Source organism: Pseudonocardia sp. Ae505_Ps2 (assembly GCF_001932425.1).
Taxonomy (GTDB): Bacteria; Actinomycetota; Actinomycetes; order Mycobacteriales; family Pseudonocardiaceae; genus Pseudonocardia.
Genome location: NZ_MCIP01000001.1, coordinates 2,008,905 through 2,121,041 on the forward strand (window position 1 = coordinate 2,008,905; position 112,137 = coordinate 2,121,041).

103 protein-coding genes, 3 tRNA genes and 3 rRNA genes (1 of these 109 cut by a window edge) are annotated in these 112,137 nt (G+C 73.5%); 51 read left to right on the forward strand and 58 right to left on the reverse strand.

Translation table 11 applies throughout. From position 1 onward, the window contains the following. Positions 1-313, forward strand: a 313-nt coding sequence (locus Ae505Ps2_RS33275) for a transposase family protein (protein WP_249265245.1), incomplete at its 5' end; no start/stop codon positions are given. 112 nt (positions 314-425) lie between these two features. On the opposite strand, the gene Ae505Ps2_RS09530 is transcribed toward Ae505Ps2_RS33275, so the two are convergent. The 3 genes from Ae505Ps2_RS09530 to Ae505Ps2_RS09540 all read right to left on the reverse strand — a co-directional run bounded on the left by Ae505Ps2_RS09530 (position 426) and on the right by Ae505Ps2_RS09540 (position 2,905). Further along, positions 426-1,172: a response regulator transcription factor gene (locus tag Ae505Ps2_RS09530; protein WP_075308734.1), complete on the reverse strand. Its 747-nt coding sequence runs from the start codon at positions 1,170-1,172 to the stop codon at positions 426-428. A gap of 317 nt (positions 1,173-1,489) precedes the next feature. Further along, positions 1,490-1,915, reverse strand: a complete 426-nt coding sequence (locus tag Ae505Ps2_RS09535) for a DUF4383 domain-containing protein (protein WP_075308732.1) — start codon at positions 1,913-1,915, stop codon at positions 1,490-1,492. A gap of 102 nt (positions 1,916-2,017) precedes the next feature. Further along, positions 2,018-2,905: a nicotianamine synthase family protein gene (locus Ae505Ps2_RS09540; RefSeq protein WP_198932116.1), complete on the reverse strand. Its 888-nt coding sequence runs from the start codon at positions 2,903-2,905 to the stop codon at positions 2,018-2,020. Between the two features lie 117 nt (positions 2,906-3,022). Here Ae505Ps2_RS09540 and Ae505Ps2_RS09545 point away from each other — a divergent pair, with 117 nt between their 5' ends. The 3 genes from Ae505Ps2_RS09545 to Ae505Ps2_RS09555 are packed head-to-tail and all read left to right on the forward strand — an operon-like array spanning position 3,023 to position 4,647. Continuing rightward, positions 3,023-3,352 carry an SMR family transporter gene (locus Ae505Ps2_RS09545; RefSeq protein WP_020621476.1) on the forward strand — a complete coding sequence of 110 codons (330 nt, stop codon included), beginning with the start codon at positions 3,023-3,025 and terminating at the stop codon, positions 3,350-3,352. Then, a complete protein-coding gene (locus Ae505Ps2_RS09550) occupies positions 3,345-3,899 on the forward strand; it encodes a TetR family transcriptional regulator (RefSeq protein WP_075308730.1) in 555 nt (184 codons plus the stop codon). The genes Ae505Ps2_RS09545 and Ae505Ps2_RS09550 overlap by 8 nt, the downstream gene beginning before the upstream one ends. A 28-nt stretch (positions 3,900-3,927) precedes the next feature. Next, entirely contained in the window at positions 3,928-4,647 is a 720-nt protein-coding gene (locus Ae505Ps2_RS09555) for a metal-dependent transcriptional regulator (RefSeq protein WP_075553568.1), read from the forward strand. Positions 4,648-4,711: 64 nt separating this feature from the next. On the opposite strand, the gene Ae505Ps2_RS09560 is transcribed toward Ae505Ps2_RS09555, so the two are convergent. From Ae505Ps2_RS09560 to Ae505Ps2_RS09590, 9 genes are all read right to left on the reverse strand, one after another. Further along, on the reverse strand, positions 4,712-5,257 hold the full coding sequence (locus Ae505Ps2_RS09560) for a DNA starvation/stationary phase protection protein (RefSeq protein ID WP_020621473.1): 546 nt from the start codon (positions 5,255-5,257) through the stop codon (positions 4,712-4,714). A gap of 34 nt (positions 5,258-5,291) precedes the next feature. Beyond that, positions 5,292-5,441 carry a hypothetical protein gene (locus Ae505Ps2_RS31880; protein WP_158071438.1) on the reverse strand — a complete coding sequence of 50 codons (150 nt, stop codon included), beginning with the start codon at positions 5,439-5,441 and terminating at the stop codon, positions 5,292-5,294. A 62-nt stretch (positions 5,442-5,503) separates the two neighbouring features. Further along, entirely contained in the window at positions 5,504-5,866 is a 363-nt protein-coding gene (locus Ae505Ps2_RS09565) for an STAS domain-containing protein (RefSeq protein WP_020621471.1), read from the reverse strand. Then, the gene (locus Ae505Ps2_RS09570) at positions 5,863-6,993 is read right to left on the reverse strand and encodes a cobalamin-dependent protein (protein WP_020621470.1); all 1,131 of its coding nucleotides are present in this window, start codon (positions 6,991-6,993) and stop codon (positions 5,863-5,865) included. The genes Ae505Ps2_RS09565 and Ae505Ps2_RS09570 overlap by 4 nt, the downstream gene beginning before the upstream one ends. Next, entirely contained in the window at positions 6,990-8,201 is a 1,212-nt protein-coding gene (locus Ae505Ps2_RS09575) for a SpoIIE family protein phosphatase (RefSeq protein WP_349289824.1), read from the reverse strand. Before Ae505Ps2_RS09575 ends, Ae505Ps2_RS09570 begins: the two co-directional genes overlap by 4 nt. A 237-nt stretch (positions 8,202-8,438) precedes the next feature. Then, positions 8,439-8,639, reverse strand: coding sequence for a hypothetical protein (locus Ae505Ps2_RS34205; protein WP_337819616.1), 201 nt, complete (start codon positions 8,637-8,639; stop codon positions 8,439-8,441). Positions 8,640-8,798: 159 nt separating this feature from the next. Beyond that, a complete protein-coding gene (locus Ae505Ps2_RS09580; protein WP_075308723.1) occupies positions 8,799-9,953 on the reverse strand; it encodes an AI-2E family transporter in 1,155 nt (384 codons plus the stop codon). Positions 9,954-9,999: 46 nt separating this feature from the next. Then, entirely contained in the window at positions 10,000-11,544 is a 1,545-nt protein-coding gene (locus Ae505Ps2_RS09585) for a HAMP domain-containing histidine kinase (RefSeq protein ID WP_075553569.1), read from the reverse strand. Beyond that, on the reverse strand, positions 11,541-12,245 hold the full coding sequence (locus tag Ae505Ps2_RS09590) for a response regulator transcription factor (protein WP_043276796.1): 705 nt from the start codon (positions 12,243-12,245) through the stop codon (positions 11,541-11,543). Before Ae505Ps2_RS09590 ends, Ae505Ps2_RS09585 begins: the two co-directional genes overlap by 4 nt. A gap of 136 nt (positions 12,246-12,381) precedes the next feature. Between Ae505Ps2_RS09590 and Ae505Ps2_RS09595 the strand changes: the two genes are divergently transcribed. From Ae505Ps2_RS09595 to rrf, 5 genes are all read left to right on the forward strand, one after another. Beyond that, positions 12,382-12,882, forward strand: coding sequence for a CvpA family protein (locus Ae505Ps2_RS09595; RefSeq protein WP_075553570.1), 501 nt, complete (start codon positions 12,382-12,384; stop codon positions 12,880-12,882). 86 nt (positions 12,883-12,968) lie between these two features. Continuing rightward, a complete protein-coding gene (locus Ae505Ps2_RS31885; protein WP_075553571.1) occupies positions 12,969-13,658 on the forward strand; it encodes a hypothetical protein in 690 nt (229 codons plus the stop codon). Between the two features lie 1,201 nt (positions 13,659-14,859). Beyond that, positions 14,860-16,379 (forward strand): 16S ribosomal RNA (locus Ae505Ps2_RS09605). 315 nt (positions 16,380-16,694) lie between these two features. After that, a 23S ribosomal RNA gene (locus Ae505Ps2_RS09610) occupies positions 16,695-19,785 on the forward strand. A 104-nt stretch (positions 19,786-19,889) separates the two neighbouring features. Continuing rightward, a 5S ribosomal RNA gene (rrf, locus tag Ae505Ps2_RS09615) occupies positions 19,890-20,006 on the forward strand. Together the 16S, 23S and 5S rRNA genes form the textbook arrangement of a ribosomal RNA operon. A gap of 674 nt (positions 20,007-20,680) precedes the next feature. On the opposite strand, the gene Ae505Ps2_RS09620 is transcribed toward rrf, so the two are convergent. The 3 genes from Ae505Ps2_RS09620 to Ae505Ps2_RS09630 all read right to left on the reverse strand — a co-directional run bounded on the left by Ae505Ps2_RS09620 (position 20,681) and on the right by Ae505Ps2_RS09630 (position 23,060). Beyond that, positions 20,681-21,784 (reverse strand): quinone-dependent dihydroorotate dehydrogenase, encoded by a 1,104-nt coding sequence (locus tag Ae505Ps2_RS09620; protein ID WP_020625425.1) that lies wholly within the window; start codon positions 21,782-21,784, stop codon positions 20,681-20,683. A gap of 20 nt (positions 21,785-21,804) precedes the next feature. Further along, on the reverse strand, positions 21,805-22,179 hold the full coding sequence (locus tag Ae505Ps2_RS09625) for an RNA-binding S4 domain-containing protein (protein WP_020625426.1): 375 nt from the start codon (positions 22,177-22,179) through the stop codon (positions 21,805-21,807). Positions 22,180-22,259: 80 nt separating this feature from the next. Further along, positions 22,260-23,060, reverse strand: coding sequence for an SDR family NAD(P)-dependent oxidoreductase (locus tag Ae505Ps2_RS09630; RefSeq protein WP_075308718.1), 801 nt, complete (start codon positions 23,058-23,060; stop codon positions 22,260-22,262). 53 nt (positions 23,061-23,113) lie between these two features. On the opposite strand from Ae505Ps2_RS09630, the gene Ae505Ps2_RS09635 reads away from it, so the two are divergent. Then, positions 23,114-23,992, forward strand: a complete 879-nt coding sequence (locus Ae505Ps2_RS09635) for a diacylglycerol kinase family protein (protein ID WP_020625969.1) — start codon at positions 23,114-23,116, stop codon at positions 23,990-23,992. An 11-nt stretch (positions 23,993-24,003) separates the two neighbouring features. Here Ae505Ps2_RS09635 and Ae505Ps2_RS09640 read toward each other — a convergent pair whose 3' ends face one another. Beyond that, on the reverse strand, positions 24,004-24,819 hold the full coding sequence (locus tag Ae505Ps2_RS09640) for a fumarylacetoacetate hydrolase family protein (RefSeq protein ID WP_233147401.1): 816 nt from the start codon (positions 24,817-24,819) through the stop codon (positions 24,004-24,006). A gap of 28 nt (positions 24,820-24,847) precedes the next feature. Then, positions 24,848-26,848, reverse strand: coding sequence for a 4-alpha-glucanotransferase (malQ, locus tag Ae505Ps2_RS09645; RefSeq protein ID WP_075553572.1), 2,001 nt, complete (start codon positions 26,846-26,848; stop codon positions 24,848-24,850). A 253-nt stretch (positions 26,849-27,101) separates the two neighbouring features. Here malQ and Ae505Ps2_RS09650 point away from each other — a divergent pair, with 253 nt between their 5' ends. From Ae505Ps2_RS09650 to Ae505Ps2_RS09670, 5 genes are all read left to right on the forward strand, one after another. Continuing rightward, entirely contained in the window at positions 27,102-29,378 is a 2,277-nt protein-coding gene (locus Ae505Ps2_RS09650; protein WP_075553573.1) for a carboxypeptidase-like regulatory domain-containing protein, read from the forward strand. Further along, on the forward strand, positions 29,378-30,238 hold the full coding sequence (locus Ae505Ps2_RS09655) for an alpha/beta hydrolase (protein ID WP_075308716.1): 861 nt from the start codon (positions 29,378-29,380) through the stop codon (positions 30,236-30,238). Before Ae505Ps2_RS09650 ends, Ae505Ps2_RS09655 begins: the two co-directional genes overlap by 1 nt. An 87-nt stretch (positions 30,239-30,325) precedes the next feature. Next, the gene (locus tag Ae505Ps2_RS09660) at positions 30,326-35,905 is read left to right on the forward strand and encodes a SpoIIE family protein phosphatase (protein ID WP_139320152.1); all 5,580 of its coding nucleotides are present in this window, start codon (positions 30,326-30,328) and stop codon (positions 35,903-35,905) included. Between the two features lie 211 nt (positions 35,906-36,116). After that, on the forward strand, positions 36,117-36,719 hold the full coding sequence (locus Ae505Ps2_RS09665; RefSeq protein ID WP_249265246.1) for a cysteine dioxygenase family protein: 603 nt from the start codon (positions 36,117-36,119) through the stop codon (positions 36,717-36,719). Then, entirely contained in the window at positions 36,716-37,150 is a 435-nt protein-coding gene (locus Ae505Ps2_RS09670) for a rhodanese-like domain-containing protein (protein WP_075308705.1), read from the forward strand. The genes Ae505Ps2_RS09665 and Ae505Ps2_RS09670 overlap by 4 nt, the downstream gene beginning before the upstream one ends. Here Ae505Ps2_RS09670 and Ae505Ps2_RS09675 read toward each other — a convergent pair. After that, positions 37,096-37,752: a TetR/AcrR family transcriptional regulator gene (locus Ae505Ps2_RS09675; RefSeq protein WP_198932117.1), complete on the reverse strand. Its 657-nt coding sequence runs from the start codon at positions 37,750-37,752 to the stop codon at positions 37,096-37,098. The genes Ae505Ps2_RS09670 and Ae505Ps2_RS09675 overlap by 55 nt on opposite strands. A gap of 56 nt (positions 37,753-37,808) precedes the next feature. Here Ae505Ps2_RS09675 and Ae505Ps2_RS09680 point away from each other — a divergent pair, with 56 nt between their 5' ends. Further along, the gene (locus Ae505Ps2_RS09680; protein WP_020626312.1) at positions 37,809-39,029 is read left to right on the forward strand and encodes an oxygenase MpaB family protein; all 1,221 of its coding nucleotides are present in this window, start codon (positions 37,809-37,811) and stop codon (positions 39,027-39,029) included. A gap of 16 nt (positions 39,030-39,045) precedes the next feature. Here Ae505Ps2_RS09680 and Ae505Ps2_RS09685 read toward each other — a convergent pair whose 3' ends face one another. Both Ae505Ps2_RS09685 and Ae505Ps2_RS09690 read right to left on the reverse strand, forming a co-directional pair. Further along, complete coding sequence (locus Ae505Ps2_RS09685; RefSeq protein ID WP_075308701.1) at positions 39,046-40,248, reverse strand: acyl-CoA dehydrogenase family protein; 1,203 nt, start codon at positions 40,246-40,248, stop codon at positions 39,046-39,048. Positions 40,249-40,365: 117 nt separating this feature from the next. Continuing rightward, positions 40,366-41,184, reverse strand: a complete 819-nt coding sequence (locus Ae505Ps2_RS09690; RefSeq protein ID WP_075308699.1) for an SDR family NAD(P)-dependent oxidoreductase — start codon at positions 41,182-41,184, stop codon at positions 40,366-40,368. A gap of 116 nt (positions 41,185-41,300) precedes the next feature. On the opposite strand from Ae505Ps2_RS09690, the gene Ae505Ps2_RS09695 reads away from it, so the two are divergent. Then, the gene (locus Ae505Ps2_RS09695) at positions 41,301-42,185 is read left to right on the forward strand and encodes a LysR family transcriptional regulator (protein WP_249265380.1); all 885 of its coding nucleotides are present in this window, start codon (positions 41,301-41,303) and stop codon (positions 42,183-42,185) included. Here Ae505Ps2_RS09695 and Ae505Ps2_RS09700 read toward each other — a convergent pair. From Ae505Ps2_RS09700 to Ae505Ps2_RS09710, 3 genes are all read right to left on the reverse strand, one after another. After that, positions 42,175-42,564 (reverse strand): VOC family protein, encoded by a 390-nt coding sequence (locus tag Ae505Ps2_RS09700; RefSeq protein WP_020626316.1) that lies wholly within the window; start codon positions 42,562-42,564, stop codon positions 42,175-42,177. The genes Ae505Ps2_RS09695 and Ae505Ps2_RS09700 overlap by 11 nt on opposite strands. A gap of 29 nt (positions 42,565-42,593) precedes the next feature. Next, the gene (hrpA, locus tag Ae505Ps2_RS09705) at positions 42,594-47,003 is read right to left on the reverse strand and encodes an ATP-dependent RNA helicase HrpA (RefSeq protein ID WP_084786239.1); all 4,410 of its coding nucleotides are present in this window, start codon (positions 47,001-47,003) and stop codon (positions 42,594-42,596) included. A 249-nt stretch (positions 47,004-47,252) separates the two neighbouring features. Next, complete coding sequence (locus tag Ae505Ps2_RS09710; RefSeq protein WP_075308695.1) at positions 47,253-47,726, reverse strand: MarR family transcriptional regulator; 474 nt, start codon at positions 47,724-47,726, stop codon at positions 47,253-47,255. A 59-nt stretch (positions 47,727-47,785) separates the two neighbouring features. Here Ae505Ps2_RS09710 and Ae505Ps2_RS09715 point away from each other — a divergent pair, with 59 nt between their 5' ends. The 4 genes from Ae505Ps2_RS09715 to Ae505Ps2_RS09730 are packed head-to-tail and all read left to right on the forward strand — an operon-like array spanning position 47,786 to position 50,269. After that, positions 47,786-48,367: a UbiX family flavin prenyltransferase gene (locus Ae505Ps2_RS09715; protein WP_075308693.1), complete on the forward strand. Its 582-nt coding sequence runs from the start codon at positions 47,786-47,788 to the stop codon at positions 48,365-48,367. Further along, positions 48,367-49,800, forward strand: a complete 1,434-nt coding sequence (locus Ae505Ps2_RS09720; protein ID WP_075553574.1) for a non-oxidative hydroxyarylic acid decarboxylases subunit C — start codon at positions 48,367-48,369, stop codon at positions 49,798-49,800. The genes Ae505Ps2_RS09715 and Ae505Ps2_RS09720 overlap by 1 nt, the downstream gene beginning before the upstream one ends. Beyond that, positions 49,800-50,024, forward strand: coding sequence for a non-oxidative hydroxyarylic acid decarboxylases subunit D (locus Ae505Ps2_RS09725; RefSeq protein WP_020622623.1), 225 nt, complete (start codon positions 49,800-49,802; stop codon positions 50,022-50,024). Before Ae505Ps2_RS09720 ends, Ae505Ps2_RS09725 begins: the two co-directional genes overlap by 1 nt. After that, a complete protein-coding gene (locus Ae505Ps2_RS09730; protein WP_075308689.1) occupies positions 50,021-50,269 on the forward strand; it encodes a hypothetical protein in 249 nt (82 codons plus the stop codon). The genes Ae505Ps2_RS09725 and Ae505Ps2_RS09730 overlap by 4 nt, the downstream gene beginning before the upstream one ends. A 7-nt stretch (positions 50,270-50,276) precedes the next feature. On the opposite strand, the gene Ae505Ps2_RS09735 is transcribed toward Ae505Ps2_RS09730, so the two are convergent. Next, the gene (locus Ae505Ps2_RS09735; RefSeq protein WP_075308687.1) at positions 50,277-51,107 is read right to left on the reverse strand and encodes a serine hydrolase domain-containing protein; all 831 of its coding nucleotides are present in this window, start codon (positions 51,105-51,107) and stop codon (positions 50,277-50,279) included. Positions 51,108-51,195: 88 nt separating this feature from the next. Here Ae505Ps2_RS09735 and Ae505Ps2_RS09740 point away from each other — a divergent pair, with 88 nt between their 5' ends. From Ae505Ps2_RS09740 to Ae505Ps2_RS09750, 3 genes are all read left to right on the forward strand, one after another. After that, positions 51,196-51,957: an alpha/beta hydrolase gene (locus Ae505Ps2_RS09740; RefSeq protein ID WP_075308686.1), complete on the forward strand. Its 762-nt coding sequence runs from the start codon at positions 51,196-51,198 to the stop codon at positions 51,955-51,957. Next, on the forward strand, positions 51,954-52,784 hold the full coding sequence (locus Ae505Ps2_RS09745; RefSeq protein ID WP_020622627.1) for a DUF72 domain-containing protein: 831 nt from the start codon (positions 51,954-51,956) through the stop codon (positions 52,782-52,784). Before Ae505Ps2_RS09740 ends, Ae505Ps2_RS09745 begins: the two co-directional genes overlap by 4 nt. 105 nt (positions 52,785-52,889) lie before the next feature. Continuing rightward, on the forward strand, positions 52,890-53,996 hold the full coding sequence (locus Ae505Ps2_RS09750) for a DUF4190 domain-containing protein (protein ID WP_075332899.1): 1,107 nt from the start codon (positions 52,890-52,892) through the stop codon (positions 53,994-53,996). 203 nt (positions 53,997-54,199) lie between these two features. Here the strand turns inward: Ae505Ps2_RS09750 and Ae505Ps2_RS09755 are convergent, their stop codons facing one another. The 7 genes from Ae505Ps2_RS09755 to Ae505Ps2_RS09785 form a co-directional block, all read right to left on the reverse strand. Continuing rightward, a complete protein-coding gene (locus Ae505Ps2_RS09755; protein WP_075554210.1) occupies positions 54,200-55,000 on the reverse strand; it encodes an ABC transporter permease in 801 nt (266 codons plus the stop codon). 14 nt (positions 55,001-55,014) lie between these two features. Further along, positions 55,015-55,986, reverse strand: coding sequence for a daunorubicin resistance protein DrrA family ABC transporter ATP-binding protein (locus Ae505Ps2_RS09760; protein ID WP_020622752.1), 972 nt, complete (start codon positions 55,984-55,986; stop codon positions 55,015-55,017). Positions 55,987-56,062: 76 nt separating this feature from the next. Continuing rightward, complete coding sequence (locus Ae505Ps2_RS09765; protein ID WP_249265247.1) at positions 56,063-57,247, reverse strand: MFS transporter; 1,185 nt, start codon at positions 57,245-57,247, stop codon at positions 56,063-56,065. Positions 57,248-57,272: 25 nt separating this feature from the next. Further along, positions 57,273-58,898 (reverse strand): acyl--CoA ligase family protein, encoded by a 1,626-nt coding sequence (locus Ae505Ps2_RS09770; protein WP_075308682.1) that lies wholly within the window; start codon positions 58,896-58,898, stop codon positions 57,273-57,275. A gap of 164 nt (positions 58,899-59,062) precedes the next feature. Beyond that, positions 59,063-59,254 carry a ferredoxin gene (locus tag Ae505Ps2_RS09775; protein ID WP_043276655.1) on the reverse strand — a complete coding sequence of 64 codons (192 nt, stop codon included), beginning with the start codon at positions 59,252-59,254 and terminating at the stop codon, positions 59,063-59,065. 95 nt (positions 59,255-59,349) lie between these two features. Beyond that, the gene (locus Ae505Ps2_RS09780; RefSeq protein WP_139318847.1) at positions 59,350-59,607 is read right to left on the reverse strand and encodes a hypothetical protein; all 258 of its coding nucleotides are present in this window, start codon (positions 59,605-59,607) and stop codon (positions 59,350-59,352) included. Positions 59,608-59,755: 148 nt separating this feature from the next. Beyond that, the gene (locus Ae505Ps2_RS09785) at positions 59,756-61,645 is read right to left on the reverse strand and encodes a propionyl-CoA synthetase (RefSeq protein ID WP_020622467.1); all 1,890 of its coding nucleotides are present in this window, start codon (positions 61,643-61,645) and stop codon (positions 59,756-59,758) included. A 257-nt stretch (positions 61,646-61,902) separates the two neighbouring features. On the opposite strand from Ae505Ps2_RS09785, the gene Ae505Ps2_RS09790 reads away from it, so the two are divergent. The 5 genes from Ae505Ps2_RS09790 to Ae505Ps2_RS09810 all read left to right on the forward strand — a co-directional run bounded on the left by Ae505Ps2_RS09790 (position 61,903) and on the right by Ae505Ps2_RS09810 (position 64,020). Continuing rightward, positions 61,903-63,198 carry a GDSL-type esterase/lipase family protein gene (locus Ae505Ps2_RS09790; protein WP_075332900.1) on the forward strand — a complete coding sequence of 432 codons (1,296 nt, stop codon included), beginning with the start codon at positions 61,903-61,905 and terminating at the stop codon, positions 63,196-63,198. A 186-nt stretch (positions 63,199-63,384) separates the two neighbouring features. Next, positions 63,385-63,603: a hypothetical protein gene (locus Ae505Ps2_RS09795; protein ID WP_020622469.1), complete on the forward strand. Its 219-nt coding sequence runs from the start codon at positions 63,385-63,387 to the stop codon at positions 63,601-63,603. 120 nt (positions 63,604-63,723) lie between these two features. After that, positions 63,724-63,796, forward strand: a tRNA-Glu gene (locus tag Ae505Ps2_RS09800). 40 nt (positions 63,797-63,836) lie between these two features. Next, positions 63,837-63,910, forward strand: a tRNA-Asp gene (locus Ae505Ps2_RS09805). Positions 63,911-63,946: 36 nt separating this feature from the next. Beyond that, positions 63,947-64,020 (forward strand) — tRNA-Phe (locus tag Ae505Ps2_RS09810). 77 nt (positions 64,021-64,097) lie between these two features. Here the strand turns inward: Ae505Ps2_RS09810 and Ae505Ps2_RS33280 are convergent. From Ae505Ps2_RS33280 to Ae505Ps2_RS09825, 4 genes are all read right to left on the reverse strand, one after another. Further along, complete coding sequence (locus tag Ae505Ps2_RS33280; RefSeq protein WP_249265381.1) at positions 64,098-64,601, reverse strand: PIN domain-containing protein; 504 nt, start codon at positions 64,599-64,601, stop codon at positions 64,098-64,100. Further along, positions 64,514-64,762, reverse strand: a complete 249-nt coding sequence (locus Ae505Ps2_RS33285; protein WP_170916996.1) for a hypothetical protein — start codon at positions 64,760-64,762, stop codon at positions 64,514-64,516. Before Ae505Ps2_RS33285 ends, Ae505Ps2_RS33280 begins: the two co-directional genes overlap by 88 nt. Positions 64,763-64,997: 235 nt before the next feature. After that, positions 64,998-65,651, reverse strand: coding sequence for a hypothetical protein (locus Ae505Ps2_RS09820; RefSeq protein ID WP_139319222.1), 654 nt, complete (start codon positions 65,649-65,651; stop codon positions 64,998-65,000). A 52-nt stretch (positions 65,652-65,703) separates the two neighbouring features. After that, positions 65,704-66,126, reverse strand: a complete 423-nt coding sequence (locus tag Ae505Ps2_RS09825) for a helix-turn-helix domain-containing protein (protein ID WP_249265248.1) — start codon at positions 66,124-66,126, stop codon at positions 65,704-65,706. A gap of 66 nt (positions 66,127-66,192) precedes the next feature. Here Ae505Ps2_RS09825 and Ae505Ps2_RS09830 point away from each other — a divergent pair, with 66 nt between their 5' ends. Genes Ae505Ps2_RS09830 through Ae505Ps2_RS09840 form a run of 3 tightly spaced genes read left to right on the forward strand, consistent with a single transcriptional unit; the run spans position 66,193 to position 68,985 of the window. After that, positions 66,193-66,954, forward strand: coding sequence for an NAD(P)H-dependent oxidoreductase (locus Ae505Ps2_RS09830; RefSeq protein WP_075308678.1), 762 nt, complete (start codon positions 66,193-66,195; stop codon positions 66,952-66,954). Between the two features lie 28 nt (positions 66,955-66,982). Beyond that, entirely contained in the window at positions 66,983-67,927 is a 945-nt protein-coding gene (locus Ae505Ps2_RS09835) for an MBL fold metallo-hydrolase (protein ID WP_075308676.1), read from the forward strand. Then, on the forward strand, positions 67,924-68,985 hold the full coding sequence (locus Ae505Ps2_RS09840) for an endonuclease/exonuclease/phosphatase family protein (RefSeq protein ID WP_075308675.1): 1,062 nt from the start codon (positions 67,924-67,926) through the stop codon (positions 68,983-68,985). The genes Ae505Ps2_RS09835 and Ae505Ps2_RS09840 overlap by 4 nt, the downstream gene beginning before the upstream one ends. Here the strand turns inward: Ae505Ps2_RS09840 and Ae505Ps2_RS09845 are convergent. From Ae505Ps2_RS09845 to Ae505Ps2_RS09855, 3 genes are all read right to left on the reverse strand, one after another. Next, a complete protein-coding gene (locus Ae505Ps2_RS09845) occupies positions 68,967-69,593 on the reverse strand; it encodes a MerR family transcriptional regulator (protein WP_075308673.1) in 627 nt (208 codons plus the stop codon). The genes Ae505Ps2_RS09840 and Ae505Ps2_RS09845 overlap by 19 nt on opposite strands. Before the next feature lie 14 nt (positions 69,594-69,607). Next, positions 69,608-70,159 carry an ATP-dependent Clp protease proteolytic subunit gene (locus Ae505Ps2_RS09850; RefSeq protein ID WP_075308671.1) on the reverse strand — a complete coding sequence of 184 codons (552 nt, stop codon included), beginning with the start codon at positions 70,157-70,159 and terminating at the stop codon, positions 69,608-69,610. 63 nt (positions 70,160-70,222) lie between these two features. Further along, positions 70,223-70,705: a MarR family winged helix-turn-helix transcriptional regulator gene (locus Ae505Ps2_RS09855; protein ID WP_075312454.1), complete on the reverse strand. Its 483-nt coding sequence runs from the start codon at positions 70,703-70,705 to the stop codon at positions 70,223-70,225. A 91-nt stretch (positions 70,706-70,796) separates the two neighbouring features. On the opposite strand from Ae505Ps2_RS09855, the gene Ae505Ps2_RS09860 reads away from it, so the two are divergent. Next, on the forward strand, positions 70,797-71,447 hold the full coding sequence (locus tag Ae505Ps2_RS09860) for an NAD(P)H-dependent oxidoreductase (protein ID WP_075308670.1): 651 nt from the start codon (positions 70,797-70,799) through the stop codon (positions 71,445-71,447). 61 nt (positions 71,448-71,508) lie between these two features. Here Ae505Ps2_RS09860 and Ae505Ps2_RS09865 read toward each other — a convergent pair whose 3' ends face one another. Continuing rightward, positions 71,509-72,549 carry a sigma-70 family RNA polymerase sigma factor gene (locus Ae505Ps2_RS09865; protein ID WP_020626624.1) on the reverse strand — a complete coding sequence of 347 codons (1,041 nt, stop codon included), beginning with the start codon at positions 72,547-72,549 and terminating at the stop codon, positions 71,509-71,511. Positions 72,550-72,793: 244 nt separating this feature from the next. Here Ae505Ps2_RS09865 and mftR point away from each other — a divergent pair, with 244 nt between their 5' ends. Beyond that, positions 72,794-73,423, forward strand: a complete 630-nt coding sequence (gene mftR / locus Ae505Ps2_RS09870) for a mycofactocin system transcriptional regulator (protein ID WP_255407878.1) — start codon at positions 72,794-72,796, stop codon at positions 73,421-73,423. Positions 73,424-73,485: 62 nt separating this feature from the next. Here the strand turns inward: mftR and Ae505Ps2_RS33290 are convergent, their stop codons facing one another. Next, positions 73,486-74,538 (reverse strand): hypothetical protein, encoded by a 1,053-nt coding sequence (locus tag Ae505Ps2_RS33290; RefSeq protein WP_170916997.1) that lies wholly within the window; start codon positions 74,536-74,538, stop codon positions 73,486-73,488. A gap of 603 nt (positions 74,539-75,141) precedes the next feature. Between Ae505Ps2_RS33290 and Ae505Ps2_RS09880 the strand changes: the two genes are divergently transcribed. Further along, on the forward strand, positions 75,142-75,345 hold the full coding sequence (locus Ae505Ps2_RS09880) for a cold-shock protein (RefSeq protein ID WP_020627638.1): 204 nt from the start codon (positions 75,142-75,144) through the stop codon (positions 75,343-75,345). A 77-nt stretch (positions 75,346-75,422) separates the two neighbouring features. On the opposite strand, the gene Ae505Ps2_RS09885 is transcribed toward Ae505Ps2_RS09880, so the two are convergent. Continuing rightward, a complete protein-coding gene (locus Ae505Ps2_RS09885; RefSeq protein ID WP_083695518.1) occupies positions 75,423-76,223 on the reverse strand; it encodes a TspO/MBR family protein in 801 nt (266 codons plus the stop codon). Between the two features lie 719 nt (positions 76,224-76,942). Between Ae505Ps2_RS09885 and Ae505Ps2_RS33985 the strand changes: the two genes are divergently transcribed. The 6 genes from Ae505Ps2_RS33985 to lon all read left to right on the forward strand — a co-directional run bounded on the left by Ae505Ps2_RS33985 (position 76,943) and on the right by lon (position 82,984). Continuing rightward, positions 76,943-77,074 (forward strand): hypothetical protein, encoded by a 132-nt coding sequence (locus Ae505Ps2_RS33985; RefSeq protein WP_256371336.1) that lies wholly within the window; start codon positions 76,943-76,945, stop codon positions 77,072-77,074. A 279-nt stretch (positions 77,075-77,353) separates the two neighbouring features. Then, complete coding sequence (locus tag Ae505Ps2_RS09895) at positions 77,354-78,697, forward strand: DUF445 domain-containing protein (protein WP_083695520.1); 1,344 nt, start codon at positions 77,354-77,356, stop codon at positions 78,695-78,697. A gap of 159 nt (positions 78,698-78,856) precedes the next feature. After that, positions 78,857-79,321, forward strand: a complete 465-nt coding sequence (locus Ae505Ps2_RS09900) for a helix-turn-helix transcriptional regulator (protein WP_060713481.1) — start codon at positions 78,857-78,859, stop codon at positions 79,319-79,321. 11 nt (positions 79,322-79,332) lie between these two features. Then, positions 79,333-80,058 (forward strand): hypothetical protein, encoded by a 726-nt coding sequence (locus Ae505Ps2_RS09905; RefSeq protein ID WP_139320153.1) that lies wholly within the window; start codon positions 79,333-79,335, stop codon positions 80,056-80,058. Positions 80,059-80,215: 157 nt separating this feature from the next. Further along, entirely contained in the window at positions 80,216-80,524 is a 309-nt protein-coding gene (locus Ae505Ps2_RS09910; RefSeq protein WP_075334136.1) for a DUF2516 family protein, read from the forward strand. A gap of 117 nt (positions 80,525-80,641) precedes the next feature. Next, positions 80,642-82,984 (forward strand): endopeptidase La, encoded by a 2,343-nt coding sequence (gene lon / locus Ae505Ps2_RS09915; RefSeq protein ID WP_020625753.1) that lies wholly within the window; start codon positions 80,642-80,644, stop codon positions 82,982-82,984. Positions 82,985-83,158: 174 nt separating this feature from the next. On the opposite strand, the gene Ae505Ps2_RS09920 is transcribed toward lon, so the two are convergent. From Ae505Ps2_RS09920 to Ae505Ps2_RS09930, 3 genes are all read right to left on the reverse strand, one after another. Then, positions 83,159-84,076, reverse strand: a complete 918-nt coding sequence (locus Ae505Ps2_RS09920) for a DUF559 domain-containing protein (protein WP_075308664.1) — start codon at positions 84,074-84,076, stop codon at positions 83,159-83,161. Positions 84,077-84,504: 428 nt separating this feature from the next. After that, a complete protein-coding gene (gene purU / locus Ae505Ps2_RS09925; RefSeq protein ID WP_020625755.1) occupies positions 84,505-85,377 on the reverse strand; it encodes a formyltetrahydrofolate deformylase in 873 nt (290 codons plus the stop codon). Next, positions 85,377-85,874 (reverse strand): DUF2505 domain-containing protein, encoded by a 498-nt coding sequence (locus Ae505Ps2_RS09930; RefSeq protein WP_020625756.1) that lies wholly within the window; start codon positions 85,872-85,874, stop codon positions 85,377-85,379. Before Ae505Ps2_RS09930 ends, purU begins: the two co-directional genes overlap by 1 nt. 23 nt (positions 85,875-85,897) lie before the next feature. Here Ae505Ps2_RS09930 and Ae505Ps2_RS09935 point away from each other — a divergent pair, with 23 nt between their 5' ends. From Ae505Ps2_RS09935 to Ae505Ps2_RS09945, 3 genes are all read left to right on the forward strand, one after another. Further along, a complete protein-coding gene (locus Ae505Ps2_RS09935; protein WP_075308662.1) occupies positions 85,898-86,947 on the forward strand; it encodes a UDP-N-acetylmuramate dehydrogenase in 1,050 nt (349 codons plus the stop codon). A 132-nt stretch (positions 86,948-87,079) separates the two neighbouring features. Then, the gene (locus Ae505Ps2_RS09940; RefSeq protein ID WP_075308660.1) at positions 87,080-88,288 is read left to right on the forward strand and encodes an Ig-like domain-containing protein; all 1,209 of its coding nucleotides are present in this window, start codon (positions 87,080-87,082) and stop codon (positions 88,286-88,288) included. A gap of 16 nt (positions 88,289-88,304) precedes the next feature. Next, positions 88,305-88,484, forward strand: a complete 180-nt coding sequence (locus tag Ae505Ps2_RS09945; protein WP_020625827.1) for a hypothetical protein — start codon at positions 88,305-88,307, stop codon at positions 88,482-88,484. On the opposite strand, the gene Ae505Ps2_RS09950 is transcribed toward Ae505Ps2_RS09945, so the two are convergent. Next, complete coding sequence (locus Ae505Ps2_RS09950) at positions 88,481-89,218, reverse strand: SDR family NAD(P)-dependent oxidoreductase (RefSeq protein WP_020625826.1); 738 nt, start codon at positions 89,216-89,218, stop codon at positions 88,481-88,483. The two genes, Ae505Ps2_RS09945 and Ae505Ps2_RS09950, sit on opposite strands and share 4 nt — an antisense overlap. A gap of 17 nt (positions 89,219-89,235) precedes the next feature. After that, entirely contained in the window at positions 89,236-89,544 is a 309-nt protein-coding gene (locus Ae505Ps2_RS09955) for a DUF2530 domain-containing protein (protein ID WP_051050285.1), read from the reverse strand. 65 nt (positions 89,545-89,609) lie between these two features. On the opposite strand from Ae505Ps2_RS09955, the gene Ae505Ps2_RS09960 reads away from it, so the two are divergent. Beyond that, the gene (locus tag Ae505Ps2_RS09960; protein ID WP_075332905.1) at positions 89,610-91,043 is read left to right on the forward strand and encodes an NCS2 family permease; all 1,434 of its coding nucleotides are present in this window, start codon (positions 89,610-89,612) and stop codon (positions 91,041-91,043) included. Between the two features lie 168 nt (positions 91,044-91,211). On the opposite strand, the gene Ae505Ps2_RS09965 is transcribed toward Ae505Ps2_RS09960, so the two are convergent. The 7 genes from Ae505Ps2_RS09965 to Ae505Ps2_RS09995 form a co-directional block, all read right to left on the reverse strand. After that, on the reverse strand, positions 91,212-92,117 hold the full coding sequence (locus Ae505Ps2_RS09965; RefSeq protein WP_075308655.1) for a glycoside hydrolase family 16 protein: 906 nt from the start codon (positions 92,115-92,117) through the stop codon (positions 91,212-91,214). A 211-nt stretch (positions 92,118-92,328) separates the two neighbouring features. After that, positions 92,329-93,807: a glycoside hydrolase family 16 protein gene (locus Ae505Ps2_RS30300; protein ID WP_084786242.1), complete on the reverse strand. Its 1,479-nt coding sequence runs from the start codon at positions 93,805-93,807 to the stop codon at positions 92,329-92,331. Between the two features lie 24 nt (positions 93,808-93,831). Further along, positions 93,832-94,398: a hypothetical protein gene (locus Ae505Ps2_RS09975; protein ID WP_075308653.1), complete on the reverse strand. Its 567-nt coding sequence runs from the start codon at positions 94,396-94,398 to the stop codon at positions 93,832-93,834. A gap of 4 nt (positions 94,399-94,402) precedes the next feature. Then, positions 94,403-95,554, reverse strand: a complete 1,152-nt coding sequence (locus tag Ae505Ps2_RS09980) for a hypothetical protein (RefSeq protein WP_075308651.1) — start codon at positions 95,552-95,554, stop codon at positions 94,403-94,405. 3 nt (positions 95,555-95,557) lie between these two features. After that, positions 95,558-96,073, reverse strand: coding sequence for a hypothetical protein (locus Ae505Ps2_RS09985; RefSeq protein WP_075553575.1), 516 nt, complete (start codon positions 96,071-96,073; stop codon positions 95,558-95,560). Continuing rightward, positions 96,070-97,515, reverse strand: coding sequence for a hypothetical protein (locus Ae505Ps2_RS33990; protein WP_139318843.1), 1,446 nt, complete (start codon positions 97,513-97,515; stop codon positions 96,070-96,072). Before Ae505Ps2_RS33990 ends, Ae505Ps2_RS09985 begins: the two co-directional genes overlap by 4 nt. Positions 97,516-97,677: 162 nt before the next feature. Continuing rightward, complete coding sequence (locus Ae505Ps2_RS09995; protein WP_075334137.1) at positions 97,678-99,165, reverse strand: glutamate--cysteine ligase; 1,488 nt, start codon at positions 99,163-99,165, stop codon at positions 97,678-97,680. Between the two features lie 167 nt (positions 99,166-99,332). On the opposite strand from Ae505Ps2_RS09995, the gene Ae505Ps2_RS10000 reads away from it, so the two are divergent. Next, a complete protein-coding gene (locus tag Ae505Ps2_RS10000) occupies positions 99,333-100,142 on the forward strand; it encodes an RNA methyltransferase (RefSeq protein WP_075308640.1) in 810 nt (269 codons plus the stop codon). Between the two features lie 84 nt (positions 100,143-100,226). Here the strand turns inward: Ae505Ps2_RS10000 and sepH are convergent, their stop codons facing one another. From sepH to Ae505Ps2_RS10015, 3 genes are all read right to left on the reverse strand, one after another. Beyond that, complete coding sequence (sepH, locus tag Ae505Ps2_RS32575; protein WP_212567623.1) at positions 100,227-101,870, reverse strand: septation protein SepH; 1,644 nt, start codon at positions 101,868-101,870, stop codon at positions 100,227-100,229. A 317-nt stretch (positions 101,871-102,187) separates the two neighbouring features. Beyond that, a complete protein-coding gene (gene serC, locus Ae505Ps2_RS10010; RefSeq protein WP_043281338.1) occupies positions 102,188-103,321 on the reverse strand; it encodes a phosphoserine transaminase in 1,134 nt (377 codons plus the stop codon). A 53-nt stretch (positions 103,322-103,374) separates the two neighbouring features. Further along, positions 103,375-104,334, reverse strand: a complete 960-nt coding sequence (locus Ae505Ps2_RS10015) for a DJ-1/PfpI family protein (protein WP_198932121.1) — start codon at positions 104,332-104,334, stop codon at positions 103,375-103,377. A gap of 71 nt (positions 104,335-104,405) precedes the next feature. Between Ae505Ps2_RS10015 and Ae505Ps2_RS10020 the strand changes: the two genes are divergently transcribed. After that, the gene (locus tag Ae505Ps2_RS10020; RefSeq protein WP_075308634.1) at positions 104,406-105,692 is read left to right on the forward strand and encodes an MFS transporter; all 1,287 of its coding nucleotides are present in this window, start codon (positions 104,406-104,408) and stop codon (positions 105,690-105,692) included. An 86-nt stretch (positions 105,693-105,778) separates the two neighbouring features. After that, positions 105,779-106,690 carry a hypothetical protein gene (locus Ae505Ps2_RS10025; protein WP_020626952.1) on the forward strand — a complete coding sequence of 304 codons (912 nt, stop codon included), beginning with the start codon at positions 105,779-105,781 and terminating at the stop codon, positions 106,688-106,690. Positions 106,691-106,727: 37 nt separating this feature from the next. Here Ae505Ps2_RS10025 and Ae505Ps2_RS10030 read toward each other — a convergent pair whose 3' ends face one another. Together Ae505Ps2_RS10030 and Ae505Ps2_RS10035 are read right to left on the reverse strand one after the other, a co-directional pair. Next, a complete protein-coding gene (locus Ae505Ps2_RS10030; RefSeq protein ID WP_075332906.1) occupies positions 106,728-107,867 on the reverse strand; it encodes a citrate synthase 2 in 1,140 nt (379 codons plus the stop codon). Positions 107,868-108,030: 163 nt separating this feature from the next. Beyond that, positions 108,031-108,534, reverse strand: a complete 504-nt coding sequence (locus Ae505Ps2_RS10035) for a hypothetical protein (RefSeq protein ID WP_139318841.1) — start codon at positions 108,532-108,534, stop codon at positions 108,031-108,033. A 203-nt stretch (positions 108,535-108,737) separates the two neighbouring features. Here Ae505Ps2_RS10035 and pdxH point away from each other — a divergent pair, with 203 nt between their 5' ends. From pdxH to Ae505Ps2_RS10050, 3 genes are all read left to right on the forward strand, one after another. After that, a complete protein-coding gene (gene pdxH / locus Ae505Ps2_RS10040) occupies positions 108,738-109,391 on the forward strand; it encodes a pyridoxamine 5'-phosphate oxidase (RefSeq protein ID WP_020626955.1) in 654 nt (217 codons plus the stop codon). Positions 109,392-109,440: 49 nt separating this feature from the next. Next, positions 109,441-110,835, forward strand: a complete 1,395-nt coding sequence (locus tag Ae505Ps2_RS10045; protein ID WP_233147403.1) for an MFS transporter — start codon at positions 109,441-109,443, stop codon at positions 110,833-110,835. An 89-nt stretch (positions 110,836-110,924) separates the two neighbouring features. After that, positions 110,925-112,137, forward strand: partial view of a citrate synthase gene (locus tag Ae505Ps2_RS10050; protein ID WP_060713456.1) — the 5' portion only. 98 nt of this gene lie beyond the right edge of the window; the window shows 1,213 of its 1,311 coding nt (coding positions 1-1,213); its start codon is at positions 110,925-110,927; its stop codon lies off the right edge, out of view.

The following is a 112,137-nucleotide window of genomic DNA, read 5'->3' on the forward strand; positions in this document are numbered from 1 at the left end:
CCCCGGGCTGCTCGAGGGCCTGGCCGCGTTCACCGACGACACCCACGCCGCGCTGGGCGATCTGGGCTACGAAGGCGAAGCCGACCGGCTCACCGTGCCCATCAAACTCGCCCCCGGCCGCGGGCAGACGGTCAACCAGCGCACCGTCAACACCCTGCACTCAGCCCTTCGTGCTCTGGCCGAACGCGGAAACGCCCTGCTCAAGACCACCTTCGCCGCGTTGCGGCGAGTCACGCTATGTCCCTGGCGCACCGGCGCGATCACCGCAGCTGCGCTCGTACTACTCCACACCGAGTACGACCGCACGACATGATCAACCCGCTACTGAGAACACCTCAGTGGCAGTCGATCCAGTGGCAGTCGGTCCAGCGGCAGTCGGTCCAGCGGCAGTCGGTCCAGCACGGACCGCATCCTGCCGCGCACGCTCACCCGCCGCGGCCCGACACCGGGACGACGCCCGGCAGCGCGGCGTCCGGTCCGGCGTCGCCGATCTTGTACCCGGCGCCGCGCACGGTCAGCACGAGGACGGGCCGGTCCGGGTCGAGCTCGACCTTGCGCCGCAGCCGTCGCACGTGGACGTCCAGCAGCCGGGTGTCGCCGTGGTACTCGTAGCCCCACACCCGCGACAGCAGCTCGTCGCGGGTCACGATCCGCCCGCCCGCCGCGGCGAGCTCGGCGAACAGCCGGAACTCGGTGCGGGTCAGGTGCACCGGGACGCCGTCGCGGAGCACGGTGCCCTCGTCCGGGCGCAGCTCCACGTCCCCGACGGTGATCCGGCGTGGTGCCGCCGGTGCCGGACGCCGGCGACGCAGCAGCGCCCGGATGCGGGCGGCCAGCTCCCCGGCCACCAGCGGCTTGGTCACGTAGTCGTCGGCGCCCGCCTCCAGCCCGGCGATGACGTCGGCGGAGTCCGAGCGCGCGGTCACCATGATGATGGGCAGGTCACCGGTCTCCCGCAGCCGCCGGCAGACCGTGAGGCCGTCGATGCCGGGCAACATGAGGTCCAGCAGCACCACGTCGACGTCCGGCCGGGCGGCACTGACCAGGGCCTGCTCGCCGGTGTGCACCGCCTCGACGTCGACGCCCTCGTCGCCCAGGGCGAGACCGAGGGCACGCCCGATCCGGACGTCGTCGTCGACCAGCAGCACCCGGGTCCGGCCGTGTTCGCTCATGATGACGGCGATTCCACCGGATCCGGGCCGGTCCCGTCGACTCGGGCGCCGGGCCGGAGACGATCGTCAGGCGATCGCAAGCCGGACGGGTGCGTGACGGCGGCGCCGCAGCGCCAGCAGGTCTGCGGCGGCCCGCCGTCGCCGGTGGGGGAGGGCATCGCCCCGCAGTCCGTGCATAGCCGGTCCAGCCAGCACACCGGGTCGCCGACCTCGGCCTCGTGGCCGTGGTCGGGGTGTCGTCCGGTGACCGGGGTCCCGGCGGACGGTGTGTCGGACACACCGCCATCGGACCACGGGGGTCACGCCCCGTCCAGGTATCAGGCCGCGGCGGCTCCGCGGCGGGGCGGGCGCACCACGGGGCGGCCACGCAGCAGCGTCGCGCAACCGATCATCGCGACGGCGACGACCACCAGGGCCGCACCCACGACGTCCGGGGCGACGGCGGCGCTCAGCAGCGCGATGACGCCGCCGGCCGCGAGCAGCACCCGCGACGCGACACGGGAGCGCGCGCAGACCAGTCCGGCCAGCCCGGTGGCCAGGTGCAGAACGTTCTGCAGCACCGACACCGGCAGCAGCCCGGCGAGCACCGCGGTGCCGCCACCGGGCAGCACGGCGAGTTCGCCCGAGGTCACTCCCGGGACGAATCCCAGGGCTCCGACCAGCAGGAACGCCACGGCGAACGCCGCCGCGACCGGCTGTACCGGGGTGAAGGGCCGGGAGAACCCGCCCGTCGTGCGCATCATCGACCCGACCTCCTCGGTCCGTCGTCCTCCGGCGCGCCGCTGCGCCCTGTCGGACGGCGGTTGCCCGGCCGGACCCGCTCCCAACCCCGGGAGCGACGCACCTCACGTGGCGGCGCGGGCCACCAGGACGGAGTTGACGACGTCGGTGCGCGGGTGCACCTCGAGGAGCACGTCGAGCGCGGGCAGGTCGGCCGGGACGATCTCGGGGTAGAGCAGCGTCCGCAGCCCCGCGGCGGACCGGACGAGCAGGGTCGCGTCCGGGCCGGTCGCCGTGACCAGCCGGGCGGTGATCGCGGCCTTGGCATCGGCGTCGGCACCGACGAGTGCCCCGACGAGCACGAGGTCGGCCCGGCCCAGCTCGTCGGCGAGGGCGGGGGACAGCCGCGGATCGTCGAGGTCGGCGACCAGACTGCGGACCCGCCCGTCGGTCCCGAGGGCGGCGGCGACCGCGTCCCCCGCGGCGGCGGCAGCCCGGTCCCGGTCGACGTGCAGCACCTGCGCGTCGTGCTCGGTGGCCAGCACCAGACCGGTCAGGGGCAGCGGCCCCGACCCGAGCACGACGACGCGGCGCGGCGCCGGCAGGCCGACGGCGGTCAGCGCGGCGAGCTCCAGCCGGACGAGGTCGTGATAGTTGCCCAGGTAGGGGAACCGTTCCAGCTCGGCCCGGGCGTCGGGGGCGGCGGCGATCCGGTTCGCCCAGTGGCTCTCCATGTGGCCCTCGCCGGTCGCGGCGAGGGTCCGCAGGGCGTCCAAGTGCGGGGCGACCCGCGCCAGGACGCCCTCGGTACAGCCCGCGGGCGGAAAACAACAGAGCCCGACGAGCTCGCCGAACGCGTCGTCGGTGTCCGGGGCGGGCCGCAGGTCGGTGCGCTCCAGTCGTCGTCGCAGGGCCACGAGGCGGGACGCGACGTCGGCGACGGAGCCGTCGTCGCGCGGACGGCGGGGTGCGGGGAAACCGGGCGCGGTCGTCCGACTGCTCTGCGTGGTCACGATGATCCACCGTAAGCCAATGACAATCATGTCGGGCTCGTTCGTCCGGGTGGCAGAAAACCTGAGCGATCGCTCTACAATGTGGCCGGTAACGGACGGATGGGGAGGAGCCCGGCGATGTGGGGATGGCTCGCGCTCGCGATCGGCGCCGAGGTCACCGGAACGGTGGCGCTGCGGTTCTCGCAGGGTTTCAGCAGGCTGGTGCCGTCGATGATCACGGTGGTCGGCTACGGGCTGGCGTTCTGGTCGCTGTCCCAGGCGCTCGGCCGCGGGATGTCGCTCGGGGTCGCCTACGGCACCTGGGCCGCGGCGGGGGTGGCGCTCGTCGCCCTGATCGGGGTGTTCTTCCTCGGTGAGTCGCTGACCTGGGTCCAGCTCGGCGGGATCGGGCTGGTGATCGCCGGGGTGCTCGCCCTGGAGCTGGGTGGTGCGACCTCGCATGCCTGATCCGGCGGGACCGGACACCCCCGGGGGCGACGGCCGCCGCCGTCGGGGGGACCGGCGCCGTCGCGAGCTGGTCGAGGCCACGCTGCGGCTGGTCGGCGCGGGTGGGGTCGCCGCGGTCAGCCAGCGGGCGGTCGCGGCGGAGGCGGGGGTGCCGCCCAGCGCGGTCTTCTACTACCACCCCAGCGTCGACGCGCTGCTGGTCGCGACCCTCACCGCGGTGAACGACCGCTGGATCGCCCGGCTCGACGCGGTCACGACCCCCGACGACCTCGTCGCGCTCGTCGAGGACTGCGCCCGTCAGGAGCGGGTCACCGCGATCGCCGAGTACGAGCTGTTCCTGTTGGCCGCGCGGCGCCCGGACCTGCGCGGAGAGCTGGACCGCTGGGACGCCGCGCTCGACGCGGCCGCCGCCCGGCTCCTCCCCGACGACGCCGACCGGCGCGCCCTGCTGGCCGCCGCGGTCAACGGGCTGACCCTCGGCGGGGCGCTCGGCTCGCCGGTCGACGCCGGTCTGCTGGCCCGGCTCTGCGCGGCCGGAACCGCCTGAGTCCCCCGCGCCGGGATACCGTGGTGGCATGAGCGCCGAGCGCCTCTCGGAGTCCGTGGAGAACTACCTGAAGACCATCTTCCTGCTCTCGGAGCGGTGGGAGGGGTCGGTCGGGGTCTCCGCGCTGGCCGAGCGGCTGCAGGTCTCGTCGCCGTCGGCGTCGGGGATGGTGCGCAAGCTCGTCGACGCCGGGCTGGTCGACCACGCCCGCTACGCCGGGATCACCCTCACCCCGGCCGGGCGGGCCTCCGCGCTGGCCGTGGTGCGCAGGCACCGGCTGCTGGAGATGTTCCTGGTCACCGAGCTGGACCTGGCGTGGGACGAGGTCCACGAGGAGGCGGAGGCGCTCGAGCACGCGGTCTCCGACCGGTTGCTCGACCGGATCGACAGCCGGCTCGGGCATCCCCGGTTCGACCCGCACGGCGATCCCATCCCGGCGAGCGACGGCACGATGCCGGTGGTCCACGCCCGCCGGCTGCCGGACCTGCGCTACGGCGAGGGCGGCACCCTGGTCCGCGTCGACGACACCGACCCCGAGGTGCTCCGCTTCCTCGACGCGCACGACGTGCGCCTCGGCGACCGGGTCGACCTGCTGACCCGCAAGCCCTTCGAAGGGCCGTTCGTGGTGCGGCTGCGCCGTGACCGCGAACAGACCTGTCCCGCACCGGCCGAGGTCGAGCACGAGTGGGGCCCGCCGCTGGCGATGGCCCTGTGGGTGGGCGCCGTCGAGGGGGCCGGCTCGGGCTGAGCACGACGGAGGCCCGGCCCCGCACGACGGCGGGACCGGGCCTCGGGATCGAGCGGCGGGAAGGTCAGCGCGCGGCGTCGGCCGCGCCCGCCTCACCGTTGCTGCCCTGCGTGTTCAGCGAACCGTCGGCGTTCTCCAGGTGCGCCCGGACGAACCACTGGTACTGCTCCAGCTCGCCCGCCTGGGCGATGAGCATGTCCTCGGTCACCGGGTCGAGCGCGCCGACCTTCTCGATCTGGGTGCGGTGGTCGGAGATGACCCCGGTGTAGACGACGTCGAGCGCGCCGAGGTGGGCGATCGCCTGGTCGCGGCCGATCGAGTAGTCGTCCCAGGTGCGGTCCCTGACCAGAGCGCCGGGGGTGCCGTTCGGCGAGCCGCCGAGGGTCGCGATGCGCTCGGCGACGTCGTCGACGAACCCGCGGACCGCGTCCACCTGCGGGTCGAGCATCTCGTGCACCGCGATGAAGTTCGGGCCGATCACGTTCCAGTGCACGTGCTTGAGCGTGAGCTGGAGGTCGTTCAGGGCGTGCAGGCGGTGCTGCAGGATGTCGACGACCTGCTCGGCGTCGCCGCGCTCGAGGCCGGGGACGGTGTAACGGATCGTGGCCATGGTCTGTGCAGTCCTTCCGTAACGGGTGCGTTGCTCAGGACGCCGCAGTGCGGGGGTCGTCGTCCTCGACGGGCTGGGCGGCGAGATGGACGCCGTCGCCGTCGGGGGTCTCGTCGACCGGGGTGTCGCTCTGCTCGGTCGGGACCGGGTTCTCGTCGTGCTGGTCCTTCTCCGGCGTCGTCATGACAGGCGGGTACCCGGTCGGCGGGATTTCATGTCCGCCGTCGCCACGCCGGCCGAGGCGGCTCAGGTGTCGAGCTTCTGCTCCCGCGCCGACCCGCCGGCGCCGGTGAGGTGCTCCAGGGTGCTGGTGACGCGCAGCAGCCGCTCCAGCGCACCGGAGCGGTTGTCCAGGTGCAGCGCGACCCCCGCGGCGTGGGTCCGCCTGCGGACCATCAGCAGCGACGACAGGCCGTAGGAGTCGCAGTACTCGATCCCGGCGCAGTCGATCCGCAGTTCGCGGATACCGGGCCGCTCGTCCAGCAGGGCGGCGACGGCGTCGGCCAGGGCGTCGGAGGTGGCGTAGTCGAGGTCACCGTCCGGCGCGACCGTCACGACGTCGGGCGCGGGGCTGGTCCAGGTGAGGGACAGCTCTCGCGGGGCGCTCATGCGGGCCTTCCGGTTCGGTGCAGGGTCACGGCGTCGGGGTCTGTGTCGGTGCCGGAGCCCTCGGTGACGGCGACGGTCGGGACGGGGGAGCCCGGGCCGCGGGTGAGCGCCGCGGACGCGGCCGCGTGCCGCAGCAGCGCCGCCGCCCGGGTGAAGTCGCGCAGCTCGTCGCCGAGCAGGTCCAGGACCGGGCGCAGGACGGCCACCGGGACCGACCGGGCCTCGAGCACCTCGGCGGTCCAGCCGAGGAACTGCTCGAACAGTTCGGCGTCGCCGGTGTAGAGGGCGACGGCGAGGAAGTCGACCACGTGCCGGACGTCCTCGGCGGTGTGCCGGCGCTGGTCGTCGTCGTAGTCGGCCATCGCCGGGACACGCTCGGGCAGGCGGTCCAGCACCGCGGCGACCAGCCGCGGCGCACCACGGGTGACCAGCGTGTACTCCTGGTCGGACAGGTGCGGCAGGTCGTCGAGCGGCTGGGCGTGCGGGTGCGCCGGGGCGGGCAGCCCGTCGGCGAGGGTCCGTGCGGCGGCCCGTGCGTCCGGGGCCCAGGCGTCGGCGCCGAGCAGCCGGGCGTAGCGGCCGTCCGGCCCGAACGCCCCGCCACCGACGATCACCGGGACGCCTGCGGCCTGGCAGGCCGTGATGGTGGCGTGCGCGGTCGGCAGCCGGGTCGCGATCGACGACGACAGCGCCACCGCGTCCGGGCCGGTGCGGTGCAGGTGGGTGACCAGGTGCGCCGCGGGGACCTGCGCACCCAGGTAGTCGACACTGAACCCGCGCAGCCGCAGCACCTCGGCCAGCAGCCGGGCGGGCAGCGCGTGCCACTCGCCGTCGACGCAGGCGACGGTGATCCGGCCCAGGTCGCCGCGGCGACGCCCGCTGGACAGCGCCAGGGTGCTGATCACACGCTCGTTGATCGCGGTCGCGGCGTGCTCCTGGGCCACGGAGATGCGGTTGGCCGCCCACTCGCGCCCCACCCGCCGCTGTACCGCGCCGATCACCTCGAGCAGCACCGTCTCGGCCTCCAGGCCGTCGCGCAGCGCGTCCACGACGACGTCGACCGCGGTGTACTCGTCGCTGCGCAGCACCGCGTCCCACAGCAGGTCGGTGTAGCGCCCGGCCGTCATGCGGTGTACCTGCCCCGGCTCGAACCACCCACCGCGGTGAGGTGCCGGCCGCGCGGCGCGGTGACCGCGAGGAGGGCCATGTCGTCGTGGGCGTTGCGCCCCACCCACTCGGTGGCGAGCATCTGCACCCGCTCGACGACGGCCTCGGCCGGCATCCCGGCGCACTCGGCCGCCGCGCGACGCAGGCGCTCCTCGCCGAACTGCTCGCGGCCCAGCGGGCCGCCCTGGGCCTCGGTGATGCCGTCGGTGTACAGCAGACAGGTCTCGCCGGGCGCGAGCCGGGTCTCCCACGTCGACGCGTGGACCTCGGGCAGCGCCCCGATCAGCGTGCCGAGCGTCGCCGCGTCCTCGACGCGGCCGTCGGCGCGGATGATCATCGGCGGCGGGTGGCCCGCGCAGGTCAGGCGCAGCCGGACGTCCGCCCCGGCGCGCGACACCGACGCCAGCACCAGCGTCACGAAACGGGCGTGGTCGTCGGACAGCAGCGCGTTGTTGAGCAGGCGCAGCAGCCGCAGGTGGTCGTCGGCCATCGGCAGCAGCGCGTGCACCGCGCTGCGGATCTTGCCGGTGAGCACGGCGGCCTCCAGGCCCTTGCCGCACACGTCCCCCAGCACGGCGAGGGTCTCCTCGGCCCCGTCCACGCCGGAGTGCACGTCGTAGAAGTCCCCGCCGACCCGCTCGGAGTCCTGCGCCGGCCGGTAGCCGCCGGCGTACTCGACGCCGCAGACGTGCTGCAGCGACGGCGGCAGCAGCTCGCGCATGAGGACCTCGGTGATCGAGGCCTGCTGGGCGAACATGCGGGCCGCGGACATCGCGAGTCCCGACCGGGCGGCGAACTCGCGGGCGGTCGCCTCCTCGCCCTCGCTGAACGGCCCGGTGTCGGCGCGGCGCAGGAGCACGATGGCGCCGGCCGGGATGCCGTGCCCCGGCAGCGGGGTGACGACGATCGAGCCGACGTCGCCGAACCCCTCCGGTGTCACCCAGGCGGGAGCGACGGCGGGGTCGATCCAGCGCGAGGGCACCGGCGGGTAGCCCTGCAGTGCCTCGGCCAGGCCGGGGACCTCGTCCGGGTCGACGTGCAGCATCCGGTGCCGCAGCGGGCCGCCGCCGACGGCGTCGACGACCTCGAACTGCCCGCGGGTGCCCGGGGTCATCACGAGCGCCCCGTCGGCCAGCCGGGTCACGGCGAGCTGGGCGGTGACCTCCATGCAGCGACGGAGGTTCAGCGAGCCCAGCAGCGCGGCCGAGGCCTCGGACAGGAACGCGGCGCGGGCCTGCTCCAGGTGCAGCTCGTCGCGGATCGACCGGACGTCGGTGACGTCGAACAGCCACCAGGTGACCGAGCCGTCCTCGTGCCGGACGGGCTGTGCCTCCAGCGCGCGGCCGTCGACGACGTCGGAGAACGCCCGGGGGACGCTCTGGTCGCCGCCGCCCGCGGTCGCCAGCTACGGGGCGACCCGGGACACCGGGTCCCCGACGCGGACCCGGGGCAGCAGCGGGCGTGCGGCGTCGTTGGCCTGCAGCACGGTCCCGTCGGTCCCGACGGTGAGTGCGGCACAGGGGGCGTTGGTCCAGCGCCGATCGACCACGGCCGGCGCGTCCGGAAGTACGGTCGCGTCGCCGGTCGTCGGCTCCAGTTCGGTCACATCAACTCCTGGCCCGGTGCGGGCCGCTTGTCGGCGCCCGGGGAGACCCGGGACGCGGAACGGCCCCACCGTACCCCTTATCCCCCCTGCGCCCCTCCGTGGCGCGCAGCCCGCACCGGCACCCGAGTCCCGGGAGGGGCGAATCGGCAGGGGCGCAGATCAGACCGGGCCGGGGAGCGCGGCCGGTCCGGGGCCCTCGCCGCGCAGCGGCCGCGCCGACCGCGGGTCCAACGGGTCGACGGTGCCCGCGTCGCGCAGCGTCCCGTCGCCGGGCCGGCGCAGTGAGCGGACCCCGGCGTCGGCGAGGGTCACCAGCGGCACCGCGAGCAGCGCTCCGGGGACCCCGCCGACGATCAGACCGGCGCTGATCGGCAGCACCACCGCGAGCGGGTGCAGCCGCACCGACCGGCCCAGCAGCAACGGCTGCAGGATGTAGCCCTCGACGTTCTGCACGATCAGGAGCAGACCGATCACGAGCAGCGCGTCCACCCAACCGCCGGAGGCGAGCGCGACCAGCACCGCCACGATCCCGGTCACGACCGCGCCGACGGTCGGGACGAACGCGCCGAAGAAGATCAGCGTCGCCAGCGGGACGACCAGCGGGACCCCGATCAGCCACAGGCCGACCGCGGCGGTCACCGCGTCGACCGCGGCGACGACGACCGTCGCCCGGGTGTAACCGACCAGCGACGCGAACGCCCGCCGGCCCGCGACGTCGGCCCGGCGGCGCACGTGCTGCGGCACCGCACCGAGGACGAACCGCCAGATCCGCGCTCCGTCGTGGATCAGGAAGATCAGCACGAACAGCATGAGCAGGGTCTCGGCGGCCAGCTCGCCCGCGGTGCCCAGGGCGCCGATCACGTTGTTCGCCAGCGCGGCCTGGTTGCGTTGCAGCGTGTCGAGCACCGATTGGAAGACGGCCGCGAGCTGGGTGTCGTCGAGCCGGAACGGCGGGCCGGCCAGCCGGTCCCGCAGTGCGACGACGGTCTCCCCGATGCTCGCCGACAGGCTCGGCAGCCCGTCGAGGAACGCCGCGACCGCCCACCACAGCACCCCGACCGCCACCGCCAGCCCGCCCGCGACGACGACGCCCGTCGCGACGCCGCGGGGCACCAGCGGCACCCGGTTCACGACCCGGGCCACCGGCGCGAGCAGCGCGGTCAGGATCAGCGCGAGCACCACCGGTACGACGAGCACCGCGAGCTGCGCGATCAGCCACAGCACGACGGCGACGGCGGTCGCGACGAGCAGACCGCGCCAGGCCAGGCTCGACGCGGTGACCAGACCCCGGGGGATCCGCGGTTCCTCGGTCACCGCGGCCTCCTGGAGCGGGTGTCGTCGGGCTGGCGCTTGCGTGACGTCACGACGGTAGTCCGCCGCCCTCGTCCGGGCCCGTCACGGGCAGGGTGAGGACGAAGGTGGCGCCGTCGTCGTCGGGCGGGCAGGTGAGGTCGCCGCCGTGCGCGCGGGCGAGGCCGCGGGCGATCGCCAGGCCGAGCCCGGCGCCCCCGCTGTCCCGGTCGCGGGCGTCCTGCAGCCGGACGAGCCGGTCGAAGACGCGCTCGCGGTCGCCGTCGGCGATCGGGGTGCCGGTGTTGCGCACCGAGACCGAGACGGTCCCGGCCGCCGGGTCGGCCCGGGTGACGACGTCGATCCGTCCGCCGGCGGGGGTGTGCCTGCGGGCGTTGTCGAGCAGGTTGGCGAGGATGCGCGACACCGCCTGCGGGTCGGCGCGCACCGTGGCGGGCTCCCTGCGGCCGTCGACGGTCAGGCCGGGCGCGAGCACCGCGGCCCGTTCGGTCTCGGCGCGGGCGATCCCGGCGACGTCGACCTCCCGGGGCGCCACCGCGGTGCCGCCGTCGATGCGGGCGAGGTCGAGCATGTCGGTGACCAACCGCCCGGCCCGGCGCGTCTCGCCGAGCAGCAGCTCCAGGCGTCGGGCCCGCCGCGCGGGGTCGGCGTCGAGCCCGGACCGCTCCAGCGTCTCGGCGACGGCGGTGATCCCGGACAGCGGCGTCCGCAGCTCGTGCGCGGCGTCGGCGAGGAACACCCGGGTCCGCTCGGCCTCCTCCCGGGAGCGCCGCTCGGCGTCGGTGAGGGCGTCGAGCATGCCGTCCATCGCCGCGGCCGCGGTGCCGAGGTCGGTGTGCGGGCGGTCGGGCCGCAGGCGTGCGTCGCGTTCGCCGGCGGTGATCCGCCCGGCGAGCGCGGTCATCCGGTCCAGGGGACGCAGCGCGGTCCGCACGACGAACGACACCGCCCCGAGGGCGACGAGCAGGGTCAGCAGCACCGACCCGGCCAGCACCGCGCGCAGGCCGTTGCGGACCTGGGTGACGTCGGCGGCGTCGGCGACGAGCTCGACCTCCGCCCCGTCGGTGGCGTCGAGGGTCACGGTGCGGCTGCCGATGTCCGGCGGGACGGGTGGGCGCCCGCCCGGGACCGGGGCGGCCGGCACGACGGCGGGGTCGTCGGTGTGCTCGTCCCCGGCGTGGTCGGTGGTGTCGCCCCCTGTGTCGTCGCCCCCGGTGCGGTCCCCATCGGGGCCGCGGTCCCGGCGACCGCCGGGCGGCGGGGTGCCGGGTGGGCTCAGGCCGGGGTCGCCCGTGACCTTCCCGTCGGCGGTGGTCACCTTGATCCGGATCTGCTGCCCGGAGAGGCTGGTGACCAGCTCCTCCGGGGTGGCGCCCGCGGCGATCAGCTGCTGGGCCTGCACCACCCGGTCCCGCAGTTCGGAGTCCAGATCGGACTCCAGACGGGCCCCGAGCAGCACGTCGACGAGCACCACCACCAGGACCAGCAGCACCGCCACCACCCCGAGCACCGCGGCGGTGACCCGGCGGCGCAGCGACGGCGTCGCGGTGCGGGCCCGTGCTGTGGGGCGGGCCGGCGCGGCGGCGGAGCTCATGCCGGTCCGCGCAGCGAGTAGCCGAGGCCCCGCACGGTGTGCAGCAGCCGGGGACCGTGGGCCTCCAGCTTGCGACGCAGCGCCGACACGTGGACCTCGACGAGGTTGGGGTCGTAGGCGTCGTAGCCCCAGACCGACCGCAGGATCTGCGCCTTGGACACGGTGCGTCCGCGCTGCTCGGCGAGGTAGGTGAGCAGCCGCAGCTCGGTCGCGGACAGCTCCAGCACCGTCCCCCCGCGGGCGGCGACGGCGGCGTCCGGGTCGAGGACGAGGTCGCCCACCTGTACCGCGGACGGCAGCCTGCCCCGGCGACGCAGCACCGCCGCGACCCGGGCGATGAGTTCGTCGAGCGCGAACGGCTTGAGGACGTAGTCGTCGGCGCCGGCGTCGAGCCCGCGGAGCCGGTCGGCCAGCGCGTCGCGCGCGGTGAGCATGACGATCCCGGCGTCGCCGTGCCCGCGCACGACGTCGATCAGCTCGAATCCGTCGCGCCCGCCGGGGAGCATCACGTCCAGGACGACGAGGTCCGGCCGGAACGCGGCGAGCCGCTCCTCGAACGCGACGCCGTCGACGACGCCCTCGGCCACGTGCCCGGCGTCGGCCAGCGCGTCCACGACGGACTCGCGGATGGCGTCGGAGTCCTCGAGCACCAGGACCCGGGTCGTGGGGCCACGGCTGTCGTCGTCCTGGCGTGTGCTCACCGGACAAGGGTGCGCCGTGAGGCTGAGGGGGAGCTGAAGGACCCGCCGGATTCAGGTCCGTCTCAGGTGCCGCGGGCACTGTCGAGCCGGACACCGAGACGACGGGCCACCCGGCCCGCGGCACGGAGAGGAAGAGATGACCCTGCTCGACGTGATCGTCCTGATCATCGTGCTGGCCGCCGCGATCGGCGGCGTGGCCCGCGCCGGGCGCCTGCTCGGCCTCGTGGTCGGCGCCGGCCTCGGCGCCGCCTGGGGCTCGAACCTGGCCCGCTACGGGGACACCCCCGACTCGGCCTGGCTGTGGGGCCTGGCCGGGGTGATAGCAGGCCTGCTGCTGGGCTCGCTGGTCGGCGGGTTCCTCGGCGGACTGGTCAGCCGGGTGCTCGCCCGCGGCAAGCTGTCCTTCCTGGACCGCGTCGTCGGCGCCGTCACCGGCGCCGTGACCGCCCTCCTGGTGATCTGGCTGGTCTCGTGGGTGGTCCCCGCGGTCGTGAGCGCCGAGGCACTCGCCCCGGTGACGACGGTCGTGCAGTCCCAGGGCGGCAGCCGGGTCGTCGACTCGGTGTCCGAGCTGCTGCCCGCGACGACGTCCGCCGCCCGCGACGTCGTCGACGCCGCGCGGCCTCCCGCCGGCTGATCCCACCCGACTCCCAGCGGTCCGTCGTCCGGCGGTCCGCACCCGCCGCTGCCCTGATCCGGGCCCGGCACGTTCCGAGGAGAACCATGAACGACGAGAACCGCACCCCCGGCGACGACGACCGCCCCACCGACCGGCAGCCCCCGGTCCCCGCCGACGAGACCCCCACCACCCGGACCCCGACCCCGCACGTCGGCGACGACGCGCACGGGGAGGAGCCGGTGGCCGCCGCCTCCGACGCGGGTGCCCCTCCGCGACGACGCCGGTTCGCCGCCCTGCGACGCCGTTCCGCGCTGCCCGTGGTCGCGGCCGGCGTGATCGGCCTGGTCGTCGGGGCCACCGCGAGCGGGCTGATCGTCGGGACCGCGTTCGCCGGTCCGGGCGACCGCCCCGACCGGACGGCCATCGCCGCCGACGACCGTGGCCCTGGTGGCCCTGGTGGCCCTGGTGGCCCTGGTGGCCCTGGTGGGCAGGGTGGCCCCGGTGGTCCCCGTGGGGAGGGCGGCGGTCCGGGCCGCGGGCCCGACGGTGCCGGCCCGGGCGGTCCCGGCGGTCCCGGTGCCTGCGGTCCGGCCGGTGGACCGGGTCGTGACGGCGGAGCACCGCCCGCGCCGCAGGCCGGTGCTCCGGTGCCGCCCGTCCCGGCAGCACCGGGTGCCACGGCCCCGGGTCAGGGCCGCGCCCCTGCCCCCGCGGCACCCGCTGCTCCGGGCGCGCCCGCTGTTCCCTCGGCACCCGGAGCGCCCGCTGTTCCCGCGGCACCTGCCGCTCCGTGACCCCGGGCGCGCGGTGGCGCCGACCGGTGTCACCCGCACGGGAAAGGAAAGGGAGTGCTCCTCGTCGGATCGCGTCGCGCATTCGCCCCCGACGCGCTGCAGGATCCGACGAGGAGCACTCGACGGACCAACGCGCCGGAACGGGCACGGATACCCCCCTGATGCGGTGAAGACGCCGCGCCGGAGACCACCATCGGTCGTCCTCGCAGGTCAGACGGGTCGTCCCCCTGTCGTCGTGACGACAAATCCATGGGCCGTGCGAGCCACCGCGCATCGATCGCGCCGAACCGAGAGACCGGTGCCGTCCACTGCGAGCTCCCGGGACACGGAACAGGCCCGCGACGGTCGGGCTCAGGAGCCCGGCCCGCAGCCGCCGGGGTCGCCCCCGGGCCACCGCCCGTCGGAGGCCTCATCGACCCGTTCCGCAGGACGTCGGCCGACGGTTGCCCACGGGACCGCAGCGGACGGTTCCGCCTCGAGGTGGATGACGATCGCCGGCGGTGGGCAGGACCGGAACCCGCTCTCGTCGCCCGCGAGGGGGCCTATGGGCAGGTGCGGGGTCGGGCCGCCCGGTCGACGGCCGACCGGGCTCGGCGACGCCGGACAAGAACGTGTCAGCACACTGCGACGGTGACCTGACTGCGCAGGTCACGGGCCGATTCACGACCTGAACGGATGGTGGCCCGACCACCGAGAAGACCACGTCGACAACCCATCGCGAAGAGACCGTGGTCGGCGTCACACAGATCGGTGATCGTCGGTATCGCCAGGTGAGTGGGTGTCGGTAACTCGGAGTTCGCCCTCGTGTCCCGCGATGACCTGCGACGACGCCTGATGTTCGCCCCGTGGACCCCCCCGGCTTGACGGCCCCGGACACCGTGCCGTAACTTTCTTCCTGTCAGCGAGTGAGTCGGACAGAACGGGCCCTGAGTGGTTCGGTCAACAGGCCCCGCGGACAAGCTGACCCCCTGGTGGTTCGCCGAGTTTCTCGGTGTGGTTGTCTTGGTAGGTCGAGGCGATCCGTCTTCAGGATCCCGCTTCCTTGTGTGGGGGTTGGGTGATTGCGGTGCGGGTGTCTTTTGAGAACTCAACAGTGTGTCGAGCTATATTGAATCGGTTTGGCGTTTTGTGCCAGATTGTTTGTTTGGTTGCAGCATTCGATCCCGTCGGGTGTTGTGGCCAGTGTTTGTTTGTCAGGGTTTTGTTGGAGAGTTTGATCCTGGCTCAGGACGAACGCTGGCGGCGTGCTTAACACATGCAAGTCGAGCGGTAAGGCCCTTTCGGGGGTACACGAGCGGCGAACGGGTGAGTAACACGTGGGTGACCTGCCCTCCACTCTGGGATAAGCCTGGGAAACTGGGTCTAATACCGGATAGGACCACTGGCTGCATGGTTGGTGGTGGAAAGTTTTTTCGGTGGGGGATGGGCCCGCGGCCTATCAGCTTGTTGGTGGGGTGATGGCCCACCAAGGCGGTGACGGGTAGCCGGCCTGAGAGGGCGACCGGCCACACTGGGACTGAGACACGGCCCAGACTCCTACGGGAGGCAGCAGTGGGGAATATTGCGCAATGGGCGGAAGCCTGACGCAGCGACGCCGCGTGGGGGATGACGGCCTTCGGGTTGTAAACCTCTTTCGCCAGGGACGAAGAGTGATTGACGGTACCTGGAGAAGAAGCACCGGCCAACTACGTGCCAGCAGCCGCGGTAACACGTAGGGTGCGAGCGTTGTCCGGAATTATTGGGCGTAAAGAGCTCGTAGGCGGTGTGTCGCGTCGGCCGTGAAAACTTGGGGCTTAACTCTGAGCGTGCGGTCGATACGGGCATCACTTGAGTTCGGCAGGGGAGACTGGAATTCCTGGTGTAGCGGTGAAATGCGCAGATATCAGGAGGAACACCGGTGGCGAAGGCGGGTCTCTGGGCCGATACTGACGCTGAGGAGCGAAAGCGTGGGGAGCGAACAGGATTAGATACCCTGGTAGTCCACGCCGTAAACGTTGGGCGCTAGGTGTGGGGACCATTCCACGGTTTCTGTGCCGCAGCTAACGCATTAAGCGCCCCGCCTGGGGAGTACGGCCGCAAGGCTAAAACTCAAAGGAATTGACGGGGGCCCGCACAAGCGGCGGAGCATGTGGATTAATTCGATGCAACGCGAAGAACCTTACCTGGGTTTGACATGCACCAGACATCCCTAGAGATAGGGCTTCCCTTGTGGTTGGTGTGCAGGTGGTGCATGGCTGTCGTCAGCTCGTGTCGTGAGATGTTGGGTTAAGTCCCGCAACGAGCGCAACCCTTGTTCCATGTTGCCAGCACGTTATGGTGGGGACTCATGGGAGACTGCCGGGGTCAACTCGGAGGAAGGTGGGGATGACGTCAAGTCATCATGCCCCTTATGTCCAGGGCTTCACACATGCTACAATGGCTCATACAGAGGGCTGCGAGACCGTGAGGTGGAGCGAATCCCTTAAAGTGAGTCTCAGTTCGGATCGGGGTCTGCAACTCGACCCCGTGAAGTTGGAGTCGCTAGTAATCGCAGATCAGCAACGCTGCGGTGAATACGTTCCCGGGCCTTGTACACACCGCCCGTCACGTCACGAAAGTTGGTAACACCCGAAGCCGGCGGCCCAACCCTTGTGGAGGGAGCTGTCGAAGGTGGGACTGGCGATTGGGACGAAGTCGTAACAAGGTAGCCGTACCGGAAGGTGCGGCTGGATCACCTCCTTTCTAAGGAGTCCCATCATGTGATGGGGCATCACATGGCTCTGCAGGGTTTTGCTCTGTGGGTTTCTGTGGTTCCTTCATTGAATCGCATCATCAGCTCCGTCTGTGGGTTGGGTGCGTTGGGTGGAACGCAGTTCGTTGGACCGGTTTGGCTTGGCACACTGTTGGGTCCTGAGGAGACACCTGGTGAACGGGTTGTTTTCTTTGGCCGCTCTGGTCGGGGGCTTCCTAACGCCTGCTTGTGGTGGGTGGTGGTTGTTCTTGGTTGGGTGTGGTTGTGGGTTGAGTGTTGCATAGTGGATGCGAGCATCTTGTTGTGGTCAAGTTGTTAAGAGCACATGGTGGATGCCTGGGCATCAGGAGCCGATGAAGGACGTGGGAGGCCGCGATAGGCCTCGGGGAGCTGTCAACCGAGCTGTGATCCGAGGGTGTCCGAATGGGGAAACCCAGCGCCCGTCATGGGGCGTTACCCGTACCTGAATTCATAGGGTGCGTGGAGGGAACGTGGGGAAGTGAAACATCTCAGTACCCACAGGAAGAGAAAACAATAGTGATTCCGTGAGTAGTGGCGAGCGAAAGCGGATGAGGCTAAACCGTGTCCGTGTCAAGCCGGCAGGCGTTGCGGGTGCGGGGTTGTGAGGCGTGTCGTTCATCTTCTGCCGAGGGTGGGACAGCATGAACCGGTGTTAGCGGAACGATTCTGGGATGGTCGGCCGTAGTGGGTGATAGCCCCGTACGCGAAAATGTTTGGTTCTGTTGTGGGCATTGTTCTCGAGTAGCAGCGAGCCCGTGAAATTCGCTGTGAATCTGGCGGGACCACCCGTCAAGCCTAAATACTACCTGGTGACCGATAGCGGACAAGTACCGTGAGGGAAAGGTGAAAAGTACCCCGGGAGGGGAGTGAAATAGTACCTGAAACCGTGTGCTTACAAGCCGTCAGAGCCTTGCGGGGTGATGGCGTGCCTTTTGAAGAATGAGCCTGCGAGTTATGCTTCGTGGCGAGGTTAACCTGTGTGGGGTAGCCGTAGCGAAAGCGAGTCCGAATAGGGCGGTTGAGTCGCGGGGTGTAGACCCGAAGCGGAGTGATCTACCCATGGCCAGGGTGAAGCGTCGGTAAGACGTCGTGGAGGCCCGAACCCACCAGGGTTGAAAACCTGGGGGATGAGCTGTGGGTAGGGGTGAAAGGCCAATCAAACTTCGTGATAGCTGGTTCTCCCCGAAATGCATTTAGGTGCAGCGTCGTGTGTTTCTCGCCGGAGGTAGAGCACTGGATGGCCTAGGGGGCCGACAAGCTTACCGAAGTCAGCCAAACTCCGAATGCCGGTGAGTGAGAGCGCGGCAGTGAGACTGCGGGGGATAAGCTTCGTGGTCGAGAGGGAAACAGCCCAGATCACCGGCTAAGGCCCCTAAGCGTGCGCTAAGTGGGAAAGGATGTGGGATCGCCCGGACAACCAGGAGGTTGGCTTAGAAGCAGCCACCCTTGAAAGAGTGCGTAATAGCTCACTGGTCAAGTGGTCCTGCGCCGACAATGTAGCGGGGCTCAAGCGCACCGCCGAAGCCGTGGCAATGACATCTTTGTGGTGTTGTTGGGTAGGGGAGCGTCCTGCGTCTGGTGAAGCCCGGGAGTGATTTACGGGTGGAGGGTGTGGGAGTGAGAATGCAGGCATGAGTAGCGAATGCAGAGTGAGAATCTCTGCCGCCGGATGACCAAGGGTTCCTGGGCCAGGTTGTTCCGCCCAGGGTGAGCCGGGACCTAAGGCGAGGCCGTCAGGCGTAGTCGATGGACAACGGGTTGATATTCCCGTGCTCGTGATAGTGCGTCCATGCCGAGGCTGGTGATGCTAACCATCCGAACCCACCTTCGCTCCTTCGGGAGTGTTGTTTGTGGGGGAGCGTGGGATCCGATCTGGTAGTAGGCAAGTGATGGGGTGACGCAGGAGGGTAGCTCCGCCACGCGGTGGTTGTCGTGGTGTAAGCCTGTAGCCTGATCTCCTAGGTAAATCCGGGGGGTCGTGAAGGGTGAGAGGTGATGCGTAGCCGATTGAGGCGAAGAGGGTGATCCCATGCTGTCGAGAAAAGCCTCTAGCGAGTGCTGTTGCGGCCCGTACCCCAAACCGACACAGGTGGTCAGGTAGAGAATACCGAGGCGATCGAGCGAACTGTGGTTAAGGAATTCGGCAAAATACCTCCGTAACTTCGGGAGAAGGAGGGCCGGTTGTCTTGATGCCCCGTGCGGGCTAGGGATGGCCGGTCGCAGAGACCAGGCCCAAGCGACTGTTTACTAAAAACACAGGTCCGTGCGAAGTCGCAAGACGATGTATACGGACTGACGCCTGCCCGGTGCTGGAACGTTAAGAGGACCTGTTAGTCCCCTTGTGGGGCGAAGCGGAGAATTTAAGCGCCAGTAAACGGCGGTGGTAACTATAACCATCCTAAGGTAGCGAAATTCCTTGTCGGGTAAGTTCCGACCTGCACGAATGGCGTAACGACTTGGGCGCTGTCTCGACCACAGACTCGGCGAAATTGCACTACGAGTAAAGATGCTCGTTACGCGCGGCAGGACGGAAAGACCCCGGGACCTTTACTATAGCTTGGTATTGGTGCTCGGTTCGGCTTGTGTAGGATAGGTGGGAGACTGTGAAGCTATCACGCCAGTGGTGGTGGAGTCGTTGTTGAAATACCACTCTGGTCGAATTGGGTGTCTTAACCTCGGGCCATGATCTGGTTCAGGGACAGTGCCTGGTGGGTAGTTTAACTGGGGCGGTTGCCTCCCAAAGAGTAACGGAGGCGCCCAAAGGTTCCCTCAGCCTGGTTGGCAATCAGGTGTTGAGTGTAAGTGCACAAGGGAGCTTGACTGTGAGACTGACGGGTCGAGCAGGGACGAAAGTCGGGACTAGTGATCCGGCACCACCTTGTGGAAGGGGTGTCGCTCAACGGATAAAAGGTACCCCGGGGATAACAGGCTGATCTTGCCCAAGAGTCCATATCGACGGCATGGTTTGGCACCTCGATGTCGGCTCGTCGCATCCTGGGGCTGGAGTAGGTCCCAAGGGTTGGGCTGTTCGCCCATTAAAGCGGTACGCGAGCTGGGTTTAGAACGTCGTGAGACAGTTCGGTCCCTATCCGCCGCGCGCGTTGGAGACTTGAGGAAGGCTGTCCCTAGTACGAGAGGACCGGGACGGACGAACCTCTGGTGTGCCAGTTGTCCCGCCAGGGGCACGGCTGGTTGGCTATGTTCGGGAGGGATAACCGCTGAAGGCATCTAAGCGGGAAGCCTGTTCCAAGATGAGGTCTCCCACCACCTTTGAGTGGGTAAGGCTCCCAGGAGATGACTGGGTTGATAGGCCGGAGATGGAAGCCCTGTGAGGGGTGGAGTTGACCGGTACTAATAGGCCGAGGGCTTGCCACAACGAGTTGTTCGCATCCACTGTGTGACCCTGAGCCCACAACCCTGTGCGGGTTGTGTGTTCGTAGGTCCCCCCATGTTTGTGTGGGGGTTTGTTGAATAGTGTTGTCGGTGGTCATTGCGGTAGGGGAACGCCCGGTCCCATTCCGAACCCGGTAGCTAAGCCTTCCAGCGCCGATGGTACTGCACTCGCCAGGGTGTGGGAGAGTAGGTCGCCGCCGACATTCAACATGATCAGGAAACGCCCCGGACTTCATTGTCCGGGGCGTTTCCTGTTTTCTGGGTTCTGTTCCGGTCGGCTCTCCGTAGGCTGCCAGGGCACGACAGCGCTGCCCACAGTGCGCCCGGCGGGGTGCGGGGCGTTGTGTGCCTGTGCTCTGGGCCCGCTTTCGGTTGTGGAGTCGGTCCCGTCCCGTCCCGTCCCGTCCCGTCCCGTCCCGTTCTGTCCCGTTCTGTTCTGTTCTGCGCCGGCTGTGAGCCGGGCGGGGCACGGGGCACAGGTTTCTGTGACCTCGCATCTGCTGCAGGGTCTGCGAGGTCGTAGGACGGTGTGCGAGGTCGAACGCACCCGCGGCGATGGATGAGGCGCGGTAAGGCAGGGCGATGCGGGGTGAGAGTGGGCGGGGACTCGGCCCGGGGCCGGGGCCACGGCGACCCCCGGTCCACCGATGACGCTGCTCCGCCGATGACGCTGCTCCGCCGCGACTTCGCACCGTCGATAAGCCGTGACCCTGCACCACCGGCTAGCCCGCGACTCTCCACCACCGGCGAGAGAGCACGCCAGGGCCAATAAGGCACACACAGGCGGAGTCTCGCTTGTGAGGCACCCAGTCGGCCGAGAACAACCGCCGGCAGCAACACCAGCCACCCCCGGCGGCAACACCAGCCACCAAAGCCCTCAGAGATCGGCACCCACAGCGTCGTCGACACACGAGAAACCGTCGGCGCGCAGCAGCGCCGCGAGCTCCCGGTGGACCCGCGCGGGCCAGAGCAGACCGCCGTAGATGAACCCGGTGTAGGCCTGGACCAGCGCCGCACCGGAGCGGATCCGTCGGTAGGCCTCCTCCGCGTCGGCGATCCCACCGGCGGAGATGACGACCTGGCCGTCGTCGAGCCGAGTGCGCAGCTGGCGGACGACCGACCGGGCACGCTCGGTCAACGGGCGTCCGGACAAGCCGCCGGCACCGGCCGCGGCGACGACGTCGGGAGCGGTGCGCAGGCCGTCGCGTGACACGGTCGTGTTCGTGGCGACGACCCCGTCGAGGCGCAGGCGCCGGGCCAGGTCGGCCACGGCGTCGAGGTCCTCCGGAGCCAGGTCCACGGTGATCTTCACGAGCAGCGGGACACGACGACCGCCGGAGACCCGGTCCAGCTCCTCGCGCACCGCGACGAGCAGCGGCTCCAGCACGTCGACCTGCTGCAGGTCCCGCAGACCGGGGGTGTTCGGTGAGCTGACGTTGACCACGACGTAGTCGGCGTAGGCGCCCAGCGCCGCGGCGCTCGCGCGGTAGTCCGACGCCGCGTCCTCGGCGGGCACCGCCTTGCTCTTGCCGATGTTGACCCCCAGCACCGGCATCCCCGGCCGGGGGCGGGTGCGCAGCGCGGCGAGGCGCGGCCCGACGGTCCCGGCACCGGAGTTGTTGAAGCCCATCCGGTTGACCAGGGCGGCGTCGTCGACCAGCCGGAACAGGCGGGGCCGTGGGTTCCCGGGCTGCGCCCGCCCGGTCACCGTCCCGATCTCTACCGCTCCGAACCCGAGCCTGCCGAGCGCGAGAACACCCTCGGCGTCCTTGTCGAAACCGGCGGCCAGACCGAGTGGGCCGGCGAACTCCAGACCCAGCGCCCGGGTGCGCAGCACGGGGTCCGACGGAGCGAGCCGCTCCGCGACCCGCTCACCCACGACGGGCGCGGTCCCGAGTGCGCGGACCACACCGAACCCCATCCGGTGCGCGGGCTCGGACGGGAGGTGCCGGAGCACGTGGCGCATGAGGGCGTCGTACATGCCCCCATCCTCACACCGGCCTAGGAGGTGCGGCGGGACAGCCCCAGCTGATCGAGCATCCGGCGGTCGCGTTTCGTCGGACGCCCCGCCCCGCGGTCGCGGTGGGCGAACAGCGGCTGCCCCGCGGCGGTCGGCTCCGGCGGGGTGTGGTCGATGTAGCACTCCTGCGCGATCGGCGCGCCGACCCGCTTCTCGATCACCCGGGTGACCTCGACGATCCGGTTCCGGTCGTACACCCGCACCCGTACCCGGTCGCCGACCTGCACCGTCGCCGCCGGCTTCGCGGGCCGGTCGTTGATCCGCACGTGCCCGCCGCGGCAGGCCGTCGCGGCGTCGGCGCGGGTCTTGGCCAGGCGCACCGACCACAGCCACCGGTCCACGCGGGTCCCCTCCATCCGACCATCGTGCCATCCGGGAGGGCACTCCGGGCCGATCCGGCGCTGCGGGCGGGCGGCGGCGGTCCGCCCGCCGGGCCTCAGTAGTGCACGACCCCCGGTGTCCCTCCACCCGCGGCGACGGCGTCCCCGGTGACGGCGACCGAACGGGGCGAGCAGAGGAAGGTGATGACGTCGGCGACCTCCGCGGCGGTCGTGATGCGGCCGATCGTCGTCGTCGCGTCGAGCTCCGCGCGCGCCTGCGCCTCGGTGATCTCCGCCGACTCCGCCCGCGCGGCGAGGGCGGCGGGCGTCCGCTCGGTCTCGGTGGCACCGGGGTGCACGACCGTCACGTTGATGCCGTGCGGACCCAGCTCCTGGGCGAGTGCCGCCGTCATCGAGGCCACCGCGACGTTGCGCACCGACCCCACCAGCGACGACGACTTCCGCGCGTTCAGGCCGCTGACGTTCACGATCCGGCCCCACCCCTGCGCGCGCATCAGCGGCGCGACGGCCCGCGCACACCGCAGGTAGCCGAGCACCTTCGTCTCCAGCTCGACCCGCACCGCGTCGTCGGTGATGGAGGCCAGGTCGGTCGGCGGGCCCGCGCTCGCCGGTCGCGCGGCGGCGTTCACCAGCACGTCCACCCCACCGAGCCGGTCCGCGACCACGGCGACGCCGTGGCGGACCGCGTCGTCGTCGGTGGTGTCGACCGCGACGGCGAGCACCTCCGGTGCCCCCTCGGCGCGCAGCGCGGCCGCGGCGGACTCCAGGGCCCCGGCGTCACGCGCGAACAACGCGACCCGGGCACCCTCGGCGGCGAGTGCCCTGGCCGTCGCCAACCCGATGCCGCGGCTCCCGCCCGTCACGATCGCCCGACGCCCGTTCAGTTGCAGATCCATGACTCCCACCGTGCCGCAACGGTGGCGGGGCCGCAGGCGTCTACGGTGTGCGCGTGGCTGAGCCGATCGACTCCGTGCTGGTGGTCTTCAACCCGGGCAGTACCGGGGATGCCGATGTGCTCGCCGAACAGCTGCGCGACGAGCTCCACGCCGCCCGGCCCGAGCTCAGCGTGCGGCTCGTACCCACCGAGTACGCCGGGCACGCCCGGGTCATCGCCAGGGACGCCGCGTCCGCCGGTGGGCGCCCGCTCATCGTCTCGGCGTCCGGCGACGGCGGCTACAACGAGGTCGTCAACGGGATCATGGACGTACCGGGCACCGCCGCCGCGGCCGCCGTGCTGGCCGCCGGGAACGCGAACGACCACGACCGCGTCACCGCACGTCGTCCGCTGGCCGAGGCGATCCTCGACGGCCGCCCCGAGCCGATGGACCTGCTCGAGATGCACCGCGACGAGGACCCGCCGCGCTACGCGCACTCCTACATCGGGTTCGGGCTGACCCCGGTCGTCGCGCTGCAGATCGAGAAGGGCGGCAAGGGCAGCATCCGGGAGGTCATCACCACGGTGCGGGCGTTCTGGGCGTTCACCCCGTTCGAGGTGGAGTTCTCCCGCGGCGACCGGCGCCGGATCGACAACCTGGTCTTCGCCAACATCGGCGAGATGGCCAAGGTCGCCGAGCTGTCGGCCACCAGCCGTCCCGACGACGGCCGGTTCGAGGTCGTGCTGCTGGAGCACCGTCCGAAGTGGAAGCAGCTGTGGGTGGCTGCCCGGGCTGCGTTCTCCGGACTCGGTCGGCAGCCGTCCACATCGGACTTCCGGTTCACCGCGTGCGGGCCGATGCCGGTGCAGATCGACGGCGAGGTCGACGAGGTCGCGGCCGGGACCGCGATCCGCATCCGCTGCGCGGCGGGGGCGTTGAACGTCGTGCGCTGACGCCCGGCCGGTCACGAGGCGAGGCTGAACTCCACCGAGCCGAGGTCGTCGCCGAAGCTCGCACGGACCCGCGCGCCGCGGTGCACGGGCACGGGGGTGGTCGTCGTCCCCGTGGTGACGACCGTGCCCGCCTCCAGCCGGAGCCCGTAGCCGGGCAGGACGTCGGCGAGCCAGGCCAGTGCCGCCCACGGGTCGCCGAGGACGGCCGCGCCGGAGCCGGTCGCCGTGGCGTCGTCGACCCGGAGGGTGGTCGGGGTCGACGCGAGGTCCAGGTCGAGGGCACCGGGCAGCTCCGGGCCCAGCACGAACCGCCCGGCGCAGGCGGCGTCGGCCAGCATCGACGGCGCCCCGGCCGCGACGAAGTCGGTGAACCGCGACTCGGGCAGCTCCACCGCGCCGTGCACGGCGGCGACCGCGGCCCGGAGCTCCTCGCGGGTCGCGTCGGCGCCGACCGCCGCGCCCATGACGAACGCGAACTCCGCCTCGGCGACGGCCATGTGCAGGTCGTCGGAGGGCACCACGTCGCCGGGGGAGTGCCGGAACCGCTCGAACAGCGCCCCCGGCAGCGGGGCGTCCACACCGATGTGGGTCTGCCCGGCGGGCGCGGTCGCCGCGAGCTTCCAGCCGTAGGACGGCCCGGCCCGCTCCGACAGCCTGCGCTGCGCGCTGAAGCCCTCGGCGAGGCTGCGCGGGCGCAGCAGCTCCGGCAGCGCGGCGATCCGTTCGCCGGTGGTCCAGGCCTGCCACAGCGCACCGGCGGTGCCGTCGGCCCGCACGAGGTCGACGGCGGTCGGGTCCATTCCCGCGGAGGTGTTCTCGACGCTCATCGGGGCGGCATCCTGCCAGGGCCGCGGGTCAGCCGTCGTCGCCGGTCCGGGCGCGCAGCACCTCGGCGACGCGGCGGACCCGGTCGTCGGCGAGTGCGTCCTCCAGCGACACCGGCAGCGGGATCCGCCAGTTCGGGTATTCGTCGACGGTGCCGGGCAGGTTCGGCTGCCGGGTCTCGCCCAGCACGTCGTAGAGGGAGGCCAGGACCAGCCGCGACGGCGCCGACGCCAGCAGCGCGTGCAGCGCGACCACGATCGTGTCCTCGTCGGTCTCGTCCGGGGAGTCGAGCAGCCCCTCCGCGGTCAGCAGCGCCAGCAGCTCGTCCCGCTCGGCGCCCGCCTTCGCCTCCTCGGTCGTCGGGTCGTCGAGCAGCCCCAGCTCGGCGCGCACCCGCACCTGCTCGCCGGCCAGGAACCCGGGCGCGGTCGGCAGGTCGTGGGTGGAGATCGTCGCGACCGACCGCTCCGGCCAGCGGCGCGGCGGGCGCAGCGGACCGTCGTCGCCGCCGGTCACGGGGTCGGGGTCGCGGGAGAACCACAGCACCGTCGAGCCCAGCAGGTTCCGCTCGGCCATGTCCTCGCGGATCCGCGGTATCACCGTGCCCAGGTCCTCACCGACGACCAGCGCGCCCGCGCGGTGGGCCTCCAGCAGCAGGACGGCGAGCATCGCGTCGGCGTCGTAGTGGACGTAGGTGCCGCGGTCGGCGGTCTGCCCGGAGGGCACCCACCACAGCCGCCACAGCCCCATGACGTGGTCGATCCGCAGGCCGTCGGCGTGCGCGAGCAGCGCGCGGGTCATGTCGCCGAACGCGGCGTAGCCGGTGTCGGCGAGCCGGTCCGGGCGCCACGGCGGCAGACCCCACGTCTGGCCGCGCTGGTTGAACGCGTCCGGCGGGGCACCGACCGTCGCGTCGAGCGCGAGCACGTCCTGCAGCATCCACGCGTCGGCGCCCTCGGGATCGCAGCCGACGGCGAGGTCGTGGATGACCCCGACCGGCATGCCCGCGTCCGTCGCGGCGGCACGGACCGCGGCCAGCTGGGCCTCGGCCTGGCGCTGCACCCACGCGTGGAACGCGACCCGTGGGGCCAGCTCCTCGCGGGCCGCGGCGACCCCGGGGCCGTCCGGCCGGCGCAGCTCCGCAGGCCACAGCGACCAGCGGCCGCCGTAGCGCTCGGCGAGGGCGCAGTAGGTCGCGAAGTGGCGCAGGTCGTCGTCGGGATCGCCGTCGGGGTGGCCGGCGCTGCGCCACAGCGCCTCCAGCGCGGACCGCTTCGCCGCCCACACGCGGTCGTGGGCGATCCGGTCACCGGTCGTCTCCGGACGCAGCGCGTCGACCTCGGCGCGGGTGGCGGCGTCGGCGGCCGCGTAGGCGGGCAGGTCGGTGATCCGCAGCGCCAGCGGGGTGGCGTAGCGGCGCGAGGACGGCGTGTACGGCGAGGGCTGCACCGGCGGCACCGGGGTGATCGCGTGCAGCGGGTTGAGCAGCACCGCGCCCGCCCCGTGCCCGCCGCGGATCAGCGTGGTCAGGTCGCCCAGGTCGCCGATGCCCCACGACCCGCGCGAGTGCAGGGCGTAGAGCTGCAGCATCCATCCCCAGGTCCGGGGCGGGTCGGGCAGCGTGGGCGGTGCGACGACGACGTGGGCCCGCCCGGCCGTCGTCTCCAGCGCGTAGCGGCCCGGCTCCAGCCCGGCGGGGAGCTCGCCGTCGACGTCACGGGCCCAGCCCTGCTCGCCCCGTGCGCCGTCGACGGCGGTCAGCCGCCCGCGGCCCGGCACGGCGCGGGAACGGTCGCTGCGCAGCCCGATCGTCGGCGGCAGCGCCCCGGCGCCGGCGCGCTCGCGGGCCCCGGCGAGTGCCACGCGTTCCGCGTCGGGGGAGGCGACGTCGACCTCCAGCAACCCGAGGACGGTGCGGACCACCTCCGCGTCGATCCGCTGCTCGGTCCTGCTGCCGTCGAGGTACGAGGTCGCGACGCCGTGGGCGTCGGCGATCTCGGCGAGCTCGGGGGTCACCGGGTCGCTGGTCATGGGTCGATCCTGGCGGATGAGCAGCGGTCCGGCCCGGCCGCACGGGGTGAGACGGGCAACGTCGGTGACCGACACGCGGGACGCCTCCGCTCACCCCCGGTCAGGGGGTCCGCGGTGCTACGGTGCGTCGCCGGATGCGCCGAGCGGGTCACCGTGACCGGCCGGGCAGCGGGGCCCGGCGACGGGCACCTCCTCCTGGGCCGCACCGTGTCGTGGACGACGGTTCGCGCAGCTCCGGCAGGAGGACTTCCAGATGTCGACGTGGGCCCTGCTCGGGCTGGTTGTGGTGGTGGTGCTGGTGGCCGTCGGGATCGCCGGGTTCCTGCGGTGGGGACGGGGCCGGGAGGACGACGTCGCGTCGTCCGAAGAGGACCGTCCGCGCACCGTCGCCGATCTCGTCGACCGCCGCGCCCGCGGCCTCGACGGCGGGTCGCGCAGGCCCGCGCCCGACCCGTCGCCGGCACCTCCCGCGTCCCCTTCCCCGGTGTCCCCGGTGGACGAGGACCCGCCGGAGCCCGAGGCCGACGAGGAGCAGCCCACGGACCGTGCGGACGCCGGGGCCGCCGCCGCGGTGGACGACGATCCCGCTGACGCGGCCTCCGCGACCACGCCCGTCGCCGTGGTCGGCCCGCGGGAGGAGCGTCCGCGGACCCCCGCCGTCGCGGACACCGTGGAGGAGTTCGGCCCCTCGTCGTCGGCGCCCGACATCACCGAGGCGGTCGACGCGTCCGACCCCACCGACGAGCTGCCGGCGGTCCCGCGGGTCACCCCCGACGTGAGCGCCGGGCCGGTCGGCCCGCCCTGGTCGCGCGGGTTCAAGGACGGCAAGCCGCTCGAGCCCGTCGAGCCGGCACCGGTCCGGCGGACCCCGGCCCCGACGCCGTTCGTGCGGCGACGGGCCGTCGCGGACCCGGCCGCCCGTGCCGCCGACGAGGTGACCGTGGCCGGCGGCCCGGGCCCGGACAGCTCGGCGCCGGACATCAGCACGCCCACCTCCGGCAACGCGGTCGGCGGGGACACGTCGACGACCGCCACCGGGGAGCCCGCCGCCGCGTCCTCGGAGGACACCGAGGGTGCCGCGTCCGCCGGGACCCCGTCCGCTGGTGCCACCGCTGGTGCCACCGCCAGGGCCACCGCCGCGGGGATTGCTGCGGCCGGCGCCGCCGCCGGGGCCGCCGCCGACGAGAAGGCCGCCGACGAGAAGGCCGCCGACGAGAAGGCCGCCGACGAGGGCGACGACGAGGTCGACGAGGCCCAGCCCGCCACCACGGTCCAGGCCCGCGCACCGTTCGACCCGGACCTGGTCCGGCGGGTCACGGCACTGCCGTCGGAGCGCACGGCGGTGCGCGCCCCGGCCGACCCGGACACCGAGCGGGAGTTCCGCGAGGCCCGGGACCGCATCTCGACCCCGCACACCTGGGCGGGCCGCGTCCCCGAGCAGGCCGGCGCGCCCGAGACCGCCACCGACACCTCCCCGGTGAGCCGGATCCCGTCGATCGGGCTCGCGGCCGCCGGCGGCCGCGCCGCGCGCGAGACCGGCGACAACCCCGAGCCGCCGCCCCGGCCCGCCCCGCGGGTCCTGCGGTCCGTGCGCCCGGGGAGCGGGCCGCGGCACCTCGCCCCGTCGCTGCGCGGGACGCCCGCTGCCGACAGCAGCCCCACAGAGGACAACGCGGAAGACACCGCCGACGCCCCAACGGCTCCCGATGACACCGCGGCTCTCGACGACACCGCGGCCCCCGAGGTCGCCCCTGTTCGAGGACCGATGGGGGACGGCCCGACGGAGGACGGCACGACTGCCCCGGCCCCGCTCCACCGGGAGCCGCACGAGCAGGGACCAGAGGAGCAGGAGCCGCGGGAGCAGGGACTGCAGGAGCAGGATCAGCAGGCCGAGGCCCCGACCCCGGACCCCACCATCCCGGAGCGGTCCACGACCGCCCCGGAGGCCGAGGAGGCCCTCGTGCACGCCGGCCCGACCACCGCCGTCCGCCCCGACCGCGCCGAGGACGTGGCCCTGTCCGTTCCCCGGACCGGCCCCGCGCCGTCGACGGTCGTACCGGGCACCGCGCCGCAGGACGTCGAGGTCCGCGTCGTCGCCGCCACCGACGCCCCGCTGCGCGGCGCCGAGGTCGCGCTGCGCGACCGCTCCGGCGGGCCCCTCGGCTCCGCGACCACCGACGCCGACGGGACGGCGCAGGTCACGGCGCCGGGCGCCGGGGCGTTCGTCGTCGTCGCCCGTGCCGACGGGTACCTGCCCGGCGTCGCCACCTGCACCGTCGGCGACGACCAGGCCGGCACCACCCTGCGCCTGGTCGCTGCTGCCGCCGTTCACGGCTCGGCGCCCGCGGGCAGCGTCGTCGTGCTCTCCCAGGACGGCGACCCGGTCGCCTCGTCGACCGCCGCGGCGGACGGGACCTACCGCCTCACCGACCTCGACCCCGGCCGCTACCTGCTCACCGCGGGCGACGGCCCTGGCGTGGAGGTCGAGCTCGTCGCCGGCGACGACGTGCGGCACGACTTGGCGGGCTGATGACCGGCACCACGGAGGTCCACGGACGGCTCCCCGGGGTCGGTGGCATCGAGCTGTTCTGGCAGGGCCGCCTCCCCGCCGAGGAGCCGACCGGCGTCCTGCTCGTCAGTCACGGCATCGGCGAGCACTCCGGCCGCTACGCCACCGTCGTCGACACCCTGGTCCCCGACGGCTGGGCCGTGTACGGCCTCGACCACCGCGGCCACGGCCGCTCCGGCGGCACCCGGGTGCACGTCCGCCGCTACGACGACCTGCTCACCGACTTCGAGACGTTCCGTCGCGAGACGATCGCCCGCCACCCCGGCATCCCGGTGTTCCTGCTCGGGCACAGCCTCGGCGGCCAGATCGCGCTCGCCTACGCGCTGCGCCACCAGAACCGCCTCGACGGACTCGTGCTGTCCGCTCCCGCGCTGGCCTCCGACGCCGTCCCGGCCGCGCTCGTCCCGCTGCTGTCGGTCGTCGCGAAGGTGCTGCCCACGGTCCGCCCGGTCGGGATCGACACGTCCGCGATCAGCTCGGACCCGGCCGTCGTCGCCGACTACGACGCCGACCCGCTCGTGCACCACGGCCGCCCCACCCTGGCCCTCGGCGCGGAGATCTACCGGCAGATGGCCGAGCTGCCCGTCCGGGCCGCCGAGCTGCGGATCCCGCTGCTCGTGCAGCACGGCACCGCGGACCGGCTCACCGACCCGGCGGGCACCCGGCTGCTCGACGAGCGCTCCGGGTCCGCCGACACCACCGTGCTCTGGTACGACGACTTCTGGCACGAGATCTACCACGAACCGGGCCGGGCGGCCCCGCTCGCGGACCTGCGGGACTGGCTCGACCGGCACCGCGACGCGGCCCGTCGGGTGACCTGACCCGAGCGATCTCCCGCCTCACCGCGCCGGATCCGCACCGGTGGTGCGATCCTGGGGCCGGAACGGCAGAACGGGGTGGCGCGCACGGTGGATCGGTTCGACCGGCGGACGGAGGATGAGTACGTCCCCGTCCGCGACCTGCTGGCGACGATCGACTGGTCGGCGACCCCGCTCGGCGCGCGCGACACCTGGGACCGCGAGCTCGAGGACACCATCCGGTTCATCCTGGAGAGCCGCCAGCCGCTCGTCGCGTGGTGGGGACCCGAGCTCGTCGTGTTCTACAACGACGAGTTCGTCCCGCACGCGGGCCTGCGTCATCCCGGGGGCTTCGGCACACCGCTGCGCGACGCCTGGCCCGAGGCCTTCGCTCATCTCTCCGGAGTTCTGGAGGAGATGCTCGGCGGCCGGCGCGACGGCATCTACCGGCGCGACGACCGCCTGGTGCTGCGGCGGTGGGACGTGCCGGAGGCGACGTGGTGGACCTACTCCGCCACCCCCGTCCGTGGCCCCGACGGCGACGTCCGGGGTCTGATCGTCTTCACCGCCGAGTCCACGGCCCAGGTGGTCGGCGGCCGGCGCATGACGATCCTGGCCGCGCTCGGCGAGGTGTCCCGTGACGCCCCGACCCTCGACATCGCCGTCGAACGGCTCTGCACGGTCCTGACCGACCTGCCCGACGACGTCGGCTGCGCCGTCGTGACGGCGATCGGCGCCGACCCCGGCCCACTGGCCACCGTCCGCATCGACGCGCCGCCCGCGGGCTGGCTCCCGGACGGCCTCGACTCCGACCGCGCCACCGACGTCGAGTTCCTCGCCGTCGACCCGGTGGAGGTCCACGGCAACGACGGTGCCCCGGTCACCGACGTCGTGCGGTCCACGGTGTACACCCCCGACGGGTCGACCGGCGTCGCCGTCGTCATCGGGGCGCCGCCACTGCTCCCGCTCGACGACGACCACCGCTCGTTCCTGCGGCTGATCGCGGGCACCATCGGTGGCCTGCTGACCGCCGCGCTCGCCCGCGACCGCGAGCGCGACCGGCGCGACGACGCCGGCCTGGTCGAGCAGGCCCGTGCCGAGTACTACGCCGGTCTCGGCGACGAGTTCCGTGACCCGCTGACCCTCGTCCTCGGACCGCTGGAGCGGCTGCGCGACCACGACGACGCCGCCGTCCGCACCCAGGTGGAGCTCGCGCAGCGCAACGCCCAGCGGATGCTCAAGCTCGTCGACGGTCTGCTGGACGTCTCCGCCCTGCAGACCGGCAGGTACGACGGCATGTTCGCGCCGACCGAGATCGGGAAGACCACCGCGGCGCTCGTCGACGCGTTCGCGCCAGTCGTCGAACGGGCCGGGCTGGAGCTGTCGGTGACCTGCCCGCCGCAGGCCCGGCCGGTCTGGGTGGACCGCGACGCCTGGGAGAAGATCGTCCTCAACCTGCTCAGCAACGCGGTCAAGTACACCCGCGAGGGCGGGATCACCGTCGACCTCGCCCAGGACGGCGAGCAGGTCGTGCTGCGGGTCTCCGACACCGGCGCCGGCATCGAGGACGGTGAGCTGAAGGCGGTGTTCGACCGTTTCCACCGGCCCACCCGGCGGCACGGCCGCAGCGGCGACGGCAGCGGCCTCGGCCTGCCGCTGATCCGCCAGCTGGTCCGCCTGCACGGCGGCACCATCGGCGTGACCAGCGACCCCGGCGCGGGCAGCACGTTCACCGTGCGGCTGCCGCTGGGCTTCGCCCATCTGCCCCCCGAACGCCTCGTCCGGGCCCGGGTCGGGTCCCGATCCGCCCCGCAGCTCGCCGCGCCCTACGTCGCGGAGGCGCTGCGCTGGCTGCCCGACGAGCCCGCCGACGTCCCGCCGGTCCTCGCCCGCGGCCGCTCGGTGGACGGGTCGGTCGTCGACGGGCTGGAGGTCGACCACCGAGACCGGGTGCTCGTCGTCGACGACGACCGCGAGATGCGTGGCTACCTGCGCGACCTGCTCACCGAACGCTGGACCGTGCGGGTCGTCGCCGACGGCTCGGCCGCGCTGGAGTCCGCCCGCACCGACCCGCCGGACCTGGTCGTCGCGGACGCGGCGCTGCCCGGCAACGGTGGCATCGAGCTCCTGCGGGCGTTGCGGTCGGACCCCCGCACGGTCGGGGTGCCGGTCGTGCTGCTGTCGTCGCGGGCCGGGGAGGAGGCCGCCGTCGAGGGCTTCGCCGCCGGCGCCGACGACTACCTGGTCCGCCCGTTCTCCGCCCGCGAGCTGCTCGCGAGGGTCGCGAACCACCTGCATCTCGGCCGGGTCCGCCGGGCCGCCGAGCTGCAGTTCCGCGCCATGGCCGACTCCACCCCGGCGCTGATCTGGGTCGACGACCCCGGCGGGCACCGGCTGTTCGTCAACCGCGGCTGGCTGGACTTCACCGGCGTCGAGGACGCCGCGCAGGAGCTGGGCCACGACTGGCGCCGCCGCATCCACCCCGACGACCGCGAGCGCTACCGCTCGGTGACCTCCGCCGCCGCCCGCGCGCACGCGCCGTTCGAGGTCGAGTACCGGCTCCTGGACCGGGCGGGCCGCTACCGCTGGGTGCTCGACCGGGGCGCTCCCGTGCGCGACGGCGAACGCTCCGCGGGCTACGTCGGCGGTTGTCTCGACATCGACGTCCAGCACCGTGAGCAGCGCCGGCACCGCATCTACTCCGAGGTCGCCGAGTCCCTGGAACGGGAGATCACCCGCACCGGACGCACGGATCAGCTCGTCCGGGCCGTCGTCGAGGACCGGCTCGCCGACATCGCGGTCGTCCACGACGGCGACGCGGTCACCGGAACCGGCACCCTCGCCGTGGCCGCGGAGCGCTCGGCGCTGGAACCCTCACTGTGGCGGCTCGCCCCGCTGGTCCCCGCCGCCGACGACGGCCGCCCCGAGATCCTCGACGCCGCCCACCTCGACGAGGTCCTGAGCCGGCTCGCACCCACCCAGCGCCGGGCCTGGACCCGGCTGCGCATGACCTCGGTGATGGTCGTGCCGCTGCCCGCTCGCGGCCGCACCAGCGCCGTGCTGACCGTCGTCCGCACCGAGACCGGCGACCCCTACACCGACGACGACCTGGACCTGCTGTCCGAGATCGGCCGCCGGGCCGGGCTGGCCGTCGACAACGCCCGCCTGCTGGAGCAGGAACGCGCCTCGGCCCAGCGCCTGGGCCTGCTGCACCGGGCCACCGCCAAGATGTCGGCCGCCGCGACCCCCGGTGAGGTCGCCGCCATCGCCGCCGACCACATCGTCGACCTGCTCGCCGCCGACCACGCCGGGCTCTGGGAGGTCCGGGGCGAGTGGCTGCAGGCGCTCACCGGGCACGGCTGGGACCGCGACATGTGGCAGCGGGCCGCCCGGATCCGGACCGACGCGCCGCTGGCGTTCACCGAGGTCCTGTCCGGGCACGAGCCGTTGTGGTTCACCACCGCGCACGAGTGGGCGACGCGCTACCCCGCGGCCATCGGCATCGCACCGGACCACGCCCAGACCATCGGCTACCTGCCGCTCGTCGCCGGTGGGCGCTCGCTCGGGGTCCTCGCGGTCGCCATGCTGACCGAACGACGGCTGTCCGACGCGGACAAGGAGGCGGCCGTCGCCGTCGCCGAGCTCGCCGCGCAGGCGCTGGACCGGGCCTCGATGCTGGAGGCCGAGACCGAGGCCCGCCGGCTCGCCGAGCGCCTCGGCGCGGTCGCGACCGGGCTGGCCAGGGCCACCGACCTGGAGTCGGTCGCCGAGGTCGTCGTCGAGCACGGCCGGATCTCGATCGGGGCCGAGGCGGTCGCGGTGCTCGTGGTCGACGAGGGCGGCACGCTCTCGCTGCTGCGCGAGTCCGGCTGGCCGGCCGACGGCCCGCCGATGCGCACCCCCGGCCGCGCGCACCCGCTGAGCCGCGCCGTCAGTAGCGGCGAGCCGATCTGGAACGCCGGCGAGCCCGCCGAGGGCGAGGTCCGGCGCTACCCGGTGCAGACCGCGGTGCCGCTGATGGTCGCGGCCCGCCCCATCGGCGTCATCGGGCTGCGGTTCCCGGTCGAGCCGGTGTTCACCCCCGAGCAGCGCAGCTTCGTGCTCACGCTGGCCAACCAGTGCGCGCAGGCGATCGTCCGCGCCCAGCTGCACCAGGCGGAGCACGAGGTCGCGGTCACCCTGCAACGCAGCCTGCTGCCCCAGCGCCTGCCCGACATCGAACGGCTGTCGCTGGCCACCCGCTACCGCCCCGGCACCCAGGGCACCGAGGCCGGAGGCGACTGGTTCGACGTCCTGGACCTCGGCGACGACCTGGTGGCGCTCGTCGTCGGCGACGTCGTCGGCCGCGGCCCGGCGGCGGCCGCGGTGATGGGGCAGCTGCGGTCCGCGGTCGCGTCGAACCTGGTCAACGGCCAGCCCCCGGCGCGGGCCCTCGAGCAGCTCGACCAGTACGCGCTGCGGGTGCGCGGCGCGATGGCCAGCACCGTGGCCATCGCGACGATCGACACCGGGTCCGGCGAGATGCGTTACGCCAGCGCCGGGCACCCCCCGCCGCTGGTCGCCGGCCCGGACGGGGTGCGGACGCTGTCCGAGGGCCGCGGCGTGCCGCTGGGGATCTCGGGTCGGCCCCCGTTCCCCGAGGCCGTGGACCGGATGGAACCCGGCGAGACGATCCTGCTCTGCTCGGACGGTCTGTTCGAACGCCGTGACGAGGTCATCGACGACGGCCTGGCCCGGCTGTCCGCCGCGTTCGACGAGCTGTCCGCCGCGCAGCCCCGCGACATGGCGGACACGCTGCTGCACCGGATGTCCGAGGGGATGGTCATCCCGGACGACACGGTCGTCGTCGTCGCCCGGCTGATGCCGCCGCCGCTGCGGATCGCGATCGAGGCCGACCCGAAACGGCTCGCCCCGCTGCGTCGCGCGGTGGCGGCCTGGGCCGCGCGGTGCGGGATGGGCCCGGACGCGGTCAGCGACCTACAGCTGACCGTCGGCGAGGCCGCCACCAACTCCATCGAGCACGCCTACCTGCCCGAGGACACCGACGGAGGTGCCGGTGTCGACGTCGACCTGGCGTTGACCGCGGACGGCTCGGTCGCGGTGCGCGTCACCGACGGCGGACGCTGGCGGCCCCCGCCGGCCGACCCCGGCTACCGCGGCCGCGGCATCGCGCTCATCCGCGAGCTCGCCGGTGACGTGCACATCGACGCGTCGGACTCCGGCACCACCGTGCGGTTCCTGCTGCCCGCGATCCCGGTCGAGGTGGGCACCCCGGGCGCGGGTCCGCCGGTGGAGTTCGTCGCCGGGGAGCCCGAACGGGACCGCGACCGGGACGACACCTCGTCCGGCGAGGGTGACGACGGCACCGTCCGCGCCCGGCTGCGTGCCGTCCCGGACGCGCACGGCGTGCGGATCGGGATCGTCGGCGACCTCGACCTCGGTGGGGTCTCGGCGATCCGGGCCCCGCTGATGGAGCACGTTGACCGCGGGCTGCCGATCACCCTGAACCTGCCCGGTGAGGCGTTCGTCAGCAGCGCCGGGATGGCCCTGTTGTCGGAGGTCGCGCGCCGGATGCGGGCAGGAGGGGCCGCGCTGACCCTCGTCGCGCCCGCCGGCAGCCAGGCCCGTCGTTCGCTGGTCCTGTCGGGTCTCGACACCGTCATCGGCATGTCCGACGACGACGGCGCCTGACCCGACCTGTCCGGACACCCGCGGGGTCCTCCCGCGGGTCGGACGGCGGGTTGAAACGGTGCCCGTCGCTGTGATGGCATGCGGGACATGAGTCAGGCAGCGACCCTCGGACCCCTGTGGGGGACCCGTCGCGCCGACCACTTCGACCAGGGCTGTCGCCCGAGCTGAGTCCCTCGACCACGCTCGCCCGACCTCTTCCTGGAGTACTCCCGTGTCCGCGCCTGCCTCCGTGCCCACCGGTCTGTCCGTTCCCCGCTCGACCCGTCCCGGGCACGGTCCCGCCCGCCCCCGGCCGCGTGTCCCGCACGCGCGGCCCGTCACCGCGCCCACCCCGTACGGCATCGAGGACCTGCAGGAGCTGACCCGCGAGATCGCCGCCGAGGTGCGCGCCGGGCAGCACGAGGTCGTCGTCGACCCGGACCGTCGCTGGTACCGGCTGCTGCGCAGCGACGGCTTCGTCGACGTCTGGCTGATCAGCTGGGCCACCGAGCAGATCGCGGAGCTGCACGACCACGCCGGCTCTCTCGGCGCGCTGACCGTGGTGTCGGGCTCGCTGACCGAGCGCCGCTGGAGCGGCCCGTCCGGGCTGCGCACCCGCACCCTGCGCCACGGCCGCGGCGCCGGGTTCCCGCTGGGCCACGTGCACGACGTCGCCAACACCGCCGAGGCCCCCGCGGTGAGCGTGCACGCCTACTCGCCGCCGCTGTCGGCGATGTCGTACTACGACGTCGAGGAGGTCGCGGGCACCACCGGGCACCACCGCCTGCGCCGCACCCGCACGGAGCTCGTCGAACCCGGGCAGGGTGTCGGATGAGCCGCACCGTCGCCGACCTGCTCGTCGCCGCCCGCGCCCGGCTCGACCGGCCCACTCCGCAGCGTGCCGCGGAGCTCGCCGCCGCCGGGGCGCACCTGGTCGACACCCGGCCGGGCTGGCAGCGCCGCGAGGAGGGGCAGATCCCCGGCGCGCTGGTGATCGAGCGCAACCACCTGGAGTGGCGGCTCGACCCGACCTCCGACGCTCGCGTCCCCGAGGCCGTCGACCACGACGTCACCTGGGTGCTGTTCTGCTCGGAGGGCTACAGCTCCAGTCTGGCCGCCGCGTCGCTGCAGGACATCGGACTGCACCGGGCGACCGACGTCGTCGGCGGGTTCCGCGCATGGGCCGCGGCCGGACTCCCGGTCGAGCCCGGTCAGGACGGCCCGTCGGACGCCACCCGCCCACCGGACAGGCGCGCGTCCAGGTAGCCCGCCACCAGCGCGGTCAGCTCGTCGACGACGACCTCCCGCGCGAACCCCGGCCGCTCCAGCACGTAGCCGGTGGTCAGGTGCTCGACGGTCCGCACGACCGTCCACGCCGCGGCCCGCGCCGCGTCGGTGTCCCCGGCTCCGCGGGTCAGCAGCACCGTCGTGACCAGGTCGTCGATCCGGCCGGCGAACGCGGCGCGGCGCCCGCCGGGGGAGCGCGGCAGCTGCTCGACGATCACCCGCAGCAGGTCCGGCTCCTCGCCGAACGTGTCGAGCAGCGCGTCCAGCGTCGCGCGCACCGCCGTGGCGGTCCCGGCGCCCGGCCCGGCCGTGGCGACCGAGTCGAGGAACGCGCGCGAGACGCGAGCCTCCATCGCGTCGAGGTAGCGGTCCAGCACCTCGGTGAGCACCGCGTCCTTGTCCGGGAAGTACTGGTAGAGCGACCCGGGCGACACCCCGGCGACGGCCGCGATCCGGTTCGTCGACGCGCCGTCGTACCCGCGGGTGACCAGTACCTCCCGGCCCGCGGCGACGATCCGCTCCACCATCGCCCGGGACCGCTCCTGGCGCGGCTCGCGTCGCCGGGCCCGGCGGGCGGTCACCGGGTGCCCCGGAACGCGCGTTGAAAGCGAGCATTTGCTCGTGTCAGCATTCGTCCATGCTGGCAGAGCCGCCCGTCGCCCCGCGACGCTTCCACAGTGCGCCCGAACGCGCGGCGCGCATCGCCCGTCCGCTCGGCCTGGTCGCCGGGGTCCGCGACCCCGACCCGGCACTGCTGGCCGAGATCGGCCGCCGGATGCTCACCCGCGACGAGACCGGCGCCGCCCTGGCCCGCGCGATGGGCCGCGACCGAGACGACCCGCAGCGGGTGACCATGCGCGCCCTGCACACCGCGCTCGCCGCGGGTGCCGCGCCGGCCGACGCGCCGCCCGCGCTGCGGGACTTCTTCGCCGCCGTCACCCCGGACCCGGACTGGCTCGACCGGGACCTGCTCGAACGCGGCGCCCGTGCCTACCGCAGGCTCGGCCGCAGCCGCGACGACGTCCTGCTCGGCCTGTCGCTGATCGGCGGCTACCGCTACGGCGGCCCCACCGAGCTGCTCGTCCGCACCGGCGGGCTCACCGGCGCCGGCGCCATGCGACGCCTCGGCGAGACCCAGGCGTGGGCGTTCGCCGTCAGCCGCCCCGGCGGCATGGAGCCCGGTGGGGAGGGCTGGGCGGCCACGCTGCACGTGCGTGCGATGCACGCGCTCGTCGCGGAGCGGTTCGAACGCGGCGACCGCTACGACGTCGACACCCACGGTCTGCCGATCAACCAGTCCGACGCCGCGGCCACGCTCGGGCTGTTCAACAGCACCGCGATCCTCGGCTGCCGCCTGCTCGGACGGCACGTCCCGCGTGCCGACGGCGCCGCGATCATGCACCTGTGGCGCTACGTCGGGTGGCTCATCGGCGTCGACGACGACTGGCTGTTCGACAGCGAGCGCGAGCAGAACGCGTTCAACCACCACATCGTGCTGGCCCAGGGCGAGGTCACCCCGGCAGGCCCGCAGCTCGCGGGCGCCCTGGTCGAGGGGCTGCGCAGCGAGCGGACCGGCGGCCGGATCGACCGGCTCCGCGGCGCCTGGGAGCGGCGACGGCTGCTGTCGCTGCTGCGGGTGTTCCTGCGCGCCGAGGGCCTGCGCGACCTGGACCTGCCGGTGACCGCGCCGTGGATGTGGCCGTCGCAGGTGCTGCGCAACCTGGTCGAGTCGTTGCTCGTCGCGCGGACGGCCCGGGGGCGGCGGTGGCTGGAGCGGCGCTCGGACCGCCGTGTCGAGGCCGACCTGGCCCGCCGGTTCGGCCGCGAGAAGCCCGGCCCGCGCGACCTGCCCGCCTGACCTGTGCCGGCCGGGATCAGGTGAACGCGCTGATCCCGGTCACGTCGCGGCCCACGATGAGGGTCTGGATCGTCTCGGTGCCCTCGAAGGTGTGGATGGCCTCGATGTCGGCCCAGTGCCGCACGACGTGGTGCTCCAGCAGGATGCCGTTGCCACCCAGCAGGTCCCGTGCCTCGGAGAGGATCTTGCGGGCGGTCCGGGTGTTGTGCATCTTCGCCAGCCCCGCGACGGTCGGGGACAGCTTCCCCGCCTCGGCCAGGCGCGCGGACTGCATGCAGTAGAGCTGCATGCCGGTCAGGTCGGCGAGCATCGCGACGAGCCGCTGCTGCACGATCTGGAAGCTCGCCAGCGGCTTGCCGAACTGCTCGCGTTCCAGGGCGTAGCGCAGGGCGGCGTCGTAGCCGGCGGTCGCGTGGCCCAGTGCCATCCAGGCGCAGGTGCCCCGGGTGGTGGCCAGCACCGCGGCGCAGTCGGCGAACGTCCGGGCCCGCGCCAGCCGGTTCTCCTCCGGCACCCGGACCCCGTCCAGCTCGATGTCGGCCTGCCAGAGCGCCCGCAGCGACACCTTCCCCGGGATGACGGTGGCCCGGTATCCCTCCGCCGGGGTCTCGACGACGAACCCGAGCACCTCCCCGGAGTCGGTGTCGCGCGCCCACACGACCACCAGGTCCGCGACGCTGCCGTTGCCGATCCAGCGCTTGGACCCGCGCAGCACCCAGTGGTCGCCGTCGCGGGTCGCGGTGGTCTCCAGCGCGACCGAGTCCGAGCCGTGCATCGGCTCGGTCAGCGCGAACGCGCCGAGGGAGTCCATGGTCGACATCGACGGCAGCCAGCGCTGCTTCTGCTCCTCCGAGCCGCACATCGCGATCGCCTTCATCGCCAGGCCCGCGTGCACCCCGAGGAACGTGCCGAGCGAGCCGTCGCCGCGGTGCAGCTCCATGTGCACGAGGCCGAGCGCGAGCGGGCTCATCCCGGCCGCCCCGTAGCCCTGGATGTCCTCGCCGACGACCCCGAGCTCCGGCAGCCGCCGGAACAGGTGCCAGGGCAGCTCGGCGCGCTCCCAGTAGTCGTTGATGTCGGGGAGGACCTCGGAGTCGACGAACGTGCGGGTGTCGGCGAAGCGCTGCCACTGCTCGTCGGTGAACTGGTCGCGCACCGAGAAGAAGTCGGTGCCCAGAGCCTCGCCCAGCTCGGTGTACGGGGTGGTCGGTGCGGTCATGATCGCGGGCCCCTCGCCGTCGACGGAGACCTGATCCTCACACCGATCCGCCGACCCCGCCGGATTCGTGCGGTGGCGAACGCATCCGGTTCCGGTGCGGGCGCCGGCCCGCACCGGTCATCCGGCCCGGACCGGCCCGAACGCTTCCAGGGCCACGTCCTGCCAGCGCTCCCATTCCGCGATCTGTGCCAGGTACTGCGCTCGGACGGCCTCGAACGACCGGCCGAAGAACACCCGCAGCGGCGGGTCCTCGGCGTCGACGACGGCGAGCAGCGCGGGGACCGTCGCCTCCGGGTCCCCGACGTCGAAGGTTCCCGCGGAGTCCCGGACGTGGTCGTAGTCCGGCAGCGGCGCGCTGTGCCGGGTGGCGTCGAGCCACCCCGTCGCGTACGGGCCGGGCTCGACGTTCGTGACGCGGATCCCGAGCTCGCGGACCTCGCCGGCGAGGGACTGCGTAAGCCCCTCCACCGCCCACTTCGACGCGTGGTACGCGCCGATCCCGGGGAACGCGCGGACGCCACCCTCGCTCGTCACGGTGACGAGATGTCCGCTGCGCTGGCGGCGGAGGACGGGCAGGGCGGCTTGCAGCACCCACAGTGCGCCGAAGAAGTTGGTCTCCATCTGCGCACGGATCTCGTCCTCGCTCAGCTCCTCGACGGCACCGAAGTGCCCGTACCCCGCGTTGTTCACGACGACGTCGAGCCGGCCGAAGTGCTCGACGGTCCGGCGGACGGCGTCGATCACCGCCGGGCGGTCGGTGACGTCGAGCGAGATCGGGAGCACGGCGTCGCCGTGGGCGGCGACGAGGCCGTCGAGCGTGCGCACGTCCCGCGCCGTCGCGGCGACCCGGTCACCGCGCCGCAGCGCGGCCTCGGCCCACAGGCGCCCGAAGCCCCGCGACGCGCCGGTCAGGAACCACACCTTGTCGTTCGTCATGGGTCCAGCGTGCGTCGCTCCAACACATGCGACAAGCGAGACCTGTGCACAACAGACATGAGCAGAACGCATACCATCGACTCATAGCCGAGCTGACCGTCGCCGGGTTGCGGACCGTGTTCGAGGTGGCCCGGCAGGGCTCGTTCAGCGGCGCGGCGACCGTGCTCGGGTACACGCAGTCGGCGGTGTCCCGGCAGGTCGCGGCCACGGAGGCGGCCGCGGGCTCGGAGCTGTTCGAGCGGTTGCCGCGCGGGGTGCGACCGACGGCCGCCGGTGAGGTCGTCATCCGGCGGGCGGGCCGGGTGCTCGCCGAGCTCGACGGCGCGCTCGAGGAGGTCGCCGGAGTGCGCGACCGCTTCGCCGGGAGTCTCGTGGCGTCGGGGTTCCCGACGGCGACGGCGGTGCTGCTGCCGAGGGCCGTCGCCAGGACGCGTGCCCGGCACCCGGGCCTGCGGGTCGCCCTGCAGGAGGCGGCGAGCCCTGTCCAGGTGCGACGGTTGCGTGCCGGACAGGTGGAGGTGGCGGTGGTCGCGGTGGGCGCCGGGCTCCCCGCGCCGGACCTCGACGGCCTGCGTGCCGAGACACTGCACGTCCCCCGTGGCTCGGGAGTCGCCGTCGGCCGGGCGCACCGGCTCGCCGACCGTGACGTGCTCGACGTGGAGGACCTGGTCGGCGAGACCTGGGTGGCCGGAGCGGGCCCGGCCGGCGAGCCGCAGTTCGGCGCGTGGCCGGGCCTGTCCGAGCCGCACATCGGCTACGAGGCGCGCCACTGGGCGACCCGGTTCGGGCTGGTCGCCGCCGGGCTGGCCGTCACCGTGGTGCCCGGCCTCGCCGCGGACTCGGTGCCGCGTGACGTGCGCTGGATCCCGGTGCGCAACCCGGTCGTGCCGGACCGTGCGCTGCTCGCGGTCACCGCCGGCGCGCCGTCGGGCGCGGCCTCGGCTCTCGTGCGGGCGATCCGCGAGGAGGCGGCGGCATTGGGTGCGCCCGCTACTCCTTGACCAGGCAGAACGGGTGCCCGATCGGGTCGAGGAACACCCGGAAGCTCGCCGGCGCGGGCTGGACGTCGTGCTTGCGCGCCCCGATCGCCAGCACCGCGGCCTCCCCGGCGTCGAGGTCGGGCACGACGAAGTCGACGTGTCCGCGCTGCGGGCGCACCTGCCCGGGCCACTCGGGCGGGGTGAACTCCCCCTCGGAGATCTGTTGGAACGCCAGCGTGGCGCCCGCCCCACCCGGGTCGAGCTCGACCCAGTCCGGGTCGGCGTCGGTGGGACCGATCACCGGCCAGCCGGTGATCGCCGAGTAGAACCGGGCGAGCTCCATCGGGTCCGGGCAGTCGAGTGCGAAGAGACGGAACATGGCGATCGGCGCATCGGTCATGGTCGCAGTGTGCCCGCGACCCCCGACAGTCACAGCTCGTCGATCGCCCGCTCGATCCGCCGCACCGACACCGGGTGCCGGGTCTTCATCGGGTGGGCGTAGAGCGAGATGCGCAGCTCCTCGACCATCCAGCCGATCTCCCGCAGCGCCGGCGACGGCTCGGTGCCCTCGGGCAGCGCGGCGAGCAGCCCGCGGTACTCGGCCTCGACCGGAGCGATCTCGGCGGTCCACCGGGCGTCGCGGGCGGGGTCGGCGCGCAGCTTCTCCAGCCGCAGCTCGCAGCCCTGCAGGTAGCGCTTCACGTCGCCGAGCCGGTTCGCGCCGGCGGCGGTGACGAAGCCCGGCGCGGTCAGCCGGCCCACGACCGCCGTCACGTCGGCGACGCCGTCGCGGGTGGCCGGGCCGCGCAGGTCCGCCAGCGCCGCACCCACCCGGTGCCACACCTCCAGCACGCCGCGGACGGCGTCGAGGACCTGCAGCGTCGTCGACGGCAGCCGCATCCGCAGCAGCTCCGCGAGCCGCGCGTACTGCGCCTCGTCGAACGGGTCCCCGCCGCCACGGACCATCAGGTGGTCGGCGGCGGCGGTGGTGCAGTCGTCGAGCAGGGCGTCGAGCGAGCCGTGCGGGTTGCGCGACAGGGCCAGCCGCGCCCGGTTGTCCAGACCGCGCTGCACCTGCTTGCCCGGGTGGGTGGTGTTGCGGAGCAGGAGCCGCCGGGCGCCGCGGTGGTGGGCTGGGTCGCGCTCGGACGCCGTCGCGTACACCCGGACGTCGGCGCTCGTGCCGCGGTCGCGCAGGCCCGGGTAGCCGGTGACCGTGTGCGCGCCGCGCCGGATCGGCAGCTCGCGGGGGAGCTCGCCGATCGTCCACGACGTCAGCCCGGTCGCCTCGACGTCGCTGCCCGCGGCGGCCAGCTCCTCCCGCACCTTCGGGGCGAGGGCGCGGCGCAGCCGGTCCAGGTCGGTGTCGCGGGCCAGCTCGGCACCGGACTCGTCGAGCACCCGGAACGTCACCGTGAGGTGCTCGGGCAGCCGCTCCAGCTCCCAGTCCTCGCGCCGGATGTGCACGTCGCGCATCCGGCCGAGCTCGTCCTCCAGGACGTCCAGCAGCGGGCGTCGGCCGGTCTCGCCGCGCAGCCGGGCCAGCACCGCCTTCGCGTGGTCCGGGGCCGGGGAGAAGTTGCGGCGCAGGTTCCGCGGCAGCGTCCGGATCAACGCGGTGACGAGCTCCTCGCGCAGCCCCGGCACCTGCCAGGTGAACGGCGTCGGGTCGACCTGGTTCAGCGCCGCCACCGGCACGTCGACGGTCACACCGTCCTCGTGGTGGCCCGGCTCGGACGCGTAGGACAGCGGCAGCGTCAGCCCGCCCGCCTCGACGTGGTCGGGGTAGTGGTTGCGGTCGACCTGCTTCGCGGCCTCGGTCGCGAGCATCTCCTCGGTGTAGGTCAGCCGGTCCGGGGATCGCTTCGACTCCCGCTTCCACCAGCGGTCGAAGTGCGCACCGGAGACGACGTCGGCGGGAACCCGCTCGTCGTAGAAGGCGAACAGGGTGTCCTCGTCGACGACGAGGTCGCGCCGCCGGGCCCGGTGCTCCAGCTCCTCGACGCTGTCGAGCAGCTCCCGGTTGGCGTGGAAGAACGGGTGCCGGGTTTCCCAGTCGCCCTCGACGAGAGCGTGGCGCAGGAACAGGTCGCGGCTCACCTCGGCGTCGATCCGGCCGTAGGCGACGGTGCGGTCCGCGACCAGCGGCAGCCCGTGCAGGGTGACCCGCTCGGTCGCGACGGCGCTCCCGCGCTTGCGTGACCAGCGCGGTTCCGAATATGTCTTCTTGACGAGATGTTCGGCGAGCGGCTCGATCCAGTCCGGCTGCACCGGTGCGACGGTCCGTGCCCACAATCTCGTCGTCTCGACGAGTTCGGCGGCCATCACCCAGCGCGGGGGCTTGCGCGCCAGCCCCGAGCCGGGCCAGATCGCGAACTTCGCGCCGCGGGCTCCGAGATAGTCCTTCGGCCCCTTCCGCTCCTTCTTCCCGTCTCTGCCGTTCCCCGTGCCCTTCCCTGTGCTCTTCTCGGAGAGCGGGTCCTGCATGCCGACCTGCGACAGCAGACCGGCGAGGACGGACTGGTGGATCCGGTCGGCGTGCCGCGGCCACTCGGGGTCGTGGTCGTTGACCTCCATGCCGGAGCTGCGCGCGGCCTGCCGGAGCTGGCCGTGCAGGTCCCACCACTCGCGCACGCGCAGGTAGTGCAGGAAGTCCTCGCGCAGCTCGCGCCGGAACCGGCTGCCCGACAGCTCGTCGCGGCGCTGCTGCAGGTGGTCCCACAGCCGCAGGAACGCGAGGAAGTCCGAGCCGTCCTCGGCGAAGCGGCGGTGCCGCTCGTCGGCGGCCTGGCGCTGCTCGGTCGGCCGCTCGCGAGGGTCCTGCACGCTCAGCGCGGCCGCGATGACCAGCACCTCGCGCAGGCAGCCGTTGCGGTGCGCCTCGACGAGCATCCGGCCCAGCCGGGGGTCCACCGGCAGCCGCGCCAGTGACTGCCCGACGGCGGTCAGCGAGCGCCGGTCCGGACGCAGCGCACCGAGCTCGTGCAGCAGGTCCAGACCGTCGGCGACGGCGCGCCGGTCCGGCGGCTCGACGAACGGGAACTCCGAGATCTCGCCCAGGTCCAGGGCGATCATCTGCAGCACGACCGACGCCAGGTTGGTCCGCAGGATCTCCGGGTCGGTGAACTCGGGGCGGTCGTCGAAGTCGTCCTCGGCGTACAGCCGGATCGCGATGCCGTCCGAGGTGCGGCCGCAGCGACCGGAGCGTTGGTTCGCCGAGGCCTGGGAGATCTTCTCGATCGGCAGCCGCTGCACCTTGAGGCGGCGCGAGTAGCGCGAGATGCGCGCGGTCCCGGTGTCGACGACGTAGCGGACGCCGGGGACGGTCAGCGAGGTCTCGGCGACGTTGGTGGCCAGCACGACCCGGTTGCCTGCGTGCGGCGCCCACACGCGCTGCTGCTCGGCCGTCGACAGGCGGGCGTAGAGCGGCAGGATCTCGGTGTTCCGCAGGTTGCGCCGCTCCAGTGCCTCGGTGGCCTCCCGGATCTCGCGCTCACCGGGCAGGAACACCAGCACGTCGCCCGGGCCCTCGCGCTGCAGCTCGACGACGGCGTCGCCGATCGCGTCGTCCAGCTGCCGGTCGGGGTCGGCGTCGGGGTCGTCGGGGTCGACGACGGGCCGGTACCGCACCTCCACCGGGAACGTGCGCCCGGAGACCTCGACGATCGGCGCGGGGGTCGGCTCGCCGCTCTCCGAGGCCGTGCCGAAGTGCCGGGCGAAGCGCTCCGGGTCGATCGTCGCGGAGGTGATGACGACCTTGAGGTCGGGACGGCGGGGGAGCAGCCGGGTCAGGTACCCGAGGATGAAGTCGATGTTGAGGCTGCGCTCGTGCGCCTCGTCGATGATCAGCGTGTCGTAGGCCAGCAGGTCCTTGTCCCCGGCCAGCTCGGCCAGCAGGATGCCGTCGGTCATCAGCTTGACCATGGTCGAGTCGCCGACGGCGTCGGTGAACCGGACCTTCCAACCGACCGCCCCGCCGAGCTCGACGCCCAGCTCCTCGGCGATCCGGGTGGCGACGGTGCGCGCGGCGAGCCGCCGCGGCTGGGTGTGCCCGATCATCCCGTGCACACCGCGGCCCAGCTCGAGGCAGATCTTCGGCAGCTGCGTCGTCTTCCCGGAGCCGGTCTCCCCGGCGACGATCACGACCTGGTTGTCGCGGATCGCGTCGGCGATCTCCTCGCGGCGCGCGGAGACCGGCAGCGTCGCGGGGTAGGAGATCCGCGGCAGCGCGGCGCGCCGGCGCGCGACGCGGTGCTCGGCCTTCGCGACGGCGTCGGCGACCCGCTGCTGGGCGCGCCCGTCGCGGGCCCGGTCCAGCCGGCCGCGCAGGCGCTCGGCCTCGGCCGGGCCGAGGGAGTCGAGGCGCTCGCGCAGGGCGGTGAGCTCGGCGTCGTCGAGCGGGGGGAGCGGCGGCTCGGCGTCGCGGCCCCCGCCGGTGCCCCGGCGCGGCCGGCCGGCGTCGGTCTCTGCGGCCGGGGTGGGGCCCGAGGGGTCCGGGCCGTCGCGGTCGGGGCCGCGACGGCCGGGCTGGTCGGGGCCGGGCGCCGTGACGGCAGCGCGCCGACCCCGAGGCCCGCGGCGGCGCTGCGTCGATGCACGGCGGCGCTGCTGATCGCGGGCCGGGACGCCGCGCGCGGCGCCCTCCGTCCCGGGGGCGGCCTGCGCTGCGGCGAGGTCCGATGAGGTGGTCTCGTGTGGAGGTGTGTCCTGCGGGGTGCCGGAGTTCCCGCCGCGCGGCTGGTGCTCGCCCCGGGCGCCGGGTCGGCGGCGGGGTCGGCGCGGTCGGTCGTGCGACGACGGCTGTGCGGAGGTCGGAGACGGGACGGGTTCGCTGGACATCGTTCGTTCAGTCTGCCTGCTCGCCCGGGACCGGGCGCGCGCCGACCATGGTGACCGGCCTCGCAGGCGTCGTCGAATGGATTTCGAGAAGGGGAGGTATGGGGTCCGAACCGGACGCCGGTCGCCTCGCGGCGAGTGGCGCATCGTGGCTCCAGCCGAACGGAACTCCACGGTGGCGGTTATCTATTGCGGCCCGGGGACTCGGTTCGCCCGGCTCGGACAGTCGTTCCAACGGGCGGGGGTCGCGGTTCATTCCCGCCCCGGGTGAGGAATCCCGGACGACTCCCCGTCCCCGTCGGGCTCTGCCGCGGCGAGCCGGGCCAGCAGGTCGCGCAGCCGGGTCCGGTCGGCCCCGTCGAGCGGGGCGAGGAACTCGGCGGCCAGCGCGCGGGCCTCGGTCGCGGCCCCGGCGGCCAGGCGTTCGCCCTCGTCGGTGAGGTGGACCAGCCGACGTCGCTGGTCGGTCTCGGACCGGGTGCGGGTCAGCCAGCCGTTGCGCTCCATCCGGCGCAGCAGCTCGGTGGTGGTGCCCTTGTCGGTCGCCGCGAGCGACCCGAGCGTGACCTGGTCGATCCCGGGCCGGCGGCGCAGCGCGTCGAGCATCGCGTACTGCGGCTTGGTCAGCTGCGGGACGCGTTGCTGCCAGGCCGCGGTGTGGGACTGCAGGACCCGGCGGAGCAGGTGCACGACCGCCTCGTCGGCACCCGGGTTGCGCTCGATCATGCGACGAGTATAGTTCGTATTCAAACAGTTAGTATACGAACTAGTTGGGAGGTGGCCCGGTGCGACTCGTCGTGGGGATCACCGGCGCGACCGGCGCGATCCTCGGGATCCGTCTGCTGGAGGCGCTGCGCGAGGCCGAGGTCGACACGCATCTCGTGCTCTCCAAGTGGGCGCGGGCGACGATCGTCGAGGAGACCGGCTGGACGGTGCCCGAGGTCGAGGCGCTGGCCGGGACCGCACATCCGTTCGGGGACCAGGCCGCGTCGATCTCGTCCGGCTCGTTCCGGACCGACGGGATGGTCGTCGTCCCCTGCTCGATGAAGACGCTCGCGCAGATCCGGCACGGGATCGCCGACGGGCTCGTCGCCCGCGCCGCCGACGTCACGATCAAGGAGGACCGGAAGCTGGTCCTCGTGCCGCGGGAGACCCCGCTGTCGGAGATCCACCTCGAGAACATGCTGGCCCTGCGCCGCACCGGGGTGCGGATCGTCCCGCCGATGCCCGCCTTCTACAACCACCCGGCCGGACTGGACGACGTCGTCGACCACGTCGTCGCACGCATCTGCGACCAGTTCGACCTGCCCGCCCCGCGGGCCCGCCGCTGGACCGGCGGGTCCGCCCGTCAGAGGAGGAGCGCCTGATGGACACCTTCCGCGACTACCTGGCCGAGCTCGAGCGGCACGGCCAGCTCCTGCGCATCGACGACGAGGTGAAGGCCGAGCCCGACCTCGGTGCCGCCGGTGCCGCCGCACCGAAGCTCGGCGACCGAGCCCCCGCGCTGCTGTTCACCGACGTCGCCGGGTTCCGCGACCCGAACATCGTGCTCAACGCGCACGGCTCCTGGGCCAACCACGCCGTCGCGCTCGGGCTGCCGCCGGAGACCCCGGTGCGTGAGCAGGTCGAGGAGTTCGGCCGTCGCTGGGACGCCTTCCCGGTGCCGGTCGAGCGGCGCGCCGACCCGCCGTTCGCGGAGAACACCGTCGCCGGCGAGGCGGTCGACCTGTTCGCGCTGCTGCCGCTGTTCCGCATCAACGCAGGCGACGGCGGCTTCTACATCGACAAGGCCGCCGTCGTCAGCCGCGACCCCGACGACCCGGACTCCTTCGGCAAGCAGAACCTGGGCATCTACCGGATGGAGGTCCAGGGACCGCGCACGCTCGGGCTGCAGCCCGTCCCGCAGCACGACATCGCGCTGCAGCTGCGCCGCGCCGAGGAGCGCGGCGAGGACCTGCCGGTCGCGATCACGCTCGGCAACGAGCCGACGATCCCGCTGGTCGCGGGCATGCCGATCGCCTACGCCGACAGCGAGTACGAGATGGCGGGCGCCCTGCGCGGCTCACCATGCCCGATCGCCACCGGCCCGGAGACCGGGCTCGACGTCCCGTGGGGCTGCGAGATCCTGCTGGAGGGCGTCGTCCTCGGGCGCGAGCGGCACTTCGAGGGCCCGTTCGGCGAGTTCACCGGGCACTACTCCGGCGGCCGGCGCATGCCGCAGATCCGCATCGACCGGGTGTCCTACCGGACCACGCCCTACTTCGAGCACCTCTACATCGGCATGCCGTGGACCGAGTGCGACTACCTCATCGGGCCCAACACCTGCGACCCGTTGCTCAAGCAGCTGCAGGCCGAGTTCCCCGAGGTGCGCGCGGTCAACGCGATGTACACCCACGGGCTGCTCGCGATCGTCTCGGTCCGCAACCGCTACGGGGGCTTCGCCAAGGCCGTCGGGATGCGGACCATGACCACCCCGCACGGCCTCGGCTACTGCAAGGTCGTGATCTGCGTCGACGACACCGTGGACCCGTTCGACCTGCCCCAGGTCATGTGGGCGCTGTCGACCAAGATGCACCCCGCGCACGACCTGGTGATCCTGCCCGACATGCCGGTGCTGCCGCTGGACCCGGGATCCGACCCGGCCGGCATCACCCACAAGCTGATCATCGATGCCACCACGCCGACCGCCCCGGACGACCGCGGGCACTACTCCCAGCGCGTCGTGCCGCCCGACGACACCGCGGCCTGGGTCGAGCGTCTGGGCCGGCTCGTCGCCGGCGACCGGAAGGAGAACCGCTGATGACCTGCCCCCGCTGCTCCACCGACGGCGCCGCCGTGCTCGCGACCTCCCCGGTCCCCGGGGTGTGGACCGTGCACCGCTGCGGGTTGTGCGGCTTCGTCTGGCGCGACACCGAGCCGCCTGCGGTCCGCGACGCCGCGCACTATCCGGACCGGTTCCGGGTCACCGCCGCCGACGTGGCCGCCGCGGTCGACGTGCCGACCGTGCCGGCGCGCCGGACGTGACCCCGACCCTGATGTGGGAGGCCCGCGCCGCCGACGGCCGCCGCGACGAGCTCCTCGACCACGTGCGCGAGCGGGCCGCCGTCGCGCTGGCCGGTGCGCAGCGCCACGAGCTGTTCGTCGCCGACGGCGGTCGGGTCGTCGTGATCGCGGTCGGGGTGCCGGCCGGGACGACGCTGCCCGAGCCGCCCGGCGAGCTGCTGGCCCGGCCGCCGCACTCCTGGGGCTTCGACCGGGTCGACCCCTGACCTGCCCTCAGCCGGCCGCGAGCGCCGCGAGCACCCCGTCCGTCCACGGCGTCCACGCCTCGACCGCCCACGGCCCGAAGTCGCGGTCGGTCAGGACGACGGCCGCGGCGCCCGCGTCCGGGTCGACCCACAGGAACGTGCCGGACTGCCCGAAGTGCCCGAACGTCCGCGGCGACGAGTGCACCCCGGTCCAGTGCGGGGACTTGCCGTCGCGGATCTCCAGGCCCAGGCCCCAGTCGTTCGGTCGCTGTCGGCCGTAGCCCGGCAGCAGCCCGTCGAGACCGGGGTAGGCGACCGTGGTCGCCTCGGCGACGGTCCGCGGGTCCAGCAGCCGCGGGGCCTGCAGCTCGGCGGCGAAGCGGGTCAGGTCCTCGACGGTCGAGACGGCGCCGGAGCCGGCGGCCCCCTCCAGCCGGGTGTGCCCCATCCCGAGCGGGGTGCAGACGGCCTCGTGCAGGTACTCGGCGAACCCGATGCCGGTCGCGGCCGCGATGGCGTCGGCGAGCACGGCGAAACCGGTGTTGGAGTAGATCCGCTTCTCCCCGGGGGCGGCCTTGACCTCGTCGGTGTCGAACGCCAGGCCGGAGGTGTGCGCGATCAGGTGCCGCACCGTCACACCCTCCGGGCCGGCCGCGTCGTCCCAGTCGACGGCACCCTCCTCGACCGCGACGAGCGCCGCGTAGGCCGAGAGCAGCTTGGTCACCGACGCCAGCGCGAACTCGCGGTCGACGTCGCCCGCAGTGGCGAGCACCGTGCCGTCCGCGGCGACGACGGCGGCGCCCACGTGGTCGACCGGCCAGTCCAGGACCCGGCGCACCGCCGGGGCGAGCTCGGTCACGACTCGAGGTGCGGTCGGGTACGCATGACGTCCATCCTGGCAAACGGGCGGCCGTCCGGCCGCCCCGAGACCGGCCCGGGAGGACGTCGTGCCCCTGCACCACGAGGTGACCGGGTCGGGGCCGCCGCTGCTGCTGATCCAGGGCGGCGCGTCCGAGGCGGGCGCGGCGCGGATGCTCGTCGACGAGCTGGCCGTGACCCACCGGGTGCTCACCTACGACCGACGCGGGATCGGGCGCAGCCCGGCCGACGACGGCCCGGTCCCGCTGACCGCGCACGCCGACGACGCGGCCGGGCTGCTGGCGGGCACCGGGCCCGCTGCCGTCGTGGGGGTGAGCATCGGCGCGGTGATCGGGCTGCTGCTCGCCGTCCGGCACCCGGGCCTGGTCACGACGCTCGTCGCGCACGAGCCACCGCTGCCCGGCCTGGTCCGCGACGCGGCCTTCGAGGCCGCCATGGACCGGGTCGAGGACCTCGTCGCGCGCGACGACATCGGCGCCGCGATCCGGACGATGGCGGAGCTGACCTCCGGCGACGACCCGGTCGAGCCCGGCTACCGGCCCGAGCCGCCGTCGGGGGACCCGCAGCCCGCACTGCGCCGCTTCCTGCGCCACGACGTCCCGGCCGTGCGGGCCGCCCGGATCGACCCGGCCGACGTGACCGCCAGCGGGGTACGGGTGATCCCCACCGGCGGCTACGAGTCGCGCGGGCGCTGGGAGCACCGGTGCGCCGAGGCCCTGGCCGCCGGGATCGGGCGGGGCCTGGTCGAGCTGCCCGGGGGCCACAACGGCCCGGTGACCCACCCGGTTGCGGCCGCCGCCGCGCTGCGCGGGCTGGTCGGTGGCACGTGAGTGGGACGCCCCGGGCCGGCACTGTGCTGGTCGGGACATCGGGGTGGCGCTACCCGCCGTGGCGCGGCACGTTCTACCCACCGGGGCTGGTGCAGCGCCGGGAGCTGGAGTACCTGTCCCGGCAGGTCACCTCGATCGAGATCAACGGGTCGTTCTACTCGCTGCAACGCCCGGAGAACTACCGCGCCTGGGCCGAGCAGGTCCCGGCCGGGTTCGTGTTCGCGGTGAAGGGCCCGCGCTTCGTGACGCACCTGAAGCAGCTGCGCGACGTCGCGGTGCCGGTCGCGAACTTCCTCGCCTCCGGGGTGCTCGGACTGGGCCCCGCACTGGGCCCGGTGCTGTGGCAGCTGCCGCCCCGGATGCGCTTCGACGCCGACCGGGTGGCCCGCTTCCTGGAGCTGCTGCCGTCGACCACCACGGCCGCCGCCCGGGCCGCGACCGGACACGACGAGCGGCTCGACGGCCGGGCGCTCGTCGAGACCGACGCCGACCGCCCGCTGCGGCACGCGGTCGAGCCGCGGCACCCGTCGTTCCGGGACCCGGCGTTCACCGCGCTGCTGCGCGAGCACGGCGTCGCCCTGGTGCAGTCGGACTCGGCGGGCACCTGGCCGGTGTTCGACGAGGTCACCGCCGATCTCGTCTACCTGCGGCTGCACGGCCAGGGCGAGCTCTACGCCGGTGGCTACACCGCCGCGGCGCTCGACGGCTGGGCCGCCCGCATCCGGGCCTGGCGCGACGCCGGGCACGACGTCGTCTGCTACTTCGACAACGACGCGAAGGTCCACGCACCGACCGATGCTCGGGCCCTGCTCGACCGGCTCGGCTGACCTGTTCGGTCCTGTACCCGCACGGCCGAACGGCCCTGTCCTCAGATTTGTTGATAAGTGCGGACCAGCTGATACGCGGGCCGCCGTCGCCGCGACAGCCGTGACGTGACCACTCCGCAGAACCGCCACGGTGCCCCGGACCTCTCCGGCCCGCCGCAGCAGCAGTCCGGCCCGCACCGCGTCCCGCAGCAGTACCCGGGCCCCCAGGGCCCCGGACACCACCGGCAGCAGTACGCGCAGGACCCGCGCGGCGCCGCGCCGCAGGGCCGGGCGCCGCACCACCAGCCCCGGCCGCAGCACTCCGGCGGGTACCCGAACCCGTACTACGACGGCAACCCCGACGTCCCCTTCGGCGGACCGCCCTTCGGGCGCACCAACCCGGGCGGGATGCCGCAGCAGCAGGCGCCCGCCGGCGCCCAGCCCTGGCCGAGCGCGGCCCAGCGCACCGCCGTCCCGCAGCAGCGCACCGCGGCCCCGGCCGTCGCCGCCCCGGCCGTCGCGCCGCGCAACGGCTTCGGCGTCACCGCGCTGGTGCTCGGGATCCTCGGCCTGCTGTTCTCCTTCATCCCGTTCATCGGGGTGATCGCCTGGCCGCTGGTGCTACTGGGTCTGCTGTTCGGCGTGCTCGGTGTCGTCCGGGCGAGCCGGGGCCGTGCGGACAACCGTGGGGTCGCGATCGCGGGCACGGTGCTCTCGGCGATCGGGCTGGTCATCTGTGTCCTCTACGCCTCGGTGTTCGCCGCCGCGGTGTCCGGCCTGCCGACGGCCTCCTCGACCGGGACCCCGCCGGCGGCCTCCGGCGACGCGGCGGGAGCCTTTCCCGGTGCGACCGCCGACGACGTGGTCGGCGACGCCGGCGGCACGCTGACCGTCGGGAACCTGCAGATCGCGGCGAGCCCGCTGACGCCGGGCGACTCGCCCATCGGCCAGACCCTGTGCTCGGACGTCACCTACACCAACACCGGATCCGGCACGGAGTCGTTCAACGGAGGCTTCGACTGGAAGCTCCAGGACCCGAACGGTGCAGCGTTGATGACGACACTGCTCGGCTCCGACACGCTGCTCACCGCCGGCCAGCTGGCGCCCGGCGGCACCATGACCGGCACCGTCTGCTTCGACCGGCCGAGCGGCGCGACCGGACAGTACGTCCTGCTCTACGACGCGATGGACTTCTCCAGCAGCCGTGGAGCCTGGCTCAACCAGGTCGGCTGACCCCCACACGTACGCCGGGACGCTCCCCAGCGACGTGCTCCCGCAGTCGCTGGAGTGGTCACACACGACGAGCGTCCCGACGGACGACGAGGCCCTCCCCGGGGACGCCAGGGGAGGGCCTCCCCATCCGGGCTCGGGTCGCCGGCCCTGCCGCCAGGCCCGGCACGCCGGGGCCGGCGGCAGTGCTGTCGGCAGCGGTGCCGTCAGCGGCTCGCGGCCCGCCGGTACTGCCAGCTCGCCAGCGGCGCGAAGACCGCGACGATCGCGACCGACCAGATCAGCACGTAGAGCACCGGATGCTGCAGCGGCCAGGCGTCCGAGACGGACGCGGACGCCGGGATCGCGCCGTCGTTGCCGAACAGGGACCGTGCGGCCGCGGTCACCGCCGAGACCGGGTTCCACTCGGCGAACACCCGCAGCGGGCCGGGCAGCGAGTTCAGCGGCACGAAGGTGTTCGCGAGGAACGTCAGCGGGAAGATCACGACGAACGAGGCGTTGTTCACCACCTCCGGGCTCGGCACGAGCAGCCCGACGAACGCCATCACCCAGGAGAAGGCGTAGGCGAACACGATCAGCACGGCGAACCCGGCGAGCGCCTCCCCGACCGAGGTGTGGATCCGCCACCCGACCAGCAGCCCGGTCAGCGACATCACCACCAGCACGATCAGGTTGTTCACCACGTCGGAGAGGGTCCGGCCGGTCAGCACCGCCGACGACGACATCGGCAGCGACCGGAACCGCTCGATGATGCCCTTCTTGACGTCCTCGGCGAGCCCGGCGCCGGTGTTCGTGGCCCCGAAGATGACGGTCTGGGCGAAGATCCCGGCCAGCAGGAACTCGCGGTACCCGGCCCCGCCGCCGGTCGGGTCGATCGCGCCGCCGAAGACGTAGGCGAACAGCAGCACGAACATGATCGGGGACAGGGTCGTGAAGACCAGCAGGTCCGGGACCCGCTTGATCTTGATCAGGTTTCGCTTCGCGACGACGGAGGCGTCGGCGAGCATGGTGGCGGCGGCGTTCACGGGGTCGGCTCCTCGGCCTGGTCCGCCTCGTCGGCGGGGCGCCCGGTCAGGGTGAGGAAGACGTCGTCGAGCGTCGGGCGTCGCAGCCCCGCGTCGTCGACCTTGGTGCCGGAGTCGGCGAGCCGGTCCAGCGCGGCGCGCAGCACGTCGACCCCGCCGCTGACCGGCATGGTCAGCGAACGGCGGTGCCGGTCGAGCACCGCCTCGCCGACGCCGAGCGGAGCCAGGTGCGCGGCGGTCGCGTCGAGGTCCGCGGCCGCGCTGACGGTCACCTCGAGCCGCTCCCCGCCGACCTGGGACTTCAGCTGGTCCGCGGTGCCGCGGGCGATGACCCGGCCGTGGTCGATGACCACGATCTCGTCGGCCAGCGCATCGGCCTCCTCCAGGTACTGGGTGGTGAGCAGCAGCGTCGTCCCGCGTGCGACGAGCCCGCGGATCACGTCCCACAGGTCGTTGCGGCTGCGCGGGTCCAGCCCGGTGGTCGGCTCGTCGAGCAGCAGCACCGGCGGGTCGGCGACGAGCGCCCCGGCCAGGTCCAGTCGGCGGCGCATCCCGCCGGAGTAGGTGCGGGCAGGCCGGTCCGCGGCGTCGGTCAGGCCGAAGTCCGCCAGCAGCTCGCGGGCACGGTCCCGGGCCCGGCGACGCCCCAGGTGGTAGAGCCGCCCGACCATCTCCAGGTTCTCGAAACCGGTCAGGTACTCGTCGACCGCGGCGTACTGCCCGGACAGGCCGATCCGGCTGCGCACCGCGGCGGGGTCGGCCAGCACGTCGACGCCGGCGACGGTGGCCGTGCCCGCGTCCGGTGTCAGCAGTGTGGTCAGCACCCGGACGACCGTGGTCTTCCCGGCGCCGTTCGGGCCCAGCAGGCCGAGCACGGTCCCCTCCGGTACCGACAGGTCCACCCCGTCGAGTGCCCGCAACGACCCGTAGGTCTTGACCAGTCCCGTGGCGCGGATCGCGTCCGGCATCGTGAAGTCCCCCTCGAACGACGTGAGCGGACGCCACTGTGCACCACGACCCTGACAGATTCGGCCCTGTTTCCGCTCAGCGCCGCGCGTGCGCGATCAGCATCCGGCGCCCGACCAGCATCAACGCCGCCGACACCAGCATCACGACGGCGTTGACCGTCCACGCGGTCGGGAAGCCGGCGTGGGTGGCGAGCGAGCCGAAGACGATCGGCCCGGCGAAGCCGCCGGCGTAGACGCCGACCTGCACGATCGACGTCGCCGCGGCCGGGGGGGACGGGTTGAGCCGCACGACGGCGAACTGCAGCAGGCCCGGCCACGCCCACCCGAGCCCGAACGCCAGCACCACGCCGACGACCAGTGCGGGCGTCCCCGGGACGGCGAGCAGCACGAAACCGATCGCGCCGGACGCGAGACTCGCCGCCACCACGGCCACGTGGCCACCGGTGCGACGGTCCGCCAGCCACCCGTGCAGCAACCGCGCCGACAGGCCCACGACGCTGCCGAGGGTCAGCACCAGCCCGGCGAGACCGGGGTCGATCCCTCGGTCCACCGCCGACGCGACCAGGAAGATGCCGAGCGCCGTCGCGGTCCCGGCGGCCAGCCCGGAGGCCGCGCCGATCACCGCGAGCGCGCCCGTCGCCCGGTCACCCTTCCCGGCGCGGGCCGGCGGCCGGGCGTCGGCCCGCGGGCAGGCGAAAAGCGCGGCGAGGGCCAGCAGGGCGCCGATCCCGTAGGCCCAGCGCCAGCCCACGGTCAGTGCCACCGCGGGGACGGCCAGCCCGGCCAGCAGCGTCGCCGCCGGGATCGCGGCCTGCTTCACCCCGAACGACAGCCCCATCCGGTGCGCGGGCACCGAGCGCGCGAGCGTCAGGTTCGACGACAGCTGGCCCATCACGTTGCACCAGGCGCCGCAGAGCAGCAGCACGACGAGCGCGACGTAGGACCGCGCGCCCAGCCCCAGGGCCGCCATCAGCACCGCCGCCCCGACGACGGCGATGCGGCTGGTCACCCGCGACCCGAACCGCTCGACGACCATCCCGACCGGCAGCGAACACAGCGCGCTCACCCCGAAGTACAGCGCGACGACCAGCCCCAGCCCGGACGGGTCGAAGGCCAGGTCGCGCGAGAGCTGCACCGCCAGGGCACCGGTGAGGAACACCGGCAGCACCGACGCCGTCGTCACGATGACCGCGCCGGTGGCGACGCGGAAGGCGGACGGTGCCGCGGTGTCCGTCGTGCCCGTTTCGGTTGCGATGCTCACGTTCAGCAACGCTAACCGATATGCGTCATCCCTGGATGCGGGAGCTCCCGCGACCTGCCCACTCCTTCTCGCGCAGCTCGAACTTCTGGACCTTGCCGGTGGAGGTCTTGGGCAGCTCGTCGACGATCTCGACGTACTTCGGCGCCTTGTAGCGGGCGATCTTCGTCTTGACGTGGTCGATGAGCTCCTGCGGCTCGGCCGAACGGCCTGCCCTGAGCACGGCGAAGCCCTTGCAGACCTCGCCCCACTTCTCGTCCGGCACCCCGACGACGGCGGCCTCCAGCACCGCGTCGTGCGACACGATCGCCTGCTCGACCTCGACGGTGGAGATGTTCTCCCCACCGGAGATCACGACGTCCTTGGCCCGGTCGCGCAGCTCGACGTACCCGTCGGGGTGCACGACCCCCAGGTCCCCGGAGTGGAACCAGCCGCCCCGGAACGCCTCCGCGGTCTTCTCCTCGTCGCGGTGGTAGCCCTTCATGACGTTGTTGCCGCGCATCACGATCTCGCCCATCGTGGCGCCGTCGCGGGGGACGTCGGCCATCTGCTCGTCGACCACCCGCACCCGGTCCGCGCACACCATGCCGACGCCCTGGCGGGCCTGCAGCCGGGCCCGCTCCTCGCCGTCGAGGTCGTCCCAGGCGTGCTGGTACTGGTTCACCGCGTACGGCCCATAGGTCTCGGTGAGCCCGTACACGTGCACGATCCGGAACCCCATCCGCTCCATCTGCAGGATCGTCGTCGGCGACGGCGGCGCCCCGGCCGTGGTGATCACCAGCTGGTAGTCCAGGGTGACGGCCTCGGGCGCGTTCATGATCGTCGTGACGACGGTCGGGGCGCCGTTGAGGTGGGTGACCCCGTGCTCGCCGATCAGCCGCCAGATGGTGTCGCCGCGAACCTCGCGCAGGCAGACGTGGGTGCCACCGACCGCCGTCACCGCCCACGGGGTGCACCACCCGTTGCAGTGGAACATCGGCAGCGTCCACAGGTAGACGCTGTCCGCGCTGTGCCCGGAGTGGACGATTTCGCCGAAGGAGTTCAGGTACGCACCGCGGTGGTGGTACTCGACGCCCTTCGGGTTGCCGGTCGTCCCCGAGGTGTAGTTGATCGTGATGGTGGCGCGCTCGTCGTCGACGGCCCACGGCCGCGGGGCGTCCGAACCGCGGGCGAGCAGGTCGGCGTAGCCCAGACCGGAGCCGACGCCGTCGCCGGGCGCCGCCGGGTCGACGACGGTGACGATCTCGCGGACCGTCGCCAGCTCGTCGGCGACCGGGCGGACCGTCTCGTACAGGACGGCGTCGACGACCAGCACCGTGGCCGCCGAGTGGTCCAGGATGTAGCGGACCTCCTCGGTCGACAGGCGCGTGTTGATCGCGACCAGGACCGCGCCCGCGAGCGGCACCGCGAAGTGCGCGACGAGCATCTCCGGGACGTTCGGCAGCAGGTAGGCGACCCGGTCACCGGGTTCGACGCCCGACGCGGCCAGTGCGTTCGCCACCCGGGTCGCCTCCGCCGCGAACTCGGCGTAGGTGTACCTGCGGTCGCCGTAGACGATCGCCGTGGACTCCGCGAACACCTCGGCCGAGCGGCCCAGGAAGGCCAGCGGGGTGAGCGGGGTGGTCCAGACGTCGGTCGTCGCGCCCTGTGTCACGGTCGGCTCCTTCGCAGGCGGTGCACTCGTCGCCGCGATCCTGCTCGCCGCGGGGAGTACCCGGCAACCTGCTGCTCCGACCGCCGACCGCCGGGGGCGCGCTGTTGCTTTGCCCCTCGACCGCCGGGGCTCGTGCCGCTGCTTCGCCCCTCGACCGCCGGGGCTCAGTCCTCGATCGTGATGGCGGCCTTCGGGCAGCTCCGTGCCGCCTCCTCGACCTTCGGCCGCAGCGCCTCGGCCGGGTTCTCGTCGAGGATGTAGAGGTAGTCGTCGTCACGCACCTCGAAGACCTCCGGCGCGACACCCATGCAGACCGCGTTGCTCTCGCAGCGGTCGAAATCCACGATGACCTTCATGGCACCCATGGTGCCCCCGTCGGGTCGACGCCGCAGGACTGAGGGCCCCCTGACCTGCGGTTATGCTTCCCTTCCTCGGCCGGGAAGGCTGCAGGTCAGCGGCTGTCGCCGGTCCGGGCGGCGGTCGGCAACGGCTGCGGAGCGAGGTTCGCGCGGGCCTGCACGGGCGTCGGCGGCGGGGTGGTGTGCGGTATCCCGGTGAGGAGGGCGGTCGTCGCCCGGGTGGTCACCGGGATGTTGCCGACCGACGGCATGCGCACGTCGTCGGGTTCGAGCATCGCGGCCACACCGAGCACGACGCCGAGCGCCACCGGGGCGGCCAGTGCCGCGAGTCGCAGTCGCGCCGAGTCCACGCACACCTCCACGTCGACGACCGCGCGGAAGGATGCCGGGGAGCGGCAGCGGCCGTCGACCAACCATCGGGACGCGGCCGCCCGCCGTTACCGCCATCGGGTGATCCGGGTCAAGCGGAACGCCTCCGGACCACCCGATGGAGAGCGCTCACTCCCTGCGCAGCACCGGACGCAGCGTGTCCAGCACCGACGCGTCGTCGATGGTGGAGGGCACCGGCTCCTCGACACCGTCGGCGATCCCGCGCATCGTCTTGCGGAGGATCTTGCCGGAACGGGTCTTGGGCAGGGCGGGGACGATCGCGACGTCCTTGAGCGAGGCGACCGCGCCGATCTGGTCGCGCACCATCTGCACGAGCTCGGCGCGCAGCCCGTCCTCGTAGCCCTCCGCGTCGCTGTCGACGCCGGACTTCAGCACCACGAACCCGCGCGGGATCTGCCCCTTCATGGTGTCCGCGACGCCGATCACCGCGCACTCCGCGACGTCCGGGTGCGAGGCCAGGACCTCCTCCATCCCGCCGGTGGACAGGCGGTGGCCCGCGACGTTGATGACGTCATCGGTGCGGCCCATGACGAAGACGTAGCCGTCCGCGTCGAGGTGGCCGCCGTCGCCGGTGAGGTAGTAGCCCTCGAACGCCGACATGTAGGAGCTGACGTAGCGCTCGTCGTCGTTCCAGAGGGTCGGGAAGGCGCCGGGCGGCAGCGGCAGCTTCGCCACGATCGCGCCGTCGACACCGGGCTCGACCGGGTTGCCCCGCTCGTCGAGGACCTGGACGTCCCAGCCGGGCATGGCCCGGGTCGGCGAGCCGGGCTTGATCTCCAGCAGCTCGATGCCCGCCGGGTTGGCCGCGATCGGCCAGCCGGTCTCGGTCTGCCACCAGTGGTCGATGACGGGGATGCCGAGCAGGTCCGAGGCCCAGCGGTGCGTCTCGGGGTCGAGGCGCTCGCCGGCGAGGAAGAGGTACGTCAGCGACGAGACGTCGTACTGCGCGAGGAACTCGCCCTTCGGGTCCTCCTTCTTGATCGCCCGGAACGCCGTGGGCGCGGTGAAGACCGACTTCACCCCGTTCTCCTGGACGACCCGCCAGAACTGGCCGGCGTCCGGCGTGCCGACCGGCTTGCCCTCGTAGAGCACGGTCGTCGCCCCGGCCAGCAGCGGCGCGTAGACGATGTAGGAGTGGCCGACGACCCAGCCGACGTCGGACGCGGTGAAGATCGTCTCGCCGGGGCCGACGTCGTAGATGTTGGGCATCGACCAGGCCAGGGCGACGGCGTAGCCGCCGGAGTCGCGCACCACGCCCTTCGGCTTGCCGGTGGTGCCGGAGGTGTAGAGCACGTAGAGCGGGTCGGTGGCCTTCACCGGGACCGGGTCGGCCGGCGTGGCGCGGGCGACGGCCTCGGCCCAGTCGACGTCGGTCGGGCCCAGCCGCGCGGTGGCCTGCTCGCGCTGCAGGATCACCGTGGACGCGGGCTTGCGCTCGGACAGCTCGATCGCCCGGTCGAGCAGCGGCTTGTACTCGATGACCCGCTTGCCCTCGATGCCGCAGGACGCCGAGACGACGACCTTGGGTCCGGCGTCGTCGATCCGGACCGCGAGCTCCTTGGCGGCGAACCCGCCGAAGACCACCGAGTGGACGGCGCCGAGGCGGGCGCAGGCGAGCATCGCGATCGCGGCCTCGGGGACCATCGGCATGTAGACGACGACCCGGTCGCCGTGGCCGACGCCCTGGTCGCGCAGCACGCCCGCGAACAGCGCGACCTCGTCGCGCAGCTCCGCGTAGGTGTAGGTGCGCCGCGACCCGGTGACCGGTGAGTCGTACACCAGTGCGGTGCGGTCGCCGTTCCCGGCGTCGACGTGCCGGTCGAGTGCGTTGTACGCGACGTTCAGCTCCCCGTCGGGGAACCAGCGGTAGAACGGCGGGTTCGACGCGTCGAGCGCGCGGGTCGGGGCGACGTCCCAGTCGATCCCGTCGGCCGCGCGGAGCCAGAAGCCCTCACGGTCGTCCACGCTGGAACGGAAGATCTCCTCGTAGGCGGTCACCGTCGTCCTCTTCCCCTGGCGATCCCGGCGGCCCACGGTGGCCGCCCCTCGTGTCGCCGACGACCCTAGGACGGGGCACCGACAGTGCGCAGCCCTCGCCCGGCAGGACCGATCCCGAGGGGGAGGCCGCTCGCCGACCACGGGGCGCCGATCGTCGCAGTGTGACCGGACGGATCCGTAACGTGATCGGGTGACGGCTCGACACAGCGCATGGGGCACCCGTCCGATCCGCGGGCGGGGCGCGTGGAGGAGAGGCGGTGCCGGTGCGGCCCGACGACGGTGCGGTCCGGTGGCGTGCGCGGCGCGGGCCCGCCGGCACGGCGGTGCTCGGAACGCTGCTCGCCGGACTCGTCGCCGTGGGCTGCGGCCCGGCCCCGTCGGTCGTCCCGGCCGCCGTCGCGGCGACGACGTGCACGCCCGGCTGGACCGCCGCCTGGCACGCCGCGCAGCAGGCCGTCCCCGGCGACAGCCTCGCCGGTCGGACGCTGCGGATGGTGGTGCGGCCCGGCGCCGCGGGGGAGCAGCTGCGGCTGCGGCTGTCCAACCGGCACGGCGACGGGCCACTGCGGATCGCGGCGATGACCGTCGGCACCACCGGTCCGGGTGCCGCGGTGACCCGGCCGGTCCCGCTGACCGTCGGCGGCGCGCCCGTGGCCGACATCCCGGCGGGCGCCGAGGTGCTGACCGACCCCGCTCCGGTGGCCGCCGCGGCGGGCGTGCCGCTGACGGTGAGCCTGTTCCTCGCCGAGGTGCCGCGCACGATCGGCTCGCACCCGGTCGCGATGCGCACCGCCTGGCTGTCCGGGCCGGGGGACCGCACCGCGGCCCCGGACGCGGCGGGCTTCGACACGACCCTGCAGTCCTGGCCGGTGCTGACCGGGCTGGAGGTGCTGGCGCCCCGTCCGGACGGCGCGGTCCTCGTGATCGGGGACTCCCTCGTCGACGGCGTGGGTTCCACCCCCGGTGGCGACGACCGCTTCCCCGACCAGCTCGCCGCCCGGCTGTCCGCGGCGGGCGGCGACCGGCCGATGACCGTGCTGAACGCGGGGCTGTCGCGCAACCAGCTGCTGCAGGACGACCCGCCGGCCGGCGGCGACGCGCCGTCGACCCGCTGGGACGACGACGTGGCCGCCGTCCCCGGTGTACGCGACGTGGTGCTGCTCGTCGGGACCAACGACCTCGCCGCGGGCGCGGCCGGCGGCGACCTCGTCGCCGGGATGCAGGAGTTCGCCCAGCGGGCCCGGGCCGACGGTCTGCGCGTGTTCCTCACCACCATCCCGCCGTCGGCCAGCGGTGGTCGCGCCGCACCGTCGGCCGTCGCGGCCCGGGACGAGGTCAACGACTGGCTCCGTTCGGACGGCCGTCGCTGGGCCGACGGGGTGATCGACGCGGCCGCCGCACTGGGCGACCCGGGTGACCCGCTCCGGCTCCGTCCCGACCTGGACTCCGGCGACGGGCTCCACCCGTCGCCCGCCGGGTACCGGGCGCTGGCGGCATCCGTGCCGGTCGGGGAGCTGTCCGGCAGCCCCTGCCGGACCTCCCCGGATCGCTGAGACGCACCCGCCCTCCGCAGCTCCGCGTGACCGGCCGTCACCCGGGAAGGGGCGTGCAGGGTCCACACACGATGGGTAACGTCTTGGTCACAGCCACAGCACGTGGCGGTACCGACGGACACCGGCTCGCGGCGCGCCCCACCGGACGTGCCCGGAGCAGGTCCTGACGGCCTACGGGGAGGCCTCGTGACCATCGGCGCGAAGCGCGGCATCGACGACGACACCAGTTCCATTCCGGCGCCGCGGAACGCGGCCGACGCCTTCAAGGTGTCCGACGAGCAGGTGCAGCGCGCCCGGCTCGTCGTCGCACGGAACTCCGACGACTCCGAGGACCTGCGCGAGCTGCTCGACATGCTGGGGCTGATCTCCGGCAACCCGGAACAGCCGCCACCCGTGGCTCGCTGACCTGCGGCGATGCCGGAACCGGGGGGTGGTTGCAGGGTCCCCCGGGCCGGTGTCGTAAGGTTTACTCACTCCCAACGGACAGCCGTTGAGGGAAGGTCGAGGCCCACGGGTCTGGTCCCAGCCCCCATCGTCTAGCGGCCTAGGACTCCGCCCTTTCAAGGCGGCAGCGCGGGTTCGAATCCCGTTGGGGGTACCGGGAGAGGTGTCGGATACGATGCTTCTCGCAAGAGCAAGGCCCAGTGGCGCAGTTGGTTAGCGCGTCGCCCTGTCACGGCGAAGGTCGCGGGTTCGAGTCCCGTCTGGGTCGCTCCACTCTCTGGATCTCCGGTTTCCCGGAGGCCGGGGCCAGGTAGCTCAGTTGGTACGAGCGTCCGCCTGAAAAGCGGAAGGTCGGCGGTTCGACCCCGCCCCTGGCCACACCTTCTGAACAGCAAATTCTCCGCTCAGCGCCGTCCCGATCTCCCCGGTTGACGGCAACCGTGAGGCAGCGGACGTCAGGGCAGCAGAGTGAACGCCTCGACGTGGGACGGACGCACGGCGGCGAAGTGGCGCCGGTCCGTCGTCAGGAACGTGGTGAGCGAGAGCCTCTCGGCGATGGCGATCACGCTGGCGTCGGAACCTCCGAGCGGAAAGTCCGCGTAACGCACCACCAGATCGGCCATCCGAGCGAAGTCGGAGACGACGAGTTCGGCGAGGACGAGGCTGCCATCGCTGAAGGAGCGGAGGAACGCTGCTTCCGCCTCCGCGCCGAACTTGTGGCGGGCGATCATGTAGCAGACCTCGGCCACGATGGTGCTCGGGACGAGTAGCGGACCCGGCAGAGTCGTCAGCAGTTCCGAGCAACGGTCGTGCCACGTGTCGCTGCGATCGAAGCCGGCGATCAGTGGGCCTGCGTCGACGACGATCCCGCTCAGGACTCGCGTCCCATGCCGTCGCGGATATCGTCCTTGGCCCGCTCGCTGAGATCGCCCTCGCCAGTGGCGACGCTGCCCAGCCAGCCGAGGCGACGGCGGGGTGTGGGCGGCGCGGCTCCGCCTTCGATCACCTCGAAACGGACTCGGTCTCCCGTGTGCAGGGGCAGGCCCAAGCGCTCGGCAACCTCCGCCAGCTCCGGTGCGACCACGAACTCGTGCTGCTCGCCCGCGGCAGGCATGCTCATGGCGTCCACCTCCTTGGTTGTCCAGTGTCGCATCTGGCGGCCCAGAGCGTCTCGAATGACGACCCTGACGGCAACGCACCCGGTCGCAGCGGGTCTGGTCCTGGCCGACCCGGTGGCGGACGAAGTGCAGCCCGGGCCTCGCGGTGCCTGAGAAGTAGAAGGTCGGCGGTTCGACCCGCCCCAGGCTCGCCACGCTGGGCAGGATCAACCAGCTGATCAGCAGGTTGGACGGCGTTTACGGTCTACGGTGCTCGTGAATCACCGATCCGGCCCGGGGAGTCAGCGATGCGCACGAGGATCGCGCGCGACCTTCGTACCTGGTACTGGAGGAAATCGCGGGGGCGAGCATGACCAGCAGCATGATCAGGTTGGTGACCGAGGCCCCGGACGGGTTGTCGATCACTCGCCAGGCACTGAATGCGCCGTAGACAAGGATCAGTGCCGCGGCCCATGGCCCGGCTACCCGGACCGAGTGCAGGTGCTGGCGTGCCCCTGCGACGGCCACCGAGCGAAGCCGCGGCGGGAGATCGGCGACCTGTTGCGGATCGGTGTGGGCCTTGGCGATCCGGTTCTGCTCGCGGAAGGTGAGCTCATCGAACCCGGTGGGGTGGGCCCGCCGGGCCCGCACGGCCTGCCACGTGGCGACAGCCATGAGCACGAGGTACACGACGGCGGCCGTGATGACAGCGCCACGTTCGTCGAGGAACGCGTGTGCGGCCAGCATCGCGCTCACGGCAGCGACGACCGCCAGCATCGCATCGCGCATCACCGGCATCGAGACGAGCCGCTCGGCCGAGACCGTCCCCGAGGCCGGCGCCTCGACCGGCCCGGCAGTCGGCAGCGCATCGCCGCCAACGCCTGAGTCGGGTTCACCGTTGCACACAGGCACGACCTTCCGTCGGTGTCCAGGTTAGCGGCCACCGCACCCGTCGAGGGCGGCATCAGAGGCTTCCCCACGGTCCTGACCCGACAGCACGGCCGGTCCGGCCGGTGACCTGGGTGCGGTGTCCGTGGTCCTTCTCCGCCGCATCCCGGATGTAGGCCTCGGCGAACCCCGCCCCCCACCGGTCCATCACCTCGACCACCGGCTCCAGGGTCCGCCCCAGCCGGGTCAGCCGGTACTCCACCCGCGGCGGCACCTCCGCGAACACGGTCCGATGCACGACGCCGTCGCTCTCCAGCTCCCGCAGCTGCCGGGTCAGCGTCTTCGTGTTCGCCGAGGGGACGAGCCGGCCGAGTTCGTTGAACCGGCGGGGCCCGTCCAGCAGGTGCTTGACCAGCGTCAGCTTCCACGTGCCCCCGAGGACCGACACGGCGACCTCGACCGGGCACACCTCCAGCGCGCGGATCACGGGCAGGCGCACGACAACCCCCAAGCGACAGAAATGTCCGTACTGGCCAGGTCGACCCTGCGCGTCGACCATCGCAGTATGCCGTCCGTCCTGTGGTTGAGCGCCCACCCCGAAACCTCCTCGCTGAACGGTGAGCTGCGACGAGCCGGCGTCGACCGGCTGCGTTCCCGCGGCCACGACGTGGTCGAGTCCGACCTCTACGCGATGCACTGGGACCCGGTCCTGCGGCCGTGCGACGGGGGCGTCGACAGCGGCACGTTCCGCGTCGGAGCCGACACCCGGGCCGCGTACCTCGAGGGCCGGCAGGCGCCCGAGGTGGCCCGTGAGCAGGAGAAGCTGTGCCGGGCCGACGCGCTCGTCGTCCAGTTCCCGCTGTGGTGGTACGGGATGCCCGCGATCCTCAAGGGCTGGTTCGACCGCGTCCTGGTCCACGGGTTCGCGTTCGGGACCGACGCCGCCACCGGCCGGCGCCTGCGGTTCGAGCAGGGGCGCCTCATCGGCAGGCGTGCGCTCGTCCTGACCACCCTCGGCGATCGTCCGGCCGCGATCGGGCCGCGCGGCATGTCCGGCGAGCTGCATCAGCTGCTGTTCGGCCTGCTGCACGGCACCTTCGCCTACACCGGGATGGACGTCCTCCCGCCCTGGGCGCTCCCGAGCGCCGACCACGTCGAGGACCTCACCGCGGTCCGGGCCGACCTGTTCCGGCGGCTCGACGGTCTCTTCGACGACGCCCCGATCCGCTACCGGCCGCAGTTCACCGGGGAGTACACCGGCGGCTGGGAGCTCGCCCCGCACATCCGGCCGGGGGAGACGGGGCTGGACGTGCACATCGCGGGCTGAACCGGGTCGAGGGGGCCATGATCGGAGCATGAGCGCCCACCCCCACGACATCACGGTTCCCGGTCCGCCCCGGCTGGAGGAGGTCTCCGAGGGGCTCTACGCCTACGTCCAGCCCGACGGCACCTGGTGGATCAACAACACGGGGCTGCTGGTCGGGCCGCAGGGCGCCGTCGTCGTCGACTCCTGCTCCACCGAACGCCGGACCCGGGCGTTCGCCGCCGCGATCGGCGAGGTCACCGACCGGCCCGTGCGCACGCTGGTCAACACCCACCACCACGGGGATCACACCTGGGGCAACGCCCTGTTCTCCGGTGCGACGGTCGTCGCGCACGAGCGGGCGCGCGTGGAGATGATCGCGTTCGGGCCGCCCCGGGACCTGCCGTTCTGGGACCACGGCGACTGGGGCTCGCTGCCGCTGGACCCGCCGTTCCTCACCTTCACCGACCGCGTCGCGCTGCACCTGGGGGATTTGCGGGTCGACATCGTCCACACCGGGACGCCCGCGCACACGACCAACGACGTCCTCGTCCACGTGCCCGACCGGTCGGTCCTCTACTGCGGCGACCTCGTCTTCCACGGCGGCACGCCGTTCCTGCTGATGGGGTCGGTGACCGGGGCGATCGACGTCCTGGAGCAGGTGGTGCTGCCACTCGGAGCCGCGACGACGGTGCCCGGCCACGGCCCGGTGTTCCAGGGCGACGGGCCGGTCCGGGACATGCTCGACTACCTGCGCTTCGTCGTCGACCTGGCCGAGCGCGCCCGCGACGCCGGCATCCGCCCGCTGGAGGCCGCCCGCGACACCGACCTCGGCCGGTTCACCGACTGGCCGGACGCCGAGCGCATCGTCGGGAATCTGCACCGCGCCTACGCCGAGCTCGACGGCGCCGAGCGTGGCGCCCCGATCGACGTCATGACCGCCCTCGCCGAGATGGTCGAGTACAACGGCGGCCGCCCGCTCACCTGCCTGGCGTGAGCACCGGCCGCGGCGACGACGACCGCGCCCGGATCCGACGGCCGCCGGAGGTCGGGACCGTCCCCGCGGACCAGCTGGAACCGAGCGCGCCCGGCATCCGTTGTCCACCCGTGTCCGTGATCGTCGACCGAGCCCTGCGTACCGCCGTCACCGTGCTGCCACGGCGGTGGCGGACCGACCGGCACTCCGCCCTGGTCGGGCTGACCGCGCTGCGCCCGCACCTCGGCGTCGCGGGGCTGGGGGTCGCCGGCCTCCTGCGACTCGCCGGGCTGCGCCGCACCTCGACGGCGGTGGGCCTGGCCGGCGCAGCGGCCGCCGCCCCCGCGCTGCGACGGGTGCTGCCCCGGCCCGCCGGTCCGCTGCCGGACGGGCCCGAGCTGACGGTGCTCGTCGCCAACGTGCTGCTGGGGCGTGCGGACCCCGGTGCGCTCGCCGCGACGGTGACCCGGGAGCGGCCGGACGTCGTCGTGCTGCCCGAGGCGGGCGTCGCCTACCTCGACCGGCTCCTGCCCCTGCTCGCCGGCTACCGCGGGTGGTCGTCGGTCCCGAGCGGCGTCCCGGACCAGCGCGGCACCGTGGTGCTGGCCGCGCCGAGGGCCGGGGACGTGGACGTCCGGCCCGGGGAGGGCATGCGGCTGCCGCACCTGGAGGTCACCGGCGGGCTGCTCGGCGCCCGGACGCTGTACGCGGTGCACACCTCCGCCCCGACGAACCCGCGGTGGACCGAGCTGTGGGCCGGTGAGCTCGCGCTGATCGGGGAGTGGACCAGCGCCCGGCCGACACCGGTCGTCGCCGGGGACCTCAACGCCGTCGTCGACCACCGGCGGCTGCGCGACGCCGCCGGTGGCTGCGTCGACGCCACCGACGGCACCGGGCGGGGGCTCGTCGCGACCTTCCCCTCGTCGCTGCCGCGCTGGGCCGGCATCCGCATCGACCACGTCCTGGTGCCCCGCGGGTCGGTGACCCGCCGCCACGTCGTCCTCGACACCCCGGGCAGCGACCACCGCGCGGTGCTGGTGACCGTGCGGCTGCCCGACGCTCAGGAACCGTTGCGGTAGAGCTGCGCGGAGCGGCTCTCCTGGGCGATGCGGCGCAGGGCCGCGAGCAGGGCGTCGCCGAGGACGGTGCCGATCAGCGCGGTCTCCGCGGCATGCTCCCGGCCGGTGGTCCGCCCGATCGCGGCCATGTCGCCCTCCGCGGCGCGATCGGCGGCCTCGGCCCACGCCCGCAGCGTGGTCTCGCCGGGAGCCAGGCCCAGCTCGCGCATCCGGGCCAGCACCGACCGGGCCCCGGCCAGGGCGGGTGCTCCCTGCTCGACCTGCCAGCCCACGTGGGTCATCGCCTGCTCCAGGTCCGCCTCCGCCTCGTCGAGCGAGCCGGACGCCCCGACGTCGCCGGTGATCGCATAGACCGTCCGGCCGAGCATGGCGTGCAGGCTGACCGCGGGGTCGTCGACGGCCGACAGCACCTCGCGGACGGTGGCGATCGGCAGCCCGCCGACCTCGACGAGCGCCCGGATCAGGCGGAGCCGGCGCAGGTGGGTGTCGTCGTAGCGGGCCTGGTTCGGTGACGTCGTCTCGCCGCGGGGGAGCAGGCCCTCGCGCAGGTAGTACTTGATCGTCGCGACGGGGACGCCGGACGACCGGGACAGATCCGAGACTCGCACCTGCGAGACTCTAGCTATCCGTTTCGAACCCGGGGCTCCGACAGCCCGTCGACGAGGCCGAGGGTCGCCGCCTCCGACGCCGACAGCCAGCGGTCCCGGGCGTCGTCGGGCAGCGGGGCGCCGCAGTAGGTCGCGGTCAGCGACTCGATCTCGCGACGACGCCCGGCGAGGTGGTCGGCCCGGACCCGCACGTCGCCGGGGTGGGAGCCGCGGACCGGGCCGTCGGCTGTCGGGAGGAACGCGGCGTGCGCGCGGGCGAGCCGCTTGCCCGGTGTCCCGGACGCGACGAGGAACGGCACCGGGCCCGCGAGCGACCCCGCGGCGACGGTCGCGACGTCGACACCGAGCGTGCGGATCGTGTCGTGCACGGCCATCGCCGCGACCGGGGAGCCGCCGGGGGCCAGGACGTGCAGGGTGACGTCGCGTCGCGGGTCCTCCGCGGCGAGCAGCAGCAGGCGTGCGCAGGTCTCGGCGGCGACCTCGTCGTCGAGCTCGCGGGCGAGCAGCACGATCCGCTCGCCGAGCAGGCGGTCGGCGGGGTCGGACGGGGTGGACAGGACGGGCATCGGATCTCCGCTCCTCGGGTGTCCGCCCGACGCTAGATCCGGAACCGGCCTCTGGACCTGCGGTTACGCCGATGGCGGACGGGGTTCGCCGTCGGCGGAGGTCGGGTCGGTGCCCGCGGTCGCCACTCGGCGCAGCAGCGTCCGGAGCGCGGTCTGCTCGTCCGCGGTGAGCGGCGCCAGGATGTGGGCCTCGGCGCTGCGCATCCGCTTCTCGGTGTCGCAGAGCAGCGCCCGGCCGGCCTCGGTGAGCACGATCCGGCGGGCACGGCGGTCGGTCGGGTCGGGGCGGCGCTCGATCAGGCCCGCCTCCTGGATCTTGTCCAGCAGATAGGTCATGACGGTGCGGTCCACCCCGAGCTTGCGGGCCAGCGCGAGCTGGGTGGGCGGGTCGTCCGCGGCCGCGGCGGCGAGCACCTGGAAGCCGCGCTGTCCGCCGGGCAGGGCGGCGACGACGCACTGCACCGCGGTGGCGTGGTCGCGTGCCACCCGGGTCAGTGCCCACGCCAGGTCGCACTCGACGCTCTGCGGTGCGGACGGACCGGACATCGTCACAGGATACGTACTTGCCAAGGTCTTCTCCTGTGAAGATACTCTGTCAGACAGAACATCTTCTTCTCAGACTGACCGGGAGGTCACCGTGTCCCTGTTCCGACTCGACGCGAGCATCCGCACCGAGGGCTCCGTCAGCCGCGAGATCGCCGACGAGGTCGAGCGCACCTACCTCGAGGCGCAGCCGGGCGCCGAGGTCGTCCGTCTCGACCTGGGTACCGCGCCGCTGCCGGCCGACCTGTGGACGACCGCGGTCGCGGCCGGGTACGTGGCCGAGGCCGACCGCACCCCGGAGCAGCGCGGGGCCCTCGCGCGCATCGCGGAGCTGGCGGACGACGTGCTGGCCGCCGACGCCGTCGTCATCGGTTCTCCGCTCTACAACTTCGGCATCGCCGCGCACCTCAAGACCTGGGTCGACGCCCTGATCACCGACCCACGGTTCGCGCCGGGTACCACCCCGCTCGCCGGCCGACCGGTCGTGCTCGTCGTCTCCCGGGGTGGCGGCTACGGGCCGGGCACTCCGCGCGAGGGATGGGACCACGGCTCCGGCTGGATCACCCGGATCCTGCGCGACGTCTGGGGCGCCGACGTGACCGTCGTGGAGACGGAGCTGACCCTCGCCGACGTGGTGCCCGCGATGAGCGAGCTGCGCCCGCTGGCCGCGGAGAAGCGCGAGCGCGCCCGCGTCGACGCCCGCGCCGCGGGGGAGCGGATCGCCGCGGTGACGCCGGCGGCCTGAGCGCCGGGCCCGAGCACCGGGCCGGGGCGGTCGGACGCCGCCCGGCCCGGCCGGGTCCGGGTCAGGCCACCTTCGGCTCCCACAGCTCCGGCCGGTCGGCCAGCTGCAGCGGCAGCCCGAAGTAGCCGAACAGCTCGGTGTTGAGGAAGATGCTCAGCCCGGTGACGACCCCGTCCTCGATCCGCAGGGCCGTGATGCCCCAGGCCTCGAACTCGCCGTTCGGTCCGGACGGCTTCCACTGAGCGAAGCCGACCGTCCCGTTGATCTCCACCGGAGCCACCCGCGACCCGCGACAGCCCTGCCCGGGGCCGGTCGCCATCCAGGCGATGACGTCGTCCCGGCCGCGGAACCACAGCTCCAGCGGCGGCATGTTCTGCTCGACGTCCTCGTGCAGCAGCGCGGTCAGCGCCTCCATGTCGAACGCCTCGAAGGCGGCCATGTAGCGCATCAGCAGCTCGGTCTGCGCCGGGTCCATCGCCGGGGAGGTCTGCGGCGCGGTCTCGGAGATGCCCTGCTCGGACAGGGTGGCACGGGCGCGCTGCAGGGCGCTGTTGACCGAGGCGACCGTGGTGTCCAGCAGCTCGGCGACCTCGGCGGCCTTCCAGCACAGGACCTCGCGCAGGATCAGCACGGCACGCTGGCGGGCCGGCAGGTGCTGCAGCGCCGCGATGAACGCGAGCCGGATCGTCTCCTTCGCGACGGCCTTGTCCGCCGGGTCCCCGGCCGGCGTCGACACCCGGGCGTCGGGCATCGGTTCGAGCCACTCGGCGTCGGGCAGCGGCTCGCGCAGGGACTCGGCGACCGGTGCGCCGGGGCCGCCGATGTCCATCGGGACGGCGCGACGCTTGCGTCCGTTCAGCGCGTCGATGCAGACGTTGGTGGCGATGCGGTACAGCCAGGACCGCAGGGAGGACCGGCCGTCGAACTTCGCGACGCCCTTCCAGGCCCGGACCATCGTGTCCTGCACCGCGTCCTCGGCCTCGAACGCCGAGCCGAGCATCCGGTAGCAGTAGCCGGTCAGCTCGCGTCGGTGGTCCTCGAGGCGTTCCTCGGGTGGCCGCTCGTCCACGGTGGCGTCGGCAGCCCGTGCGGGTGCGCTCATGGTTCCCCCTCGAGGTAGCCGTCCGGGTGGGTCCCGGTCCGTCTGGTCGCGAGTGTGCCGCGACACACCGACAAAGTGGAGGGCTCGCGCGACGAACGGCCGCCGAACAGGGACGACGCGCGCCGACGGGCCGACCGCGACGTGGGATGATCGGGGCCGACGGCGCTCCGCTCGACCCTCCCGGTCCGCCGGTCGCACGCACGACGGAGGAGTCGGGGAGCACGGCGGGGCGACGATGTCAGCGGTGACCGAGAACGACGGGACCGGGACTACCGGCGGGAGCGGCACACGCCGCGCCGGCCGGCGTCCGGTCACCTCCCGCTCGGAGATCGAGCACATCGCCCTGGAGATGTTCAGCGACCAAGGGTTCGAGAACACGACCGTCGACGACGTCGCGCACGCGGCGGGCATCGGGCGTCGCACGTTCTTCCGGTACTTCGCCTCCAAGAACGACATCGCCTGGGGTGCCTTCGACGAGCAGCTGGTGGGGATGCGCGCGGTGCTCGCGGCCCAGCCGCCGGACCTGCCGACGCTGGAGGGGGTCCGTCGCGCGGTGCTGGAGTTCAACCACGTCGAGCCGGCCGAGCAGCCCTGGCACCGGCGTCGGCTGCGGCTGATCCTGCAGACCCCGGCGCTGCAGGCGCACTCGACGCTGCGCTACGCCTCGTGGCGGGAGGTCGTGGCCGACCACGTCGCCGAGCGCCGCGGCGAGGCCTCCTCGGGGCTCGTCCCGCAGAGCGTCGGGCACGCCTGTCTGGGCGTGTGCATCGCCGCGTACGAGCGCTGGCTGGCCGACGACACCGCCGAGCTCGCCGACCTGCTCGACGAGGTGCTGCGGTCGTTGCAGCGGGGCTGGGCGACCGAGCTGCCCTGAACGCGCCGCGACGGCGCCCCGGTGCGGGGACGCCGTCGCGTGGCGATGCGTGCGGTGCCAGGTCAGCGGGTGGTGCCGAAGAGCCGCTCCCAGAGGCTCGGGCGAGTGGGGGCGGTGTCCTGGGCCGTGGCGTCGGCCGGAGCCTGCGGAGCGACGGTGCCGCCCGGGGTGGTCGCGTCGGCCGGGGCGGTGGCGACGGCCGGTGCACCCGGGGCCGCCGGCACGGTGGGAGCAGCCGGGGTCGCGGGGGCGCCCGGAACGGCCGGGGCCTGCGGAGCGGTCGGCGCACCGGGCACCGCCGGGGTCGCGGGCGCACCCGGGACGGTGGGCGCTGCCGGGGCGGCGGGGGCACCCGGGACGGCCGGGGTCACCGGCGCCTGGGGGAGAGCCGGGGCCCCGGGGGCGGCGGGAGCCTGCGGGACGGCCGGAGCGCCCGGGACGGCCGGCGGCTCCGGGATCTGCTGGCCCGTGGCGTCCGTGGTGACGGCCACGGCCGGGGTTGCGGAGGTGGCCGGGACCGCGGGGGCCGCCGGGGCGACCGGAGCCGTGGGCGCGACCGGAGCTGCCGGAGCCACCGGAGCTGCCGGAGCCGCGGGCAGGGCGGCGGCGCCGGGAACCGCCGGCGCGACGACCGCGGGCACGGTCGGCGCGGCCGGGACGGCGGGGACCTGCGGCGCCGCCGGTGCGGCCGGAGCGCCCGGGACCGCGGGGGCCTGCGGTGCGGCCGGAGTACCCGGGACGGCGGGGACCTGCGGCGCTGTCGGAGCGCTCGGGACGGCGGGGGCCTGCGGGGCGACCGGCACGCCCGGAGCGGCCGGGACTCCCGGTGCCGCGGGGGCACCCGGTGCCGCGGGGGCCGGCACGTCCTGGACGGGGACGGCGGCGTCGGCGGGCGTCGCCGGCGCGGTCGCCGCGCCGTCGCCGAAGAGCGTGTCGAACAGCCGGTCCAGCGGGCCGTCGGACGGCGTTGCGGGTGCGTCGGCGACGGTCGCGGCCGGCACGACCGGGATGGAGGCATGAACGGGCTCGGCCGCGCCGGCCACGCCGGCGCCGTACATACCCAGGGTGCCGATCATGAGGGTCAGGGCGACGGAAGTGGTGACTCGGGATCGCACGGTCTCTCCAGTTCGCTGTGCTGCTGCACGGGGTGACGGACAGCGCTGAGCTTGCGGTCACGGGGCGTCGTCCACCAGTGACTCGATCGTGGCCACACGCGTCACAGGGGTCCCATCGGTCACGCTGTGGCCGTACCGGACAGCGCCAGACCCGGAACGGGCGACCCCGTCCGGGTTCACGGGCGGCCGCCGAGCGGGTCGGAACCGCCGTCGCCACCCGAAACGGGGAGTGGGGACGCCCGGTGCTCACTCGACGGCGTGGAACGTGTGTCGTGCTCACTCGTTCGGGGTGGTGATGACCGCCCGTCGTCGATCGGCGGCCCGAATCTCACGCGGCGTGGTCGCTCGGGGTGCCGCGCGGCGGGTGGTCGGTGCCGCGGAACCGGCCGTGCGGGGGGTCGAGTGAGGACGGTCGACGTGTCACGGAGCCGTGGTAGCGTCCGCGGCGGTTGCAGTCGTTCTTCTCCGATCGCCGTCGAGCGTCCGTTGAAGTTGTGACGGTGGGCGTCGTCGATCGGTGCTGAGGTGCCGCGGCGGTGTCCACGCGACCTCCGGCTCTTGCTGTGAGGGCCGGAACCGCTCCATCTGAGAAGGACACACGCTATGCCGCAGGGCACCGTCAAGTGGTTCAACGCCGAGAAGGGCTTCGGCTTCATCGCCACCGACGACGAGGGACCGGACGTCTTCGTCCACTACTCCGCCATCGAGTCGAACGGATTCCGCACGCTGGAGGAGAACCAGCGCGTTGACTTCCAGGCCAGCCAGGGCAAGAAGGGCCCGCAGGCCGACTCGGTCCGCGTGATCTGACTTCTGCGCGGGCACGACCCGCGCAACGCGACGGCGCCGGCTCCCCTCGGGGACCGGCGCCGTCGTCGTTCCCGGGGTCAGCCGAAGGCCGGTCGCAGCCCCTCCCGCGCTCGCAGCACCGCCGCGACGACCACGGCGGTCACGCCGAGCACCGCGACCACGGTCACCGGCACCGTCCCGGTCGCGGCGGACTCCACGGCGACCCAGACCAGCGCCCAGGCCGCCGTCGCCGCGTACGGCAGTGCCGCCGTCGTCCGCCGGGTCGCGACGCCCGCGCCCAGCGCCCCGACCAGGAGCAGCGCCGCGGCCGCCACCGGGCCGAGCGGCGCGCCCCAATAGGTCAGCGTCACCGAGAACCCGGCCACGGTCGCCAGCGACACCCAGCCCGCGTAGAACGCGAGCGGCCCGTGCAGCAGTGCTCGGTCCGCCGTCCCCTCGGCCGGGAATGCAGCGAGCCGGCGCAGCACCACCGCCAGGGTCACGAGCAGTGCCGCGATCAGCAGCTGTGCGGTCCCCAGGAACTCCTGGGAGAACACGACGATCCAGCCCGCGTTGAACACCGCCGTCGCCACGAACAGCCAGCCGGTCGCCCGGTGCACCGGGCGTGACCGCTGCCCGGGCAGTGACTGGTACACCGCGTACACGAGCAGGGCCAGGTAGATGAGGCCCCACACGGAGAACGCCACCGTCGCGGGGGTGATGAGTGAGGGGTAGCGGTCGCTGAGCACCCGCTGCGACTCCCCGAACGTCCCGCTGCCGCCGAGCGAGCCCGCCACCGCCTGCAGTACTGCCGCGGCGAGCACCGCCCAGGTCCGTGCCGTGTCCATCCCGGTGGCCGGGCCGGCCGTGCGGCCGGCCCTCGCCGTCGTCGACGCCATGTCGGTCCTCTCGATCTCGCGAATATCTCTATCGTAAAGATAATCGATGCAAGAGGCATGTTGAGCGGTGCGACGACCGGCACCGCGCCGGACGGCGTGGAGGTTGCCGCCGGTCGTCGGTCCGCTGCGCCCGGTCACCTGCCGTTCACCGGTGGTCGTGGCGTTGTGCGGTCGGCGTTCCCCGCTCGTCTCGCCGCTGCGCACCCTCGTCGCGTACCCCTCGCGAAGTCGTGCCCGGAGCCCGCATCCTGGTGTTGTACTTCACAGGTGAGCGGCACCGCAGGGGTTGTCGCACAAGCGGAAGGAAGTGACCTCCATGTCCTGGTGGGACAGCTACCGAGCCGTCTACGGCGCGGAGCTGCGAGCGGCCGCTCGCGAGTACGCCGACCACGGTTGGCCGCTCGTGCCGGGGCCGGGCGCGGAGGTCATGCTGGCGACGGGCGACGTGCTCGACGTGGTCGAGGTTCCCGCGGTCATCGGTCGCCAGGTCTGCCGGACGCTGCGTGAGGCCGGCGAGGTCGTGCCGGTCGCCGCGACGCCCGAGGACACCTGGTGGTTCCCGATGAGCCCGCGGCACGCGCTGCCCGCCGAGCTGAGCCTGCACTCCGACGTGGTGCTGCACACCGACGGCATCGGTGTCGTCGCCCCGCCGACCGAGCGTCCCGAGGGCTGGGTGCAGTGGCGCGTGGCTCCGGCGCGGGTCGGCTACCGGCTACCGGGTGCCGGAGGCCGCGGTCGTCGTCGAGGCGATCTGCGACGCGGTGCGCCGTCGTTCCGGCGAGCAGGTCCTCCCCGACGAGCACGAGGTGCGTGCCGAGCGGTCCGGCATGCCGGGCGCCCTGCGCCGCTGATCCACCCGCGCGGCCCGGACGGAACCGAGGATCCGGCCCGCGCGACCGCGTACCGCCCGCCCGGGCGTCTCGTCGCCGTCCCCGCTCGTCTGGAGTGCGGACGCCGACACCGGCCGGGTGGTGCGCAGCGGAGGCGGCGCCCGAGGGGGCACTTCTCCCTCGCCGAGCAGCCGCTCCACCGGCCACGGCCGGGTCCGGCGGGACATCGCCGGACCCGGCCGGGCCCCGCTCCGGGCGCCCCCGCCGCCCGATGTCGGTGTCCCCGGGCACTATGGGTGTGTGCAGACCTCCCGCGCGCCGGAGCGCCCGACCCCCGTCCCGCAGCGGGACCGCACCATCGGGACCGTTCCCGCCGTCCCCCTCGGTGGCTTCGGGCCCGGTGACGAGCAGAAGCGACGCGACCTGCGGCGCATGAAGGCCGTCGCCACCGGGTTCCTCCTCGGTGCGACGGTCGTGTTCTTCGTCGCGAAGTACTTCGAGGTCGTCCGCGGCGTCCCCGGGGCGGACTACGTCCGGGCCGCCGCCGAGGCCGGCATGGTCGGTGCGTTGGCCGACTGGTTCGCCGTGACGGCACTGTTCCGGCACCCGCTGCGGATCCCGATCCCGCACACCGCGATCATCCCGCGCAAGAAGGACACGATCGGCGACGCCCTCGGCGACTTCGTCGGCGAGAACTTCCTGTCCGAGTCCGTCGTCCGCGACAAGCTCGACCGGATCGGGGTCAGCGAGTCGGTCGGACGCTGGATCGCCGAGCAGGGCAACGCCGACCGCGTCACCACCGAGCTGGCCACCGCCGCGCGGGCGGTCGTGACCGTGCTGCGCGACGAGGACGTGCAGAACGTCATCGAGACCGTCGCGGTGCGCAAGCTGATGGAGATCCCGGTCGGGCCGCCGATGGGCAAGGCGTTGGAGGGCGTCCTGGTCGACGGCGCCCACCGCAGGCTGGTCGACCTCGTCTGCGACCGCGCCTACGACTGGGTCGCCGACAACCAGGAGATGGTCCTGCGGGTCGTGCACGACCGCGCGCCCTCCTGGACCCCGCGCTTCGTCGACGACCTCGTCGCGGACAAGCTGTTCGCCGAGGTCCGCGGCTACGCCTGGGCCGTCAAGACCGACCCCGAGCACCCGCTGCGGCACGCCGTGGACCGCTACCTCGCCGAGTTCGCCCGCGACCTGCAGTACGACGAGACGACCATGGAGCGCGCCGAGCAGGTCAAGCGCCAGGTCGTCGAGCACCCCGAGGTGCAGCACTTCATCGGCCGCGCCTGGACGGTCGTGAAGGCCATGGTCCTCGACGCCGCGGACGACCCGTCGAACGAGCTGCGCCTGCGCGTGCGCGACGGCCTCATGGCCTTCGGGCGGAGGCTGGGTCGCGACGCCGAGCTGCGCGCGAAGCTCGACGGCTGGCTGGCCGACGCCGCGTCGTACGTCGTGCGGCACTACCGGCACCAGATCACCACGCTCATCACCGACACGGTCGCCCGCTGGGACGCGGAGGAGACCTCGCGCAAGATCGAGCTACAGGTGGGCCGCGACCTGCAGTGGATCCGGATCAACGGCACCGTCGTCGGGGCGCTCGCCGGCCTGGTCATCCACGCCGTGGGGGAGCTCGTCATCGGGTGATCGGTCAGGTGTCCCCGCAGGACATCGCGCCGTCATCGCACCGTCATCGACGTGGCGCACACCACGTGACCAGCGCTAGCACCCTGCTTGCAGGAGCTAGCGGCGCCGCGTACGGTCGATTCCGTCAGTGAAGAACGGATCGAGGCGGAGGTGAGACGGATGGCCACCGAGCGCAAGCCCGGAGACCGTGAGTCCGTCGAGCCCGCCGAGCGCGTCGCGCAGGCCGTCGAGAGCGTCGGTCAGACCGTGGGGCACGCGGTGGAGGACATCGGGTCCTACATCCGCGCCCAGCGCGAGGCCGCCCAGGTCTCGATGCGGCAGCTGGCCCGCACCGCGGGCGTCAGCAACCCGTACCTGAGCCAGGTCGAGCGCGGACTGCGCAAGCCGTCCGCCGAGATACTGCAGCAGATCGCCAAGGGGCTGCGCATCTCGGCCGAGGCGCTCTACGTCCGCGCCGGCATCCTCGAGGAGCGGCCCGCCGGTCAGGTGACCGACGCGGTGCTCACCGATCCGACCCTCAGCGAGCGGCAGAAACGCGTGCTGCTCGACGTCTACGAGTCGTTCCGCAGGGAGAACGGTCTCACCGCCGATCCCGACGACACGTCCACCGAATCCAGGAAGTGATCATCATGGCCGTGAACCTCCCCACCAGCGCCGACGTCCAGAAGCTGCGTGAGCAGACCGCCGAGCAGGCCGAGGTCGTCCGCACCCCGCTGCTCGCCGTCCTCGGTGCCGGCGACTACGCCTACAGCACCGTGACCAAGGTCGTCACCGACGCCCGCGAGACCGCCACCAAGCGCGCCGAGGAGGTCCAGACCCGCGTCCAGGAGCTCCCCGAGGAGCTCAAGGAGCTGCGCGGCAAGCTGTCCTCGGACAACATCCGCAAGCAGATCGAGGAGTTCCGCTCCGAGGTCGAGGGTGTCTACGTCGGCTTCGCCCAGCGCGGTGAGAAGGCCTGGGGCCGCATCCGCAAGCAGCCGCAGGTCAAGCAGGCCATCGCGACGGTCGAGGACCTGACCGAGAAGTTCGACACCCGCGTCGACGAGTTCGTGGACGAGACCCACGAGGTCGCCGTCAAGACCCTCGGCGCCGTCACCACGCAGACCCGCTCGGTCGGTGAGAAGGTCGCCCGCCGCGCCCAGACCGCTGCGGGCGAGGTCGCCGAGGCCGTCACCGAGGTCTCGAAGGAGGCCGCCGAGGCGATCGAGGAGGCCGGCGACGAGGTCGCGTCCACCACGCGTTCGACCGCGCGCCGCGCCGCCGCCAAGACCGACCCGAAGACCGCCACCGGCGCGAAGGTCCCGGCCCGCAAGCCGACCACCCGCCGTGGCACCTCGAGCGCGTCCGCCGCGAAGAAGTGACACCCGCCGGGCCCCGCGCCCGGTGAGCACGCACCGCGCCCCCGGCCGATCCTCGATCGGCCGGGGGCGTCGTCGTGTGCGGGGCCGTGGATCGGGCCGCCCGGGATGTGGCGCCGGACGTGACCAGCGCCCGGGTTGTCCGTACTCTGGCCGCGTGCTGTCGCTGCCAGGTGCCCCCGATGAAGTGATCATCTTCGTGATCAAGTGGATCATGGTGGTGGTCGGCGGGTTCTCGTTCGGGCACGCGCTGAGGCAACGCGCCGACGCCTTCACCGCGGCGGGCAAGCTCACCAAGAACGCCTGGTTGGGCATCACCGGCGTCGCGCTGCTGCTCCTGCTCGTCACGGGCGGCCCGATGTACGGCGGGGCCATGTTCTGGCTGGCCGCCACCGTCGCGACGCTGGTCTACCTGGTCGACGTCAAGCCCGCGGTGATGGAGGTCCAGGGCGGCGGACCGCGTTGGTGACCCACCCGGTCCTCGGGGTGCTCACGGCCGTCCCGGCCCGCCGAGGTCCGCGTTCGCCCTGAGCGGACACGACTCAACTCCGGGAAGCGGAGGGCCCTCCGCGTGGTTGTGCCGGGCATGAGTGACGTGCTGACGCTCCCGGTCCTGCCCCTCGACGACGCCGTGGTCCTGCCCGGCATGGTCGTCCCCGTCCGCCTCGACGACTCCGACACCCGTGCCGCGGTGGACGCGGCCACCGCCGCGGCCCAGGACCGTGACGACGGGAGACGGGTGCTCGTCGTCCCCCGCATCGACGGCCGCTACGGCGCCATCGGCGTCGTCGCCGTGCTCGAGCAGATCGGCAGGCTCCCCAACGGGGACCGGGCCGCCGTCGTGCGCGGTGAGCGGCGCGCCCGCATCGGGTCGGGGGTCTCCGGTCCGGGCGCGGCGCTCTGGGTCGAGGCCGAGCCGATCGAGGCCGGTGCGCCCACCGGCCGCACCCAGGAGCTCGCCCGCGAGTACAAGGCCCTGGTCGTCGGCATCCTGCAGCAGCGGGGCGCCTGGCAGGTGATCGACTCGGTCCAGCAGACCGACGACCCGGGTGCGCTCGCCGACCTCGCCGGGTGGGCCTCGTGGCTCGACGTCGCACACAAGGCCGAGCTGCTCGCCGAGACCGACCTCGACGCCCGGCTGGAGAAGCTCCTGGAATGGACCAAGGAGCACGTCGCCGAGCAGGAGGTCAGCGAGAAGATCTCGAACGACGTCCGCGAGGGCATGGAGAAGCAGCAGCGTGAGTTCCTGCTGCGCCAGCAGCTCGCGGCCATCCGCAAGGAGCTCGGTGAGGACGACCCGGAGGGCTCCGACGACTACCGCGCCCGCGTGGAGGCCGCCGACCTGCCCGACGACGTCCGCAAGGCCGCGCTGACCGAGGTCGGCAAGCTGGAGCGCGCCTCGGACCAGAGCCCGGAGTCCGGCTGGATCCGGACCTGGCTCGACACGGTCCTCGACATCCCGTGGAGCACCACGACCACCGACTCGTCGGACCTGGCGGAGGCCCGTCGCATCCTCGACGCCGACCACGCCGGCCTCGACGACGTGAAGGAGCGCCTCGTCGAGTTCCTCGCCGTGCGCGCCCGTCGCGGACGCAAGGGGCTCGACACGATCGGCGGCCGCGGCTCGGGCGCGGTGCTCTCGCTGGTCGGCCCGCCCGGCGTCGGCAAGACGTCGCTGGGGGAGTCGGTCGCCCGCGCGCTCGGACGCAACTTCGTCCGCGTGGCGCTCGGCGGCGTGCGTGACGAGGCGGAGATCCGTGGCCACCGGCGCACCTACGTCGGCGCGCTGCCCGGCCGCATCGTCCGCGCGATCCGCGAGGCGGGCTCGATGAACCCGGTCGTGCTGCTCGACGAGATCGACAAGGTCGGCAGCGACTTCCGCGGTGACCCGACCGCGGCGCTGCTGGAGGTGCTCGACCCGGCGCAGAACCACACCTTCCGCGACCACTACCTGGAGGTCGACCTCGACCTGTCGAACGTCCTGTTCCTGGCGACGGCGAACGACGCCTCCGCGATCCCCGGCCCGCTGGCCGACCGGATGGAGATCGTGACGCTCGACGGCTACACCGAGCCGGAGAAGGTCGCGATCGCCCGCGACCACCTGCTGCCGCGTCAGATCGCGAAGGCCGGTCTGGACGACGGCGACGTGGAGTTCACCGACGTCGCGCTCTCGATGATCGCCGCCGAGTACACCCGGGAGGCCGGGGTCCGGCAGCTGGAGCGGGGCCTGGCGAAGGTGCTGCGCAAGGTGGCGGTGCAGCTGGACGCGTCGGACACGGCGCGCCCGGTGCACGTCGACGCCGACGCGCTCGTCACCTACCTCGGACGGCCGCGGTTCACCCCGGAGTCCGCCGAGCGGACCTCGGTGCCGGGCGTCGCCACCGGACTGGCGGTGACCGGCGCCGGTGGGGACGTGCTGTTCATCGAGGCCACCGCAATGGAGGGCGAGCCGGGCCTGCAGATCACCGGGCAGCTGGGCGAGGTCATGACCGAGTCGGTCTCGATCGCCCTGTCCTACCTGCGCTCGCGCGGGCTGGCCGGTGACCTCGCGTCGCGCAAGCTGCACGTGCACGTCCCGGCCGGTGCGGTCCCGAAGGACGGCCCGTCCGCCGGCGTCACGATGACGACGGCGCTGGCCTCGCTCGCCTCCGGCAGGCCGGTCCGGTCGAGCGTGGGCATGACCGGCGAGGTGACGTTGCAGGGCAAGGTCCTGCCCATCGGCGGGGTGAAGCAGAAGCTGCTCGCCGCGCACCGGGCCGGACTGACCGACGTGATCATCCCGAAGCGCAACGAGCCCGACCTGGACGACGTCCCGGAGTCGGTGCGCGCCGAGCTGCGGGTGCACCCGGTCGCCGACGTCGCCGAGGTGCTCCGGATCGCTCTGGAGCCGGCCCACGAGGCGGCGGAGGCCGAGCAGCCCGCGGCCTGACCCCCGTCAGACCGGCGGCGTGAGCCGCACGAACCGGCGCCCGTCCCGCATACGCGGGGCGGGCGCCGTCGTGTGCGCGCCCGTCCCGCGCCGCGCCGCCCCTCGTCGCACCCGCCCCTCGCCGCGCCGCGTGCCCCGCTGGGCTCCTACCCGAGAAGCTCGCCGAGATGCAGCTCAGCGGGAACTGTCGATCTCCACGGCCCGCTGAGCTGCATCTCGACGACTGTGGTCGAGCACCTGGCGCACCTCGGCGACGATCTCGTCGGGCCGTCGGTGCATGTCCAGGGCCGTGTAGCGCAGCACCCGCCACCCCGCCGCGACGAGACGGGTGTGCCGCCCGGCGTCGGCGCGGGCCGCCTCGGGCGTCGCGAAGTGACCGCCGCCGTCGTACTCGATGCCGAGTCGGTGGTCGGGGTAGGCCAGGTCCAGCCACAGCGCCGTGCGCCGGGCGTCGTCGAGCACCGGGTGCTGGGGTACCGGCCGCGGCAGGCCACCCCGGACGAGGACCAGCCGGAGGCGGGTCTCCGGCGGGGAGCCGGCGCGGGGGTCGGCCCACACCAGCGCGTCGACCACGCGCCGGACACCACGGGCATGGGTGTGCCGGGCCGCGAGGTTCAGCAGTACGTCCGGCGCGAACGACCCGCGGGACAACGCGTCGACGGCGACGACACCCTCGGTCGGGCCCGACCACCGGGCCAGGTCGAAGGCGGTACGCAGGCGGGTCGTGACGCGGACACCGCGGACGCCGGTGACCTCGTCGGGGTGCAGGACGTCGCGCCGGACCACGACGCCGTCGCGGGATCGGGGCCCGGCGCGCACCGCGGTCACCGCGACCTCGGCGGGCGCGGCCCGCGGGGCGCAGGACGCGCCCAGGAACTCGGCGGCGGAGTACCCGCAGAGCACCGCGTCCGGTCCGGCCCACAGGTACGCCGCCAGCGACCGCAGCCGCAGGTCGGCGTGGGCGTCGGCGGGGGCGTAGGTGTCCGGGAGCAGCCGGCGGAAGCGGGGCCCGCGCAGGAGGTCGGGCGTGACGAGACCCGCCGCCAGGGCCGCGGTCCCGCGGAACACCTCGGGCCATCCGGGGATCGTCATGCACCGATCGTGCTCCGGGCGCTGCGCCCGCCGGACCGGATCAGCCGGACTCCGTCGCCATCGCGAACGAGGACGTACGCCGAGATGCGGCTCAGCGGGAATAGTGGATCTCCGCGGCCCGCTGAGCTGCATCTCGGCGCCGGTCCGCCACGCTCCTGCGGGCCGCGGCCCGTTCCGCCGTGCTCCGGCGGGCTGCGGCCCGTTCCGCCGTGCTCCGGCGGGCTGCGGCCCGTTCCGCCGTGCTCCGGCGGGCTGCGGCCCGTTCCGCCGTGCTCCGGCGGGCTGCGGCCCGTTCCGCCGTGCTCCGGCGGGCTGCGGCCCGTTCCGCCGTGCTCCGGCGGGCTGGGGCCCGGTCCGCCCCGCGCGGGACATACCGCGCCGCACGGTGCGCGTGACGCACCGCCCGGGCGCGGCTCGGGCCTGCGACCTCAGCGGAAGACGACGGTCCGGTTGCCCTGGATCAGGACGCGGTCCTCCAGGTGCCACCGCAGCCCACGGGCCAGCACCAGGCGCTCGATGTCGCGGCCCCGGCGCACCATGTCGGCCGCGGTGTCCCCGTGGTCGACGCGGGCGACGTCCTGCTCGATGATCGGGCCTGCGTCGAGGTCCGCGGTCGCGTAGTGACAGGTCGCGCCGATCAGCTTCACCCCGCGCCGGTGGGCCTGGTGGTAGGGCCGCGCCCCGGCGAAGGACGGCAGGAAGCTGTGGTGGATGTTGATCGCCCGCCCGGCCCAGGCCTCGCACAGGTGCGCGGGCAGGACCTGCATGAAGCGGGCGAGCACGATCGCGTCGGGGTCGTCGGCGTCGACGAGCTTGCGGATCTCCTCGAACGCGGTGACCTTGCCCTGCTCGCGGGCCGGGTCGCCGGGGGCCGGGAACGGCACGTGGTGGAACGGCACCCCGTGCGCGGCGACGACCGGCTCCAGCGACGTGTGGTTGCCGATCACCCGGGTGATCTCCACCGGCAGCTCGTCGGCCCACACCCGGCCGAGGATGTCGTGCAGGCAGTGCTGGTCGCGGGTCACCAGGAGCACGGCGCGCTTGCGGACGCCGGTGTCGGAGATGCGGTGCTCGCCGCCCAGCTCGGCGGCGACCGGGGCGAACCGGGCGCGGAGCTCGTCGACGTCGAAGGGGACCGACGCGGCGTCGACGACCTGGCGGGTGCAGAACACCCCGGCCTCGACGTCGGCGTGGTAGGCGGCCTCGGTGATGGAGGCGCCCAGCTCGGCGAGGAAGGTCGAGATGCGCGCGACGATGCCGGTGCGGTCCGGGCAGGACAGGGTGATCACGTAGTGGGACATCAGGAGATCCGGGAGAGGGTGAACTGGGTCTCGGCGGCGAGCAGCTGTTCGATCTGCCCGGCGACCGCCTGCTCGATCCTCCCACCCACCAGCGGGACCTTCACCGTGACCTCGGCCCGGATCCGGACCTCGCTGCCGCCGTCGACGTCGGCGATCCGCATCACCGACCGGGCGGTGGCGGGGGTGCCGATGACCTGCACGGACCCGGTGCCGTCGTAGACGCCGGAGTCGCCGGCCCGCCACTGCTCGGTGCGGTCGATCTGCAGGTCCCCGCCGGGCACGAAGGAGGACACGATCGACGGCAGGTGCTCGCCGGGGATCCCGTGCCGCAGCGTGTAGCGGACGCCGTCGGGAGTGGTCTCGTACGCGGTCACCCCGGCCCCGGGACCGCCGATGTGGCGCAGCTGCTCCTCCAGCAGATCGCGGTCGACCATCGCCGCGTAGACCGTCGAGGACGGGTGCGCGGACGTTGCGCGGTAGTCGATCGTGCGCGGCATGGGCGAAGGCTACCGTTGCGGTCGTGAGTTCCCCCGCTGCGACGACGGTCGACCCGATGCTCAGCGCGCACACCACACTGCGCCTCGGCGGACCGGCCTCCCGCATCGTGCGCACCGAGGGCGCGGCCGAGGTGGTCGAGGCCGTGGCCGGCGCCGACCGGGCGGGGGAGCGGGTGCTGTTGGTGGGCGGCGGGTCGAACCTCGTCGTCGCCGACGCCGGGTTCGACGGCACCGCCGTGCTGGTCGCCGGGCAGGGTGTCCGCCACGAGCGCGACGGCGACCGGGTGCTGCTGACCGTCGAGGCGGGCGTCGACTGGGACGAGCTGGTGGCCGGCACCGTCGCCGACGGGCTCGGCGGGCTGGAGTGCCTGTCCGGGATCCCTGGGCGAACCGGCGCGACCCCGGTCCAGAACGTGGGCGCCTACGGCGTCGAGGTCGCCGACCTGCTCGTCGACGTCGACCTCTACGACCGGCGCACCGGGACCGTCCGCGAGCACGTGCCCGCCTCGGACCTGGGGCTCGCCTACCGCACCAGCATCCTCAAGGGCAGCGACGACGCGATCGTCCTGCGGGTGCGCTTCGCCCTGCAGGCCGACGGCCGCTCCGCCCCGATCCGCTACGGCGAGCTCGCCCGCACCCTCGGCGTCGAGCCGGAGACGCGGACCGACCCGGCCGCTGTCCGCGAGGCGGTGCTCGCGCTGCGCCGCGGGAAGGGCATGGTCCTCGACGCCGACGACCACGACACCTGGTCGGCCGGCTCGTTCTTCACCAACCCGATCCTGCCCGTCGACCGCGCGCCGCAGGTCGACGGCCTGGCCGCCTGGCCCGCGGGGGAGGGCCGGGTCAAGCTCAGCGCCGCCGGGCTGATCCAGAACGCGGGATTCGGCCGCGGGCACGCCGGCCCCGGCGGCCGGGTGTCGCTGTCCACCCGGCACGTCCTGGCCCTGACCCACCGCGGCGGCGGGACGACGGCCGACCTGCTGGCCCTGGCCCGGGAGGTCCAGAGCGGCGTCGCCGAGCGGTTCGGTGTGACCCTGCACCCCGAACCGGTGCTGGTGAACTGCGCCGTCTGACACCCTCTGTGGTACGGTGTCCGGTTCGTCTTACGCCGCACGGGGGAGTGCCGTCCTCCTGCCGGTCGGAGGCGCCGGATCCGGGCGTACGGTCGGTGTCCAACGCAGGAGATCGAGTACGCGGGGGAACGGTTGCGACGGGTACTGATCGTCGTGGTGGCGCTGATCGGCGCGCTGGGCATCGTCGGGGCGGTGGCCCTGGCGGCCTCGCCGCAGGACCCGGCGGCGCCGCAGGCCGCACCGCCCCCGGCCGGGCCGCAGGTGAGCTACCAGCCACCCGTGCGCAGCGCAGGCGGAGCGGGCACCGACACCGTCTCGGCGGCGGCGACGGCGAACCCGGCGCAGCCGGTGTCGGTCCGCACGGCGGGCGGCACGCTGGACGGGGTGTCGCTCACCGACCCGGACGGCGACGCCGTCGACGGCGCGCTGTCCCCGGACCGCACGACCTGGACCAGCAGCGGTGACCTGGACTTCGCCACCACCTACACCTGGCACGGTCGCGCCGTCGCCCCGGACGGCACGGCGACCCCGGTGCAGGGCACCGTCGCGACGCTGAAGCCCGCCCACACCGTGCGCGGCACCCTGAACATCGGCGACGACCGCACCGTCGGCATCGCCGCGCCGATCGAGATCCAGTTCGACCGGCACGTCCAGGACCGCGCCGCTATCGAGAAGGTCCTGAAGGTCACGACCTCGAAGCAGGTCGAGGGCGCGTGGGGCTGGCTGCCGGACGAGAACGGCGGCTCGCGCGTGCACTGGCGGCCGAAGGAGTACTGGCCGTCGGGCACGAAGGTCACCGTGGACGCGCCGCTGAAGGGCGTCGACTACGGCGGCGGCAGCTACGGCGCCGAGGACCTGAGCACCTCGTTCACCATCGGCCGCGCCCAGATCGTCAAGGCCGACGCCCGCTCGTTCCGGATGATCGTGATCCGCGACGGCAAGCAGGTCGCGGACTACCCGGCGTCCTACGGCCTGGCCGACGACCCGAACCGCAACACCCGCTCGGGCATCCACGTCGTCACCGAGAAGTTCACCGACAAGCGGATGGTGTCCGCGCAGTACGGCTACGACGTCGTCGAGAAGTGGGCCGTCCGGATGAGCAACAACGGCGAGTTCATCCACGCCAACCCGGTGTCGGCCGCCGCGCAGGGCACCGCGAACGTCACCCACGGCTGCGTGAACCTGTCGATCGAGAACGCCAAGGCGTACTACGACACCGTCCTCTACGGCGACCCTGTCGAGGTCACCGGCACGCCGGTGCAGCTCTCCGCCCGCGACGGCGACCTCTGGGACTGGACGCTGTCCTGGGACGAGTGGAAGGGGTTGTCGGCGCTGTCCTAGCGGGTACCCGCCGGGCATGAGCGTTCCCGACGACCGCGCCGCCAGCCGATCCACCCCGCTGCCGGAGGAGGAGGGCACCGAGCCCGACGCCTCGCAGATCCTCGGCGAGTCCGAGGAGCGGATCGCCGGCGCCGTCCGGGGCGAGAGCCCCGGCGACGACGCCGACGAGAACCGCCGGTCGGAGGAGACCCTCTAGCGACGGTGCCGCCGGGTGCCCGACGCCTGGTCGCGCGGCTTGAGCACGATCTGGTCCAGGTTGACGTGCGACGGCCGGGTCGCGGCGAAGACGATGGTGTCGGCGACGTCGTCGGCGGTCAGCGGGGTCAGGCCCTCGTAGACCTTCGCCGCCTTCTCGGCGTCGCCGAGACGCACCTGCGAGAACTCCGTCTCCACCATGCCGGGGCAGATCTCGGTGATCCGGATCGGCTCGCCGAGCAGCTCCCCGCGCAGGGTGCGGTGCAGCATCGCCTGGGCGTGCTTGGCGCCGGTGTAGCCGGCGCCGTTGTCGTAGAAGTCCAGCGCGGCGATCGAGGTCACGGTGACGATGTGCCCGTCGCCCGAGGCCCGCAGCTTCGGCAGGAACGCCTGGGTGAGGCGCAGCGTGCCGGCGACGTTGGTCTCCCACATCCAGCGCCAGTCCTCCTCGTCGGCGTCCGCGACGGGCTCCAGGCCCTTCGCGCCGCCGGCGTTGTTGACCAGCAGCTTCGCCTCGGGCACCGCATCGGCGAACGCGCGGACGGACTCCCGGTCGGTGACGTCGAGGGGCAGCGCGGTCCCGTCGATCTCCTTCGCGATCTCCTCGCAGCGCTCCACCCGGCGGGCTCCCAGCACCACGTGGAAGCCCGCGGCGCCCAGTGCGCGGGCGGTGGCGGCGCCGATCCCGGAGGAGGCGCCGGTGACGACGGCGGTCGGACGGTCGTTCGCGGTCATGCCGTCGAGCCTATGACCTACCTCGGCTCGACGCCGCGCTGCGCCGACCGGTCCCCGCGCCGGGCGGCGGCCCGCTGCGCGGAGAACACCGCGGCCCCGAACAGGCCCACCCCGGTTCCGGCGACGCAGGTCCAGAACCAGGCGCCGGCACCGTTCGCGGGGTCGAACCCGGAGCCGGTGACCATCGCGACCACGGCGGCGACGCCCGCGCCGATCGCCCACAGCAGCATCCCGCCGAGGATCACCGGCGGGGACTCGTAGAAGCGCGCCGGCAAGGGCGGCGGGGGCGGTGGATCGCTCGCGCGCTCGCTCTCGTGGGCCGTCACGGGGCCGTAGCCTAAACGGTGCACGGACGGAACCCGCAGCGTTGCGCCGCGTCTAGGGTGTCGCCGTGATCGAGCGCCTGTTCCGCGTGTCCGAACGCGGCTCCACCGTCTCCCGCGAACTGCGCGGGGGACTCGTCACGTTCATGGCGATGGCCTACATCATCGTCCTGAACCCGCTGATCCTCGGCAGCGTCACGCCGGGAGACCCGTCGGCCAAGGCCGACGCGCTGGGCGGGATCCTCCCGGTCGCCCAGGTCGCCGCGGTGACCGCCCTGGTCGCAGGCGTGATGACGATCCTCTTCGGCGTGATCGCGAACTACCCGTTCGCGATCGCCACTGGCCTGGGGATCAACACCCTGCTGGCCGTGACCATCGCGCCGATGATGACCTGGCCCGAGGCGATGGGCCTGGTCGTCATCAACGGCATCATCATCGTGATCCTCGCCCTGACCGGCTTCCGGACGGCGGTGTTCAACGCCGTCCCCACCGAGCTCAAGACGGCGATCGCGGTCGGCATCGGCGCGTTCATCGCGCTGATCGGCCTGGTCGACTCCGGCTTCGTCCGCCGCCTGCCCGACGCGGCCAACACCACGGTCCCGGTCGGCCTGGGCACCGGCGGCTCCATCGCCTCGTGGCCGACGTTCGTGTTCGTCATCGGGCTGATCATCGTCGGCGTGCTGGTCGCCCGCGGCGTGCGTGCGGGCATCCTGATCGGCGTCGTGGTCAACACCATCATCGCGATCGTCGTCGAGGCGATCGTCCGGGTCGGCCCCGGTGGCCCGACCAACCCCGGCGGCTGGTCGCTCGCCGTGCCCGCGATCCCGGACCGGATCGTCGGGCTGCCGGACCTGTCGCTCGTCGGCCAGGTCTCGCTCGGCGCCTTCACCCGGCTCGACATCATCACCGTCGTCCTGCTGATCTTCACCCTGGTGCTGGCGAACTTCTTCGACGCCATGGGCACGCTCACCGGCCTCGGTCGCCAGGCGGGCCTGACCGACTCCGACGACAAGCTCCCGAACGTCGGGAAGGCGCTGGTCGTCGAGGGTGCGGGCGCGGTCGCCGGTGGTGTGGGGTCCGCGTCGTCGAACACGATCTTCGTCGAGTCCGCGGCCGGTATCGCCGAGGGCGCACGGACCGGGCTGGCGAACGTCCTGACCGGTCTGTTGTTCCTGCTGGCGATGTTCTTCACGCCGCTGTACTCGATCGTCCCGGTCGAGGCCGCCGCCCCGGCGCTGGTCGTCGTCGGCGCGCTGATGTTCCGCCAGATCACCTCGGTCTCGCTCGACGACCTGCGCACCGCGATCCCGGTGTTCCTGACGATCACCGTCATGCCGTTCACCTACTCGATCGCCAACGGCATCGGCGCCGGGTTCGTCAGCTATGTCGCGCTCGCGGCGGCCACCGGGCGCGCGAAGCAGGTCCACCCCCTGATGTGGGTGGTGGCGGTGCTGTTCGTGGGGTACTTCGGCGTGGGACCGTTGCGGGAGCTGCTCGGCTAGAACTTTCCGCCCACCACTCTTGCTTACTTAGGCAAGGCTGCGCTAACTTACAGAAGTCGCTTCGTGGTGGGAGCGGCGCGTCAGTTCGGGACAGGAGAAGGCCCCGGACCCCACAGGGTCCGGGGCCTCCTTCTTTCCCCAGTCACACCCGTCCCGCCGCCGAGCGGGTCAGGGCGCGTAGATGCGGACCCAGTCGACCTGGAAGTCCAGCGTCTCCGGCGAGGTCGCGTCCGGCGCCGGGATCCAGTCGTCGCCGTAGGGGCCGATGTCCTGCTGCATCGCCAGGTGCATCGACCGCGGCGGGATCTGCTCCGGATCGGTGGTGCGGAAGACCTCGGCGCCGTCGATGTAGAACACGACCCGGTCGGGCAGCCACTCGACGGCGTAGGTGTGCCACTGCGTGAAGTCGCCGCGGATCGTCTTGCCGACCTGGCTGTTGTCCTCGCCGTAGTGGACGATCGTGTGCGTCTCGTTCCGCTCGGGCTTCGGGATCTCCATGAAGTTGAGCTCGCCGCCCTCGGGCCAGTCCTCGGCGTCCGGCCAGAGCAGCGCGACGTCTCCGTAGCCGACGCCGGGGTTCGTCTTCGCCCGGATCTCCCAGCGGCCGTACTGCTGGCCACCCCGCCAGGCCAGCCCGGCGGAGGTGCTCCCGCGGCTGGTGAGGACGAGCTCGCCGTCGCGGACCGCGATGTTCTCGACCCGGTGCCGGCCGTTGCCCCCGGTGGTCTCGCCCGTGTACGGGCTCCAGCGCGTGCGGTCGAGCGCGGTGCCGTCGAACTCGTCGTGGTCGGTGAGGCGCCAGCCGTTGCGCACGGCCGCCTCGGTGTCCGAGCGGGACGCGGGGTCGAGCTCGCCGACCTCGGTGGGCCGCTCCTGGTCGTGCATCCCGCCCGGCGACGGCGGTGCCGCCGGTGCGGGGGTCGGCGAGGACGAGCCGGTGAGCAGGGACGGTTCCACGGCGACCGTGACGATCCCGGTCAGTACGGCCAGACCCGCCACGAGGCCGACGACCGCGGGCCAGCGGCGACGCGCCGGGGCCTCGGGGTCGTGCTCCTGCTCCGTCTGCTCCTGCACGACCCACTCCTTGATCGTCGACGGCGGGTCGGCGGCAGCCTAGGAGCGCTCGGCTGTGGGGGAGCTGAGAGGCCCGGGCCACCGCGCATCGTGCACCGGGCCGGGGCGCCCCGCGAGGTGGCTGCATGATCGACCGTTGTGGAGCGGAGAGGTCGTCCTGTGCACCTCCGACTCCCCAACCGGTGATCATGCTCGGGTGGGGGCCGCCCGGTCAGCCGGCCGAACCCGGTGCCGCCCCGCCGTCGGTCGTCGCGTCGGGCGAACCCCCGTCGAGGGTGTACTGGCGGACCCAGTCGACCTGCATCTGCGTCTCCTTCCCCGAGCCGCCGCCCTTGGGGAACCAGTCGAGCTGGATGCACAGGTGCATCGGCCCCGGCGGCTGCACCTTCTCCTCGGTGGTCTCGAACCACTTCTCGCCATCGACGTAGGCGGTGATCCGGTCCGGCGTCCACTCCAGGGCCCAGTTGTGCCACTGCGTCGCGTCGACCTCAACGGAGCCCTCGACCTGGGAGTTGTCCGCTCCGTAGTGGAAGAATGCGTTGGTCTTCTGCCGCTGCGGGTCCATCATCTCCATGAAGTCGAGCTCGCCGCCCTCGGGCCAGTTCTCCGCGGTGGGCCAGAGCAGCAGCAGGGCGTTGTACGACGGGTCCCCGACCGGCGCGCGCACCCGGCCCTCCCAGCGTCCGTACTGCTGCGAGCCCTCCTTCCACGCCATGCCCGCGGTGTTGCCCTGGCTGTCCCCGGTGATCGTCAGGACGCCGTCCGCCACGCTCGCCGCGTCCGGGGTGCGGCGGCCGTTGCCCGCGTGCCCGGCGCCGTCGTAGATGCTCCAGCCCTCGGTGCCGTTGTCGAACTCGTCGGCCCGGACGGGCTGCCCCCAGCCCAGCTTCGCCGCCGCCGTGGTGCCCTCTGCGCTCCCGGTGGCGGGTGCCGGGTCGGTGCCGCCGGTGCCGCTGGGGCGGCAGGGCGGCGGTGTCCGGGAGCCGGAGGTACCGGATCCGCCGGTGAGGAGCCCTGCGGCCGCGTCGTCGCTCGTGCCGTAGGCGGTGGCGCCGGACTCGTCGGGGGCGGCGGTGGTGCCGCTGCCGGAATCGCGGCCCGTCCCGCTGTCGGAACCGGAGGAGGAGGCGGTACCGCCACCGCGCTCGGAGTCGTTGGAGCCGGAGCCGGAGCCGGAGCCGGAGCCGGTCGCATCGCCCGACCCGCCGGAACGGCCGCTGTCGTCGGACCCGCCCGCCCCGCCGTCGCCCCCGCCGCCGCGACGGTCCGTCGAGCTGCCGTCGGAGCTGCTGTCGGAGTCGCCGGCGGAGTCGTCGGCGCTGCCGGACCCGCTGTCACGTTCCCCGCCGCCGGAGCTGTCGGAGCCGGAGCTGTCGGAACCCGAGCTGTCGGAACCCGAGCCGTCGGAACCCGAGCTGGAGTCCGAGTCGCCGGAACCCGAGCCGCTGGACCCGGACCCACCGGAGCCCGAACCGGACCCCGTGCCGACGCACACCTCGCCACCGGCCCCCAGCTCCAGGTCCGGCCGCGGCGCACCGGCGGCGTCCTGCCCGGAGCTCGTCGACGGCGTCGCGGAGCCCCCGGGTTCCACCCCCACCAGCTCCCCGGCGGGCCCGAGCGCCAGGAGGACGACCGTGACCCCCTTGGCCAGCAGGGACTTGAGCAGCTGCTCCAGCTCGTCGGCGGTCATCGCCCACTCCAAGGTTCGGTCACGTCAGTCGTCCACATCGGGGGTGTCGGTGGTGATGGGGGTGTCGGCGGTGACCAGCCAGTGGCCCGCCGCGTCGAGAGCCAGGACCACCCGGGTGCGCCAGCGGCGGACCTCCGGTGCCGTGCCGGGCCCGGACGTCGTCGTGCGGACGGTCGCGACGAGCGCCGTGCGTCCGCGGGCCCAGTCGGTGGCGCCCTCGTCGAGGTCCTCGACCTCGGCGGTCCGGCCCGAACCGGGTGGCGGCGGGTCGAGGACGGGCGCTCCGGCGGCGGCCGGGCTGCCGGGCAGCGCGTACGGGGTGCCGTCGAGGGTGGTGCCCCCGGCCGCGCCGGCACCGGTGCCGTGCGCGGCGACGAGGTAGGCGCGCGCCACCGCCCCGGGCGACGACGGCCGCGTCGCCGGCACGGCCGGCTCCGGTCCGCGGACGGGGCCGGGATCGCCGAGGGCGTCCCGGTCGGCCGAGGTCAGCACCGCCTGCGACGGCGGTCCGGGCAGCAACGCGGGCACCAGCAGGGCCAGGGGCACCGCGAGGACCGCGGCGAGCACGAGCAGCGGCAGGGAACGTCGCACGGGGTCACTCCGCGAAGCTGATGTGGATGTGGTCGTAGTGGCCGCCGGTCGCGTCGGCGGTGTCGTAGACCCCGCCGCCGGTGTAGCGACGGCCCCAGCCGGAGCCGTCGGCGCGCACCGAGGGGTCCCAGTAGCGGCCCTGCCAGATCAGGTACTTGACCTTCAGCGGGGCCGCGTTGCGTTCCAGCCAGTGCGCGATCGCCCAGCCCTCGTCGAGGTCGGCGCCCTTCGCGAACGCCCCGGCCTTCCCGGTGAACACGTCGCAGGCCTTGCCCTTCGGATGGTCCGACCGCGGGTTCTGCAGGTGCTCGTCCCAACAGCCGACCGTCTCGATCGTCGGGCCGAACACCGCTTCGACGGCATCGAGGCCGTGCTTCGACGCGCCGGTGAGACAGCCGTCGGAGCGCACCGGGTCGGGTTCGTGGCACCCCGTCGCACCGCCGGTCCAGGCGGGCGCCGGCGCCGATGCGGCGTCCTTCGCCGGTGCCTTCGCCGCGGGTGCCTTCGCCGGGGCGGCCTTCTGCGGCGGTGGCGGGGACGACTCGCGGTCGTCGACGGCCGTCGTGCCGGAGTAGTCGGCGACGAAGCCGTGCACCGCGTCGAGGTAGCGCCGGATCGCCGACGCGCACGCCTGCGAGCAGTTCGCCTCCCCTGCTGCCGGCACCCCCGACCTCGACCCGGTGACCCGGCTGCAGCCCGCGATGTGGCAGACCAGCATCGCGTCGAGCACCGGGACGTCCTTCGGGGTCGTCGCGAGATACCCGGCGGCGGCGCGCAGCGTCGAGCAGAGCCACGGCACGACGACGCGCAGGTGCCCCTCCGGCTCGGTGAGCGCCGCGTCCGGCCAGGGTGCGCCGCCGGCCGCGACCCAGGTCCGTTCCGAGACCTGCAGCAGCCCGGCGGCGGTGCCGGTGCGCAGCTCCGGGTCCCAGCCCGACTCCGCCTGCACCTGCGCGACCACCCAGGCCGGCGGCAGCTCCGGGCAGCCCTGCGAGGTCAGCTCCGTGACCAGGTCGAGGTAGGGCCGCGCCGCCTCCGGCACCCGTGCCGCGTCGATGCCCGAGGTGACCGGATCCGCGGTGGGGGCAGCCAGGACCTGACCCGCCGTCCCCAGCAGGAGCGCGACGACGACCGGCACGATCAGCAGCGCGCGCACGGCTCACCGGCCCGGCCCGGTCGGGAGGGCCAGTACCCCACGCATCGGTCGCAGCCCACCGACGCTGGCCGGGGTGAGCGGCCGGTCGAGTCGTCCGGACGTGGTCAGCGCGGTGACGACCCGGCCGATCGCGTCGGCGTAGCGGCGGACCGCGGCCGAGGGCCCGGGCCGGGTGAGGACCCCGGCCGCGTCCGACCACGGGTCCGCCGAGCGGGCCCAGCCCGGCACCGCGGGCAGCGCGACGACGGCTGCCCAGCCGGGCCCCGCGGCGTCGGCGTCGATGCCGTCGGGGTCGGCGGTGCCGGGGTGCAGGACGAGGACCGGTGAGCCCGGCCCGGGCGCCGGGGCGACGCGGGCCGCGGCAGCCAGACCGGCCGCGGTGTCCCGGGTGACGACGACGTCGGGCAGCAGGTCCGGCCCGCACACGCGCCCCAGGTCACGGCCGTGCAGGGCCCTGGCGACGGTCGTCGTCCCGACCCCGCCGGCCAGGCCCCCGACGACGGGGACACGCCCGGTCACCGCACACCGCCCCGTGCGAGGTCGACCGGCGACGGCCGCCGGGCCGGCTCGGCCGCGGGCCCCGCGTCGACGACGAGCCCGTCGTCGGTGAGCGCGACGGCCACCTCCAGCCGGACCCACCGCGCGGCCAGCCCGCGCCAGCCGCGCGCAGCCGGGGCGGGGGCCCCGGCGGGCGCCCCGATCGGGTCGTCGGGCTCGGGCTCGGGCGCGGCCGTCCCACGGGCGTCGACACGGCGGTAGGGCACGACCCGCACCCGGACGTCGACGACGGCCCGGTCGGCATCGGCGCGGACGCGGCCCGGCAGCACGAGGTCGGCCCGCTGACGTCCGGTCCCGGTCCAGCCGAGCAATCCGTCGGCCGCGGTGGCGGGCAGGTAGGCGGCGAGGACACGGGCGCGGCGGTCGACGTCGTCCTCGTCCCAGGACAGCAGGTCCGCGGCGAAGGCCCCGGCCAGCGCGGACGCCTCGGCGGGGTCGACGAGGGGCGGCGGGGCGGTCCGGACGGGGGAGCCGGTGGCGGGCCGCGCCCCGGCGTGGCGGGAATCCGGTCCGGCTGGGACCGGCGACGGGTCGGAGGGGCCGGGCGACGGGTCGGCAACACCGCGCGGCAGGTCGGCGAGACCGGGTGACGGGTCGGCAGGGCCGGGCAACGGGTCGGCGTCGCCGGGGAACCGGTCGGCGTGGCTGGAGGAGGGGTCGGCGTGGCCGAGTGACGGGTCAGCGGGGCCGGGCGACGGCTCGGCATGACCGGGTGACGGAGCGGGAGAGCTGGGTGACGGGTCGGGGGAACCGGCCGAGGGGGCGGCGGGGGCGGATGACGGGGCAGCAGCGGTGCCGGGCGCGGTCCCTGTCGTTGCGACCGGGGCTCCGGCGGGGCGGGCAGCCGGACCGTGCTCGGGGCCCGACGGCGCCGGACCCGGCGCCGCGGTCGTCGTGCCGGTCGTCGTGGTGGGCGGCGTGCTGGGTGGAGTGACGGGGGCCGGCGACGCGGCTCCGGACGCTGCACGATCCGCCCCTCCCTCGGCCGGGGACACCGCGGCAGGCGCCCAGGCCGCCCAGGCCGCAGCGACCTCGTCGGAGGCGGAGGCGGAGACAGGGGCGGGGGCCGAGGTGGCGGCGGCAGGGGGCGGTACCGGCGGGAAGCCGAAGGGATCGGTGACCGGCTCCGGCTCGGCGATCGGCTCCTGCGGCGGCCGCCGCGGCGTCCAGAGCGCCGGTCGCGCCGCCGCGGTCGCGGGACCCTCGGCGGGCAGCGCCGTCGCACCCGTCGTCGGCGCCGGGGGCATCCCGCTCGTCGACGGCGCCGGGAAGGCCTCCCGGGCCCGGGACGGGACGGGCCGCGGCGCCGGTGCGGGAGCCGGGTCGTCGAGCCAGGGGTCGGGACCGTCGTCGAGGAGGTGCTCGTCGCGGGAGGTGCGGCCGAACAGCCGGAACGGGGACATCGTCGTCGCCCGGGTCATCGACGCCGGTCGGGCTGGTGCTGGATGGACATGTCCCTCCGTCCCGTACGCGCACCCGGGGCGGGTGTGCGGAGGGGGACGGTAGGAACGCGAGGGTGGTGAGCGGGCCCGGTCGCGGAGAATGCTTCGCGATGGCGAAGCCGATCAGTCGGGGATCTCCCAGGTGTGGACGGGCTGGTTGGCCGTCGAGTGCGCCAGGTAGCGCTCGAGCATGCCGCGCAGGGCGGTCATCCGGTCCGCGCCCCGCGCCTCCAGCGCGGCGACGGTGTCGATCTGCCACGACGACCCGGTCTGACGCGTGACGCAGCGCCGCTCCAGCACCGTCAGGTACCGGTCGCAGACCGCGCCGGAGACACCCCAGCGGGCGAGCCCCTCGTGCGCCAGGGGGAGCAGCTTGCGCAGGGCGAGCTCGTCGGGGAGCACCCAGCCGGTGCCGGGCCAGTACAGGGGAGCGTGCATGCCGTGCTTGGCCGCGGTCTGGAAGTTCTCCCGGGCCGCCTCGAACGACACCGCCCGCCACAGCTGCTGGTCGGCCTCGACCAGGGTGCGGAGCAGGCCGTAGAAGAACAGCGCGTTGGCGACCATGTCGACGGTCGTCGGCCCCGCGGGGAGCACCCGGTTCTCCAGCCGGACGTGCGGGGTGTCGCCCGTACTGTCGTAGATCGGCCGGTTCCAGCGCCAGATCGTGCCGTTGTGCAGGGTCAGCTCCGGCAGGTCCGGGAACCCCTTGTCGCGCATCTGCGTCGCCGGGTCCACGTCCGAGGTCAACGGCATCAGGGCCGGGAAGTAGCGGGCGTTCTCGGAGAACAGGTCCAGCACCGAGTCGATCCAGCGCTCGCCGAACCAGACCCGTGGCCGTACCCCCTGGTTGTGGAACTCGGGGGTCCGGACGTCGCAGGACTGCTCGAACAGCGGGATCCGGGTCTCCGACCACAGCTGCGACCCGAGCAGGAACGGCGAGTTCGACCCGAGCCCCAGCTGGACGCCGGCCAGGCACTGCGCGGCGTTCCAGTAGCGCCCGAAGTTCGCGGGGGAGACCTGCAGGTGCAGCTGCATCGACGTGCAGGCCGCCTCGGGGATGATCGTGTCGAAGTCGGCGTTGACCCGCTCCTCCGGCGAGCAGCCGGCGATGTCGATCCGGATCGGCTCGCCGCGCGCGGTGAGCATCTGGTCGTTGAGCGCCTCGTAGCGGTCCTCGGGGGAGATCGCCTCGGCGGTCATGTGCCCCGGGTCCAGCGTCGGCAGGATCCCGATCATGACGAGCTGGGTGCGCAGGTCCCCGGCCTTCGCCCCGGCGCCCGCGAGCAGGTCGAGCAGCTCGTGTTCCAGCTGGCGCCACTGGTCGCCGGGCAGCGGGCGCGGCGGGAGGTTCAGCTCGAGGTTCCAGCGGCCGAGCTCGGTCTGCCACTCGCCGGAGTTGATCGTGTCCAGGACGTCGGTCCCGTTGAGCGACGGCGCCAGCTCTGGACCGACCAGGTTGAACTCGATCTCCACGCCGGTCATCGGCTCCGTGTCGGAGAACGGGTAGCTGCTGAGCAGGTCACCGAGAGTGTCCAGACAGCGCTGCACCTTGATCCGGTACCGCTGGCGGTCGCGCCGGCTGAACGTCGTCCGGTCGACCACCTGACCCATGCGCGAACCGACCTCCATCGAACGGGGAGCGCCTCCTCACCCGCACGGCGGAGGGCCGTGCCGAGGGAGGCGGCACTACACCGTGTCATATCGCCGGACCGGGCGGTACCGGCTGACCGGGCGACCAGACGCGGCGAACGGTCAGTGACGTGGGACGATCGGGCGTCGTGGCCATACTCACCACGGTCGAGCACCCCGACGACCCCCGTATCGACGATTACCGCGACCTCACGACCGCCGATCGGCGCCCCGATCGGCCCGGTGGGCGCGGGCTGGTGATAGCGGAGGGTGTCGTCGTCGTGCGTCGTCTGCTCGACTCTCCGTATCCGGTGCGGTCCCTGCTGGGGGTCCCGCGCCGCCTCGACGAGCTGTCCGACGACCTCGCCGGCGTCGACGTGCCGGCCTACGCGACCGACGCCGACACGATGGCCCGCGCGGTCGGGTTCCATCTGAACCGGGGGGTGCTCGCCGTCGCCGACCGTGCTCCCGCGCCGTCCCTCGACGACGTGCTGGCCCGCGCCCGCACGCTGGCGGTCTGCGAGGGGGTGGGGGACCACGAGAACCTGGGGTCGTTGTTCCGCAACGCCGCCGCCCTCGGCGTCGACGCGATCCTGCTCGGCCCCGGCTGCTCGGACCCGCTCTACCGGCGCAGCGTCCGCGTCTCGATGGGGCACGTGCTGCGGGTCCCGTTCACGACCCTCGACGGCGCGTGGCCCGCCTCGCTGGACCGGCTGCGGGAGGCGGGGTTCACCGTCGCGGCACTCACCCCCGCCCCCGACGCCGAGCCCCTCGCCACGGCGGGCCTGGGCGGCCGGAAGGTCGCTCTGCTGCTGGGCGCGGAGGGCCCCGGGCTCACCGACGAGGCACTGGCCGCCGCCGACCGCCGTGTCCGGATCCCGATGGCGAGCGGCGTGGACTCGCTCAACGTCGCGACGGCCGCCGCCGTCGCCTTCCACGCCGTCACCGGCGGGAGCTGACCCCGGCCGTGTTCCCACACCGGATCCGGGCTCCCACACGGGACCGGATCCGGTGTGGGAGGTCGGAACCCGTGCGGGAAGGTGTCAGCGCTGGCCGCGGACGCCGAGCAGGACCTCGTCCCACGACGGCATGACCGGCTTGCCCTTCTTCGTCCGCCGCGATCCTGCGGTGGATGGGCGGCGCGGGGCCGCGGTCTCGGCGTCCTGTGCCGGGGTGGGGTCCGTCTCCTGCTCCGACGTGGCCGGGGTCTCGGTGGTGGCCGCGGCGGGTGCCTCGGTGCGCTCGTCGGCAGACCCGTCGTTCGTGGCGGCCCCGTCGTTCGTGGCGGTCCGGCGGTCGTCGGTCGCGGGACTCGCCGCGGCGGAGTCCGTGTCGGTGCCCGCGGGCCTCTCAGCGGAGTGCGCCTCGGTGGACTGTGCCGCGGTGGACGGCGCCGCAGCGGACGACCCTGCGGTGCTCGTCGCCGCCTCCGCGGTCGTGTCCTCCGGAGTGGCCGATGCGGTGGCGGCCGGTGACGTGCCGGCGGGGGCCGGGCTGCCCGCTGCGTCGGTGTCCGACGCCGAGGTGGCCGCTCCCGTCGACGTCGCCGCCGCCGAGGCGGTCGCGTCCGTCGCGTCGTGCGCGGGCCCGGTGGCCGACGAGCCCGTACCGATTGCGTCCGTGGCGGTGGCCGCCGGGGCCGGGACGACCGGGTCCACGCCGTCCGAGCCGGTCGAGCTCGCGCCGCCGGAGGTCGTGCCGCCCGGGGTCGTGCCGTCCGCGGACACACCGTCCGAGGCGGGTCCGCTCGACGCGGTGTCGGTCGCGCCGGCCGACCCGGTCCCGTCGGTGGCGTCGGTGCTGTTGATGGCGTCGGTGCCCTCGACCTGCTCGACGCGCTTCGGGACCACCGGCGCCGCGGCGGCCGGGGCCCGGGTGTCGTCCGGGCGGGTGCCCACGGTGCGACCGGGTGTCTCGACGCGGGTCCGGGGCGGCGGCGGGCTCGCCCGACGCTGCTCGGGCGCGATCCCGCGCCCGGCCCAGGCCTCGGGCTGCTGCCCACCGGCCGCCGCGACGGCGCGCGCGGGAGCGGCGGTCGTCGGCGCCTCGGGGGCGTGGTCCTCGTCGCGGGCCATGTCGACCACCGACCCGAGCGGGCGCAGTGGACGTGCGGGCAGACCCTCGACGAGGTCGGAGGCGTGCTCGTCCAGCGCGACGACGGTGCCGCCGTGGGCACCGGGCTGGAACGCCCAGTGCGCGGCGTTGTCCGAGCGGCCGGTCTGCCAGGTCAGGACGACGACCCACTTGCCGTCCTCGCCCTTCCAGGAGTCCCAGCCGGCCCCGGCGTAGTCCTGTCCGCGCAGGCCGAAGGTGTGCGCGACCGTCTCACCGAGCGTGCGTGAGTCGGGGCCGTCGGCGCGCTGCGGATGTGCACTCTGGGCCAGCTCGGCGGTCCGCGACCGCTCGAGCAGGACGGGATAGGCGAAGCGTTCGATCTTCTGGGTCGGGACGCCGGCCGCGGCTGCGACCTCGTCGACCGACGCGCCACCCCGGATGCGGGCCTGGATCTCCCGTGGGCGCAACTGGCTCTCCAACTCGATCGCGATCTGGCCGAGCCGGGTCACGTCACCCCGTGCCGCGGCCCGCAGCTGCTCGTCGGCCGGCACCGTGTAGCGCTCGCGGCGGCCCGGGTCTTCGAGGACGACCGAGCCGTCCCCGGTCACCCCCACGACCCGCAACGCGCGCATCGACCTGACCTCCTGCTGTCGTCCCCGTCCGGGTGACGGTAGATGGCGAGGGGTCCGTGCCGGGTGAGGCGCGCCGGGCGAGTTCTGCCTGGTCGACAACACCTACTCGCCCGGGGGACCACCGGACCTTTCTCACTGACCGTGCTCAGCGTCGCACAGTTCGTGACGCACGAGGGAATTGGGGCGAGTGTTGCGCGTGTGACTACAACGAGTTGCTATCGATCACGCAACGACGCTGCGTGGCGACGCAACCCCCACACACGACGACGGCCGCCCCCAGGTGGGGACGGCCGTCGCGGTTCGTCGACGAGCAGGTGTCAGGAACCCAGCCGCTCCACGACCCAGTCGATGCACGCGGTCAGCGCCGAGACGTCCGACGGCTCGACCGCCGGGAACATCCCGATCCGCAACTGGTTGCGGCCCAGCTTGCGGTACGGCTCGGTGTCCACGATCCCGTTCGCGCGCAGCGCCGTCGCCACCGCGGCGGCGTCGACGGCGTCGTCGAAGTCGATCGTGCCGACCACCAGGCTCCGGTGTGCCGGGTCGGTGACGAACGGCGTCGCGAAGCTGCTCTTGTCCGCCCAGGTGTAGAGCCGGTCGGAGGAGTCGCGGGTGCGCGCGACGCAGCCGTCGAGCCCGCCGCGGGCGTTCATCCAGCGGATCTGGTCCTCGAGCAGGAACAGCGTCGCCAGCGACGGCGTGTTGTAGGTCTGGTCCTTGCCGGAGTTGTCGACGGCGGTGGCCAGCGACAGGAACGGCGGGATCCAGCGGTCCGACGCGGCCAGCTCGGCGACCCGCTCCAGGGCCTTCGGGCTCATGATCGCGAGGAACAGGCCGCCGTCGGAGGCGAAACCCTTCTGCGGGGCGAAGTAGTAGACGTCGGACTGGGTGATGTCGACCGGCAGTCCGCCGGCGCCGGAGGTCGCGTCGATCAGCACGAGCTGGTCGTCGGTGGTGCCCGCGGGCCGGTTGACCGGCACGGCGACTCCGGTCGAGGTCTCGTTGTGGGCCCAGGCGATGACGTCGACCGACGGGTCGCTGACCGGCTCCGGCGCGCTGCCCGGGGCGGCCTTGACGATCACCGGGTCGGCCAGGAACGGCGCGCCGGTGGTGGTGTCGGCGAACTTCTGCGAGAACTCGCCGTAGGTCAGGTGCAGCGACCGCTCGCGGACCAGGCCGAACGCCGCCGCGTCCCAGAACGCGGTCGAGCCGCCGTTGCCGAGGACGACCTCGTAGCCGTCGGGCAGCGAGAACAGCTCGGCCAGGCCCGAGCGCACCCGTCCGACGAGCTCCTTCACCGGCTTCTGCCGGTGCGAGGTGCCCAACAGGGAGTCGCCGGTCGCGGCGAGGGCGGACAGCTGCTCGGGGCGCACCTTGGACGGACCGCATCCGAAGCGGCCGTCCTGCGGAAGGAGATCGCCGGGGATCTTCAGATCGGCAGGAGAGGTCACGGTCCCAGTGTCGCAGCAGTACCCGTGGTGACGTGCGCCCAGTGCCGCGCGGATCACGCGCCGGCGGGTGCCCGGTGGGCGCGCCGGTACGCCAGCGGCGCCATCCCGATCTCGGCGTGCAACCGCTGCCGCAGCGCCGCGGTGGTGCCGAACCCGGCGCGCGCGGCGACCTGCTCGACGGGCAGGTCGGTGGTCTCCAGCAGGCGGCGCACCAGCTCCAGTCGGCGCGCGGCCAGCCAGCGGGCGGGGCTGGTGCCGGTCTCGGCGCGGAAGCGACGGGTGAAGGTCCGCACGCTCATCGACGCCTGCGCCGCCAGCTCCTCGATCGGGAGCGGCCGGTCGAGGCGGTGCAGCGCCCACTCCCGGACGGCGTCGGTGGCCGGGCCGCCGGGGTCCGGGACGTGCGAGGCGACGAACTGGGCCTGCCCGCCCTCCCGCCACGGTGCGACGACGTTGCGCCGCGCGGTCGCGGTGGCCACCGCGGCGCCGTGGTCGCGGCGGACCAGGTGCAGGCACAGGTCGATGCCCGCGGCCACGCCCGCCGAGGTGAGGATGTCGCCGTCGTCGACGAACAGCACGTCGGGGTCCAGCTCCACCTGCGGGTACAGCGCGCGGAAGGCGTCCACGTGTGCCCAGTGGGTGGTGGCGCGGCGACCGTCGAGCACGCCGGTGGCGGCCAGGGTGAACGCGCCGGTGCAGATCGCCACGACCCGTGCGCCGCGGTGCACGGCCCGGCGCACCAGGCCGAGGACGGCCTCGCCCGGATCGTCGGTGTTCGGGCCGCGCACGGCCGGCACCACCAGGGTGTCCGCGCGCTCCAGTACGTCGATCCCGTGTTCGGGCAGCACCCGGTACCCGGCGCTGGTGCGGACCGGGCCGCCGTCGACGGTGGCGACCCGCACGTCGTAGAGCGGGATGCCGTCCGCCGTGGTCGTGGTGCCGAGGATCCGTTCGGGGATGCCCAGCTCGAAGGCGATCACCCCGTCGACGGCGAGCACTCCGACCCGGTGCATGGCCGAATTCTTGCACATGTCGTCCGTCCGGCCACTGTTGTGTGCCGCACCGCCCCCGCACGATGACCCCCATGACGACGGCGCCCACGACGGCGGACACACGAGCACGCCGGGTGCACCCGGCCTGGTGGGCGGCGGGGGCGACGTTCCTCGCCCTGCTCGGCGCGGCCGGGTTCCGGTCCACCCCCGGGGTGCTGGTCGAGCCGCTGCACGCCGAGTTCGGCTGGGGCATCGGGTCCATCTCCTTCGCGCTCGCGGTGAACCTCGCCCTGTTCGGGGTGACCGCGCCGTTCGCGGCGGCGCTGATGGAGCGCTTCGGCGTGCGCCGCGTGGTCGCGACCGCGCTGGTCATGGTCGCGGTCGGTGCCGGCACGACCGTGTTCATGACGGCGGTCTGGCAGCTGGTGCTGCTGTGGGGCGTCGTCGTCGGGCTGGGCACCGGCTCGATGGCGATGGCGCTGGTCGCGACCGTGGTGAACCGCTGGTTCGTCGCCCGCCGCGGCCTCGTCTCCGGGGTCCTCACCGCCGCCACCGCCACCGGGCAGCTGGTGTTCCTGCCCCTGGTCGCGGCCGTCGTCGAGTCGGGCGGGTGGCGGCCCGCGGCGTTGATCACCGCAGGCGCGGCACTGGCCGTGGTGCCGGTGGTGTGGCTGTTCCTGAAGGACCGGCCCGCCGACGTCGGGGTCCTGCCCTACGGCGGCACCGAGGCCGACGTCGTCGCGCCGCAGCGCACGGGTGCCGCGCGGCTGGCGGTGCGGGCGCTGGCCGACGCCGCGCGCACCGGCACGTTCTGGCTGCTCGTCGGCGGGTTCTTCATCTGCGGCGCGACGACGGCGGGGCTGGTCCAGTCCCACTTCGTCCCGGCCGCGCACGACCACGGCATGCCCGCGACGACGGCGGCCTCCCTGCTCGCCCTGGTCGGCATCTTCGACCTGCTCGGGACGATCTTCTCCGGCTGGCTGACCGACCGGATCGACCCGCGGCTGCTGCTGGGCGCCTACTACGCGCTGCGCGGGCTGTCGCTGTTCCTGCTCCCGCCGCTGTTCGGGACCGACCTGAACGCCAGCATGCTCGCGTTCGTCGTGTTCTACGGCCTGGACTGGGTCGCGACCGTCCCGCCGACGATGGCGCTGGCCCGCGAGGCCTTCGGCGCCCGCTCGGCGGTGGTGTTCGGCTGGATCTTCGCCTCGCACCAGATCGGGGCGGCGTTCGCCGCGCTCGTCGCGGGTCTGGTCCGCGACGCCCTGGGCAGCTACGACACGGCCTGGTACGGCGGCGCCGTCCTCTGCGTCGTCGCGGCCGGGCTGTCGCTGGCGATCCGGCGCCACCGGGCCCCCGTGCCGTCGCCCGCGGGCTGATCACCATCTGCTCACGATCGTCCCGATCCGCCGCCGACGTGCCCTGTGTCCGGTACGACACGGGGAGTCGACGAGAGGGGCGAGTCGTGACCGAGAACCATCCCGGCCCGGGGGAGCCCGTGCCGCCGCAGCCGGGGATCGTGCCGCTGCGACCGTTGGACGCGGGGGAGATCGTGGGCGGGGTGTGGCGGTTCCTGCGCCGGACCCCGTGGACGGTCCTGCCCGGCCTGCTCTACGCCGTCGTCGTGCTCGGGACGCTGTGGCTGCTGCAGCCGGTCGGTGCACTGCAGCCGGCGAACCCGTTCGACCTGGTCGGGACCTTCCTGGAGGCGACGCTGTCCGGCCTGCCCTTCGGGCTCGTCGCGGCCGCCGTGGCGCCGCTCGTGCTCGCCGCGGTCCTCCCGGCGGTGACCTCGGCGGTGTACGGCTCGCGGACCGGGATCGCCGCGGCCTGGGCACAGGGCCGCCCCCGGCTGCCCGCCCTCTACGGCGTCCAGCTGGCGCAGCTGGTGATCGGGCTCGTCCCGATCGCGGTCGGCGCCTTCGTCGCGCTGCCGCTGTGGCGTGCGGGCGGGGTGGCCGCGGTGGCCGGGCTGCTCCTCGTCGTCGTGTTCTACGCCGCGCAGACCTGGATCGCGATCCTGCTGTCCCTGGCGTCGCCCGCGGTCGTCGCCGAGGGCCTCGGTGCGCGGGACGCGCTGTGGCGGTCGGTCGAGCTGGTCCGTGGTGCCTGGTGGCGCTGCTTCGGCGTGCTGATGCTGGTCGGGCTGACCGTGGCGGCGGCCGCGATCGTGGTGATGATCCCGGTGTTCGCGGTGACCTTCGCCCTGATGTTCACGGTGAGCCCGACGCTCGGGCTGGCCGTCGCCGGGGTGGCCTACGTCCTGCTGCTGGGCCTGGTGCTCCCGGTCTCGGTCGCCGCGCCGGCGCTGCTGCACCACGACCAGCGGGGCCGCCGCTCCGGGGTGGTCGGCCCCCCACCGGGGGAACAGCCGTAGCGCGCTCGGCCACGGGAGTTCCCCCGGGGAAGGGGGATCAGCGGGCGGAGACCGAGTCCCAGCCGTCGACGTCCTGCGGCCTGCGCGGGCCCGGGCCGATGTACTGCGCGCTCGGGCGCACGAGCTTGCCCTCGCGCTTCTGCTCCATGACGTGCGCCGACCAGCCGGCGGTGCGGGCGGAGGTGAACATCGCGGGCATCATGTGCGGCGGGACCTCGGCGAAGTCGAGGATCACCGCCGCCCAGAACTCGACGTTGGTCTCGATCGGGCGGTCCGGGCGTCGCTCGCGCAGGATCGCCAGCGCGGTGCGCTCCAGCTCGGCGGCCACCTCGTAGCGCGGGGCGTTCAGCTCCTGGCAGGTGCGGCGCAGCACGCGGGCCCGCGGGTCCTCGGCCCGGTAGACCCGGTGCCCGAAGCCCATGAGCTTCTCCTTGCGGTCCAGCAGGCCCGTGACCAGCGCCCGGGCGTCGCCGGTGCGCTCGACCTCGTCGATCATCGGGAGCACCCGGGCCGGGGCGCCGCCGTGCAGCGGGCCGGACATGGCGCCGATCGCGCCGGACAGCGACGCGGCGGCGTCGGCACCGGTGGAGGCGATCACCCGGGCGGTGAAGGTCGAGGCGTTCATGCCGTGCTCGGCGGCGGACACCCAGTAGGCGTCGACGGCGGCGACGTGGCGCGGGTCGGGCTCGCCGCGCCAGCGGGTCATGAAGCGCTCGGTGATCGTGGAGCACTCGTCGATGCGCGACTGCGGCACCGCGGGCACGCCGATGCCGCGGGCGGACTGGGCGACGTAGGACAGCGCCATCACCGAGGCGCGGGCCAGGTTGTCGCGGGCCTCGGCGTCGTCGATGTCGAGCAGCGGACGGTAGCCCCAGTACGGGGCGAGCATCGCCAGTGCGGCCTGCACGTCGACCCGCACGTCACCGGTGTGCACCGGGATCGGGAACGGCTCCGCCGGCGGCAGGCTCTGCCCGAAGCGGCCGTCGACCAGCAGCGCCCAGACGTCGCCGAAGGTCACCGTGCCGGCGAGGTCCTCCAGGTCGACGCCGCGGTAGCGCAGTGAGCCGCCGTCCTTGTCGGGCTCGGCGATCTCGGTGCGGAACGCGACGTGGCCCTCCAGCCCGGACCTGAATCCGGGGGGCGGCGGGGGCACCTCGTGCGCGAGCGTCTCGGTCACCGGGTCTCCTTCGGCTCGGATGGTCGTCGCCACCCTGCTCCGAACGGCCGGGGCGGGGCAACGCGACCGGCCGGTGGTGTCGATCACGAACCGGACACCCGTGCGTGAACGGTGGCCGTGTGCGGGACGGCGGGACGCCCCGCACACGGTCCGCGCGCCGCGGTCAGTCGGTGAAGTAGACGGGGACCCCGGTGACGATGTTCTGGCTCAGCGCCTTGACCGCGGTGGTGGCGATGATCTGGGTCCCCGCCTTGCCCCAGTGCACCGTCCCGTGACCGCTCTTGCCGCAGCCGAGTGACACCCAGTACTCCTTGCCGTCGCTCCACCGGAACCCGCGGGCCTTGACGCAGGCCTGGCCGGAGGAGAAGTTCGGGACCTCCCAGGACACCGTGATGTACGGCTTGCTCTGCCGGGCGATGTGTCCGCAGCTGCCGTTGTAGGTGCGGCTCCACTTTCCACCGATCGGCGCGTAGGCGGCCCGGTCGATCTTGCCGCACGACACCGTGCGCACCGTCGCGGTCACCTCCCGCTCCGGCGCCGCCGCTGCCGCAGCCACCGTCCCCGTCCCCGCCGCCGACGGCGCCGCCACCGGCGCGAGCGCCACGGCCCCGGTGAGCAGTACGGCCAGCGCCGTCGCGACCGGCGCGAACATCCTCGTCACACGCATCGTCTTCCCTCTCGTCATCCGAGCGGGGGTCGTCGTACGTACCCACCATCCCCCCGATCGGGTGGGTACGGATCGACTATTGATTGCGGGATGCAACGACGTCAACGGGTGATCCGGGCGGTCGGGGACCGAACGGCGGGTGCGCGGGAGGCGGGCGCGTGCCTACGGTCGTCGGCGGCGCCGACCGTGAGTGAGGGGAACCGATGACGGACGCACCCGCGCTGGAGAGGATGCGGATCGACTACGCGAGCCGACCGCTCGACGTCGACGACCTGGCTCCGACCTGGTACGAACAGCTCACCGCGTGGCTGGAGCAGGCCCGTGAGGCCGGGCTGACCGAGCCGAACGCGATGGTGCTGGCGACTTCGGATCCGGACGGGCTGCCGTCGTCGCGCACCGTCCTGTGCAAGGGCCTCGACGCCGGCGGCATCGTGTTCTACACGAACTACACCTCCGCCAAGAGCCACGACCTCAATCGCACACGCGTCGCCTCGGTCACCTTCCCCTGGTACGACCTCCAGCGTCAGGTGCAGCTCTCCGGTCGCGTCGAGCGCTGCTCCGAGGCCCAGTCCGACGCCTACTGGGCGCTGCGCCCGCGCGGGTCACAGCTGGGGGCGTGGGCGTCGGCGCAGTCGACGATCGTCGCCGGGCGCACGGTCCTCGACCAGGCGCTCGCCGGGGTCACCCGGCGCTTCGAGGGCGTCGAGGAGATCCCGCGACCGCCGCACTGGGGTGGCTGGCGGATCGTGCCGTGGCAGGTCGAGTTCTGGCAGGGCCGCGCCGACCGGATGCACGACCGGCTGCGGTTCGAGGTCGGCCGCGACGACTCCTGGTCGGTGCGCCGGCTCGCCCCCTAGGGGCAACCCGGAGGCGTGATGTCGGGGCGTCCGTGTACACCTTGACATCGTGAGCACGCGCAACGATCCCGGTGAGGGGCCGACGCAGCCGGTGCCGGGCGCCGAACGGGACACCCCGACCCGCCCCGTCCCCTCGCCCGCGGACGAGGGGCCGACGGTCCGCACCCGCGCGTCGCGGCTGACCGGGCTGCTGCGGTCGACCTTCGCCGACACCACCCCGCTGCGCACGCCCGCCTACCGGCGGCTGTGGGCGGCCGGGATCGTGACGGTGATCGGCGCCCAGCTGTCGGTCGTCGCCGTGCCGATCCAGATCTTCCAGCTGACCGGGTCGTCGGCCTACGTCGGGCTGACCGGTCTGTTCGGCCTGGTCCCGCTGGTGGTGTTCGGGCTGTGGGGTGGCGCGATCGCCGACGCCGTCGACCGGCGGGTCATGCTGCTGTTCACCGGGTCCGGCATCGCGCTGAGCTCGCTGGCGCTGTGGGTGGTCTCGGCCAGCGGGGCCGGGAACGTGTGGGTCGTGCTGGTGCTGTTCGCGTTCCAGTCGGCGATGCTCGCGATGAACCAGCCCACCCGCAGCGCGGTCATCCCGCGGCTGCTGCCCGCCGAGCAGCTGCCCGCCGCGAACGCGCTGAACATGACCGTCGTGCAGGTCGGCGCGGTGCTCGGGCCGCTCCTGGCCGGGGTGCTGATCCCGTTCATCGGGCTGTCGACCCTCTACCTGGTCGACGCGATCTTCCTGCTGGCGACGCTGTGGGCGACCTGGCGGCTGCCCGCGCTGCCGAGCTCCGCGCAGCGGGTGGACGGTGAGCGTCCGAAGGTGGGGCTGCGCGCGGTCGTCGACGGCTTCCGCTACGTCGGTACCCAGCGCATCCTGCTCGTCTCGTTCCTGGTCGACGTGATCGCGATGGGGCTGGGCATGCCCCGGGTGCTGTTCCCGCAGATGGCGGTGGACACCTTCGGCGGTACGGCCGACGGGGGTGTCCAGCAGGGCCTGCTGTACGCGGCGATCCCGATCGGGATGGTTGCCGGCGGCGTGCTGTCGGGCTGGTTGCAGAAGGTGCAGCGCCAAGGCGTCGCGGTCGTGGTCGCGGTGTGCGTCTGGGGCGGTGGGGTCCTGGTGTTCGGTCTGACCGGGTCGTTGTTCCTCGCGGTGCTCGCGCTGGCCGTCGCCGGCGCCGGCGACCTGGTCAGCTCGGTCTACCGGTCCTCGATGCTGCAGACCGTCGCGACCGACGAGATGCGCGGCCGGATGCAGGGCGTGTTCATCGTCGTCGTCGCGGGCGGGCCCCGGCTGGCCGACATGTGGCACGGCTCGGCGGCGTCGTTGATCGGGCCCGGTGTCACCGCGACGCTCGGCGGCGCCGCGGTGATCGTGGGCGTGCTGCTGTGCGTCTGGCGCTTCCCGGAGTTCCTCCGCTACCGCGCGCCCCGCGACGGAGGGTGAGAATCGTCGCCGCGTTCTGCGGATTCGCCCCGGCGGGCTAGCGTGTGCCCGAGACCCGATTGATCCCCGCTGTGAGAGGGAACCTCCACATGTCCGACGAGACCGCCGCCAAGTCCGACACCGCCGTACTCCGGTATTCGGGCGGCGAGTTCGAGACCGCGGTGCACACCCCGACGGAGGGGTCGCAGGCCGTCGACGTCAGCAAGCTGCTCGGCAAGACCGGCCTGGTCACCTTCGACCCGGGCTTCACCAGCACCGCGGCCTGCTCCTCGGCGATCACCTACATCGACGGTGACGCCGGCATCCTGCGCTACCGCGGCTACCCGATCGACCAGCTGGCAGGGAACTCCACGTTCCTCGAGGTCAGCTACCTGCTGATCTACGGCGAGCTGCCGAGCCAGCAGCAGCTCGACGCCTTCACCACCCGGATCAGCCGGCACACCCTGCTGCACGAGGACCTGAAGCGCTTCTTCGAGGGCTTCCCGCGGGACGCGCACCCGATGCCGGTGCTGTCGTCCGCGGTCAGCGCGCTGTCGACCTTCTACCAGGACTCGCTGGACCCGCACGACGAGGAGGCCGTCGAGCTCTCCACCGTCCGGCTCATGGCGAAGGTCTTCACGATCGCCGCCTACGCCTACAAGAAGTCCGTCGGGCAGCCGTTCCTGTACCCGGACAACTCCCTCGGCCTCGTCGAGAACTTCCTGCGGATGACCTTCGGGTTCCCCGCCGAGCCCTACGAGCTGGACCCGGACATGGTCCGCGCGCTCGACACGCTGCTGATCCTGCACGCCGACCACGAGCAGAACTGCTCGACCTCGACGGTGCGTCTCGTCGGTTCCAGCCAGGCCAACCTGTTCGCCTCCATCTCCGCCGGCGTGAACGCGCTGTTCGGCCCGCTGCACGGCGGCGCCAACCAGGCGGTCCTGGAGATGCTGACCCGCATCAAGGACGTCGAGGGCGGCAACGTCGACGACTTCGTCAGCCGGGTCAAGAACAAGGAGCAGGGCGCGAAGCTGATGGGCTTCGGGCACCGGGTCTACAAGAACTACGACCCGCGCGCGAAGATCGTCAAGGAGCAGGCCGAGACGATCCTCAAGAAGCTCGGCGTCAACGACCCGCTGCTCGACATCGCGATGACGCTCGAGGAGAAGGCGCTGGCCGACGACTACTTCGTCGAGCGCAAGCTCTACCCGAACGTCGACTTCTACACCGGCGTCATCTACCGGGCGATGGGCTTCCCGGTGAAGATGTTCACCGTGCTGTTCGCGCTCGGCCGGCTCCCGGGCTGGATCGCGCACTGGC

Excerpts from the sequence above, each read along its gene's own strand:
- Ae505Ps2_RS33990 (WP_139318843.1), bottom strand. The coding sequence starts at position 97,515 with ATGTCCCCGTTCCGGCTGTTCGGCCGCACCTCCCGCGACGAGCACCTC.
- Ae505Ps2_RS09850 (WP_075308671.1), bottom strand. The coding sequence starts at position 70,159 with ATGCCCGTCCTGTCCACCCCGTCCGACCCCGCCGACCGCCTGCTCGGC.
- Ae505Ps2_RS09690 (WP_075308699.1), bottom strand. The coding sequence starts at position 41,184 with ATGACGAACGACAAGGTGTGGTTCCTGACCGGCGCGTCGCGGGGCTTC.
- Ae505Ps2_RS09565 (WP_020621471.1), bottom strand. The coding sequence starts at position 5,866 with ATGAGCGCCCCGCGAGAGCTGTCCCTCACCTGGACCAGCCCCGCGCCC.
- Ae505Ps2_RS09880 (WP_020627638.1), top strand. The coding sequence starts at position 75,142 with ATGCCGCAGGGCACCGTCAAGTGGTTCAACGCCGAGAAGGGCTTCGGC.
- Ae505Ps2_RS09945 (WP_020625827.1), top strand. The coding sequence starts at position 88,305 with ATGAGCGTTCCCGACGACCGCGCCGCCAGCCGATCCACCCCGCTGCCG.
- Ae505Ps2_RS09630 (WP_075308718.1), bottom strand. The coding sequence starts at position 23,060 with ATGGATCTGCAACTGAACGGGCGTCGGGCGATCGTGACGGGCGGGAGC.
- Ae505Ps2_RS09685 (WP_075308701.1), bottom strand. The coding sequence starts at position 40,248 with ATGACCGCACCGACCACCCCGTACACCGAGCTGGGCGAGGCTCTGGGC.
- sepH (WP_212567623.1), bottom strand. The coding sequence starts at position 101,870 with ATGCGCGCGTTGCGGGTCGTGGGGGTGACCGGGGACGGCTCGGTCGTC.
- Ae505Ps2_RS09720 (WP_075553574.1), top strand. The coding sequence starts at position 48,367 with ATGGACACCTTCCGCGACTACCTGGCCGAGCTCGAGCGGCACGGCCAG.
- Ae505Ps2_RS09680 (WP_020626312.1), top strand. The coding sequence starts at position 37,809 with ATGCTGGCAGAGCCGCCCGTCGCCCCGCGACGCTTCCACAGTGCGCCC.
- Ae505Ps2_RS09585 (WP_075553569.1), bottom strand. The coding sequence starts at position 11,544 with ATGAGCTCCGCCGCCGCGCCGGCCCGCCCCACAGCACGGGCCCGCACC.
- Ae505Ps2_RS09655 (WP_075308716.1), top strand. The coding sequence starts at position 29,378 with ATGACCGGCACCACGGAGGTCCACGGACGGCTCCCCGGGGTCGGTGGC.
- Ae505Ps2_RS09775 (WP_043276655.1), bottom strand. The coding sequence starts at position 59,254 with ATGAAGGTCATCGTGGATTTCGACCGCTGCGAGAGCAACGCGGTCTGC.
- Ae505Ps2_RS09535 (WP_075308732.1), bottom strand. The coding sequence starts at position 1,915 with ATGATGCGCACGACGGGCGGGTTCTCCCGGCCCTTCACCCCGGTACAG.
- Ae505Ps2_RS09995 (WP_075334137.1), bottom strand. The coding sequence starts at position 99,165 with ATGGGTCAGGTGGTCGACCGGACGACGTTCAGCCGGCGCGACCGCCAG.
- Ae505Ps2_RS09900 (WP_060713481.1), top strand. The coding sequence starts at position 78,857 with ATGGCCACCGAGCGCAAGCCCGGAGACCGTGAGTCCGTCGAGCCCGCC.
- hrpA (WP_084786239.1), bottom strand. The coding sequence starts at position 47,003 with ATGTCCAGCGAACCCGTCCCGTCTCCGACCTCCGCACAGCCGTCGTCG.
- Ae505Ps2_RS09930 (WP_020625756.1), bottom strand. The coding sequence starts at position 85,874 with ATGCCGCGCACGATCGACTACCGCGCAACGTCCGCGCACCCGTCCTCG.
- Ae505Ps2_RS10015 (WP_198932121.1), bottom strand. The coding sequence starts at position 104,334 with ATGCACCGGGTCGGAGTGCTCGCCGTCGACGGGGTGATCGCCTTCGAG.
- Ae505Ps2_RS09640 (WP_233147401.1), bottom strand. The coding sequence starts at position 24,819 with ATGAGCGTCGAGAACACCTCCGCGGGAATGGACCCGACCGCCGTCGAC.
- Ae505Ps2_RS09650 (WP_075553573.1), top strand. The coding sequence starts at position 27,102 with ATGTCGACGTGGGCCCTGCTCGGGCTGGTTGTGGTGGTGGTGCTGGTG.
- lon (WP_020625753.1), top strand. The coding sequence starts at position 80,642 with ATGAGTGACGTGCTGACGCTCCCGGTCCTGCCCCTCGACGACGCCGTG.
- Ae505Ps2_RS09760 (WP_020622752.1), bottom strand. The coding sequence starts at position 55,986 with ATGCCGGACGCGATCCGCGCCACGGGACTGGTCAAGACCTACGGGTCG.
- Ae505Ps2_RS09530 (WP_075308734.1), bottom strand. The coding sequence starts at position 1,172 with ATGAGCGAACACGGCCGGACCCGGGTGCTGCTGGTCGACGACGACGTC.
- Ae505Ps2_RS31880 (WP_158071438.1), bottom strand. The coding sequence starts at position 5,441 with ATGACGACGCCGGAGAAGGACCAGCACGACGAGAACCCGGTCCCGACC.
- Ae505Ps2_RS09620 (WP_020625425.1), bottom strand. The coding sequence starts at position 21,784 with ATGTACGACGCCCTCATGCGCCACGTGCTCCGGCACCTCCCGTCCGAG.
- pdxH (WP_020626955.1), top strand. The coding sequence starts at position 108,738 with ATGACGGACGCACCCGCGCTGGAGAGGATGCGGATCGACTACGCGAGC.
- Ae505Ps2_RS09700 (WP_020626316.1), bottom strand. The coding sequence starts at position 42,564 with ATGACCGATGCGCCGATCGCCATGTTCCGTCTCTTCGCACTCGACTGC.
- Ae505Ps2_RS09625 (WP_020625426.1), bottom strand. The coding sequence starts at position 22,179 with ATGGAGGGGACCCGCGTGGACCGGTGGCTGTGGTCGGTGCGCCTGGCC.
- Ae505Ps2_RS09545 (WP_020621476.1), top strand. The coding sequence starts at position 3,023 with ATGTGGGGATGGCTCGCGCTCGCGATCGGCGCCGAGGTCACCGGAACG.
- Ae505Ps2_RS09560 (WP_020621473.1), bottom strand. The coding sequence starts at position 5,257 with ATGGCCACGATCCGTTACACCGTCCCCGGCCTCGAGCGCGGCGACGCC.
- Ae505Ps2_RS09575 (WP_349289824.1), bottom strand. The coding sequence starts at position 8,201 with ATGGAGGTCACCGCCCAGCTCGCCGTGACCCGGCTGGCCGACGGGGCG.
- Ae505Ps2_RS09865 (WP_020626624.1), bottom strand. The coding sequence starts at position 72,549 with ATGAGCGCACCCGCACGGGCTGCCGACGCCACCGTGGACGAGCGGCCA.
- Ae505Ps2_RS09920 (WP_075308664.1), bottom strand. The coding sequence starts at position 84,076 with ATGACGATCCCCGGATGGCCCGAGGTGTTCCGCGGGACCGCGGCCCTG.
- Ae505Ps2_RS09855 (WP_075312454.1), bottom strand. The coding sequence starts at position 70,705 with ATGTCCGGTCCGTCCGCACCGCAGAGCGTCGAGTGCGACCTGGCGTGG.
- Ae505Ps2_RS09950 (WP_020625826.1), bottom strand. The coding sequence starts at position 89,218 with ATGACCGCGAACGACCGTCCGACCGCCGTCGTCACCGGCGCCTCCTCC.
- purU (WP_020625755.1), bottom strand. The coding sequence starts at position 85,377 with ATGTCCCACTACGTGATCACCCTGTCCTGCCCGGACCGCACCGGCATC.
- Ae505Ps2_RS09670 (WP_075308705.1), top strand. The coding sequence starts at position 36,716 with ATGAGCCGCACCGTCGCCGACCTGCTCGTCGCCGCCCGCGCCCGGCTC.
- Ae505Ps2_RS10020 (WP_075308634.1), top strand. The coding sequence starts at position 104,406 with ATGACGACGGCGCCCACGACGGCGGACACACGAGCACGCCGGGTGCAC.
- malQ (WP_075553572.1), bottom strand. The coding sequence starts at position 26,848 with ATGACCAGCGACCCGGTGACCCCCGAGCTCGCCGAGATCGCCGACGCC.
- Ae505Ps2_RS33285 (WP_170916996.1), bottom strand. The coding sequence starts at position 64,762 with ATGAGCATGCCTGCCGCGGGCGAGCAGCACGAGTTCGTGGTCGCACCG.
- Ae505Ps2_RS09830 (WP_075308678.1), top strand. The coding sequence starts at position 66,193 with ATGCCGTCCGTCCTGTGGTTGAGCGCCCACCCCGAAACCTCCTCGCTG.
- Ae505Ps2_RS09755 (WP_075554210.1), bottom strand. The coding sequence starts at position 55,000 with ATGCTCGCCGACGCCTCCGTCGTCGCGAAGCGAAACCTGATCAAGATC.
- Ae505Ps2_RS09570 (WP_020621470.1), bottom strand. The coding sequence starts at position 6,993 with ATGACGGCCGGGCGCTACACCGACCTGCTGTGGGACGCGGTGCTGCGC.
- Ae505Ps2_RS10035 (WP_139318841.1), bottom strand. The coding sequence starts at position 108,534 with ATGCGTGTGACGAGGATGTTCGCGCCGGTCGCGACGGCGCTGGCCGTA.
- Ae505Ps2_RS09725 (WP_020622623.1), top strand. The coding sequence starts at position 49,800 with ATGACCTGCCCCCGCTGCTCCACCGACGGCGCCGCCGTGCTCGCGACC.
- Ae505Ps2_RS09885 (WP_083695518.1), bottom strand. The coding sequence starts at position 76,223 with ATGGCGTCGACGACGGCGAGGGCCGGCCGCACGGCCGGCCCGGCCACC.
- Ae505Ps2_RS09595 (WP_075553570.1), top strand. The coding sequence starts at position 12,382 with ATGACCCTGCTCGACGTGATCGTCCTGATCATCGTGCTGGCCGCCGCG.
- Ae505Ps2_RS09835 (WP_075308676.1), top strand. The coding sequence starts at position 66,983 with ATGAGCGCCCACCCCCACGACATCACGGTTCCCGGTCCGCCCCGGCTG.
- Ae505Ps2_RS30300 (WP_084786242.1), bottom strand. The coding sequence starts at position 93,807 with ATGACCGCCGACGAGCTGGAGCAGCTGCTCAAGTCCCTGCTGGCCAAG.
- Ae505Ps2_RS09710 (WP_075308695.1), bottom strand. The coding sequence starts at position 47,726 with ATGATCGAGCGCAACCCGGGTGCCGACGAGGCGGTCGTGCACCTGCTC.
- Ae505Ps2_RS31885 (WP_075553571.1), top strand. The coding sequence starts at position 12,969 with ATGAACGACGAGAACCGCACCCCCGGCGACGACGACCGCCCCACCGAC.
- Ae505Ps2_RS09555 (WP_075553568.1), top strand. The coding sequence starts at position 3,928 with ATGAGCGCCGAGCGCCTCTCGGAGTCCGTGGAGAACTACCTGAAGACC.
- Ae505Ps2_RS09550 (WP_075308730.1), top strand. The coding sequence starts at position 3,345 with ATGCCTGATCCGGCGGGACCGGACACCCCCGGGGGCGACGGCCGCCGC.